The organism is Alteromonas sp. KUL42, from assembly GCF_006538325.1.
GTDB lineage: Bacteria > Pseudomonadota > Gammaproteobacteria > Enterobacterales > Alteromonadaceae > Alteromonas.
In genome coordinates this window covers 1-81189 of sequence record NZ_BJKK01000018.1, presented here as the reverse complement: position 1 = coordinate 81189, position 81189 = coordinate 1, and the positions used below count along the sequence as shown (strand labels likewise).

65 protein-coding genes, 1 tRNA gene and 1 pseudogene are annotated in these 81189 nt (G+C 43.3%); 34 read left to right on the top strand and 33 right to left on the bottom strand.

Annotation, left to right across the window (positions count from 1 at the left end; genetic code table 11):
- Window positions 1-179: 179 nt before the first annotated feature.
- The 7 genes from EYR97_RS18405 (at window position 180) to EYR97_RS18375 (ending at window position 6018) form a co-directional block, all read left to right on the top strand.
- Window positions 180-255, top strand: a tRNA-Glu gene (locus tag EYR97_RS18405).
- Between the two features lie 376 nt (window positions 256-631).
- Complete coding sequence (locus EYR97_RS18400; RefSeq protein WP_131095225.1) at window positions 632-1537, top strand: M14 family metallocarboxypeptidase; 906 nt, start codon at window positions 632-634, stop codon at window positions 1535-1537.
- A 60-nt stretch (window positions 1538-1597) separates the two neighbouring features.
- Window positions 1598-1819, top strand: coding sequence for a hypothetical protein (locus EYR97_RS18395; protein WP_131095224.1), 222 nt, complete (start codon window positions 1598-1600; stop codon window positions 1817-1819).
- Window positions 1816-1995, top strand: coding sequence for a DUF1289 domain-containing protein (locus EYR97_RS18390; RefSeq protein ID WP_131095223.1), 180 nt, complete (start codon window positions 1816-1818; stop codon window positions 1993-1995). Before EYR97_RS18395 ends, EYR97_RS18390 begins: the two co-directional genes overlap by 4 nt.
- A gap of 252 nt (window positions 1996-2247) precedes the next feature.
- On the top strand, window positions 2248-3186 hold the full coding sequence (gene dusC / locus EYR97_RS18385; protein ID WP_131095222.1) for a tRNA dihydrouridine(16) synthase DusC: 939 nt from the start codon (window positions 2248-2250) through the stop codon (window positions 3184-3186).
- A 127-nt stretch (window positions 3187-3313) separates the two neighbouring features.
- Window positions 3314-4741 carry an amidohydrolase gene (locus tag EYR97_RS18380; RefSeq protein ID WP_131095221.1) on the top strand — a complete coding sequence of 476 codons (1428 nt, stop codon included), beginning with the start codon at window positions 3314-3316 and terminating at the stop codon, window positions 4739-4741.
- Window positions 4738-6018: an amidohydrolase family protein gene (locus EYR97_RS18375; protein ID WP_131095220.1), complete on the top strand. Its 1281-nt coding sequence runs from the start codon at window positions 4738-4740 to the stop codon at window positions 6016-6018. Before EYR97_RS18380 ends, EYR97_RS18375 begins: the two co-directional genes overlap by 4 nt.
- A 45-nt stretch (window positions 6019-6063) precedes the next feature.
- Here the strand turns inward: EYR97_RS18375 and EYR97_RS18370 are convergent, their stop codons facing one another.
- The 3 genes from EYR97_RS18370 to EYR97_RS18360 form a co-directional block, all read right to left on the bottom strand.
- Window positions 6064-7038, bottom strand: coding sequence for a transposase (locus tag EYR97_RS18370; protein WP_131095219.1), 975 nt, complete (start codon window positions 7036-7038; stop codon window positions 6064-6066).
- A gap of 338 nt (window positions 7039-7376) precedes the next feature.
- The gene (locus tag EYR97_RS18365) at window positions 7377-7562 is read right to left on the bottom strand and encodes a hypothetical protein (protein WP_131095218.1); all 186 of its coding nucleotides are present in this window, start codon (window positions 7560-7562) and stop codon (window positions 7377-7379) included.
- A gap of 46 nt (window positions 7563-7608) precedes the next feature.
- Window positions 7609-8265: an arylesterase gene (locus EYR97_RS18360; RefSeq protein WP_131095217.1), complete on the bottom strand. Its 657-nt coding sequence runs from the start codon at window positions 8263-8265 to the stop codon at window positions 7609-7611.
- A gap of 16 nt (window positions 8266-8281) precedes the next feature.
- Between EYR97_RS18360 and EYR97_RS18355 the strand changes: the two genes are divergently transcribed.
- A complete protein-coding gene (locus EYR97_RS18355) occupies window positions 8282-8980 on the top strand; it encodes an ABC transporter ATP-binding protein (RefSeq protein WP_131095216.1) in 699 nt (232 codons plus the stop codon).
- A complete protein-coding gene (locus EYR97_RS18350; protein WP_131095215.1) occupies window positions 8981-11503 on the top strand; it encodes an ABC transporter permease in 2523 nt (840 codons plus the stop codon).
- 79 nt (window positions 11504-11582) lie between these two features.
- On the opposite strand, the gene EYR97_RS18345 is transcribed toward EYR97_RS18350, so the two are convergent.
- Both EYR97_RS18345 and folX read right to left on the bottom strand, forming a co-directional pair.
- Entirely contained in the window at window positions 11583-12476 is an 894-nt protein-coding gene (locus EYR97_RS18345) for a TIGR01777 family oxidoreductase (protein ID WP_131095214.1), read from the bottom strand.
- 24 nt (window positions 12477-12500) lie between these two features.
- Window positions 12501-12869 carry a dihydroneopterin triphosphate 2'-epimerase gene (gene folX / locus EYR97_RS18340; protein WP_131095213.1) on the bottom strand — a complete coding sequence of 123 codons (369 nt, stop codon included), beginning with the start codon at window positions 12867-12869 and terminating at the stop codon, window positions 12501-12503.
- A 72-nt stretch (window positions 12870-12941) separates the two neighbouring features.
- Here folX and EYR97_RS18335 point away from each other — a divergent pair, with 72 nt between their 5' ends.
- The gene (locus EYR97_RS18335; protein ID WP_131095212.1) at window positions 12942-13979 is read left to right on the top strand and encodes an AI-2E family transporter; all 1038 of its coding nucleotides are present in this window, start codon (window positions 12942-12944) and stop codon (window positions 13977-13979) included.
- Between the two features lie 186 nt (window positions 13980-14165).
- Here the strand turns inward: EYR97_RS18335 and EYR97_RS22535 are convergent, their stop codons facing one another.
- The 11 genes from EYR97_RS22535 to EYR97_RS18285 form a co-directional block, all read right to left on the bottom strand.
- Window positions 14166-14888, bottom strand: a complete 723-nt coding sequence (locus EYR97_RS22535) for an ATP-binding protein (RefSeq protein ID WP_242635118.1) — start codon at window positions 14886-14888, stop codon at window positions 14166-14168.
- A 66-nt stretch (window positions 14889-14954) separates the two neighbouring features.
- Window positions 14955-15512 carry a hypothetical protein gene (locus tag EYR97_RS22530; RefSeq protein WP_242635117.1) on the bottom strand — a complete coding sequence of 186 codons (558 nt, stop codon included), beginning with the start codon at window positions 15510-15512 and terminating at the stop codon, window positions 14955-14957.
- Window positions 15509-16183: a response regulator transcription factor gene (locus EYR97_RS18325; RefSeq protein WP_131095211.1), complete on the bottom strand. Its 675-nt coding sequence runs from the start codon at window positions 16181-16183 to the stop codon at window positions 15509-15511. The genes EYR97_RS22530 and EYR97_RS18325 overlap by 4 nt, the downstream gene beginning before the upstream one ends.
- A gap of 1 nt (window position 16184) precedes the next feature.
- A complete protein-coding gene (locus EYR97_RS18320) occupies window positions 16185-16454 on the bottom strand; it encodes a PepSY domain-containing protein (RefSeq protein WP_131095210.1) in 270 nt (89 codons plus the stop codon).
- Window positions 16455-16898: 444 nt separating this feature from the next.
- Entirely contained in the window at window positions 16899-17198 is a 300-nt protein-coding gene (locus EYR97_RS18315) for a YciI family protein (protein WP_131095209.1), read from the bottom strand.
- A gap of 5 nt (window positions 17199-17203) precedes the next feature.
- Entirely contained in the window at window positions 17204-18013 is an 810-nt protein-coding gene (gene trpA / locus EYR97_RS18310) for a tryptophan synthase subunit alpha (protein ID WP_131095208.1), read from the bottom strand.
- Window positions 18013-19194 carry a tryptophan synthase subunit beta gene (gene trpB, locus EYR97_RS18305; protein ID WP_131095207.1) on the bottom strand — a complete coding sequence of 394 codons (1182 nt, stop codon included), beginning with the start codon at window positions 19192-19194 and terminating at the stop codon, window positions 18013-18015. Before trpB ends, trpA begins: the two co-directional genes overlap by 1 nt.
- Before the next feature lie 22 nt (window positions 19195-19216).
- A complete protein-coding gene (gene trpCF, locus EYR97_RS18300; RefSeq protein ID WP_131095206.1) occupies window positions 19217-20614 on the bottom strand; it encodes a bifunctional indole-3-glycerol-phosphate synthase TrpC/phosphoribosylanthranilate isomerase TrpF in 1398 nt (465 codons plus the stop codon).
- A complete protein-coding gene (gene trpD, locus EYR97_RS18295; protein ID WP_131095205.1) occupies window positions 20607-21638 on the bottom strand; it encodes an anthranilate phosphoribosyltransferase in 1032 nt (343 codons plus the stop codon). The genes trpCF and trpD overlap by 8 nt, the downstream gene beginning before the upstream one ends.
- On the bottom strand, window positions 21631-22263 hold the full coding sequence (locus EYR97_RS18290; protein WP_131095204.1) for an aminodeoxychorismate/anthranilate synthase component II: 633 nt from the start codon (window positions 22261-22263) through the stop codon (window positions 21631-21633). The genes trpD and EYR97_RS18290 overlap by 8 nt, the downstream gene beginning before the upstream one ends.
- Window positions 22260-23906 (bottom strand): anthranilate synthase component 1, encoded by a 1647-nt coding sequence (locus EYR97_RS18285; RefSeq protein WP_131095203.1) that lies wholly within the window; start codon window positions 23904-23906, stop codon window positions 22260-22262. The genes EYR97_RS18290 and EYR97_RS18285 overlap by 4 nt, the downstream gene beginning before the upstream one ends.
- A 278-nt stretch (window positions 23907-24184) precedes the next feature.
- On the opposite strand from EYR97_RS18285, the gene EYR97_RS18280 reads away from it, so the two are divergent.
- The 5 genes from EYR97_RS18280 to rluB all read left to right on the top strand — a co-directional run bounded on the left by EYR97_RS18280 (window position 24185) and on the right by rluB (window position 28438).
- Window positions 24185-25039 carry a PHP domain-containing protein gene (locus EYR97_RS18280; RefSeq protein WP_131095202.1) on the top strand — a complete coding sequence of 285 codons (855 nt, stop codon included), beginning with the start codon at window positions 24185-24187 and terminating at the stop codon, window positions 25037-25039.
- A 306-nt stretch (window positions 25040-25345) separates the two neighbouring features.
- Complete coding sequence (locus tag EYR97_RS18275) at window positions 25346-25966, top strand: L-threonylcarbamoyladenylate synthase (RefSeq protein WP_131095201.1); 621 nt, start codon at window positions 25346-25348, stop codon at window positions 25964-25966.
- Between the two features lie 128 nt (window positions 25967-26094).
- Window positions 26095-26916: a ScpA family protein gene (locus EYR97_RS18270; RefSeq protein WP_131095229.1), complete on the top strand. Its 822-nt coding sequence runs from the start codon at window positions 26095-26097 to the stop codon at window positions 26914-26916.
- The gene (gene scpB / locus EYR97_RS18265; RefSeq protein WP_131095200.1) at window positions 26903-27496 is read left to right on the top strand and encodes an SMC-Scp complex subunit ScpB; all 594 of its coding nucleotides are present in this window, start codon (window positions 26903-26905) and stop codon (window positions 27494-27496) included. The genes EYR97_RS18270 and scpB overlap by 14 nt, the downstream gene beginning before the upstream one ends.
- A 42-nt stretch (window positions 27497-27538) precedes the next feature.
- A complete protein-coding gene (rluB, locus tag EYR97_RS18260; RefSeq protein WP_131095199.1) occupies window positions 27539-28438 on the top strand; it encodes a 23S rRNA pseudouridine(2605) synthase RluB in 900 nt (299 codons plus the stop codon).
- A 90-nt stretch (window positions 28439-28528) separates the two neighbouring features.
- On the opposite strand, the gene EYR97_RS18255 is transcribed toward rluB, so the two are convergent.
- The 3 genes from EYR97_RS18255 to EYR97_RS18245 form a co-directional block, all read right to left on the bottom strand.
- Window positions 28529-29341 carry a hypothetical protein gene (locus EYR97_RS18255; protein ID WP_131095198.1) on the bottom strand — a complete coding sequence of 271 codons (813 nt, stop codon included), beginning with the start codon at window positions 29339-29341 and terminating at the stop codon, window positions 28529-28531.
- Window positions 29342-29521: 180 nt separating this feature from the next.
- Entirely contained in the window at window positions 29522-30097 is a 576-nt protein-coding gene (locus tag EYR97_RS18250) for a sugar O-acetyltransferase (protein WP_131095197.1), read from the bottom strand.
- 30 nt (window positions 30098-30127) lie between these two features.
- Window positions 30128-30799, bottom strand: coding sequence for a hypothetical protein (locus EYR97_RS18245; protein WP_131095196.1), 672 nt, complete (start codon window positions 30797-30799; stop codon window positions 30128-30130).
- 629 nt (window positions 30800-31428) lie between these two features.
- Between EYR97_RS18245 and EYR97_RS18240 the strand changes: the two genes are divergently transcribed.
- Window positions 31429-32715, top strand: coding sequence for a DUF445 domain-containing protein (locus tag EYR97_RS18240; protein ID WP_131095195.1), 1287 nt, complete (start codon window positions 31429-31431; stop codon window positions 32713-32715).
- A 62-nt stretch (window positions 32716-32777) separates the two neighbouring features.
- Here EYR97_RS18240 and tmpT read toward each other — a convergent pair whose 3' ends face one another.
- The 10 genes from tmpT to EYR97_RS18190 form a co-directional block, all read right to left on the bottom strand.
- A complete protein-coding gene (gene tmpT / locus EYR97_RS18235; RefSeq protein ID WP_131095194.1) occupies window positions 32778-33434 on the bottom strand; it encodes a thiopurine S-methyltransferase in 657 nt (218 codons plus the stop codon).
- An 85-nt stretch (window positions 33435-33519) separates the two neighbouring features.
- The gene (locus EYR97_RS18230; RefSeq protein ID WP_131095193.1) at window positions 33520-33876 is read right to left on the bottom strand and encodes an outer membrane protein assembly factor BamE; all 357 of its coding nucleotides are present in this window, start codon (window positions 33874-33876) and stop codon (window positions 33520-33522) included.
- A gap of 123 nt (window positions 33877-33999) precedes the next feature.
- Window positions 34000-35685, bottom strand: a complete 1686-nt coding sequence (gene recN / locus EYR97_RS18225) for a DNA repair protein RecN (protein WP_131095192.1) — start codon at window positions 35683-35685, stop codon at window positions 34000-34002.
- Window positions 35686-35880: 195 nt separating this feature from the next.
- On the bottom strand, window positions 35881-36756 hold the full coding sequence (gene nadK / locus EYR97_RS18220; RefSeq protein ID WP_131095191.1) for an NAD(+) kinase: 876 nt from the start codon (window positions 36754-36756) through the stop codon (window positions 35881-35883).
- Window positions 36757-36824: 68 nt separating this feature from the next.
- Window positions 36825-38309 carry a methyl-accepting chemotaxis protein gene (locus tag EYR97_RS22625; protein WP_278186744.1) on the bottom strand — a complete coding sequence of 495 codons (1485 nt, stop codon included), beginning with the start codon at window positions 38307-38309 and terminating at the stop codon, window positions 36825-36827.
- A gap of 7 nt (window positions 38310-38316) precedes the next feature.
- Window positions 38317-38829, bottom strand: a complete 513-nt coding sequence (locus tag EYR97_RS18210; protein ID WP_131095190.1) for a PAS domain-containing protein — start codon at window positions 38827-38829, stop codon at window positions 38317-38319.
- A gap of 130 nt (window positions 38830-38959) precedes the next feature.
- Window positions 38960-39739 (bottom strand): 3-hydroxybutyrate dehydrogenase, encoded by a 780-nt coding sequence (locus tag EYR97_RS18205; RefSeq protein WP_131095189.1) that lies wholly within the window; start codon window positions 39737-39739, stop codon window positions 38960-38962.
- Window positions 39732-40862: a prolyl oligopeptidase family serine peptidase gene (locus EYR97_RS18200; RefSeq protein WP_307722620.1), complete on the bottom strand. Its 1131-nt coding sequence runs from the start codon at window positions 40860-40862 to the stop codon at window positions 39732-39734. The genes EYR97_RS18205 and EYR97_RS18200 overlap by 8 nt, the downstream gene beginning before the upstream one ends.
- 82 nt (window positions 40863-40944) lie before the next feature.
- Window positions 40945-42222: a homoserine O-acetyltransferase gene (locus tag EYR97_RS18195; RefSeq protein ID WP_131095188.1), complete on the bottom strand. Its 1278-nt coding sequence runs from the start codon at window positions 42220-42222 to the stop codon at window positions 40945-40947.
- Between the two features lie 15 nt (window positions 42223-42237).
- A complete protein-coding gene (locus EYR97_RS18190; protein WP_131095187.1) occupies window positions 42238-43533 on the bottom strand; it encodes a GntP family permease in 1296 nt (431 codons plus the stop codon).
- A gap of 308 nt (window positions 43534-43841) precedes the next feature.
- Between EYR97_RS18190 and EYR97_RS18185 the strand changes: the two are divergent.
- Together EYR97_RS18185 and EYR97_RS18180 are read left to right on the top strand one after the other, a co-directional pair.
- Window positions 43842-46203, top strand: a pseudogene (locus tag EYR97_RS18185) (TonB-dependent receptor).
- Between the two features lie 222 nt (window positions 46204-46425).
- Window positions 46426-47058: a response regulator transcription factor gene (locus EYR97_RS18180; RefSeq protein WP_131095186.1), complete on the top strand. Its 633-nt coding sequence runs from the start codon at window positions 46426-46428 to the stop codon at window positions 47056-47058.
- 9 nt (window positions 47059-47067) lie between these two features.
- On the opposite strand, the gene EYR97_RS18175 is transcribed toward EYR97_RS18180, so the two are convergent.
- Window positions 47068-50526 (bottom strand): sodium:solute symporter family transporter, encoded by a 3459-nt coding sequence (locus EYR97_RS18175; RefSeq protein WP_131095185.1) that lies wholly within the window; start codon window positions 50524-50526, stop codon window positions 47068-47070.
- Between the two features lie 67 nt (window positions 50527-50593).
- Entirely contained in the window at window positions 50594-53704 is a 3111-nt protein-coding gene (locus EYR97_RS18170) for a diguanylate cyclase (protein WP_131095184.1), read from the bottom strand.
- 404 nt (window positions 53705-54108) lie between these two features.
- On the opposite strand from EYR97_RS18170, the gene EYR97_RS18165 reads away from it, so the two are divergent.
- The 7 genes from EYR97_RS18165 to EYR97_RS18135 all read left to right on the top strand — a co-directional run bounded on the left by EYR97_RS18165 (window position 54109) and on the right by EYR97_RS18135 (window position 65049).
- Window positions 54109-54993, top strand: coding sequence for a tetratricopeptide repeat protein (locus EYR97_RS18165; protein WP_242635115.1), 885 nt, complete (start codon window positions 54109-54111; stop codon window positions 54991-54993).
- Window positions 54994-55327: 334 nt separating this feature from the next.
- Complete coding sequence (gene grpE / locus EYR97_RS18160; protein WP_131095183.1) at window positions 55328-55954, top strand: nucleotide exchange factor GrpE; 627 nt, start codon at window positions 55328-55330, stop codon at window positions 55952-55954.
- 119 nt (window positions 55955-56073) lie between these two features.
- A complete protein-coding gene (dnaK, locus tag EYR97_RS18155) occupies window positions 56074-57996 on the top strand; it encodes a molecular chaperone DnaK (RefSeq protein WP_131095182.1) in 1923 nt (640 codons plus the stop codon).
- A gap of 214 nt (window positions 57997-58210) precedes the next feature.
- Window positions 58211-59344, top strand: coding sequence for a molecular chaperone DnaJ (gene dnaJ, locus EYR97_RS18150; protein WP_131095181.1), 1134 nt, complete (start codon window positions 58211-58213; stop codon window positions 59342-59344).
- 284 nt (window positions 59345-59628) lie between these two features.
- Window positions 59629-60114 carry a cytochrome c gene (locus EYR97_RS18145; protein WP_131095180.1) on the top strand — a complete coding sequence of 162 codons (486 nt, stop codon included), beginning with the start codon at window positions 59629-59631 and terminating at the stop codon, window positions 60112-60114.
- A 300-nt stretch (window positions 60115-60414) separates the two neighbouring features.
- Window positions 60415-63000: a bifunctional diguanylate cyclase/phosphodiesterase gene (locus tag EYR97_RS18140; protein WP_131095179.1), complete on the top strand. Its 2586-nt coding sequence runs from the start codon at window positions 60415-60417 to the stop codon at window positions 62998-63000.
- Window positions 63001-63141: 141 nt separating this feature from the next.
- Window positions 63142-65049, top strand: coding sequence for a propionyl-CoA synthetase (locus EYR97_RS18135; protein WP_131095178.1), 1908 nt, complete (start codon window positions 63142-63144; stop codon window positions 65047-65049).
- 90 nt (window positions 65050-65139) lie between these two features.
- Here the strand turns inward: EYR97_RS18135 and EYR97_RS18130 are convergent, their stop codons facing one another.
- Window positions 65140-65826: a cytochrome b/b6 domain-containing protein gene (locus tag EYR97_RS18130; protein ID WP_131095177.1), complete on the bottom strand. Its 687-nt coding sequence runs from the start codon at window positions 65824-65826 to the stop codon at window positions 65140-65142.
- 251 nt (window positions 65827-66077) lie between these two features.
- Here EYR97_RS18130 and dapB point away from each other — a divergent pair, with 251 nt between their 5' ends.
- From dapB to EYR97_RS18095, 7 genes are all read left to right on the top strand, one after another.
- The gene (gene dapB / locus EYR97_RS18125) at window positions 66078-66881 is read left to right on the top strand and encodes a 4-hydroxy-tetrahydrodipicolinate reductase (RefSeq protein WP_131095176.1); all 804 of its coding nucleotides are present in this window, start codon (window positions 66078-66080) and stop codon (window positions 66879-66881) included.
- Between the two features lie 354 nt (window positions 66882-67235).
- The gene (carA, locus tag EYR97_RS18120) at window positions 67236-68366 is read left to right on the top strand and encodes a glutamine-hydrolyzing carbamoyl-phosphate synthase small subunit (protein WP_131095175.1); all 1131 of its coding nucleotides are present in this window, start codon (window positions 67236-67238) and stop codon (window positions 68364-68366) included.
- A 13-nt stretch (window positions 68367-68379) separates the two neighbouring features.
- Window positions 68380-71601, top strand: a complete 3222-nt coding sequence (gene carB, locus EYR97_RS18115) for a carbamoyl-phosphate synthase large subunit (RefSeq protein WP_131095174.1) — start codon at window positions 68380-68382, stop codon at window positions 71599-71601.
- 118 nt (window positions 71602-71719) lie between these two features.
- Window positions 71720-72196 (top strand): transcription elongation factor GreA, encoded by a 477-nt coding sequence (gene greA, locus EYR97_RS18110; RefSeq protein ID WP_131095173.1) that lies wholly within the window; start codon window positions 71720-71722, stop codon window positions 72194-72196.
- 357 nt (window positions 72197-72553) lie between these two features.
- A complete protein-coding gene (locus EYR97_RS18105; RefSeq protein WP_131095172.1) occupies window positions 72554-74539 on the top strand; it encodes a methyl-accepting chemotaxis protein in 1986 nt (661 codons plus the stop codon).
- A 113-nt stretch (window positions 74540-74652) separates the two neighbouring features.
- Entirely contained in the window at window positions 74653-75192 is a 540-nt protein-coding gene (locus EYR97_RS18100; RefSeq protein ID WP_131095171.1) for an NUDIX hydrolase, read from the top strand.
- Between the two features lie 279 nt (window positions 75193-75471).
- Window positions 75472-76893 carry a cytochrome-c peroxidase gene (locus EYR97_RS18095; RefSeq protein WP_207308070.1) on the top strand — a complete coding sequence of 474 codons (1422 nt, stop codon included), beginning with the start codon at window positions 75472-75474 and terminating at the stop codon, window positions 76891-76893.
- A gap of 63 nt (window positions 76894-76956) precedes the next feature.
- Here EYR97_RS18095 and EYR97_RS18090 read toward each other — a convergent pair whose 3' ends face one another.
- Complete coding sequence (locus EYR97_RS18090; protein ID WP_131095170.1) at window positions 76957-77406, bottom strand: Hsp20 family protein; 450 nt, start codon at window positions 77404-77406, stop codon at window positions 76957-76959.
- Window positions 77407-77757: 351 nt separating this feature from the next.
- Between EYR97_RS18090 and EYR97_RS18085 the strand changes: the two genes are divergently transcribed.
- Together EYR97_RS18085 and pta are read left to right on the top strand one after the other, a co-directional pair.
- Complete coding sequence (locus EYR97_RS18085) at window positions 77758-78939, top strand: acetate kinase (RefSeq protein WP_131095169.1); 1182 nt, start codon at window positions 77758-77760, stop codon at window positions 78937-78939.
- Window positions 78940-78984: 45 nt separating this feature from the next.
- A complete protein-coding gene (pta, locus tag EYR97_RS18080; RefSeq protein WP_131095168.1) occupies window positions 78985-81129 on the top strand; it encodes a phosphate acetyltransferase in 2145 nt (714 codons plus the stop codon).
- Window positions 81130-81189: the final 60 nt, after the last annotated feature.

The window sequence follows — 81189 nt, the reverse complement described above, 5'->3', positions numbered from 1 at the left end:
AACTTCCGACTGAAAGTTTAGTAAGGAAAAGGTCGCTCAACTCGCCTGGCTCACTTCACCTTACTGAAAATCTCGAAAGCGTAGCTTTCGAAATTGCCTAGGTAAAGGTCGCTCTCACGATAAATCGTGATTCGCCTTACAAAATTTTAGTGTTGCGATGCAACACTAGCAAAAATTTTGTCCCCTTCGTCTAGAGGCCTAGGACACCGCCCTTTCACGGCGGTAACAGGGGTTCGAATCCCCTAGGGGACGCCATATCGAAAAAACCAGCCATCCGGCTGGTTTTTTTGTATCTGCAGTAAATACACTTCACTCAGAAAGCATTCCATTCTTCAAAATCAAAACTCATATTGGACACACACTTCAAATCTCACATTAAAATAAAAATGAATAGAAAAGTGGACAGACACTCGGTTCCCCTCTCAAATCTGTTTGCTTAGTGAGTCAGATATCAGCGCTACAATATTTGTACCGCCGAAAAATATGCAGAATAGGACAGACATTCAATTGATTTAATATGTGTATGTCCACAGTTACAGCATTTCTAAAATGAAAGCTTCTGCACCTATGACAAACGCTTACGAAAGCTTTTATAGCTGTTAACATAGGCGTATCAACTAAGAGGTATTATATGCAACATTATTCAATTGGAACGCCCGGTAAGCCATGGGGTGATGAAGAAAAGGCACAGTGGAAAGCGCAACAACACATACAACGTAGTTACAACGAGGAAGTATTAAGCAAGTTAGAGAATATTGTTCCTGAAGGCTTTAAGTTGACGCAGTATGGTGCTTTACCATATGACGAAGCTCGCTACCCTTTGTATGCGATTGTTCCTGATACAATTGATTCAAATAAGCCATCAGCACTTGTCACCGGTGGCGTTCATGGCTACGAAACTAGTGGTGTGCAAGGTGCAATACAGTTTATCGAGTCAAAGCTTTCTGATTTTGCTGACGGGTTCAATATTATTGTGGTTCCTTGTGTTAGCCCTTGGGGTTATGAAACAATTAATCGTTGGAACCCGATGGCACTTGATCCAAATCGTTCTTTTTTCAGTGATTCACCAGCACCGGAATCGGCGCTATTGATGAAGTTCATCGACGAAATGGATGTGGCATTAACGTTACACATTGATTTGCATGAGACAACTGATACAGACAACAGTGAGTTTAGGCCTGCGCTGGCTGCACGTGATGGTACTACACACGATAATTGGAACATCCCCGATGGCTTTTACACGGTTGCCAATACACCTAATCCCCAATTGGCGTTTCAGCAAGCTGTAATTGAAGCGGTTAAACGTGTAACGCATATTGCGCCTGCTGATGAAAACGGAAAGATTATTGGCGCCGATGTCGTCTCTGAGGGAGTTATTTGTTATGACAAGAAGGCGCTGTTCTTATGTGGTGGTATGACAGACGCCAACTATGTAACAACAACCGAAGTGTATCCGGATAGTGCTAACGCTACACCACAAAACTGTAATGACGCTCAAGTAGCTGCTGTTTGCGCGGCATTAGAATTTATTAAATAGACGCTTGAACGTTTAGACGTCTAGATGTATATTTGGGCCTTCTCTTGGAGGAGGCTTTTTGTGTTTACATTTTCTGCAGTAATTTACGACGGTAACAAACAAACTTTAGTTCGCTACGATGGTAGGACAGACACAGAGTTTTCTGCCTATCTAGAAGCGCGTTATGGTTGTTATGTATGCCTTTGGTCAAACAAAGAATTGTCTGAAAGTACCCTTGCGACTATTGCTGCATCAAGAAAACTGCAAAACAACCAAGAGAATACACCTAACCTTTCACTATGAACCCAGCATCACCTTGTATTGGATCATGTAGGCTCGACAGCGAAGACATTTGCACGGGGTGCAAGCGTACCATTGATGAAGTGATACACTGGCGAACTTATACTGATTCACAAAAAGCTGCCGTGTTTACACGCCTTCAGCAGTTAGCTAACAATCAACGTTCTACAAACAAGTAAGGTTTCTTTAAATTAGCGCGTAGCAGCAAACTAATCTATACGTATCGCTTTTCGCTAAAGTGGACAGACACTGATGTTTGACTACTGATTTTAATATGAGCTTAATGTGGACAGTCACTCATACCTAATTACCGTATCAAGAATGTTGCTAAGCAGACTATGATTTTACTGATATTCAATAGCGAAGGGGGGTCGCATTTTGATACACTCTCGCGCCGATTTTTTAAGCGATTGAGTTAGAGACTACCCTGAATGAAAGTAATTCTTGCCCCTATGGAAGGGGTTGTTGACCATTTAATGAGAGACATGTTGACACGCGTTGGTGGTTTCGATCAGTGCGTGACAGAATTCGTCAGGGTTGTTGATCAAAAACTGCCTAAAAAGACCTTTTATCGCCTTTGTCCTGAGTTACATAACGGCGGTAAAACTCCAGCGGGGGTACCTGTTCGTGTTCAGTTACTTGGTCAACACCCTCAGTGGTTGGCAGAAAATGCACAGACAGCAATTGAACTTGGTTCGCCTGGTGTTGATCTTAACTTTGGGTGCCCTGCTAAAACTGTGAATAAAAGTAAAGGCGGTGCAGTATTGCTTAAAGAGACTGAAACCCTGTATAGCATAGTAAAATCAGTGCGCGAAGCCGTGCCTCAGGATATTCCGGTGTCAGCCAAAATTAGACTTGGTTTCGAAGATAAGTCTTTGGCGATAGACAATGCTATAGCAATAACGGAAGCTGGCGCTTCTGAACTTGTTGTACATGCTAGGACTAAAACAGAAGGATACAAACCGCCAGCCTACTGGGATTGGATAGCAAAGATTAAACAGCATACCTCCATACCTTTGGTGGCCAATGGTGAAATTTGGAGTGCTGAGGATGCAAAACAATGTCAATTGCAATCTGAATGTATGAACTTAATGATTGGCCGTGGGGCGCTAGCTTTACCTAACTTAGCAAAGTGTATCAAGCATGGTGAATCACCAATGCCGTGGTCAGATTTAGCTTCTTTGTTAATTCAGTACTCGGGTTATGAAATTTTTGGTGATAAAGGCAAATACTACCCAAATCGCATAAAGCAGTGGTGTGGTTACCTCAAAAGACAGTACACAGAAGCTGAGGTATTATTTAATGACATAAGGCGTTTAACCAAGTCTCAAGATATTGTTGACGTGCTGGCGCGCCAATCCTCGCAATAAACCGTCTATCTACCCCAATGTTTCTTGGCAGTCTAAAAGCTATCCGATAATCTGATATGGGCAATCATGTAAGTCTTGTTTACGTTTTTGCTCATAATCAATAATAAAAAATAGCTCTGGGGAAAACATGAAGATCACACCGTCAAAGCTGACGCTTTTGGCTGTATGTTCCGCTACTCTGTTTGTAGCAGGATGTGCGAAAGACAAGTCAAAGGACGTTACTCAAGCACCTAAAGTTACGATTCAATCAAATCCTTATCCAAGTACCTATAAGCCTATCGAGGGTCAGCCAACATTAATAACTAATGTGACCATTTTAGATGGTATTGGGAATAAAATAGACAATGGCAGTATCTATTTTGCTGATGGACAAGTCCAAGCGATAGCTCAAAGTGGACAGACACTCGATGTGGCTGTCAATACTGTTATTATTGATGGGAGCGGCAAATGGGTAACGCCAGGAATCATTGATAACCACAGTCATTTGGGCGTGTATCCATCGCCATCAACTCATTCTCATTCAGACGGCAATGAAATGACGAATCCTGTCACGGCACAAGTGTGGGCTGAGCATTCTGTGTGGCCTCAAGATCCGGGTTTTGGACGGGCGCTTGCCGGCGGCGTAACCTCATTACAAATATTGCCTGGGTCGGCTAATTTGTTCGGCGGCCGCTCTGTTGTGTTAAAAAATGTCCCTAATAGAACCATGCAGGATATGAAGTTTCCTGATGCTCCTTACGGAATGAAAATGGCCTGTGGCGAAAACCCCAAGCGTGTTTATGGGCAGAAAGGTGGCCCGATGACGCGTATGGGAAATGTAGCGGGCTATCGTCAAGCATGGTCTGACGCACAAGACTATATGCGCAAGTGGGAGTTATATGAAAAAGAATATGAAGCTGGCAAGAACCCAAAAGCGCCAAAGCGAGATTTAAAGCTTGAAACGCTGGCTGGGGCGTTAAATGGTGATATCCGCGTTCATATGCATTGTTATCGCGCTGACGAGATGACAGTGATGATGGATGTAATGAAAGAATTTGATTATCAAATTGGCACTTTCCACCATGCCGTAGAAGCATACAAGATTGCAGATAAGTTAAAAGAGAATAATGTTTGCTCTGCTATGTGGGCTGATTGGTGGGGCTTTAAAATGGAAGCGTACGATGGTATTCGAGAAAATATTCCCGCTGTTCACGCTGCTGGTGCATGTGCCATTGTTCACTCTGATAGCGATTTAGGCATTCAGCGACTTAACCAAGAAGCCGCTAAGGCGTGGTCTGATGGATTGCGTGCTGGTATTGATATTCCTATGGAAGATGTGTGGACGTGGCTATCAGCTAACCCTGCAAAATCACTGGGTATTTTTGATAAAACTGGCTCGCTAGAAAAGGGCAAGCAAGCGGATATCGTTTTATGGAATGGAAATCCTTTCTCAACTTATACCAAAGCTGAGCACGTCTACATTGATGGTGGGCTTGCCTATTCATTAACGGACGAAATGTCGTGGCCAGTAAGCGACTTTGAACTAGGTCAAGTAGGCGAAGGAGACAAGAAATGAAGAAGTTAGCGGTTGTTTTAGCATCTCTAACGCTGGCTACTTCAGCACTAGCAAATAACTACGCTATTGTTGGAGGAAAAGTGCATACCATGGGCTCGAAAGGGACTATAGAAAACGGTACTGTGCTTATAAAAGACGGTCGAATTGAGTCAGTGCTTGCCAACGGTACAGCGCCGCAAGGTTATGAAGTGATTAATGCAGCAGGGAAAGTGGTAACACCCGGTTTTATTGGTGCATTGACCTCGTTGGGTTTAGTGGAAGTGTCTTCATCGTCAGGCGTAGTGGACTCAAGTATTGAGAAAACACCTATATCGAATACAGGCGCAGCCTTAGATGTGCAATACGCCATCAATCCAGATAGCTCACTACTTGCCATTACACGATTGGAAGGAATGACCTCAGCCGCAACGGCGATTAATAGTAGTCATTATTTATTTGGTGGCCTTGGCGCAATTATTAGCTTAAGTGGACAGTCACCTGTTTTGAAGTCAGCTGCTTTTATGACAATAGATGTAGGAAGTGAGGGCGCTGAAAATGCAGGTGGTTCTAGAGCCGCACTGTGGGTGATGTTAGATAAAGTTCTACAAGAAGCAGAAAATGCCTCATCGACGTTATCTGCCGAAAAACCGTGGTATGGGTTGAATACGCGTTCGGATGTGGATGCACTCAAGCGCGTATTGAAAGGTGAAGTACCTTTGTTCATGCGTGCGGATCGCGCTGCAGATATTCTCCAGGTGATTTCATTTAAGGACAGACACCCAAATATTAAGGTTGTATTGGTTCATGGAGTCGAAGCTTGGCGCGTCGCCGATCAACTTGCTAAGGCGAGTATTCCTGTTGTAATTGATCCTGAGTACAATTTACCAGGGGGCTTCGATCAAATGGGGGCCACATTGAGTAATGCTGCTCGACTTCATGATGCTGGGGTTCAAGTTGCAATTGGAATGGACACTCACAATATTCGTTTGGCCGCCCAACATGCAGGTAATGCAGTGGCAAACGGCTTGCCACATCAAGCAGGTTTGGAGGCGCTTACAAGTATTCCAGCAGGAATATTTGGCGTAGATAATGATATAGGTATTCTAAAGCCTGGAAGTTTTGCAGATATCGTTATTTGGTCGGGCGATCCGCTTGAAGTAACCGAAGCGGCTGAAACAGTTTTTGTTGGTGGCGAACCAATAGAGATGGAGTCACGTCAGACCAAGCTTAGAGACCGATATTTGTCACTACGCAAGGAAGGGAACAATAAGCCCTCACAATATCAACGAAGTGAGTGATTATTGTAGTAAATGTCTATTAAGGGTTTCTTCGGAAACCCTTTTTTATGAGAGATATTTTTCTGCGTTTCTTACGTTAGGCCGGCAAGACCTTCCACACGCCACTGCGAATTCGGTCATAGCGTCAGCAGTACCGGCGGGCCCTGTAAATAGTGTTTCAAAGTTACTTGTAACCGTTCGCCAACTTTTTTCATTGATACCTAATTTCTTTAAAAGTCCAAAAGAACGCTTATCATTTGGTTTGCTACCAACCGCTTTTGTATTAATCGAATGTTTTAACAGTGCGATGTAGTCATTTAATGTAAATGGAATTTGAGCTTGGATGCTCGAACTTTTCGTATTAAACGACATCAGGAATTTAGGCTTTTTGTTAGCTTTGGCAGCATTTAGTCTGTATTGAATTGTGGTGTATGACGAACCTTCCAGAGTTTTAGTCATTTTGGCTCGAATAGGATTTAAATCTACGTATGCCATAACACTGGCCAATGCCTTATTGTCTAAAATAGCTTGTGAGCGAAATCTACGTTCCCAAAAGTATCCCTTGCACTCGTCTTCTTTGTTAGCGCGCCGAGCGACGTACTCGTTCAATAGCTTCATGAACCAGCTAATTGACGTTAAACGCTTGCGGTAGGTAGCCGTAAGTGCTTTCACATCAATTAGTTCTGATTCGGTTAGTTGCTCTTTACCACTTTGAAGGTAACGTTGGACAACAGGAGGGCATTTATAAAACATACGCCAACGAAGGAGTACTTCGTCCATAGACCATCCTTCAGCTCTACCTTTGGCAATATGCAACACTGTATGTACGTGGTTGTGCATGATGGCATACGCGCATAGGTCGATAGCAAATGCTTCGGAGAGTGCATGTAACCTTTCCTTTATCCATTTTCTTCGATGTTCGTAGTTCACCCCCGTTTTGTGATCTTTGCCGCATAAATAAGACTGTCTTACGCAGCGAGAAATACAATGGTAGTAAGGCGTGATTTCCGTATTTACTTGTTTGTAACGAGGTAAAGGCATATCCATATCCCAATAGTTTTTTCTTATTATCGGTTTCCTAACCTATTTGTGAACTGGCAATGAGGACAGATTTGGCCATGAGAGGTCAAAAACACTGTGGACAGCCACATAGCTATTTAGTAATACGAGAGAAGCGTAAAAGAAGGTAAAAAGGACAGACACTTAGAAGTTAGTGCCTGTCCAAAAAGGAGTTCAAAAAGGAGTTCAAAAAGGAGTAGGCGAGAGGTTAGACAATCTCGCTGAGGAATGTCGGTGTCTGTCCAATACTGTATTTCGCACTTTGAAGGCTTATAAAACAGAATTCACTAATAGCTAATCCCACAACCACTTAGTAAAAACTAAACGTAGACATCCACCTGTGAGCCCACTCGTTCGTTTGCTCTGTTACTTGTTTCTGATGTTGGCTGAACTTCGCTTTTCGAGCTTTGTGCTTCACTACTAGCCTCAACTGCTTGCTGAGGTGCTCGCTGCGGCGATTCTAGTACAGTAGAAACTGGTGTTGAATTTACAGAAGAGACATCCATAGTAAACCTCAATCAAACATTTTAGATGTTATTAAAAGTAGCACATTTATTGCTCAGTAAGTATTAAACTTCTTAAGTGTCTGTCCATGATTTTAGCAATCATTGGCTGGGCTTCAGCATTGGGATGAATTCCATCGCTTTGCATTAGCTCACTTTTAAGTGCTATGTCCTCAAGAAAAAAGGGAATTTTCACAACTTCTTGTTCTTTTGCTACGCGAGAAAAGCTCTCTGTAAACATTTGCGTGTACCGCCGGCCATAATTGGTCGGTATCTGCATTTCTTGCAGAAATACTACGGCGTCACTATCCTTGGCTTTGGTTACCAGCGTTGTTAAGTTTTCCCTAACCTTTTTAATGTTGTGGCCTTGCAGGGCATCATTTCCACCAAGCTCAATGAGAATGTGTGTGGGTTGGTGTTGCTCTAATAAACGAGGCAGCCTTGCTAAGCCTCCATCGGTGGTTTCCCCACTTACCGCAGCATTTACAATTTCAATCGGAATATTGTCGTCATGCCACATTTTTTGTAACAAACTAACCCAGCCTTCTCGTTGCTGTAAGCCATAAGCAGCAGATAGACTGTCACCAAGAATTAAAAGTACGGCCTGTTCACCTTTTAAATCGTCTGTGGCTTGATCTGAATGCGCGTAGGCAGGTATTAAAAGAATAACCAGTAAAACAAGTACTTTACGAAATCTAACAAACACGAATTGATGACCCCTTATGATTAAAGCGAACTCTGTAATTAAAGTAGTAGATACGAGTGAAGGCTCTTTGCAGATCCTTCGTCCAATTTCCTTTGAAGTCAAGTCGGGTGAGTCCATTGCCATTATTGGTGCGTCGGGCTCAGGAAAATCTACACTTTTGGGGTTACTCGCAGGGCTAGATGAAGTTACCGAGGGAGAAATTTTCTTAGACGGTGAAGCGCTACACACCATGAACGAAGAGCAGCGCGCTATCCTTCGTGGGCAGAAAGTCGGCTTTATTTTTCAAAGTTTTATGCTTGTACAAAGTCTTACTGCGTTAGAAAACGTAATGTTGCCAGCAGAAATTGCGGGGTTGAATAACCCCAAAGCACTCGCGATGGATATTTTGGAAAATGTTGGACTCAAACACCGCGCTCATCATTTTCCCAATCAGTTATCCGGTGGTGAGCAACAACGGGTTGCCATAGCCCGAGCATTTATCACATCACCTAAAATTTTATTTGCAGATGAGCCTACGGGTAACTTAGATGCAAAGAACAGCGATAAAATCGAATCATTGCTGTTTGAGATGAATAAAGAGAAAGGCACAACACTTGTGTTGGTAACCCATGACAATACATTAGCTGAGCATTGTGATAGGCAACTTACCATGAATGCAGGCGAGTTGGTTGAAACTACCAAGACTCAAGCGCAAGAAACAAAAGAGGCGGTATAAATGTCAATGTCGTTTAATTTGGCGTGGCGTCTGTTTCGGCACGAGGCTCGCCGTGGTGAACTAACCATTATTTTGCTCGCTATTGTTTTGTCAGTAGGCGCGGTATTGTCTTTGTCTTTATTTAGTGAGCGTTTGCAAGGTGCACTGAAGTCCCGCTCTGCTGCATTTATAGCAGCAGACGCCCAGTTGCGATCAGATAAGCCCATTGATGAAACATGGTTCGATAAAGCGCGAGACGAGGGGTTATCAACCGCTAAACAAGTCACAACCCGTTCCATGGCGTTCAACGGCGATGAAATGACTTCGGTGGATTTACGTGCTGTAAATACCACTTACCCATTGAAAGGTAAGGTGAATATTACCGACCAGCCGTTTGGAGAGAAGCAAGCGGCCAATTTGTTGCCTGAGCCAGGACACGTATGGGTTCAATCTCGGTTATTTCAAACATTAGGGCTAGCAATTGGTGATGCAATTGAAATTGGCGACGGTATTTTTGTGGTTTCAAAGGTTCTGGTGGATATTCCTGATGCGGGATTCAGTATATTTAGTACAGATCCAATCGTGCTGATGAATTTAGATGATTTGGACAAAACGGCTGTAACTGGCCCGGGCAGTCGAGTGAGATATGTTGGCTTTTTTGCCGGAGAGCCTGACGTAGTTGAAAACTTCAATAACTGGCTTTTACCTCAATTAAATGATGACCTTCACTCATGGAGAACAATTGAGGACGACGAATCGGCCATTGGCGCATCGGTGGCACGTGCCGAGAGATATTTTTTACTAGCTAGTTTGCTTGCCATTGTACTTGCAGCTGTTTCTATTGCAGTAGCTGCTCAGCGCTATGCTCAGCGTCACTTTGACCCGGTTGCTATCATGAAAACACTAGGTGCAACCGCGAAAACCATTCGAAAAATTTATCTTATTCAAATCTTACTTATTACAGCACTGGGTATATCGATTGGACTTGTTATTGGGTTTATTGGGCAGCAAATTGTGGTACAGCTTGTCGCCGACAGTGTAGATGTAACCCTTGATGTATGGCATTGGCGACCGGTAATAATTGCTGTCGCTACTGGGGCGACTTGTGCCTTACTCTTTTCGCTCTACCCGTTACTACAGTTATTTTCTGTGCCACCACTACGTGTATTGAGAAAAGATATTTCTGCGAGCATGCGTTCTAAGAGTATTCAATTTATTGCCTCTGGTGGCGCTATCTTTTTCTTGATGTGGATGTACAGTCAAGACCTGAAGATCAGTGCCATATTGTTTTTCTCAGGCGCCGTTTTAGTTGCCGGCTTGTTGGGAGCTACATTTTTACTTATTGCAGTAGGGCGTCGTTTAGGTAGCGGAAGCATGGGGCCATGGCAATTAGCATGGGCCCGCATAAAACGTAGGGCGATGGATAACAGCGTTCAACTTATTAGCTTCTCTGTAACCATCATGTTGTTACTTGTTGTGTTGGTTATGCGCAACGATATGGTGTCACAATGGCGCTCTCAGCTTCCAGAAGGTACGCCTAACTATTTTCTTATCAATATTACACCTGATATTAAACCTTCATTGGACAGACACTTCAAAGACAATGGCATCACCATCAATGAATTTTACCCGGTTATTCGTGGGCGTTTTGTCTCGGTTAACGGCGAAGGTGTAAATACCGAAGTATCAAAAGAAGATGACGCTAATCGAGAGGGGCGGAGAGGTCTTGGTCGTGAGGCTAACCTAACATGGAGTAACGTGCTCCAGAAAGAAAATGAAGTTGTAGAGGGTATATGGCACGGAACTGCTAATGCTAATTATTCAGAAGGTCGGTTTCCCGTTTCCGTTGAAGCGGAAGTGGCCAAGCGTTTGGAGATCAAATTAAATGACATGTTAACCTTTAACGTAGGCAGTGAAATTGTTGAAACTAAAGTGACGAGTATTCGTAAAGTTAACTGGCAAACTATGCAGCCAAACTTCTTTTTTGTCATACATCCTGAAGCGATGGCTTCTTTCAAGCCAACTTTTATCACTAGCTTTCATTTGCCAACGGAACAAAAATCAGAGCTGACAGCGTTACTGAAGCCATTTGGCTCAATAACTATGTTTGACGTAGATGCGCGAATTAATCAATTACGAGAAATAGTTGATCAAGTTTCAGTGGCGGTGGAGTTTATTCTGGTATTGGTTTTACTTGCTGGAACCCTTGTCCTGGTTGCACAAGTTCAAGCTAGCATGGATGAACGTAGACAAGAAATTGCCATACTTCGCACACTTGGCGCCAAAGGGGCATTGATTCGTCAAAGTGTTATCTTTGAGTTCGTTATCATTGGCTCTGTGGCCGGATTCATGGCCGCACTAGCAAATGAGCTTAGCTTGTATATGCTGCAAACTTCAGTATTCAAAATGAAGGCGAGTTTGCATTTCGAGTACTGGGCTATAGCGCCAACAGTGGGGGCTATAGTTGTAGGGTTATTAGGAGCGATGGGATGTTGGCGACTTTTAACCTTGAATACTAGTCAGATGCTGCGAAAAATGGTGTAAGGCGTCTTTAACACTTAGAATGGAATTTTGTGGACAGACACTTACTTTAAATTGAAGTGTCTGTCCAAACGAGTCACTATTAGCTGTAAATGTCACCTAATGCTTCATTAAGCCCACTATATCTAAAGTGAAACCCCATATTTAATAGGTTATGTGGAATTACTCGCTGACCTTCCAAAATCATCGTCGAAGCCTCACCCATGACGATATTCATAACAAACGATGGAACATTGAAAAGACAAGGCCGTTGAAGTGCTTTTGCTAGAATCTTAGTGAATTGTCTATTTGTCACAGGTTCGGGCGCTGTTAAATTGAACGGGCCTTCACAATTGTCGCTAGTTAGTAAAAATGCTATTGCACTTACCATGTCATCTAAATGAATCCAAGATAGATACTGATTCCCAGACCCCAACGTACCACCCACACCTAGTTTAAACGGAAGGGCCATTTTATCGAGTGCACCACCTTCCAATGTCAATACAACACCTGTGCGTAGCGTAACAACTCGCGTAATATCGTTTTCTACGCTGTTAGCAATGTCTTCCCACTTTTTACAAAGTTCATAAGTAAACTCTTTGTTTGGTGTTGTATTTTCGCTTACGGTTTTATCGCCTTGATTACCGTAGTATCCGATAGCTGAACCAGAGATAAAAACCTTGGGCGGCTGCTCGCTAGCGTTAATTTTCTCCACTAAACCTGCGGTGATTTCCCAGCGACTTTTGCATATCTTTTCTTTTTGAGTGTCTGTCCAACGTTTGTCTGCAATAGGCTCGCCGGCTAGATTAATAACGGCATCAAATATCCCGATGTCTTGAATATCTGTCATGCTTCCAATGATATCTATGTCTTTTCCGAGCAGTGACTTTGCTTTATTCGGTGTACGAGACAGTACGGTGAAAAAGTGTTCGTCTTTGAATTGCTCTATAAATTTACGACCAATCAAACCGGTGCCACCGGTCATTAGGATTTTCACTGGTTTGCACTCCTCACGTATTTGTTATCCCGATTTGTTGCAGGAAAGCGTTAATGACACTGAATCAGAAAATCTCAAAGCATGGGGCTTATCCACTTCCACTTCCGCATATCGAACTGATGAATGCTCTGCTGCAATACTCAACACGTCAGCAGTGAGTTTCTCCAACAATGAAAAACGGTTATCTTCAACGAGTTTGATAATAGCCTTGGTAATCGTTTTGTAGTTCAACGCATCACTCATATCATCACTATTTGTTGCTTTCTCAGCGTCGTAGTCAATTTTTACATTTACTACCACATCTTGCTTATTTTTAATCTCATCGTCATTTATGCCAATATAAGTACGAAGTCTGAGGTTTTTGATTTTTATGGTGGCAAGGTTAAAAGTCATGAAAGTCTCTTGTTTGTAGTTAGCTATAAGTCGTTGTAAAGTACTGTCGTTTCACTTTGGAATGTAGCACAAATGTCAATGGAACTACGCTCGTCATCAGCAAAAATATTAGTTGTACTCGCTTGCTTAGTCGTTGTTATGGCCGGGATAAAAGCAGCAAGCACAATTATGGTGCCCTTTTTCCTTTCTATATTTATCGCGATTGCATGCGGCCCTATTATTCACTGGACTTCAAAGTTTGGTGTGCCAAAGTGGTTGTCGATTACCTTTGTTATACTGTTAATAGTGGTATTTGGTTTTCTTCTTGCTGGGCTTGTTGGGCAATCAATGACGGAGTTTCGTGAGAATTTGCCAGAATATAGAGATAAATTGAACTCTGAGTTTGTTTGGGTAGTGGCGAAACTTGCTGAATTTAATATAAATATTAATCGTGAATTGATTGCTTCGCACTTGGATCCTGCAACCGCAATGTCTGTCGCTACTAACTTTATTAGTGGTATGGGTGGGGTCCTCTCAAACCTCTTTTTGATCCTTCTTACCGTTATTTTTATGCTTTTTGAAGCTGATAGTGTTCCACGTAGATTACACATAGCTTTGGCTGACCCAGGCATGAAGCTAAAACACATCGACCGCTTTATTCGTTCTGTGAACAGCTATTTAGCTATTAAAACCGTGGTGAGCTTAGGCACTGGGTTAATAATCGGTTTATGGCTTTACATTCTAGATGTAGACCACTTCATGTTATGGGCGGTATTGGCGTTTATGCTTAACTATATACCGAACATAGGTTCGATCATTGCCGCTGTCCCCGCTGTACTTATCGCATTTGTTCAACATGGCCCCGCAACGGCCGGTTTTGCAGCGCTCGGGTTTGTACTTGTTAATACCATTATGGGCAATATTGTAGAGCCTCGGTTAATGGGGAAAGGAATGGGACTGTCCACGCTTGTTGTATTCTTATCGCTCATTTTTTGGGGGTGGCTACTGGGAACCGTGGGTATGTTGCTATCAGTACCACTTACAATGGTGGTTAAAATAGCATTAGAGTCTAGGGAAGAAAGTAAATGGCTAGCGGTATTGCTTTCTAGTGAAGGAGATAATAAAGCGTAGCGTCACGGCTTGGAATTTCAATAAATGCGTATGTATTTAATAAAGTGGACAGGCACTCGTAATATTTAAATCGAACATAAATCATTAAGCTGCATTTAAAGCGGACACACACCTAGATAACTTGAAAGAGGACAGTCACATTGATGATGTAAGTGTCTGTCCTTTTTCATTCTCACTTTCTTGAGTTTATATAAGCCGTGGTGTGATGTGATTCGGAAATTCAACGATGATACTTGCGCCACCTAGTTCACTGTCTTCAATGTGCATACGTCCCTCATAAATCGCCACCAAATCTGCAACTAAGGCCATTCCGATGCCATGCCCTTCTGAATATGTGTCTAGGCGAGTTCCTCGCTCTAATAAGAGTACTTTCTTATCTTCTGGTATACCTGGGCCGTCATCGTCAATTTGGATCTTAAGCCAACTGTCAGCCATAAAAGCGGTTACTGTGATGGTTGATTTCGCAGCTTTACAGGCGTTGTCTAACACGTTACCACACAATTCCATCAGGTCGGTTTCATCGCCCTTAAACTTCGTATCCGTTTCAATATCAAACTCTATCGTTAAGCCTTTGTCTTGATAGACTTTATCCATTGCATCGGCGAGTTTATGGAATATAGGCTCTACATCAATAGCGCTTTGCCAGCCAGATTTTCCTGCGCTGGCACGTTTTAATTGTCGCTGAATGATACGATCTATTTGTGTTAGGGCTTCGCTCACTTCTTCAGGTATCGCTTTATGACCAGACGCTACAGCCAAAGGGGTTTTTAAACTATGGGCTAAATCACCTAAGCTATTCTTATAGCGTGTCCTTTGTGCTGCTTCGGTTTGTAGAAGACCATTGATTGAGTGTTTCAGAGAATCAAACTCAACCGGATATTTAGCATCTAAGGCAGGTTTTTTTTCCATTTGAGGTCAATGATATTTCTTCTATTAGCTTTCGTACTGGCATAAGTACAACACTAATGCCAACTACTATGAAGAAAAGAAGTACAAGGCACAAAGTAAATATCCATTGCCATGTCGTAGTAATAAAGGTGTCTCTTTCAGCTTCGAAAAGCGCCTTGTCGTTGAAAATATAAAAGCGCACTGGCTCAAAGTCTCTGCTTGAGGCAAATTCGGCAGTAAAGGCGTAAACAAAAAAGAGGTGTCGTTTTTAAATGATGGGAAATAGGAATCGATAAAGAGTTCATTTCCTACAGAGACGTCAATATCTGGAGGGGTGAAAGTGTATTCAAGAGCGGATGCAGATTGCCAAATCACCTTGTCTTTGAACACTATTAAGCCTAAAAAGCCCGAACCAGGTAAATTCAATTGCTCTTCGTACAGAATTTCAGGCATATACGGAACGTCACCGTCCAGCTCAAACGCCGACAGCAAACCTAAATTCATCAAACGCAATTCACTCATTTTGGCCTGGGTCAGACTTTTGGTGTAGGCATCATCAAGAATAATTACCGTAAACGGTGCAAAAAAACCTAAAAGCACAATGGCGAGCAGTGTGCTTCGAAGCCTCAAAGAGAGTTGCTTCATAGATTACGGTTTATCCTATACCCGCGACCTCGCAAGGTTTCTATGGGTTTTAGTTCACCGTTGGGGTCGAGTTTCTTACGCAATCGACCAACAAAGACCTCAATAACGTTGCTATCTAAATCAAAATCTTGATCGTAAATGTGTTCTGTCAATTCCGTTTTCGAAATTACTTTTTGTGGGTTTAGCATTAGGTATTCCATCACCTTGTACTCATAAGCTGTTAAATCTAATGCTGTACCGTTTAGCAAAAGTTCCTCTGTAACGGTATCAAGTGAAATTGGGCCAAACTGAATAGTAGGGTTAGCTTGTCCTGATGCGCGCCTAATTAATGCTTTTGCTCTCGCAAGGAGCTCCTCATTGTGAAACGGTTTGGTTAGGTAGTCGTCTGCACCTGAGTCTAGTCCTTCTACTTTCTCTTGCCACCTGTCTCGCGCAGTGAGAATAAGTATTGGGCATGATATGTCGGCTTGGCGTGCCTTTTTTATCACCTCGAAACCATCTAATTTGGGCATACCAATATCAACAATGGCGAGGTCATAACTGTATTCCTTTATCAGGAAAAGAGCGTGCTCACCATTATCAGCTAAGTCTACGCTGTAACCATTTTGCTGTAATAAACTATCTAATTGGGTGAGAAGCCTACTGTCATCTTCGGCTACAAGAATGCGCATATTAATCCCTATCTTTAGATGTTTTTACTTCACCTGAGTGCTTATCAACATCCACTGTTACAACACGTCCTGACTTTTTCAGAACTTTCACACGATATTTATGTGCGGTTTGTTCTACCTTGAGAACTCGCCCATTTTCAGCGTATCGAGCACGTTCAGCGGCTTCACTTTTGGTGATATCGCTATTTGAGTTTTGTTGAGCAATGGCTGAGCTGGTGACCATAAATGTGATCACAATAAAAACTAATGCAGCTCGAAGCAAAAATGTCATACAACCTCACCATAAAAACTCACCTAGGCCAAACTACACGCAAGTATAACTTAGCAATATGAACCAATACTGAATTTGATTAAGTCTACCTTGCTTAGCGTGATGTGTACATATGGCTAGGATGATGTGGAAGGGTTCTACTTAGGATGAACATAAATGATACAAAGAAATGATGCAAAGGACAGACACTTTGATTTCGGCCGGTGACATGAAAGTATGAAATTGGACAGGCACTCATATTTGAGGGTTGAATATGGCTTGCAGAGTATTTGAGCTGAAACCGAGTGTCTGTCCACTTTTCTATTCACATTTTTACCATTTCTTGAGCACAAAAAGTAAGTGTCTGTCCTCTTTAGGCCTTTGTCCTCTTTAGGCCTTTTAAACGTAAAAAGCCCAGTACGCAATGCACTGGGCTTTATCAAATGACCAAATAAAACAAAGTGTTTAAGGCAGCACTTTCTTATACGGTTTCACAAGCACACTGTCATAAACACCCGCTTCAATGTACGGATCTGCATCTGCCCAAGCTTGAGCGTCATCAATAGTCTCAAACTCAGCAACCACTAATGAACCTGTAAACCCAGCGGGGCCAGGATCATTACTGTCAATTGCAGGAAAAGGGCCTGCCAATATCAATCTACCTTCGGCTTTTAATTGCTCCAATCGAGCAAGGTGAGCGGGGCGAGCAGCGAGGCGTTTTTCTAAACTGTCTGCCACATCAGTGGCGCAAATCATATATAGCATGCGTATTATCCCTTTGTCGTGGCAGATTTCATTGACGCTACAAATTTGCCAAGCTCGCTTAGCATTTTCTCACTATCGCCAAGGTGAGCTGCGATAATATTCACTGTTGCCGAGCCTGAGATAGCGCCCGCGGCGCCAGCGTCAATTGCCGACTTTACTTGCTCTGGTGTAGATATACCGAAACCGAGTAACGCTGGCGCAGCATTGTGTTTATTTAACCGAGCGATAAGTTCCGAAGCAGGGATATTTGCAGCGGTTTCGGCGCCTGTTACGCCCGCACGCCCCAGTAAATACGTGTAACCTTTAGAGTATTCACCTATTTTCTGCATGGTTTCTTCTGTTGCATTTGGCGGTGCAATAAGTATTTGGGAAATACCAGTTGCATCTGCCGCCTTTTGAAAAGGCGCCGCTTCGCGGATAGGCACATCGGCAACTAAGATAGAGTCTACACCAGCATTTTGAGCTTGTTCGTAAAACGTCTCAATGCCTCTTGCCATAACTAGGTTGCTGTATAAGAGCAAGCCAATCGGAATATCAGGATATTTTGCACGAACACGAGCGATAACCGCCATGCAGTCTGCTACCGTTGCTTTGTTGCCAAGCGCACGAATACTGGCCGCTTGGATGGTTGGGCCGTCAGCGATAGGGTCAGAGTAAGGTATACCTAGCTCAAGGGCATCTGCACCGCTTTCGATAAGTTGGCATATGATGGCTTCGGATTGCGCTAAATCAGGGTCTCCTACCATCACAAAAGGAACAAAAGCGCCTTGATTTTCTGCGTCAAGTCGCGAGAACATTTTTGCGTATCTATCCATTACAGCTTATCTCCCAAAATTTTGGTTACATGCGCTAAGTCTTTGTCACCGCGCCCAGACAAATTCACAACAATGATAGTTTCTTCTTCTGCTTCATCCGCCATATTCAGTGCGTGAGCAAGAGCATGAGAGGATTCTAACGCAGGAATAATCCCTTCTTTTCTCGCGAGTAATTGGAAGGCATTTAGCGCTTCGTCATCGGTAACGGCAACGTATTCTGCGCGACCAATATCGTGCAAATAGGCGTGTTGAGGTCCTACAGCAGGGTAGTCGAGTCCAGCAGAAACCGAGTAACTCTCCTCAATTTGTCCTTCTTTATCTTGCATGATAAACGTATACGCACCGTGTAGAATGCCTTTTGTACCGGTAACTATAGTGGCGCCGTGTTCTTTGGTGTGCACGCCTTTACCCGCTGGCTCTACACCCACTAAGCGAACTGATGGCTCGTCAATAAAGTCGGCAAACATTCCAATGGCATTTGAACCTCCGCCAACACAGGCCACGACGGCATCAGGTAGTCGGCCTTCTTTTTCCATAATTTGAGCACGTGTCTCTTCACCTATCATGCGGTGATATTCACGAACTATGGTAGGGAAAGGGTGAGGACCGGCAGCGGTACCCAATAAATAATGCGCTTTGTCATAGTTAGCAGACCAATCGCGCATTGCCTCGTTTACGGCATCTTTTAATGTGCCTGACCCAGCATTGACGGGAATAACTTCTGCGCCCATCAGTTTCATACGGAAAACATTCGGGGCTTGACGTTCCACGTCTTTTGCACCCATATAAATGCGCGCTTTTAATCCAAGTAGTGCGCACGCTAGCGCAGTCGCTACACCGTGTTGACCAGCACCCGTTTCAGCAATAACTTCGGTTTTGCCCATGCGCTTGGTAAGTAGTGCCTGTCCGAGTACTTGGTTTGTCTTGTGCGCACCACCATGCAGCAGGTCTTCGCGCTTAAGGTATAGCTTTACTTTAGGGTTACTAACTAGATTGCGCGTTAACGTCATTGATGTCGGGCGACCGGCATAATCTTTTAGCAGCGATAGAAATTCTTCATTGAAGCTTGGATCTTCTTTGGCATCCAAAAACGCTTTTTCCAGCTGATCTAACGCGGGAATGAGCAATTCGGGCACGTACATGCCACCAAATTCGCCAAATTTTGTCTCTAATTGGTTCATACGTTGTCCTGTTTTCTTAACATTAGTATCGACGGCAAACAGCAAATAAAGCCGACAACAATTCCGCCGACTTTATACCAGGAGCTGTTTCCACGCCTGAATTTATATCTATCAGGCCACAGCCTGATTTAATAGCATTGCTTATATTGTCTGGGTTTATGCCGCCAGCAAGTACTAACTTATCTTTATTTTTGAGTGGCTTGATAAGCTCCCAATCAAAAGACACTCCCGTGCCGCCTTTTTGATCGCCCACTTTACAGTCGAGTAATACGCGGCTAACGTTTACGTTGCTTAAGTGTCTGTCCACTTCGGTAGGGGTTTGCTTTTGTACACACACAGCAACCCATATTTCACAGTGTGGAGGAAGTTTTTGCGCCAGCGCTGAAATGTAGTTTTCATCCTCGTCACCGTGTAACTGTACAGCAAAAAGGCCTAACTCTTGTGCTAGCGATGCCACCTCATCAATAGTGTGGTTAACAAACACGCCGACAAAAGCACCGTCGACATTTTGTGTAATCGATAAGGCCGTGTCTTTTGATACACAACGAGGCGATTTTTCTGCGAAAATTAATCCGCCAAAGCTTGCGCCTGCGTCAAATGCCATTTGTGCCTGTTGAGTATTGGTAAGCCCACAAACTTTAACTGCACCGTTTATCAACGTTTTAACCGCGCGAGGTAAATCAGCTTGCGCCATAAGTGCGCTACCCACTAGAAAGCCTTGCGCAACTGGTGCTAGTCGCAATACATCTTGATGTGTGTAAATTCCCGACTCAGAGATCACCACAAACTCGTGTGTAGCAGCGTCTAACATGGGAACTAAGCGTTCAGTTGTAGCAAGGTCTGTGGATAAATCACGTAGGTTGCGGTTATTAATGCCAATAATGTTGGCTTTAAGGTCAATGGCTCTCGCCATCTCCTCTTCATTGCTAACCTCTGTCAAAATGTCTAATGATAAGGCGTTCGCAACACAGGCAAGTTCGCGATACTCGTCATCGCTCAATACACTTAACATCAGTAGTACAGCGTCCGCATTGTAATGACGGGCTAAGTAAACTTGATAAATATCAACAAAGAAGTCTTTGTTTAATACGGGTTGCGCTACTCGCTCTGTAACATAAGCCAAGTACTCAAATTTACCTTGAAAGTACTTCTCATCGGTTAATACAGAAATGCCTGCGGCGTATGGTGTGTATGCAGCCAGAATTTCATCTAAATCGAAGTGCTCTCTAATTAACCCTTTCGATGGAGAGGCCTTTTTACACTCAAAAATAAATCCAGCATTAGGCTCATTGAGCGCCGCAAATAAACTTTTACCCGATGGTGATAAATTTTCTTTAAATGAATCGAGGGGGAAAGCTGCTTTTCTTGCAGCGACTTCTTCACGCTTATCGGCAACAATTTTTTCTAGTACATTAGCCATGCGTTGTTTCCTTTTGCGAGATGTTTGCCACCTTGTTTAACACTTGCATTGGTAAGCCTTCTGCCATCGCATTCATTGCCATTTCTGCACCCTCTTTAAAAGTGCTGGCATGCCCAGTCACTTTTAATAGTGCAGCACAGTTCATTGCAATAGCTGCTCTGTGAGCTTCTTTGCCTTCACCGTTTAGTGCAGCTTCAACAAACTTTTTGTTTTCTTCAGGTTCGCCACCTTCAATGGCTGACAATGGAAAGTGTGGTAATCCAAAATCTTTAGATGTCACTGTGAGAGTACGGATATCACCGTGCTCTAGATCTAAAATGGTTGATTCACCATGCAGAGCAAGTTCGTCTAAACCGTCCCCATGAACAATCATGGCGCGATGTTGGCCAAGCAGCATCAATGTTTTGGCATAAGATTCTAATAACGCTGGTGAGTATACGCCAAAAACGCCATGAGTGGGGCTTGCAGGGTTAGCCAGCGGCCCCAATATGTTAAACAGCGTTCTTGTTTTAAGCGCGGCGCGAACCGGAGCGGCATAGCGCATACCTGCGTGATACACCGGAGCAAACAAAAATGTGAAGTTGGCTTCATCGAGGCATTGGCGTGCTCCTTGTGGGCTGACTTCCAAATTCAACCCAAATTGACGAAACAAGTCAGCGGAGCCTGATTTACTCGACACACTGCGATTACCATGCTTTGCGACTTTTACACCACACGCAGCCGCTACCACACCTGCTGCACTTGATATATTAATGGTGTTATGGCCATCGCCACCGGTACCGACAATATCGGCAAACTCGTAGTTTGGGGTAGGGAACGGCAGGGCATTGGCAACCATGGCACTTGCAGCGCCCGCAATTTCACTGGGGGATTCGTTTTTAATTTTTAATGCAGTAAGCACAGCAGCAATAACTACCTCGCTTTGTTCACCGTGCATTATGCTGTTAAACAAGCTATACGCTTCGGTTTGAGATAGCGATTCTTGTAACATAAGTTGTTCTAGTAAAGGGCCTGCATTAAGCATGGTTTGCTCCCTGTAACGTTAAATAATCAATACTTTGCTTTAATAGCAAACTGCCTTGGGCGGTTAATATAGATTCCGGGTGGAATTGAAAGCCAAGCATGCGGTCTTTGTCGTTATATACCGCCATTACTGCCTCGCTACCATCATCGTTTATTGTCGAGGCGCAAACAGCGAGGTCGCTTGATAATTCATGGGCGACAAGGGAATGGTAGCGGGCAACATGAAATGGCTGGGGTAAACCTTCAAACATCGCACTCTCAGAATGCGTTATTGCTGATGATTTACCATGCATGACCTGAGAGGCTCGCCCAACGGTTCCACCATAATGCTCCACAATGGCTTGATGACCTAAGCAGATACCGATAACAGGGAAAATCCCCCGTACTTTTTCAAGTAAAGCTGGCATGCAACCCGCCTCACTCGGTGCACCCGGTCCCGGTGATAACATTAGCAATACGGGGCCTTTTTGCGCTTGTTCCTGCATTTTTTCAAATAACATATGGGCGGAAACTGTGTTTCGATAAACTTTAATGTCTAAATCCAGTGTACGTAACTCATCTACCAAGTTGTATGTAAATGAGTCTACGTTATCTAATAAAAAGAGGGTTGTAGTTTGTTGGTTCATGCGTTGCCCTCTTCTTTTAACGAAAACTCTTCGGTAAGTGCGGCTTTAACTGCGCCAATAACGGCTTGTGCTTTTGCGCGGGTTTCGTCTGCTTCCGATTGCGGTATAGAGTCATAAACTACGCCTGCACCGGCTTGTATGTGTGCAGTACCATTTTTAACAAATGCTGAGCGAATGACTATACATGTATCCATATCACCCTGACCATTTAAGTAACCTACAGCGCCACCATAGCTACCTCGGCGCTTCTGCTCTACTTCGCGAATCAGAGTTGCTGCGCTCACCTTTGGCGCCCCCACCAGTGTACCCATGTTCATGCAGGCTTGATAGGCATGAAGTGCGTCTAAATCGTCGCGAAGCTGCCCAACGACACGCGAAACCAAATGCATTACGTGAGAGTAGCGATCCACTTTGAGTAAGTCTTTCACATAGCGAGTACCGGGACGACTTACTTTAGCCACATCGTTGCGCGCTAAATCAACCAACATAATATGCTCTGATTTTTCTTTGGTGTCTTCGCGTAAATCAAGCTCTATACGACTGTCCAAATCTCTATCAATAGTACCGTCAGCACGTTTACCACGAGGGCGCGTTCCTGCAATCGGGTAAATCTCAACTTGGTTACTTTCGCTATCGTATTTAAGTGCTGATTCTGGAGAAGCGCCAAAGATACTAAATTCGGCGTCTTGCATGTAAAACATATACGGACTGGGGTTTGATTCTTTTAACTTGGCATAGGCAAGCAGTGGTGACGGACAGGGGAGAGAAAATGTCCGCGACGGTACTACTTGAAAAATATCGCCGGCTAAGATGTGTTGTTTCAAGTCAATGACGTGATTGCAGTAGGTCTCATCGTCTACGTCCACACTGACGTCGATACTTTTTAGTGTCTGTCCGTTTTGATTTGCGTTTGTATTAGCGTTCTGTGTTGTTAGCTCTGGTGTACTTGGCATGTCGTGGAGTTGTTGATGGATGCTCTCCAAGCGTTGTGCCACTGCAAAATAGTTTTGTGCTACATTGTCGCCGCTAAATACACTGCCAATAAGCTGGGTCTCGCGTGTTTGGTGGTCAACGGTAATCAATGTTTCAGCAAGATAGAAAACAAAATCAGGGCAATCATTTTGACCTTCTACTACGTCGGGAAGCTTTTCAAAGCCGGCCAGCATATCGTAGGCAAATACCCCGCCTAAGAACACGGCATGGGGATGATTGCGAATAGGGGTGATTTTATTAACCACAATACGCAGCGCATCCATCACGCTTGCAGCCTTTAAACGGCTGTCTTCATCAAGTTCGCCACTGGCTTGCTCACAAAGCAAGGTCACCGAGGTTTCATTAGCTGCCGTGATATTTAGTCCTTCAGGGCAGTGGGTTCTAAACAGTTCTAGAACAGATGAGCCATTGCCAGTTAATGCCTGAATATCTACGCGATCACCTCTGCACTCCATGCGCAACGCAGCGTCTACCATTAATAGGCTTTGAAGATCGTCCTTCGAGTCAATTTCGGCTGACTCAAGAAGCAGCGCATTATGTGTGTTATTACACAGGTGGGCAAAGGCGGCGAGTGGATCATCAACATAGTGCCCAACTCGCTCTATTGTTTCTACTTTGCCCGGGGAGGTCCCCAGTTCCGCTAAACTCATTTTTGCTACTCTCCACTTGCAAAAAGATAAAAAAAAGGCCCGTATAAACGGGCCTTTATGTGTTTTCATTCACGCACTACTGTGCACACCGCCCGTTAATCTAGGGAGTGCCACCACCACGCTGCAACTGTCATTGCTGTAAAAATATTGTTTGTGTGCATGAATTACTCGTTGTTTTTCTAAACTTCAATAGGATTTGAAGTCGTTAATACGTATACTTTGTCCCTATAGAAGAAAACAATTTGCCTTTTCTGTCAACCTTAAATTTGCATAAGACATTGAAAATAGATCTACATAGCCATACAAAATTTTCTGACGGGCACTTAACCCCGGAAGAATTAGTCCTAAGAGCACACACAATGCAGGTGGATGTGCTCGCTATTACTGACCACGATACCGTCGCTGGGTTAGACGAAGCCCATGGCGTTCAAGCAAAGCAAAAGCGCGCGATGACCATAATTGATGGTGTGGAAATCTCTACACTTTGGCACAGCTTTGATATTCATATTGTCGGCCTAAACGTCAATAGGCACTGTCCAATATTTTTGAAGCGATTGGCAGAGCAGGCCGCAGTGAGGGAAGAACGCGCCCACCTTATTGCTGAAAAACTTGAGAAGTGTGGTTTTGAGGGTGTGCTTCCTCGCGCTAAAGCGCTCGCTGGCGTAGGGCAAGTAACCCGAGCGCATTTTGCTCGTGTGTTAGTGAACAACTACGGTGTGCCATCGATGGAAGCGGCATTCAAAAAGTACTTGGGCAAAGGGAAGCGTGCAGCAGTAAAGGCACAGTGGCCTGCCATTGAAACGGCGATAATGTGGATCCAAGAGGCGGGTGGACAAGCCGTACTGGCACATCCTGCGCATTATGATATGACAGCAAAATGGCTAAGACGCTTGGTGGCAACTTTTGAACAAGCGGGTGGAAACGCCATTGAAACCGCCTTTCCAGGAATTAATAAAACCAAGCAGGAACTTATCAACGAGATTGCACAAACTCATAACTTGCTAGCGTCAGCAGGATCGGATTTTCATTTTCCATCGCGCTGGACAGAATTAGGTAAAAACTTAGGAATTAGCAGCAAACTTACCCCAGTTTGGCACAATTGGGAACACATTGGTGATCTATCTGCGCAGTGAAGTAGGTAGAGTATTGTCACTTTACTTGTTTGTAAACTAAGGCGTTTATAAGAGACTTGCGCAATAGATTTTTACAAGCGGCACATACAAGAGCTAGGCACAAGAGCTATTCACGCGAGTTAGGCACACGAGTTGGGTACACTGGCCGCACATAGCGTTATTTGCCTGAAACCTAGGTGGCCGCCTATTCGGACTATTTCTATTCGTACAATGCCTTTTCGTATTATGCTTAAATGGACAATAATACGAAGAACAGGCACAGTAGAACTATCGCTGAAAGAGCACTTTTCAGATTAGAGAAATATCATGAGCCAATTTTTTTATATACATCCAGATAACCCGCAAAAGCGATTAATTAGCCAAGCGTGTGAATTAATTCGCGAGGGTGCAGTTATTGTTTATCCTACCGATTCCGGCTACGCCATTGGTTGTCAGATGGAAGATAAAAAAGCGTTAGAGCAGCTTTGTAGAATTAGACAGATAGATAAAGATCACAATTTCACATTAATGTGTAGAGACATGTCTGAACTATCGATTTATGCAAAAGTCGACAATACCGCTTTTAGGCAAATTAAGAACAACACGCCAGGGAGCTACACCTTTATACTTAAGGCAACCCGTGAAGTGCCTAAGCGTTTACAAAATCCTAAGCGTAAAACTATTGGTATTCGCGTCCCCGACAATGCAATTGCTCTGGCTCTACTTGAAGAATTAGGCGAGCCTTTGATGTCTACTTCACTGATTTTACCGGGTAATACGATGGCCGAATCAGACCCAGATATTATTCGCGATAATCTTGAGAAGCAAGTTGGGCTGATTATTCACGGTGGCTACATCGGCGAGCAACCAACAACAGTAATTGATTTGTCTGAAGATACTCCTGTTATCGTGCGCCATGGTACTGGCGACCCTAGCCCGTTTGAATAATTAAGGGCTAGTTTTTGAGTAGTGATGCGGCCTTGACGCCTGAAAAGAGCAACAACGACGGTCATTCGACTGAGTCGGCTAAGTCAACTGATCACAATAAGTCGTCAGGCTCGGCAGCACTTAATCGTGTGCAGCAGCAAGCACAGAGCAGCCCTGTGCAGCAACCTTTGCCACTGGCGTTTATTAATGGCGAAGCTCTCATTGAAAAGCCTGAAGACTTGTTCATTCCACCCGATGCCTTAGAAGTTATTCTCGAAACTTTTGAAGGGCCGTTAGATTTATTGCTTTATCTCATACGAAAGCAAAAGTTTGATATCACTACCTTGCCCATTGCTGATGTTACCAAGCAGTATATGGAATATGTCGATGCAATGATGTCGCTTAAATTGGAATTAGCCGCTGAATATCTTTTGATGGCGGCGATTTTGGCCGAAATAAAATCGCGATTACTACTCCCAAAGCGCAGTGATGACACTGATGAAGAATTAGATCCGCGGGCCGAGCTCATCAGGCGTTTAAAAGAATATGAACTTGTAAAACAAGCCGCGGAAGATTTAGATCTTCAACCTCGCTTAGAAAGGGATATTTTTAAGCCGCAAGTTGAAACCAGTGACAGCGTTGCGCCTATCCGTGTTGAACCTGACGTAACGTTAGCTGAAATTGTCCTCGCTTTTAGTGCTGCGATGAAACGGGCCCAAGCATTTGAGCATCACACCATCGCACGAGAAGCGCTTAGTACAAGAGAGCGCATGTCGATGATTTTGTCAGTGTTGAACAATACTCAATATACGCCGTTAGAACAGTTATTTACGGTAGAAGAAGGCAAAGCGGGCGTTGTTGTATGCTTTCTTGCCATACTGGAATTGGTGAAAGAACAGCTAATTTTATGCATTCAGGCAGGCCCTTACGCTAAAATTCATGTAAAATTAGGTTCACATGAAGAAAATTAACACGTTACAGCTTAAACAGTTAGTTGAAGCAGCTATTTTTGTTGCCGATAAACCTATTTCAAAACAGCAACTTAAAGAGACTGTTTTAAATGAGTTCACTGTGGCAGACAAAACCTTGAGCAAGGTAATCAACGAATTAAAGTTAGATTACCAACCAAGAGGTATTCAACTCATTGAGGTAGCAAGTGGTTTTCGCTTCCAATCATTGGATGCACTGAGCCCGTGGCTCAGTAAATTGTGGCAAGAAAATGCGCCAAGATATTCAAGAGCAATGTTAGAAACCTTGGCACTTATTGCATACCGACAACCCATTACTCGCGGTGAAATTGAGCAAGTTCGCGGTGTGGCAGTCAGCAGCAATATAATAAAGACACTCACAGAACGAGATTGGATTAAAGTTGTTGGCCACAAAGAAGTGCCGGGACGTCCCGCCCTTTATGCTACAACCAAAAGCTTTTTAGACTACTTTTCTATGACATCATTGGGCGACTTACCCAATAGTGATGCGTTTGAAAAAATGGCGGAAAGCATTGAAGCCGACTCGCCGCTTAAGGTGTTAAATGAGGCACCGTCAGAATAGACCGTGCGACCGTAAACAAGCAATATAAGAGTGAAGAATCCCATGACTGAAAAGTTGCAAAAAGTACTAGCTAATCAAGGGCTAGGCTCGCGACGAGAAATGGAGCGTTGGATTGATGAAGGGCGCGTATCAGTAAATGGTACCGTTGCTACATTAGGCGACAGAGTTGATAGTAGTGCACAAATACGCGTAGATGGTCATTTGCTTTCTCGACAAGCAGAACAGCCAGTTTGTCGAGTATTAATGTACAATAAGCCAGAAGGTGAATTGTGTAGCAGGCACGATCCGGAAGGTCGAGATACCGTCTTTGATCGCCTTCCCGCTATTCGACTAGGCAGGTGGATCACCGTAGGTCGACTGGATATGAATACCAGTGGCTTGCTATTATTCACCAACGATGGTGAGCTAGCGAACCGCTTGATGCACCCTAAATGTGAAGTAGAACGCGAATATGCGGTTCGTGTATTTGGTGAAGTTACAGGTAAAACAATCAACACTTTGAAAAAAGGTGTAGAGCTAGAAGATGGTGAAGCAAAGTTTCTTACGGTTTCTGGTACGCCGACACCACTGAATTCTGAAGAGGAAAGCATGAACCGCTGGTTCAATGTTACTCTTAAAGAAGGGCGTAACCGTGAAGTTCGACGCTTGTGGGAGTCTCAAGGCGTACAAGTGAGCCGCCTAATTCGAGTCAAGTACGGTCCAATAGAACTGCAAAAGCGCTTACCACAGGGGGCGTGGGTAGAGTTAGGGTTAAGTGAAGTAAATGCGCTACGCAGCCACGTTCAATTACCTGATGAAACAGAAACAATGGTAAATGTACGCCAAGGTAAACTAGATCACGCCCGTTTAAGCCGTATGCGTCGGTCTGTTAAAAAGCATAAAGTGCGCAAACAACAAGGTTTAAATAAGCCTCGTGCTGGCCGCTCAACGAAGAGAAAATAGCATAAAAAAGACGCTTTTTTAAGCGTCTTTTTTGTTTGCTCATTGATATTTTGTACGCGACAGGCATACCTGAAGTGTGCAAATTAGTTGTTAACTATCACTGGCATCGCTTTGAAATCGCTCACAGTGGGGTGCAATGGCAATATCATTTTCGCGGGCCCACAATTCAAAGTTCTGCTTATTGTCTGCAATGTAACGATTGAAGCGCTCCAGTATATCGGTACTGTGTTTTGTTGATATTTGGTAGCGAACAGGGCTTGCAGATAATTCACTTGAAACGGAAACCAAGTCAGGTGAAAGGCCGAGGCCTTTTAATTCGTTTTGAATAATCGCAATATTTACATCGATACCGTCAATGAACCCCTTTACCAGCATTTGTGTAAGTACGCGAAGTGAACTATCACGAGCGATTTCAATGTTGCCTGCATCAAGTTGCTCTCGCCATTTACTGGAGGGAGTAAACCCAATTGGTAACCCTAAGCGTGAAAATTGACTGGCAGGTCTGTGCTTGTTTTTACTTAAAACAACCGTGGTATCGCACAACGTGATCATCGGGTCACTGTAATGGATATTGTCGGTTGCACTAAGCTTCCATCGTGCGTTGTCAGGCAACCTTATATCAATAGCATTTTCATCAAACCAAAAGGGAAAGCGGCTTAATGGTAAGGGAATAAAGTCTAGATTCAGGCTTTCTTGTTGAGCAAAATCACTAACGATATGATGAAGAAGACCGTCTTTTGCCCCCTTTGTGAAGTTCATAACAGGAGTGTAATTAATATCTTCTACACCTATACGCAACACGAGTTGTTGAGATGGGGTTTGCGCTAACGAAGCGTTACATAGCGTAAAACACAAAAGGGTTACTAGTAAGCGCCTAATACCTATGGACAGTTTTATTCTCATTATATTGCCAAAGATTGGTCGTTTTTTAGACATTATTTGGCGTTGCTTCATACTTGTCAAGGCGGCAGTGTAAGTAACGTGAGTGCATATTGAGGTTAACCCTTTTCACCACCGTACCGTCATCACCTCATACTTAGCGCCGCGTGGTCAGTACGGCATAGTTACCAGCGCGCAGTACTTTTAGTTTTCTACATCCCGTTGTGGTTCTATCTGCTTGATGATTTTGGCAGGGTTACCGCCAATCACAACATTGTCTGGAAATGACTTGGTGACGACTGCACCAGATGCCACTACTACGTTGTTACCTAAGGTAACTCCTGGGTTGATAACGGCCATACCGCCTACCCAACAGTTATCGCCAAGGGTGATAGGTTTTGCAAACTCTATACCTGTTGCTCGTTGTACAGGGTCGATAGGGTGTGTTGCCGTGTAAATTCCCACTTGTGGAGCAAGCATGCAATTATCACCAATTGTGACTTTAGCTGCATCAAGGATCACACAGTTAAAGTTGGCGTAAAAGCTCTCACCCACATGAATGTTTTGTCCGTAGTCGCACTTAAAGCTCGATTCAACATATAGTCGCTTACCTGTACTACCAAATAAACGCTTTAATAGCTGAGAGCGCTGTTTATGCTGTGTTTGGCACGTGCTATTAAGAATATCAAGCTGTTGACGGCATTGCTTTCGCAATGCCGTTAGTTGTTTGTCGGAAGGGAAGTAAAGGTTCCCCGACAGCATCTTTTCTAGTTCTGTCATAGTGTTTAGATGTGGCTAAAACACGGTAAGTTACTGTGCACCGCCGTAGCTTACAATCACTTTTTGATTCAATGACGGGTTTTCTAGCTCTAGAGTCACAGGGCGCTCTAATAAAATATTGCCATCTACTACGACGTCCTTACCAATAAATAAGGTTGGCTTACTATCTGACATCTTCCCCCACGAGCTCTCACGATTAAGGTAAGTGATATTACCAACAAGATGGGTTGACCCTTGAAGTGATATATCGCCGTTAAGTGTTTCAATGTCTTTATCAATAACAGTATCTATTGCGGTGATATCGCCATTTACTGTCTCTACGCTTCCGCCTACCTTACTTTGCTCTGGTAAGTTGATGTTGCCATTCACTGACTCAACATCACCTAGTACCGTCAAGTGAGAGGTTGCAGAAATGTCGCCATTAACAATGTCGACACTATTCACTGTCACATGGCTTTCCATTTCCAGGTTTCCATTAACTATGCTTACATCATCCGCACTGGCGTGGTCACTTATCTCCACATTGCCATTTACCGAAGAAATGTCGCCCGCATGCTTACCTTCTGCAATGTCTATATTTCCAAGAATTGAACTGAAATCAGTTCCATCAATGGCGCTACCGTTACCAACATGAATGACACAACCTGACAACATGGATGCAGAAACGAATAAAACGGCACCGGCGATAAGAGACTTTTTCATATTTTTATTTCCTTAAAACTACTTTTATGGGCGTCATCAACGCAATCCTCATTGAGTGTGACTTCCATACTGAGCGACACAATAAAGTTGTTACTTTAACGCAATCATTAATTGTGCCATTTCATTAATGATAATTAAAACAATGGCTTAGAATTATTTCGTGTTATTTGGAATGAATTTTTAGGCGAAGAAGAGCAATTAGTGACGAAAGTGACTACTCATTTAAGATATTGACTAAAATTGCCTGCATTTAACACAGGGAAGATGTTGAACATGGCATTGCTGATCCCGTAACTGTATTTTTTAATGGTTGTGGACAGACACTTACTTTGCAGTGCAAATTGTTGTGGACAGGCACATACTCTACAGTGCAGACAGCCAATGCACTGAGCAACGCACGAATTAAATGGATGTGGACCGCACACGCAATGCACACGCAATGGACAGGCACTCAATACTAGTATTTTCAATTTAGGTCTGTAGATTGCATTGTTTTGTAAGCTTACTAAAAAACAATACTTTTATCAGAAGAGCTAGCAAAAGTGCGCGAGAAGTAAGCGTTTGAGGTAGTATTCATATTGAGAATTAAACCTCTGTCAGAAGTTCATTTACTATGAAACGGAGTTTGAATGCAGGATAAGTTTTCTCAGCTCAATCAGGCGAAAAGGCTTGCGTTAGGATGTTTAATCATCGCAGCAAGTGTCTTTATTACTACGACTTTTCTTCCCAAAGTGTGGCCAGAGCTAATTGATGCATGGTGGCTGGGCTTGATCAAAATGGCCAGTGAAGCGGCGTTAGTCGGTGGGCTTGCTGATTGGTTTGCGGTTACTGCACTGTTTAAACCTATACCGGCAAAATACCCTATTCCCCATACAAACATTGTAGCATCAAATAAAACTGCGATTGCGCAAAATCTATCACTGTTTGTGAAAGATAAATTTTTTCAACCCGACGCGATTGCAGAGCTAATTACAAAAAGTGATCCCGCCAAAGGCGCAGGCCGATGGCTAGTCTCTGAGCACAATGCGCAGAGACTGAGTCGCTTAATTTGCGATACATTTGCTGGTGTACTTAAGGTATTAGATGACAAGCCTGTAAAAGCGTTTATTGCGAAAACTGCTGAAAAAGGAATTAATCAACTGGATTTAGCACAGTTGATTGCTTCGTCATTAAATGCGGTGACAAAAGAGCGTCAACATCAAGTTGTCCTTGATAGATTGCTGGGGAAGCTGGCTGGTTTACTTTCTCAGCCAGATACCCAACTGTATATTGCAGATACTTTGGTCATTTGGCTAAAAACCGAATACAGCAGAATAGAAAAGATACTTCCATCGAGTTGGTTGAGCGAGCAAGGGGCACTGATAGCAGTGAAAGCAGTGTCTAGTATCTTAGAAGATATTTATCATGATGAATCGCATCCTATCAGACATGCCTTTGATGAACAGGTACAAGAATTCTTGTATGAACTCGAACACAGCCCGCTTATGGAGAGAAAGGTAAATAGTTATCGAGAGAAGATTGTTAATGATCCTGCATTAAAGGCCTATTTACATGAGTCATGGTCACGTTTTCACGCATGGTTGTTGCAGTCGCTAGAGGAAAAAGAAGGTAAAGCAGAGACAAAAGTAGCCTCACTGTTACAAGAGGTGGGAACTAGCCTTGCAAATGATAGTGAACTGTCTCACTCATTTAATAAACATATTGGTGAAGCTGCGAAGTACATGGCTCCAGAACTCGCTGAGTTTTTGACCCGACATATTCGAGATACAATCAATGGATGGGATGAAAAAGAAATGGCACAACAGATCGAGCTGAATATTGGTCGCGATCTTCAAAAAGTGAGAATAAACGGCACTATTGTTGGTGGGTTAGTTGGCGCGTTACTATTTGGAATTGAAATGTTAATAGGACTCTGATGCTAGCTTCACTGAGCGAACTTTTCGAGCCCCATATTAAATATTTGACAAACAAATACTGCCTAAGTAGCGGGTTGTAAATGGAAGACAAGGTTGTCTGCAGCAACCTTACGTTTCAAGCCGCCCTCAAGCGTAGAGCGCTCTAGCAGGCTTATATGATAATTCTGGCTGTAAAGTGTCGAAACAGTATTTTCATCAACACTAAAAGGTGGGCCTGTCATCACACTCTGGTCATATTCAAACGATATAACAAGTTGAGGTGCGTTGTTGGTTAAAGATACAAGGTGAGTAGAATATTTTTCACGAAGTCCGTCAGGCAGTGCTACCAATGCAGCTCTGTCATAAACTCCAGTCACTAGGCCAATATCTTGAGCTGTGAGTGCGAAAATGTCGCCAACAAATATTGTTAATTCACCCTTTGAGTAAACTTTACCTTTGCTAGTGGATGAAATTTCGGGCGTTTCGCCTAATTCTTCAAAGAGTTGTTGAACGGCCGTTTCACTTAATTCCGCACCTACTACTGAAGCCCCCTTTGACAGTAACCAACCGATGTCTCTTGTCTTGCCACACAAGGGGACGAATATGCGGTGTTCGCTTGCCAAGTCGCTATCACAGCCTAGCAACGTATCCGCATATTTTACCAACAGAGCATTCCCTTTGGGCTCGTGAAATCCTATTTCGTTGTTCTGCCATTTACTGTGCCAGAAACTGTGTTCCATGCAAACCTCTGTGTTCTAAACTAAAAAATTTCGCAAACGTTAACGGTCAACATGAGTTAACGTATTTAAACGTCTTTTGACACCGCTAATTATCAAGTGGTGTGTTGAAATCTTCAGAAAGCTCAAAGTCACCTGTGACTGTTGCCACTTTATCGTCCACAAAGTTAATGATCATTTGTTTTTGAAAGTCTTCGCCGCGTTTTGCCATACCGCGCTTCATATCATAAACGTAGTACCATGTATCGTCGTCAAAAGAGTCTTGTACAACAGGGTTTCCCAGAACATAGATAACCTGTTCTTTGGTCATTCCAACGCGAAGTTTCTCAACATCGCGTTCGTCGAGAAAGTTGCCTTGGGGTACATCAATTCTGTAAATCCAGTTTGAACAAGCTGTTGATGTGAGCGTAATGCCTAAAATAACTAATAAGTGTTGCAGCTTCATGCGTAAATTTGTCCAGTATTGCCTTTGTTGGTGCCTTTTCGTTTTAATTTATAGAACGTGAGGCTGTTTTATTGCAAGCGCGAAGGCATGCTACATTGACAACTATGACCAATCAACTGCATTTTAGTTCGATGCTGCGCTTTTAAGCAGTTCTTTTGCATTTGCGAGCGCAGACTTAGTGATTTTATCTCCCGCTAGTAAGCGCGCGAGTTCATCAACCCTATCTTGCTTCGTCAATGGAAGCATCTGTGTTTCGGTGCTTTCGCCGTCAGTCAGCTTGGTTACAAACAATTGATTATGTGCTTGCGCAGCAACTTGAGGAAGGTGCGTTACGCACATTACTTGAGACCGTTTACCAAGACGGCGTAGCAGCCCTCCAACAATTGAAGCTGTAGGGCCGCTTATGCCAGTGTCAACTTCATCAAAAATCATAGTAGGTGTGGCATGATTGTCACTTGCAATAACCTGAATAGCGAGTCCAATGCGTGATAGTTCACCACCTGAAACGACCTTTTCAAGTTTGTCAGCATCTTGGCCTGGGTTTGTGGATACTTTAAATTCAACCGAATCTAATCCCGTGCTTACTGGCTTCTTTAATTCGTCATAATTTACATCAATCATGACTTTAGCATGAGGCATGTTCATTTGACGGATCTGCAATTCGATGTCGTTGGCCAACGAAACGGCTGCTTGTGCTCGACTCGCAGATAATTTTCCGGTTGCGACAAGATATTCATCTCGGGATTTCGCCACATCGCCTTCTAAAGTGCCCAATAAGGTTTCTTGTTCGCCAAGAGCATTAAACTCTGCAGTTAAAGCTTGGTGATGTTCATACAGTGACTCAGGCATAACCATGTGCTTTTTGGCAAGTTCCATCGCTTTAGCATAGCGCGCTTCCACTTGTTGCAAGCGCAGTGGGTCAATTTCTAAATGGTCACAGTAGCTACGTAGTTCTCTAGAGGCCTCTTCCACTTGAATTGCAGCATCATTTAACATTGCAATGATGGGCGTTAAACTGGCGTCGTGCGTCTCAAGTTCTCCTAAGCGTTCAACACTGTTCTGAATAACGGAAAGTGCGTTACCTTCGTCGCTTTCGTACAAGTTATATACACTGGTTTGCGCTTGCTCTAACAGACTTTGTCCATTGCTTAAACGCTTATGTTCGGTTTCTATTTCTTCGAATTCACCTTCTTCAATTGCAAAATCATCAAGCTCATGAACTTGATACGTCAATAATTGAAGGCGATCTTCTCGTTGTTGTGCCTGTGCCTGCAAATTTTGCAACGTTTTTTGTTTTTCTCTCCACGCATCATAGGTGATCTTTACTGCTTCAATTAGCTCATTATGATTGGCATAGGCATCAATGAGGTCACGTTGATACTCCTCTTTCAATAATTGCAAATGCGTGTTTTGCCCGTGAATAGCAAGCAAATATTGCCCAAGCCCTTTTAGTTGTTGTAACGACGCAGGTATTCCATTAATGAAGGCTTTTGAACGACCTTCTTTTGATATTATCCGTCGAATAAAGCAACTGTTTTCATCTTCGTCTGAGGTGAGCTCGTGCTCGTTTAAGAAAGCTTTAGCTAATAGGTTATTTGAAAGAGAAAAGTGCGCGATAATCTCTGCCTTCGCGGCACCTTTTCGCACTGCATTGGCATCGGCTCGCTCACCCAAACACAAGCTAAGTGCATCGATGGCAATGGACTTACCGGCACCGGTTTCACCGGTGATCGCAGTAAGACCTTTCTCAAGATGAACCGATAATTGTTTAACAACGGCAAAATTAGAAATTGAAAGATGCGCTAACATAACCACACTCGACCAAATTGAACATGATGATATATACAGTATGTGTAAATATATACAGTATTTTTAGTGTGTAAAGAGAAGTGATTATATTTTAATGCTTTAGATTGTTATCTGTATGATTTTTATGTAATTAAATTCTGTAGCTTGCGAGAGGGAAGCGCGCGTCACAAACTTGGTAGCCCATGTTGGACAGCATCAATAAAGTTTACTTCCCCAACCAAGCTTTTTACGCAGCACATTAAAATAGCTGTAGCCTTTAGGGTGGACCAAATGAAGTTTGTCTGTGCTTTTGTTAATGCGAATTTCATCCCCTGGCAGCACTGGTAAAACGATATGGCTATCACAACTGACTTGCAATGAATCGCTGTTTACCTTTGATACTTTCATTGAAACTTGGCTGTCGGCATCAACCACAATAGGGCGGCTACTCAACGTATGCGGAAACATGGGGACTAAAGTTAACGCATCTAGTTTGGGCATAATTATTGGCCCGCCAGCGGAAAGGGAGTAAGCCGTAGAGCCTGTTGGTGTGGCTACAATAAGTCCATCGCTTCGCTGGCTAAACACGAATTGTTCGTCGATATATATCTCAAATTCCATCATGTGAGCGACTTTGCCGTGGTGCAGTACGACTTCATTTACCGCTGAATTGCTGCTTTTCAACTTCTCGTGACGATATACAGATACTTCTAATAAGAAGCGCTTTTCAACAACACAGTCGCCATTGAAAATCAGATCGAGCTGCTGGGTAATTTCATCGGGATGAATATCAGTAAGAAACCCCAAATTTCCGCGGTTGACGCCAACTACATGTATGTCAAAACGCGCGAGAACACGTGCTGCGCCTAGCATACTGCCATCGCCACCTACGACCACCGCTAAGTCGGCCTCTTTCCCTATGGTGACAAGGTTGCAACTGCGAAAATTATCGGTTTCTAATTCTTCGGCAATATTTTCTTCAACCAATAGGTTACAGCCTCTTGCCAGCAAATATTCCGCCAAGATATTTAAACTGTCATGAGTTGCAGCGTGTTGAGGTTTTCCAATTAAAGCAATGGTTTGATAGGGCATGGAGTGCTAATGTCCATTCATTTCCAATGCTTTGGACATTAGCACAGGTGTTCAATAAAAGAAAAGTGTTAACAATTGTTTGTATGTTTATCTAAGACCATTTCACCAATACATTGTATAACGCCTTTGCTGGCATTTTCTGCAATGCCAATACGCTCGATAAGTTCATCCAAAATAGCGTCGTCGCGCATCCAATCTAGTTTAACCAACTGAACTGCTTCGTTCACCTGCCTATGTACCTCAGCATGATGTGCTTCTAGGTTGCGGTAACCTTGTGTACGGCTAAAGGCTGCTTTGCCGGCTCCCTCGTAGTACCATTTTCCTAAGCGGCAATTAAAATGGTCTACGTTCACAGCATTTGCTTCTTCTCCTTCACCGCGCTTCTCCAGTGCAATGTAGCCATTTTGCATATAGATCACATGGTCCAGTTGTACCAATGACGCAAATGCTCTGTCTTTGGTTTGTGACATTAAGGTTATTGTCGACTGGGCAGCGGTGGCAACATTGTCAAAATTGTTATGGAACGTTTTAACTTCGTCACCAATTTGCTTGGTTTGCTGACTCACGTTTAGGGTGTGGTGCACCATGGAATCTATTTGCGCTCTTAAATCAGCAATGATGCCTGTTATTTCTTCTGTTGAAGAACGGGTTCGGGTTGCAAGGTTTCTTACTTCGTCGGCGACAACGGCAAAACCTCTTCCAACTTCACCCGCTCTGGCCGCTTCGATGGCGGCATTAAGTGCCAGCAGATTGGTTTGCTCTGCTATATCGCTGATGAGTTTAATAGTCTCTGATATTCTATGGCTTTGCCTTTCTAGTTCTTTGGCCGTTATCTCAACAGTATCCATTCGTTCATTCACATCGCTAATAGCATCATTAATATCCGATACCGTTTCACGACTTTTTTGAGCGCCATCTCTACTTTCCGTAGCAATATTTAGCACATCGTCCATTTTTGAAGACAGTAAGCTTAAGTCGGACTGGCTGTTCTTTAAGTTCACTAGCAAGTTAGATGTATTGAGGTGATGAAGTTCACTCATCAGCTTATTTTGACGAGCAAAGTTATCAGCATCTTCCATGCCTTTAATGGCTATGTTGACGTTTGTCATCATTTTACCAAACTCACCGGGCATGCCGTCAGTAAGTCCTTTACGATAGAACTTTCGCTGACTTGTGGCATGAAAACTATTCGACAATTCCTTGAAGTTGGATTCGATGATATCGAGAAAGTCATTTAATGCCCAAGCAACTTTACCTACTTCGCCAAGGCCTTTGGTATTGGTTATTCGTATATGTGTGTTGCCTTCCCGTGCTTCTTCTAACGTGTGCTCAATGGTTCTTAAGGCTTTAAGTGGTTTGGTATGGTCTAGCCACGCAATAAATGCGAACCCAGAAGTGAGAATGGGACACAATAGGTTTGTGATACTAAATCCGTATTGCCAAAAGTTAATTGCACTAATTGAAAGCGAGAGCAAAGCAAAAACTAAACACGTAAGTGCATATTTTTGCTGAATAAAAGGGTGGTTTTTACTGACGTGTTTTTGAATGATCACAAGCGGCCTACCGATACTGCTGATAGTGGTTGAGGACAAAGGCGTCGTAGCTTACATGTTTGTTTTGCTCACAATAGTCAAGTAGCCACGCCCAGCTTGTTTTTGGTGCAGATGCCTTGTCACATTTTTTTTCGATATCTCTCATCTTTTGATAGAGGGCGTTGACATCAGATAGGGCTTCTTTGGGAGCTACGCGTCGCACTGAGTAATAACCTACTGGCTTTTGGCCTTCGTAATCGGGCGTAACGTTGGCAAAGACCCAATAGTAGTTACCGTCATAGGTACTGTTTTTAACAAAGCCAAAAAACTCTTCTTGTGCTTTTAAGGTTTTCCACATGCCGTAGAAAACACCTCTAGGCATATCTGGGTGGCGAATAACGCGGTGAGGCTCACCAAGCAATGCAGATTCGGGGTAATTACAAACGCGCATAAAAACACGGTTTGCATAAGTAATTTTGCCGCTTAGATCTGTTTTACTGACGATAATTTCACGAGGGGAAAACGTGATTTCTTTAGTCATGAGTACTACCAACTAAGTTGAGGACTTCGAGATGGGCGTACTTTAAAGGGGATTTAAATTGAGAAGTTAGACTCAGATCAAATAAAGGCAAAAAGCCCCACTTGGGCCTTTTAACCTTTAGTCTAATGCACTAGCGTGCGGTCCACCCACCATCTAATATCAAGGTTTGCCCAGTGATATTTCTTGCACTGGGTGACATCAAAAACGCAGCGGTTTCGGCAAGCTCTTCTACACTAATAAACTGCTTCTTAGGCATTGGCTCAAGCATGATTTTCGTGATCACGTCCTCCTCGGTAAGGTTATTCTCTTTGGCTTGGGCAGCAATTTGTTGTTCAACAAGTGGGGTTTTGACGTAAGCGGGGCAAAGCGTATTAATGGTAACGTCACAATCACCTGTTTCAAGAGCAATGGTTTTAGCAAAGCCTAAAAGCCCGTGTTTGGCTGCAACATAAGCAGACTTAAACGGCGATGCGACAACGGAATGAATTGAACCTACATTAATAATACGGCCAAAGTTCTGCTCACGCATTGCGGGCAAAAACGTTTGTGTAAGTAGCGCAGGTCCAACCAACATAATATTAATTAGCTGCTGCCACTTTTCAGCAGGGAAGTCCTCGATACGAGAAACATGTTGAATACCTGCGTTGTTGATCAATACATCGACCGTATGCGCTCCGAGTGATTGCGCTAGCGTTTGAGGCAGTGCAGCAACTTGCTCAGCGTTACATACGTCCACAGCTATAGCGCTTGCCGTTCCTTCAAGCTGAGACAGTTTTTCAGCTGCATTTTGCGCCGCTTTTTCATTAATGTCAGCCACGATAACGTGATGGCCTTGCTTGACCATTAACTCGGCGATGCCATAGCCAATACCGCTAGCCCCACCAGTAATAAATACAGTTCGTTTAGTCATTATTCTTTGCCTCGATGGAATGGTTCATCTCAGTATTTTTACCTAAAGCTGCATCTGATGTTGTTGCTGATTGTCGGTTGTTCAGTGAAGTAAGTAATTGCTTCACTGCCTTAATTTGGTCACCGTCTCTGTTGGCGTAGTCACTTGAAGCGTATCCCCACCAATCCCAGCAGCCTTGTGGATTCAAGGGCATAAATAGCGACTTTTTAGTTTGTGGGTAAAGCACCACAATGTTGTTGTCATCTGCCCATTCATTAATACCCGTTTGCGTGGTGTAGGCATCACCAACGGCATCTGCATACTGATTACATCCATGGAAGCTAATGTGCGCTCGACATTCTGTACCTTGCTCACAAGACTCAGGCACATAGACAAAGCCTTCGCTAGCAAGCGTTTTAGCGTTATCACCGGCAATGGCGTGTTGATCTAACGAATAAATTTGTCCGCTTATGGCGTCATCTGGTGTAGATAAGCCATCTATAAGGTGATTGAGCATGGCGCCGGCGGCATCGTAGTCACAATTACCGATAAACGGGCTTTCTGATTCCATGCAGTTAATACCGTTTGATAGTGTTGGAAATACATGAGCCATCGGTTTGTCGTTGATATACGCAATATTGTTTGTGTCTGTCCACGACTGATACTGTTTATGCAGTAAATCACTCACTTGGGTAACGACACGAGTATCTTGGGTGCCGTGAAAGAGCCATACCTTGGCATCTTTCATATTGCTGATAGGTGCAATTTTACCTTCAGACTCATAACGCGCTATTTGCGCGTTAATGGCTTCAAGATCTACTGAACCTTCTATTTTATTTACGCATTGTGCCAGAGCAGTGGTGATGTCACCTTTTGCACAGTAATAAGGGCCGCCAGCAATTACACCTACGCCTTTTACCCAATCGCTGTGAGCAAGTTGAAATTGCGTTGCCATATAACCGCCAGACGAGAGTCCTGATACGGTTACATTGCTTAAATCCAGTAATAGTGAAGGCAGTTGCCGTGCATTTTCATTATTGGCACTGGTGTTGGTTTGCGCATGTGCTGTACTGAAAATGCTTAATACGCTAATATTTAGTAGGCTCATGCTTAATGCGGTAGCTTTAATTGCCGTCTTAAACATGGATGCACTAAAGTCTTTCGTGCGTTGAGGGCCTAAAAAACGCACCGATTCGTCTTGCTTTAACAATTGCATGGTTATTCCTTTATTCTTCTAGAAACGCACGTATGGCTTTTGCTTGTTTAACCGCGTTTGATACGCCTTCAATATGCCCAAGCTCGCCGTCGAGTGTAATTAACGCGCTGTCTTTATTTAATTTGCTCAATGCTTGGTTCGCATCATTTGCAAGGTATGGCATTAAAAGCAAGTCAGATGCAGAGGGAATAAACAGTGTTTTTGCGTTTATTCTTTCAAGGCCGGCTTGCAATGTTTCTTGATGTCCCGCAACAAAAAGCTGACAAGCGCGGACGAGATATAAGAGGTGATTGGCATCCATATTTTTACTTCTTGTCTCAGCGCGTGCCTTAAGCCAATTTACTATGGAATGGTTTTGTTGAATATCTTGCAAAGGCGCTTGCTCAATATTCTTAAATGCCAATTTATTGCCTTGGTTATTGAAAAAATCTGGCGTTAAGGCGTTTTGTGTAACTAGCATTAACGCAGCTGTTAAACCGTCAACAGGTGCATTGTTTTTTTCGTATTCGCCATTATTCCAGTGTGGATCTAATTTTATAGGCGTTGCCCAATGTTCAAGCGCTGTCGTGGTCCATGCATCACTTTCTGCGGTGCCGATAACCGATATTACTTTATCAACCCAATTAGGGTAGGCGCTCGCCCAGTCAATGGCTTGCATTGAGCCCATAGAGGGCCCAACGACCGCATGAAGTTTACTAACTCCCAAGCTTTCAAGTAGGGCTTTTTGGACATTGACAAAATCGCGAATGGTCACCACGGGAAAAGTCAAACCGTAAGGTTTTCCTGTTTTTGGGTTAATTGACGCAGGGCCTGTGGTAATCACATTGTCGTCATATGCATTAAGGTTAACCAAGGTATCCACACTTACTACGTAGAACTTGTTGGTGTCGATAGCTTTACCTGGCCCGATCAAGTTATCCCAATATCCTGGCGTCTCATCTTTTTCATTATATTTTCCCGCAGCGTGAGATGTGCCAGAAAAGTAATGGGTAATTAATATTACGTTATCTCTCTTTTCTGATAACTCACCGTATGCTTCCCAACCAACGTTCACACTCTCAATGTGCTTTCCACCGAAAGTGGTAAAGTGATCAATAGTGAAAACTTGCTTTTCAACAAGTAGCGTATTGTTTAATTCCTCGACGCCTGCGGCACTAGCAACACCAATACCAACAGAACTCGCAAGACTTAGACCACACAACACAGATGCAAATAACACGAAGGGCTTAACAGTATTTCTTGCCTGCTTGACCCAGCTGAAGCACTTTGCATTACCAAAAAGTCTCATAATTTGAACTTCCTTTTACATAAAGCTGAAGATACCGATAGCCATGGCTAGACCAATTAAGGGTACCACTACTGTTAGAGCCCCAACAGACCAATACGCGGCTTGATGAGTTTCGTGGCAAATAGCGCGAATAGTGGTAACCACATAGCCATTATGTGGTAATGAATCTAACGCGCCTGATGAAATAGACACAATACGGTGTAATTGCTCAGGCTCTACACCTTGATCAAGATAATGCGGCCCAACTAAAGGAAGTGCGATGGCTTGTCCTCCTGATGCACTGCCGGTGAGACCTGCTATTACACTTACAGCGATTGCCGCGCCAATAAGTTCATTACCAGGAATTTGTGTCATGAGTGCAACGGTTTGTTGAAATGCATCAGTATTTTTTGCAATTGAACCAAACCCAACCACCGCTGCTGTGTTCCCAATAGCAATAAGTGCACCAGTCGTGCCCATGTTAATAGCAACGGGTAGGCTATTGAAATGTTTGTAGTTAATAACCAACAAACACAACACTCCTCCACCAAGTGCCAGTATTAGCGCCAGTTGTGCAAGTGCTTCGTGAAACATAAAAGAAATGATGAGCACGACTACCAGTGGAACAATACCGGTAAGTGGGTGGGGAAGTGCGCGGTCTCTCACTTCAGGATCACTTTCACGAGATTCGAATACTTCGCCATTACTTACTGCCTTACGTATCATTCTGGCTAACCACCAATAACCAAATGTGGCCATGAAAAAAGCCACTACTAGGCTTACTTCCCAAGCGGCAAAAGGTGAAGTGCCGAGATATTTAATAGGGATCCAGTTTTGAATCTCGGGTGACCCCGCCGATGTCATGGTAAACGTAACAGAGCCAAAGGCCATTGCTGCGGGTATAAAGCGTCTTGGCAGGTTTGCGTCTTTAAATAAGCTTACAGCCATGGGGTAAACCGAAAAGGCAACCACGAACACACTTACACCGCCATAAGTTAAAATGGCACATGCCAAAACTACCGCAAGAACAGCGCGTTTGTAGCCAATTTTTGTAACTATCCAGCGAGATACCGCATCTGCAGCCCCTGTATCTTCCATAAACTTGCCAAATAGAGCGCCAAGTAAAAACATGAAAAACCAAGATGCAATAAAGCCTGAAAAACCACTCATGTAGGTTTCAACAAAATTAACATCACCAGTGAAAACCCCGATATTGTTGGTTAGGGCCACCACCAGTGCACATAAAGGCGCTGCAATAAACAGGTTCATACCGCGTATTGTTAAAACAATAAGCAGCACAAGCCCACCTACTAAGCCAATCATACTTAACATAGTTATTTTCCTTTAAAAATCTGTGACCGCAGATGATCCGGAACAGTTAAGTCGATTCTCTTTGTAGAGTGAGTCGCTCTTATCTACTAAACCCAGCTAACGCTATGATTCAAGGCCAGAGTTTTATCGCTCATTTCTACAAAGCGCAAAAAGTGTATTTAAAACAGGAGTGAAGTTTGACGTTACTTTTCCGAAAATCCCATAGTACGATGGTACTACATACTGTTAACAAATAATTAACTAAAGTGATTTGGACCGTAGGCAATACATCCGGCAGTGAATAAAACTTAGAACAACAAGGACTCACTATGTCACTATCTACACACACCAATAGTTTCGTTTCTCGCTCAATCAGCAGTAGCGAAGGTAAAAGTAATATTGTTAATAACGTACTTGCTCGTCGTAGTTTGTGCGCTGTCGCGGTTGCCACAGGGTTGCTCTCTGTGCCAGCGCTAGCGCAAGACGCAAACGAGGAACAGAAAGCTGAGAAAGTCAAACTAGAACGCATTGAAGTTACCGCGCGAAAAACCCTTGAATCGTTGCAGGAGACACCGGTTTCTATAACTTCGGTTGGTGCAGCTGAATTGGGTGAAAAAGGAATCAGTGTTATAACTGAAATACAGCAGTTTTCACCAAACACTACGCTTCAAACTAGTCGTGGTACAAATTCAACGTTAACTGCGTTCATTCGAGGTATGGGACAGCAAGATCCGCTATGGGGTTATGAGCCTGGTGTGGGCATTTACGTTGATGATATTTACATTGCGCGCCCACAAGGTGCAGTACTTGATTTACTCGATGTTCAGAGAATTGAAGTATTGCGCGGCCCTCAAGGTACACTTTATGGGAAAAAATACCATTGGTGGTGCAGTAAAATACGTCACTAAGGAAATGACTGGCGACACGCAAATGAATGTAGAAGCCACGGTCGGTAGTTACAATCAAAGAGACATAAAGCTAACGGGGCAAATCCCTCTTATTGAAGATACCGTGTATTTAGGTGTTGGCTATGCCAATTTAAACCGAGACGGCTTCGGTGAATACTTAATAAGTGCGCTACCTGATCAAGATAAAGAAAACTACAACAAAGATTTGTGGGCGGCTCGCGTAACCCTTGAAGTACACCCTAGTGAAGACCTATTTTTCCGTATAGGTTGGGATAAAACTGAAGATACTTCAAACGCGAAAGGCGGGTATCGTCTTATTCCAAGTATCTTAACTGATGCACCAGTACCCGATTCTAAATTTGATTCATACACCAGCTTGCCAACGTGGAATAAGGTGGAACTAGAAGGGTACAATTGGTTGGCGCGCTATAATGTTAGTGACAAATTAGAGCTAAAATACATTGGCTCGCATCGCGAGAGCTACTCTCCAACCAATATCGACTTTGACAATACGCCGCTGCCAATTTTCGACGTACCCGCAGAGTATGACGACAGCAACGACACACATGAATTACAGGCCAACTATTTTGGTGATAATTTCAGCCTAGTGTCGGGCTTATATTTCTATGATGGAGAAAGCTGCGGTAACTTTGACGCGGTACTTGGCATACTCGGTGCGACTCTGGGGGCTCCAGGTCTTACGCGCGAAGTGACCGGTTGTAATAATTCTGAGAGTTGGGCTGCGTATACTCAGTTAAACTACGATGTAAATGACAAACTGTCGTTCTCGTTAGGTGCGCGTTTTACTGATGAAGAGAAATCCGCTTTTGTAAACAATGGGCTTATCTTTGAGAATACTTATCCTTACACTGGTTGGATTGACGGCTATGTACGTCCTGACGGCCAGTTAGTCCCGCAAGTGTTAGGTAGCGATTCTGACGGCGATGGTGTACTGGATGCGCCAGCAGTGGAAAGTTGGTCTCGCTTTACACCTCGCTTAGGTGTGGAATATCAAATGACACGTGACACCATGTTCTTTGCCAGCTATTCACAAGGCTTTAAATCAGGAACCTTTAACCCGAGAGCACAAACGCCAGAGCCTGGTGTAAAACCCGAAGTGGTTGATAGTTACGAAATTGGTGTGAAAAGTGATGTTACGGATACCCTTCGTATTAATACAACCTTGTTCTCTTACGACCACAAAGACAGACAATACATTGGTGTTGAAGGTGACTTATCTGACCCAACTGCACTTGACCAGCGTTTGCGCAATGCCGCTGCAACAGCAGCTAAAGGGGTAGAGTTAGAGGTAACCTGGGTGGCTACAGATAACCTGCAGTTTGACGTGGCATATGGTTATATCGATTTTGAGATCAAAAAGAACAATGCGATCCCACCGCTTATTGGTTTAGCAAGTACACCTGAAAATACATTGAATGTGAATGCGAACTACTTACTAGAGACGAGTTTCGGCGATATTAGCTTTAACGCAAATTACTACTACCGAGATGACTACCTACTGTTTGAAACGAGCGATCTTATCCAACAAGATGCCTATGGCATGGTGAACTTAAGTGCGCGTTGGGAAAGTCTTGAAGGTGACTGGTATGCCGGTATTCATGTGAAAAACTTAACAGATGAAGAGTACTTGGTAGGTGGTTATGACTTTGTAACGAAGGATAATGATGGTAACTATGGAGCTGGCCTTGGTGGTGATACCACGCTTATCGGTTACTATGGCGACCCTCGTACTGTTCACGTAACAGTGGGTTACCGCTTCTAATCGTAATGCCCATACAAATTGAATGTAGTGGATTTAATTGTAACCTTACTTTTTGCTTAACGAGGTTTGCAGATTAAGTACAGTACTTCACAAAGCCTGTTTCTATTTTGAAATAGGCTTTTCTATTTCTTGCTTCACAACGTCTTAAAAGGTAGTCATCGCTACTCTTTAATCAACGTGTTAATATGTTAATTAACAAGGTAGTTACAAGTTGATAGCATCATGCCTGTAAAAGTTCTCATTGCCGACGACCACCCACTTTTCCGCACTGCCATGTGCCATGCGCTTGGCGGAATGCAAGATATCAATATTGTGGAGTCATCAACGTTCCCAGAAACCCTCTCACAATTAGAAAGTGATGATGCCATTGAGTTGGTGTTTTTAGACCTCACGATGCCAGGAAATGAAGGCTTAAATGGTCTATCAACTATTCATGCCCGTTACCCCGACATTTTAGTCGTGGTGGTTACTGCACAAGAATCTCCTGCGACTGTGCAAAAAGCATTAGCTCTTGGTGCAAGTGGTTTCATTCCGAAATCTGCGTCAGTTGAGAGTATTGTTGAAGCAGTAGAAGCGGTGCTAGATGGTGATACCTGGGTGCCCGAAGCACTTAATGTGGATATGTCAGATAATGATGAATTCAGTATGCGATTACGTCAGTTGACACCGCATCAATTAAAGGTATTGAGAATGGTTGCAGATGGCTTGCTTAACAAACAAATAGCCTATGAGTTGGCCATTTCGGAATCTACCGTAAAACAGCACGTTTCTGCAGTGCTAAAAAAGCTTGGTGTTATTAATCGGACAAAAGCGGGTATTGCGTTTAAGCACGCCATGCAGATAGAGCAAAACTAAGCTCTAATGCTACAAAAAAGATTTAATCATGCGTTTTAACGCTAGAGGTTTAGCAGGCTTGGGTAAATACTGAAGTCCTACCTCATAGGCCTCTTCCCGAATTTCATTACTTCTATTGGCGGTTACTAGAATACTCAATGAAGGTAATGTTTTCTCTTTAATGAGTGACTCAGCCACTTGAATACCGGTTTCTCCAAAGTTCAGGTGATAGTCAACAAGTAAGATATCGAATTTACCCGCAGCTTTTTTACTGGCTAATACGGCATCTTTACAGGTAGTCACCCAGACGACTTCCGCCCCCCAATCTGAGAGTAACGCTTGCATCGCTAGGGCAACTTGTTCGTCATTCTCGACTAATAGAACATGGCGTCTCTTTAGAAATTGATTGCCACTTTTAGCATCAACGCGTTCTTGTTTAGTTGCTACTTCACTAACGTCTGGCGCGCTTGAAGCGCCATCTTCGTTAGCTAAACGCTTGGCAGGACCACTCACTCTGGGGACAGAAATTCTAAAGCAACTTCCTTTGTTCACAATGGACGAAAGTGATACTTGATGTTCAAGTAATTTACACACTCGTTCTACTATTGTGAGACCAAGTCCGATACCTTGCGCATTATTAGAGTTTTCTAGTTGGTGAAATTCACTAAAAATAACCTCTTGCTGGCTAAGTGGAATACCCGAACCGGTATCATAAACACACACTTCTACCACGGGCTTCGCGTTGCCACATTGACTATTAGTCACTTTTCTTCTGACACCAATAAGCACTGTGCCAGTTTGGGTGTAGCGTATAGCATTAGAAAGTAAGTTTTGAATAATTCGCCTGAAAAGGTGTTTATCGGTAAAAGTAACTAGGCGGGTTTTGACATAGTGCAACTGCAAACCTTTTTGCTGAGCAATAACGCTAAACTCTTGAAACAAAGAATGCAACACGTCATCAATTGCAAATGTGGTTCTTTGTGGCTTAAGGGCGCCCGCGTCAAGTTTTGTCATATCCAACAACATGGTAAGCAAAGTTTGTGCATTGTTTAGTGAGTTCACTACGCCCTCAGATAAGCTAGCCAGTTCACTGCCTTCAGTTTTTTTGTTCAACATAGATGCAAATAAGGTGGCGGCGTTGAAAGGCTGCATTAGATCATGACCGGCAGCAGCGAGAAATTTCGTTTTACTCTCGTTGGCGCTCACGGCTTGCTGCTTTGCTTCCTCAAGCTCAGCGGTACGCTGAATAACGCGAGCTTCCAAATCTGACTTTGCCATTTCAAGGGCTTTTTGAATGGCGATATACTCAGTAATATCACTGTAAGTGGTGACATAGCCTCCACCAGGGAGTGGCGCACCGTTAAGCTCTATAACCTTACCGTCGGGTTGTTTACGCACAAATTTGTGTCTTGTGCCTTTAAGCATAAAGCTCACGCGTTTTTCTATTTCGCTTTGCACAGTATCTTCAATTTGTTGCTCATATGAGTTACTAAATAGCCCCCGTTGCGCATTGTAATTTAATATATCGGTGATCGGCATGCCTGCTTTTAGGAACCCTTTGGGATAATTAAATAGCTCGATATAGCGGTCATTCCATGCAAGCAATTGTAGCTTTTCATCAAGAACACTAATGCCTTGCTCAATATTTTGGACAGATGACTGCAAAACTTCATGATTAAATTGAAAAGACTGCGACGCTTCCTCTACCCAATCAACTAATTCAGGAAGGGTTTCGCTGCCCGTATCTGCAATTGCCCCCAGTAAAATCCGCGCACTAGGGGCACCAACTTGCGCGGCAAGAAGCTGGTCTACCCGTTCAATAAGCGCATGGCTTGCGTAACCACTGGCAAACGCGCGATTTAAGTCAACTGAAAGTTGTTGAGTAAGCTTGCGGTGGGCTTGGGCATCAAGCACTCGCTCGGTAAGGGTGATAAGGTCGCGTACCTTCACCATTAAGCGAGGAGTGTGTTGGTTTTGTGTGATACTTCCTTCAGTATGTTGTGATTTCTTGTATGTTAACAACGCCACAACAATGAATGTGATGCAGTTGGCTATCATTGAGTAAACAAAGCCTAGTCCGAGCGCTTCATCAGTGGGGGCAGGGTTAAAATAGTAGCTAGATAACAGGCTAGGGTATAAAAGAAAAATTGCCCAACAAGCAAAGCCGGCGAACAGCCCACACAACGCTGCAGCCCTGGTACTTTTTTGCCAATATAAGCCAAACATTAACGCAGGCATACACTGGCCCAAGAGCGCTATGGCAATAACACCACTTTTTACCAAAGGTGCAGCTTGGCTAATATTGAGGTGGTACCACAGAGCAATAGTCAGTACCACCAATACTGTCAAACGTCTAATAGTAAGGATTTTTGTTGGCTGCATGGAGCGGTTTGGCGCAGTTTTCAAACTGGCCTTTAACCACAAAGGGGTTATAACGTTGTTCGATATCATAATGCCCATGGCCAATGTCGCCACGATAACCATACTAGTAGTAGCCGACAAACCACCAATAAATGCAAAAGAAGATAGCGCCATGTTATCTGCAAATAAGGGAAGGGCGAGCACGTAGGCGTCAGAGCTCGTAGTACTTGGTAATAGTAGTTTTCCTGCAAGTGCAATGGGCAGAATAAATATTGTCATGCCAAGCAGATACAATGGAAAGAGCCAGCGTGCGGTTCTTAATTCACCCTCACCGTTTTGCTCGACAAAGTTCATATGAAACTGCCTTGGAAGAACAAACATAGAACACACGCCAAGCAAAACATGAGATACGTACACCCATGGAGCGCTATCTGTGTAAATTACATCTTTTGCTGCATCATTTGATGAAGCTTTAGCAATAAGATCGAGTATGCCATCGAACATATAAAAGCAAACGAAAATGCCAACAGCCCACAATGCTAGTAGCTTTATCACAGATTCAAAGGCAATGGTAAGTATTAAGCCTGGGTGTTTGTCGGTAAGGTTTAGTGAACGTGTACCAAAAATAATGGCAAAAAGGGCCATCAGTGCCGCGACATAAATACTCACCTGAGGGTTACTTGCTTGTAAGTCGCCGGTGATCAAATTAATTGATTTGGTGATCGCGTCAAGTTGAAGCGCAATATAGGGAATAACTCCTATAAAGCACAAGAGCGTAATGAAAGCCGCAATTAAATGTGAGTGTCGGTATTTCAGAGAAATTAAATCAGCTAACGAGCTAATGTTGTGCTGTTGGCATAATCGACTGATGTGCAGTACGACGGGAAAAGCAAAAGCCATGGTCAACATAATACCCAAATAGGTGGGAATAATCGCCCAACCGTATTGTGCAGCCTGAGAAGTCGTTCCGAAAAAAGCCCATGAGGTACAGTGTACGCCTAACCCTAAACTATAAAGCACAGGGTGTTGTTGATTGTCGCGTAAACGCTTATCGCCCCAAAAGGCAACAGCAAAAAGTGATATGAGATAAAGGCCAACAAGCGTGCCGACTGTCCAAATACTTAGCATACAAGGTCCGTATGAAAAACAACTGCTTAGCTTGTTTTACATTAACACCTTTTTTACACATAGTCGCTTAAGGTTTAGGCCGAACAATACTCTCAGCAAAATCAAAAATTCGTGAAGGTTGTTGCTTGATAAAACTTAAACTGTTTTCAGAAGCGTGTTCTTTAATGGACAAAACACCGGTCCATGTGTCTCTACCGCGACTTTTCGACTCATATAATGCGGCATCAGCGACAGCAACTGTAGTGTGCCAGTCGAAAAAGTCATAGTGTTGCTGCTGTAAAGGGTATGGCGCAAAGCCTACTGAGCAACTGACTTTGAGGGCTGTTTGCTCATTTATTCGAAATTTTGCATTATTGATAATAGTGACAACTCTTTCTGCCAGGTAGTGGGCATCGTGTCGTGATGAGTTGTGAGCTACGGCTAAAAACTCTTCCCCTCCCCAGCGAATTAAATAGTCTGTATCGCGAAAAACACGCCTTAGACGCTGCTGGGTTTCGATTAGTACAGTGTCACCCACTTGATGACCATGAGCATCATTTATGCGTTTAAAGTGGTCCAAATCAATAATAAAGAACAACAAGTCGTTTTCACAATTTGGACGAGTGTTCTTATCTTCGCAATCGTTGTAGTAACGCTGAATCTTAAGTAGATCACGTTTGATGTTTTGGAACAGGAAACGGCGATTGTTCAAGCCGGTTAGCGCATCGGTTAGGCTCGCTTTTTCAAGTGCGACAGCTTGCTCACTAAGTTTTTGGTTGGCCGCAACTAACTCTGAGGTGCGCTCGGCAACCTTTTGTTCAAGAATACGTTGTCGATACCTATGATGTCGAAGTCCTAATTTATGCAAAAAATAAATGGCGAATGCAAATACTATGAGGGCAATGACATCAGCTGTTGGGGTTTGATACCACGCGGGTAACACTCTAAAGCGTTGCGTAAGTGTATTTGGATACCAGTTAGTACGGTCGTATGAGTATTCAATATCAAGTTCATAGTTGCCTGGATCTAATCGGGTCAATGTTATACTGCGATGGTTGGCATCTAATTCTGTCCACATTTCTTCTTGACCTACAACCCGATAACGATAGTGAATACTTTCTGGGGAAATATAATCAAGAGCCGCAAATTCGAAGGACAATCGCTTGGGCAAAGGTTCAATGGTTAATATTTCTGTTGATGTGTCAACACGATGCTGAATGTCATGCTGAGTCACTACATTGATAGTAGTAAATACCAAAGAGAGGGGAGGTGAAATAGTATCAAGAAGTAACGGTTGGACGATAGTCAGACCATTATTACCGCCAAACACCAATGCTTGACCTGATGTCTTTGTAGCTGCTCCGCGGGCGTAGGGAGTATTGACGGCTTGTTTACCCACTACTACTGGATTGACCTTTTTGTCATCTATATTAATGGCAGCAATACCTCGTGACGTGCCTACCCAAATTCGGTTATGACTTTCACCTGCAATGGCGTCAACAGAGTTTCCCGGAAGGTTGTCTAAATGAGTGATTTGTTTCCATGATTGTTGACTTGCGTCACTGACAAATACGCCAGCACCACTCGTTGTAACCCAAACTTGGTTAAGGCTATCTATAAGGATATCAGAGATGAATTGCTGCTGAAGGGGGGGATGTTTAGCACTTGTTATTGAAACGACACTATCGCTATTTTTTTCAAATGTTAGTTTGTACAGCCCTTGCCACGTTCCCACCCATAAATCATCGCCATCAGTTAGCAATGCGGAAATTCGCCTATCGGGAATACTGCTATCAAGTATTTGCTTAGTTTCATCAGGCGCAGCATGCGAGTGCCTCCATAACCCATCTGTGCCGCCTAACCACAATGTCTTGTTACGCTGTGCGAATGCGCCCGTAAAAGTATTTGCGGAACGTTCTCTTGAGCCAATAGGTTGCGGTACTCTGTTGATAGTGGGCAAACTCACCGTTGCAAAGTTTGACGAGGCAAAGAGGTCGCCTTGTTTGTTTATGAACAAAGTTTCAATGGGGTCCTTAGAAGAAGGCCACCAAACTTTTTGAACACCGTTTTCGGATGAAACTTGTATTAACCCTGCTTGACCATTGGCAATAACCAACGAGTCAGGCAATGCTGCGACAGAATGGACTTTTCTCTCGGGTAGTCCGTTAGGTTCATCTAGCCCTCCAAAAATATGCTTAATCCCAGTATTCCGACTGTCTAAAATATTGAGCGAATTTCCTGCACCAATCCAAACTAACCCACGGGAATCTTTATACATACTCCAGATGTTATCATCCAGTAACCCTAAAGGTTGTAGTCGATTTGATTGAATGTGTCTTTGTGTTCGATTGGCTAAATCAATTTCTACTAAACCATGACCAAAAGTACCAATAATTAGCGTGTTGTCTGTTTTTTCGACAACGTTGTATACCCATGCTGACTGTGCATTACCTTGCAGTTCAATGTGCTCATATTGTTTATTCTGATGTTTGACAAATAGACCATCTCGCGCAGTACCAATGATTAACTGGCCGGAAGAGAGGTGTTTAAGTGTGGTTATGCGAGCGTCATTTGGAAGAGCATTTACTTTTTGTAAAACACCGAATACTCCGTGATCGTATGTTGCATAGTACAGTCCATTTTCTGCCCCTACCCATAATGTGTTTTTGTCGTCGATACAAAGCGCATATATGCGCATTGATGTGGGAAGGGGGATAGAAGACAGTTGTTTTGATAGGATATCGAATTGGAATAACTTCCTATCTTCAGCCAAAACAAGGATTTCAGAATTGGCGACTGATACCGTTGCGGCGTTTTGTATGGAGATATCAGAAACTTTCTGCACTTCAACGGGGGTTAACTCACTTCGCATCTGATCTAACAAAAATAGCCCTTCGCTTGTGCCAGCCCAAATGCGGTTTTGATGGTCCTTAAAGGTATGCTGAATTTGGGGTAATGCTGCACTGTTTAGCGTGGAAGGGAAGCTTACCTTTGTTAAAAAGTGAGAGTCCCAACGCCAAAGCCCATTTGACGTTGTGAACCACATTAACCCTTGTTTATCTTCGACAATAGAATCAATCGGACCTTCGATAGCAGAAGAGGCGCTCAATGGCGCGTAAAATAGCGGATGAGCTAGATTATCCCAAGCAGTTTTTTGAGCATAACAAAACGCACTACAGATCATTAATAGTGTGGTCAATATAACGCGTGGTGAAAAAAACACTTTGGAAGACAAACAAAATTACCCGAAATACTACAATTGTGGCTCGAACTGTAACGCTACTTACGTAAACGAATACTACTTCAAAGCGCACGCTTATGCATATATCACTTACTTGTTATCGACACAGAATTGATATAAATGAGGGGAATTGCTCGCTTAATATACATTTTTGTGCTTCAGTAGATATTCAGTATTAAGGCACCAAACACAACTTATGTTTATGTACTTTTAGTATTGTTTTGTGAACGATTGAGCATTTATTCCTATTTATATTTGCTGTTAGCTTAGGGTTTATAGATTTTTGCTGAAAAAATATACTGCAAAGGTCAGCTCGCTCTAAATAAAAACAAACTACGCTTTTAATTTTAAAAGGAATTTGTATGAAGACCGCACTATTTTACGGCATCGCCGCGTTACTGCTTTCCACATCAGTTTACGCCATACCCAATCAACCTGTTTGTGCCGATGAAGAATGTTCCCTTGCTAAACTAAACACACTGCGTGCGCTAGCGTCTAGAGGGAACAAAGAAATTAATTTTTCCCTAGGTCATATTTTCATGAACCCTGAGTCTGGTATACAGACCGACTTGGAAAATGCTTTTTATTATTTCAGTAAGTCGGCAAGACTTGGTTTTGGTCCAGCATATCGTCAGGCGGCTGGTATGGCCGCGCAAGGTATCGGTACTCAAAAGGACCTTACAGAAGCAAAGCGTTTGATGAAAGAGGGGGCTGATAGGGGAGTAGATAGAACGGCAGAGGAATATGCTGTGTTAGTTTTTACTGATCCGAATTCGACTAAAGAGGAAAGAGAGACTGCCATTGCCTTTTTAAAAGAAGAAGTGGCATTAGGCATGAGCTATTTAGCAAACTACATGCTAGGCATATTATATATAGACGGTGAATATGTTCCGCAGGATTTAGATATGGCTGCTGAGCTTTTGGCGTTCCCTGCATCGGGCGATTATGAAAACTCTGCTGAATTATTAGCGCAACTTGGTCATGAAGAACAGAATAATATACAAACACCGACACTTGTTGCTAATAGTGTAAGTTCAGGGGAAGACCCAGACATGGAAACTATCACGATAACAGGGCTTAGCGTGAAACTAGTCGATGTTCACGAGATGATGTTAGACCAATTGCGTCGTTTTCATGGGCAAACAGGAAGCCGAATAAAAGGCAACGGCTGTACCCGAGATATGCCTAACTGTAGATTCATTGAAAGTGGAAATTTGAGCAATCATACGTTTTGGAGAATAAGATAAGGTTCATTAAGCCCATTGCCTTTTCTTTATTGGAAAATTGTAATTTTTAGAGAGATTTACATAATTCTTAGCGCGTGTTGGCATTTGCGATAAACTTTTCACTGCAAAAACGTACTACAAAGGTCAACATGCGCTAGAAACCTTCCTTCTTTTTCTATTCATATCGCCTAATAACTATTTTTTTCCAACTTTTTTCGCAATCATCCACAAAAATAATGTGGATACCCTTGAACCCCTCAAAACCAGCCCCATAAATAAGCGCAACAGACTTATTCCCATTGACGAAATCGCCATATGGGCTATGCCTAATTAAGAAAAACGTTTGGAGGTAGGCATGAGCGATAATCGCGACGTGCAGGCAGAACAAGAAAACACGGTAGATGAAACTGTGCAAGCAGCAGACGCACAAGCAAGTGCTGAAGAAGTTGAGGGGGCGCAAGCGCCGCTTGATGAAAACGCGCAGCGCATTTATGAACTAGAAACCGCTTTATCTGAAGCGCAAGCCACAGTTAAAGAGCAGCAAGACAGCGTACTTCGCGCTCGTGCAGAAGCAGAAAATGCCCGTCGTCGTGCTGAAGGTGAAGTTGAGAAGGCGCGTAAATTCGCACTTGAGCGCTTTGCTGGCGAATTGCTTCCGGTTATCGACAACCTAGAGCGCGCTATTGAGTTGACTGATGGTGAGAACGAGGCCATTAAGCCGCTTTTAGAAGGTGTGGAAATGACCCACAAAACTTTCTTAAGCACTATTGAGAAATTTGGATTAAGCCTTATTGATCCGCAGGGCGAAACCTTTAACCCTGATTTGCATCAGGCGATGTCGATGCAAGAAAGTGCAGATCACGAGCCAAACACAGTGATGGCGGTTATGCAAAAAGGTTATCAAATTAACGGCCGCTTGTTACGCCCTGCCATGGTAATGGTATCGCGTGCACCGAGTGGCGGTGTGGACACGCAAGCGTAAGTCACGCTTTTTGCGATAAACACACAAAAATGTCAGTTTTTTTACTGATATCTATTGAAAAGGCTGGGGAATAACCCCACTAAAAGTACAGAATTAAGAAACTTTTTCGGAGACACGAAATGGGTAGAATCATTGGTATCGACTTAGGTACAACTAATTCATGTGTCGCAGTATTAGACGGCGACAAACCTCGCGTAATTGAAAACGCGGAAGGCGATCGTACAACACCATCAATCATCGCTTACACAAACGATGGTGAAACACTGGTTGGTCAGTCTGCAAAGCGTCAGGCAGTAACCAACCCGACTAACACATTATTCGCAATCAAGCGACTAATTGGTCGTCGCTTCCAAGATAAAGAAGTACAACGCGACATCGACATCATGCCTTTCAAAATTGTAGGTGCTGATAACGGTGATGCGTGGGTAGAAGCGAAAGGCGAGAAAATGGCGCCGCCGCAAATTTCTGCTGAAGTACTTAAGAAAATGAAGAAAACCGCTGAAGACTATCTTGGCGAAGAAGTGACTGGCGCAGTAATTACTGTTCCTGCTTACTTTAATGACTCTCAGCGTCAAGCTACGAAAGATGCTGGTCGTATCGCTGGTCTTGAAGTTAAGCGTATTATCAACGAGCCAACTGCTGCTGCCCTTGCTTACGGCATGGACAAGAAGCAAGGCGATAACGTTGTTGCGGTATATGACTTAGGTGGTGGTACGTTCGATATCTCTATCATTGAAATTGATGAAGTAGATGGCGAGCACACGTTTGAAGTACTTGCAACAAATGGTGATACGCACCTTGGCGGTGAAGACTTCGACAACCGTGTTATCAACTACCTAGTTGAAGAGTTTAAGAAAGATCAAGGCATCGATCTTCGTAAAGATCCGCTTGCTATGCAGCGTCTTAAAGAAGCCGGTGAGAAAGCGAAAATTGAACTTTCTTCTTCACAACAGACAGAAGTTAACCTGCCTTACATCACAGCAGATGCGACAGGCCCTAAGCACTTAGCAATTAAGCTTACTCGTGCAAAACTTGAGTCTTTGGTTGAAGACCTAGTGAAAAACTCGCTTAACCCGCTTAAGCAAGCGCTAGCTGATTCAGACCTTTCTGTAGGCGACATCAATGACATCATCCTTGTGGGTGGTCAAACACGTATGCCGCTAGTTCAGAAGTATGTAACTGAATTCTTTGGCAAAGAGCCACGTAAAGATGTTAACCCTGATGAAGCGGTAGCAGTAGGTGCGGCAATTCAAGGTGGTGTACTTTCTGGTGACGTTAAAGACGTACTACTTCTTGACGTTACACCTCTGTCTCTAGGTATCGAGACAATGGGTGGTGTTATGACTGCGCTTATCGAGAAGAACACGACTATCCCTACTAAGAAGTCGCAAACCTTCTCGACAGCGGAAGACAACCAGTCTGCGGTAACAGTACATGTACTACAGGGTGAGCGTAAGCAATCAAGCGGCAATAAGTCTCTTGGTCAGTTCAACTTGGAAGGTATTCGTCCAGCAGCGCGCGGTGTACCGCAAATCGAAGTAACCTTCGACCTAGATGCTGACGGTATCCTACACGTGTCTGCGAAAGACAAAGATACAGGTAAAGAGCAGAAGATCACCATCAAAGCTTCTTCAGGCCTAAGTGATGAAGAAGTAGAAAGAATGGTAGCAGACGCAGAAGCGAACAAAGAAGCTGATGCGAAGTTTGAAGAACTAATTCAAGCGCGTAACCAAGCTGATGGTATGATCCACGCTACGCGTAAGCAGCTTGAAGAAGTTGGCGATGCACTAAGTGCAGAAGACAAAGCGCCAATTGAAGAAGCGCTTACTGCGCTAGAAACAGCGTCTAAAGGCGAAGACAAAGCAGAAATCGAAGCGAAAACGCAAGAGCTTATCCAAGCGTCTAGCAAGCTGATGGAAGCGGCGCAGGCTCAACAAGCTGCAGCTGGTGGCGCAGAAGGTGCTGAGCAGCAATCTTCTGGCAAAGCCGATGATGATGTTGTTGACGCTGAATTTGAAGAAGTGAAAGACGACAAAAAGTAAGCTGTTGCGATAGGCCTGTTACAACAACAGTGGCAGGCTGATTTAGCAGTTCAGGCGCAGCAGGAAATTCTTGTTGCGCCTTTGTTGTGTAAATAGCAGGTGTAAATGAATTGGTATTATTTACTCAATAGTTAGGTTATTTTCACAACAGTCAGATGTAGATTCGATGGAGCATTTTTTCTCCGTCGACCAAAAAGTGGGATAAGTAAACGATATGTCGAAACGTGACTACTACGAAGTACTCGGGGTAGATAAAGGCGCTGGCGAACGCGAAATTAAAAAGGCGTATAAAAAGCTGGCGATGAAGTATCACCCTGACCGTACACAAGGCGACAAAGCACTGGAAGATAAATTTAAAGAGATCCAGGAAGCCTATGAAATATTGTCTGATTCGAAGAAACGTGCAGCTTACGACCAGTACGGCCATGCCGGCGTAGATCCAAATCGCGGGGGCGGTGGTTTCGGTGGTGGCGCTGATTTTGGCGACATTTTCGGAGACGTATTTGGTGATATTTTTGGCGGTGGTGGCCGTGGTGGGCGCCAATCCCGTGCTCGTCAAGGTTCAGACCTTCGCTATAACCTAGAGCTATCACTTGAAGAAGCGGTTCGCGGTAAGAGTGTAGATATTCGTGTACCCACATTGGTTGAATGTGATGTGTGCGATGGTTCTGGGGCGAAGAAAGGCTCTTCACCTAAAACTTGTCCAACGTGTCATGGCAATGGCCAAGTGCAAATGCGCCAAGGTTTCTTTGCAGTACAGCAAACTTGTCCAACGTGTTCGGGCAAAGGCAAGATCATTGAAGACCCATGTAATAGTTGTCATGGCCATGGTCGCAAAGAGAAAACCAAAACACTTAACGTTAAAATACCAGCGGGCGTTGACACGGGCGATCGTATTCGTTTGTCCGGTGAAGGTGAGGCAGGTGAAAATGGTGCGCCAGCAGGTGACTTGTATGTTCAAGTACACGTACGCGATCACGACATCTTCCAACGTGACGGCAATAACCTTTACTGTGAAGTGCCACTAAGCTTTACCACGGCAGCACTTGGCGGTGAGTTGGAAGTGCCAACGTTAGACGGCAAAGTGAAACTTAAGATCAGTGCTGAAACGCAAACCGGACGTATGTTTAGATTGCGCGGCAAAGGGGTTAAATCTGTTCGCAGTGGTGCAATTGGCGACTTGATGTGTAAAGTCGTTGTAGAAACACCTGTGAATTTATCGTCTCGCCAAAAAGAGCTTCTACAAGAGCTAGAAGATTCTATGGGTAAAGAGTCGAGTAAGCACAGCCCGAAAGCACAAGGCTTCTTTGATGGCGTTAAGAAGTTTTTTGACGATTTAACGAATTAGCCTTTGTTGTAAAGCTAAATTGAAAATTTGCTTAAATAACAATTTAAAAGCCAGAATAACGTAAAACGGTTGTTCTGGCTTTTTTCGTTTTATAAAGACATAACGGCATTACTTTACTGAGAATGACCTCTTTATTTTACTAATTCAACGTTATTGATATTGTGCTAACTTTTACAATTAGTCAGGATAGTGAAGACAGCGCAGGTTTTCAAAACAGACGATGTGAAGATACTTGTCGTCTACGTACATTTTTTAATTTTAGGACAACAATCAAAGGAACAGGCATGAAACTGTTTAACAAAGTAATCATCTCTAGTGTAGCGTTATCAGCGTTCACTTTCGGAACAGCGGTAGCTGCAGAAGTAACCGAAGCGGCAAACCAGAAGCACGCGAACGCAGTCACTCAATATCGCCAGGCTGTTTTCCAACTAGTGCGTAGTAACATGGGCCCGCTTGGTGGCATGGCAAAAGGTGCATTACCTTTTGATGAAAGCGTAATGAAAACCAACGCAGTTCGTCTCGAGCAGTTAGCGGATATGATGGCAGACTACCTTGCAGTTGATACGCGTAAGTTTGATGTTGATACCGGAGCCAAAGATGAAATTTGGGCTGACTTTCCAGCTTTTGAGAAGAAAGTCGCCGCACTAAAAACTGCTGCACAGGGTTTAAAGTCAGCGGTAGAAGCAGGGGACGAAAGTGCATATCGCGGTGCTATTGGCAAAATAGGTGCTAGCTGTAAGTCATGCCATGACGACTACAAACAGGACTAAATCAAGTCAGCGCTTCGCTGCACAGTAGATCCAGTATCTGTTTACTGTGCAGTGCTATATTCTACAAACCCTCTGTATCAACAAAATCAATAGTCCTTGCTGGCTAAAAAAACGTACGAACATCACATAAAATTGCTGGATTTTTATACGCCTTTTGATTAATGTTTTGTAATGTTGACGGCGTGTCTTTTCTCTTATTGCTCGGTTTTTCAATCACCCGAGGGTTCTCATACCTGACAGATGCTGTGTTACGCCTTCTTACATACTATAAATTATAAGTATTAGTAGGAACTCATTAAGATGGATTTGCGCAGTGAGCACATCTTGTCGACGATGCATATTCAGTCGCAGGATTATTTGCAGGTACTCGATAGTGGTAAGCAGAAGGCGGATGCCCTTTGTGTGCTATTAGTGTCTATGAATCCATTTAATGGGAATGGAACCGTTATTGGGGCCGACCGCGAGCACCGTTACCTAGAATCCCAAGTCATCACATGTCCAACGCATGTACGTTTGATGTTACCCATGACATCATTAAGTGCGCCTATAGCAGCAAATGAGTTTACTCTTCCGCCAGAGCTTAGTGAGTTCAGCAGTAACTACATTGTCGTTGGGCGAATACATAATTTACAAAACGATATTGTTGCCTGTGTACTCACATTTGTTAAATCTGCACAACTAAGTGCACTACAGCACCAATTCTTAGATATCACCTGCCAAAAAGCAGAAATCAGTCTTCAATATCAATTACTTCGCCACCCATATTCAGATCGTCTTAAAGAGCAGCTTATGCTTTTAGAAGAAGTGAGCACTATTTCAAAAGTGGGCGCTTGGGAAGTTGACCGTTTTTCAGGTCTAATTTCCGTCACTTCTGGCGTAAAGGAATTGCTTGGGTTTACGCATTTAAAGCGCTTTACACTTTCCCAAGTTATTGCGCTATTCGACGCTGAAGATGTGGTAAAACTCAAAACGCTAATAGCTAAAGCGCTCAGAGGCAGTCACGAATTTGTGCATTATTTTGAGTTCATGAATGCCAAAGGGTATAGGAGAAACATAAAGCTTACCGCACATCTACAGCTTGAAAAAAGTGCTAATACAAAAGGCAAAGTGAAACGGTTGTATGGTGCTATTCAAGATAATGCTGAAGCGCAAAACCTTTCAGACACTCAACATAATTTTACAGAATATATGGCAACGCTACTCGATAACGTAGACAGCGTTGTTACATGCATAGATGACAACGGTACTATCCTGTCGGTGAATAGCAAAATAGAGACTGTTTTGGGTTTCACACCTGAAGAACTTATGGGAAGGGATATTTCACTATTGCTTTCAAAGTCAGGAGAAATCTACTTTAGTTCGCTCTTCAAAACGCTGAAGGAGGGGGTAGAACCTAGAAAATTGTCCCACAAGCTAATCGAAAAAATAAGACATAAAAACGGCAAACGAGTTACCTGCGAAATTGGCTTGAATATTTGTACAATCGATAAACAGAGATTAGTTGTCGCATCATTAAGAGATATTACTGAACAGTCTCATGAACTAGAACATTTTAAGCAGATAGCATTCACCGATATTGCAACAGGTTTACAAAATACCCATTTGCTCGAACAGTACCTTTTGGAATTGTGTGCAAGCCATGCCCATAAAAAGGGAGTTGGCGCTTGTATTTATATCTCTCTTACTAATCTTTCCGAATATGAACAAGCGTTCGGCAAACAAACCGTAGCTTATATTCTGCGTATGCTAGCAAGGCGATTTTTACGTGTTTTCGAGCCGTTGAAAGCGCATGATTATTTGATCTGTAAAGATGAAGGAAGTGGCTTTTTTCTTTATTTGAAAACGGTATTTGATTGTGAAACGGATGCTAACAATGTAGTAAATGAATTGTGTCAGTTATTACATGAACATGTTTTGACGGCGGTTACTGTACATAGCAGTACTCTTGAACTGGATTCGAGAATTATTAGCTGTACATTGCCAGTTAGAAACCTATCTTTTAAACGACTAAAAGAAGTACTGTGTGAAAAGTATCCTTCTTATGCTCTATGTAAGCGTGAGCCAATAACTCTTAATGCAATATACCATCTTCATCAACAAGATATTGAGCGTTATAACTACGTGAAGTATGCATTGAGTTCAGCAATTGCTCGAAACGAACTATACGTAGAATTACAGCCTCAATTTGATATTCACAAGCACATCATAAACTCTGAAGTGTTACTAAGATGGCAGCACCCGCTTTTAGGTGATATCAGCCCTTTAGAATTTATTCCCATTGCAGAAGAAAGTGAACTTATCTCTGAACTCGATTTATGGGTGTGCAATGAATCTTGTAAGTTGTTGTGTGAGTGCTTACATACGAAAATTTCGTTAAACATTAGCGCAAGACACTTAGCAAGGGCTGATTTTGTAGCCAAATTCATGGCGATTGTAGATAAATGGAAAATTGACCATAGGTTCATCACTCTGGAGCTAACGGAAAGTGCCCTTATTAAGGGGGTGAGTACAATACAAGCTAGGGTAAGGGAACTTGCCCATTTTGGATTCAACCTCTCTATTGATGACTTTGGTATAGGGGAGTCAAACTTAAACTATTTACAAGATCTTCCAATTTCAGAGCTTAAAGTAGATAAGCAATTTGTTTCAGCAATGGAAAGTTCTGAACAAAAGCGTCTGCTCATCACCAGTATTTGCGACATGGCAAAATCAATGCGTTTAAATACGGTAGCTGAAGGTATTGAAAATGATACACAGCTTGATCATGCCCAAAAAAGTGGCTGCAATGCATTTCAAGGGTACTTTCTTGATAAACCGCTAAGTGTTCAAGCGTGGAAACAACGTCTAAATACAGAAGACGCTACAGTAAACACTGACCCTCAGTAAAATATCCTTCATCTTTACGCTCATTCTTTAATATTTATTTTACATAAATTCAACACTTTAGCGTTTATAAGCCTTAAGTCTTATAAGCAGAGTAACACCATCTAAAGTAGGGTTTTACTAAACCCTATATCGGAATTGCTTATGAATTATAAAAATGAATATATGGACTCTACCGAGTCGCCCGAAACATTTTGGTTGAAGAAGTCTAGTGACTTAGCGTGGTTTACGAACCCGCCTGCAGCGTGTTCGAAGTCTGATAATGGCTATTATGAGTGGTTTAAAGGTGGATCACTCAATACCAGTTACTTGGCACTAGACCATCATGTGAAAGAAGGCAGAGGCGATAAGACTGCACTTATTTATGATTCACCTGTTACAGGAGTTACCCAGCACTTGTCCTATAGCGAGTTGCTTTCAGAAGTAGCAACCTTTGCAGGCGCCCTTACGCGACTTAAAGTTGGAAAAGGGGATCGTGTTATTATTTACATGCCCATGATTCCACAAGCTGCTATTGCCATGTTGGCTTGTGCTCGAGTTGGCGCAATCCATTCTGTCGTATTTGGTGGTTTCGCAGCAAATGAGCTAGCCGTACGTATTGATGATGCAACGCCAAAACTCATCGTTACTGCATCGTGTGGCATTGAGGGTAAAAAGTTACTGCCATACAAGCCGTTGGTTGATGAAGCAATTGCTCAGGCAGAACATAAACCCACGGGCTGTGTTATTTTTCAGCGTCCACAACACGAAGCAAAATTAGAAGCGGGATATGATCACGACTGGCAATATTTGATGTCCACTAGTCAACCGGTTGATGCTACGCCAGTTGACGCCACCGATCCGCTTTATGTTTTGTACACTTCAGGCACAACGGGTAAACCGAAAGGTGTTGTGCGCGATAATGGTGGGCATGCAGTGGCTCTTCATTATTCAATGGATGCCATTTACGGGATAAGCCAAGACGACGTATTTTGGGCGGCCTCAGATGTAGGATGGGTAGTAGGGCACTCCTACATTGTATATGGCCCTTTAATTAAGGGCGCTACTACTGTGATGTATGAAGGAAAACCCGTAGGCACTCCAGATGCAGGTGCGTTTTGGCGTATGGTTGAAACGCATAAAATAAATGTGTTGTTCGCTGCACCTACTGCTTTTAGAGCAATACGAAAGGAAGATCCCGAAGCCGCATTTATTGAGCAGTATGATATTTCCAGTTTACGAACGCTCTTTATGGCTGGAGAACGCTTAGATCCACCAACGTACTATTGGGCCAGCGAAAAAGTGGGTGTGCCGGTTATCGACCATTGGTGGCAAACCGAGACAGGTTGGCCTATTTGTTCTAATCCAATGGGGATTGAGCCGATGAAAACAAAGCCCGGCTCATCAAGTGTGCCAACGCCAGGGTTTAATGTGAAGGTATTACAAAGCGGTGGAGAAGAGCAGGTAAAAGGGCAAAAAGGCGCAATAGCAATACAGCTTCCTTTGCCCCCTGGGTGCTTAATGACAATTTGGCAAGATCATGAGCGTTTTGTTGACGGCTATTTGAGAGAGTTCGAAGGCTATTACAGCACTGGCGATAACGGTTATATTGATGATGATGGTTTTGTTTTCATCATGGGACGAACTGATGATGTTATCAACGTGGCCGGGCACAGACTATCAACGGGCGAAATGGAGGAGGTGCTAGCTGCGCACCCTGCTATCGCTGAATGCAGTGTTATTGGCATTCACGACCCACTGAAAGGGCAGATGCCTGTAGGACTCGTATTGCTTAAGGATGGCGTCTCAATAGAAGAAAGTGAACTTGAAAAAGAGCTAATAAGTCGGGTTAGAGAAACGATTGGGCCTGTGGCGTGTTTTAAGCGGGCCATTGTCGTCAATCGCTTACCAAAAACTCGTTCAGGTAAAATTTTAAGAAAATTACTCCGACAAATTGCTGCCAATGAGGATGTATCAGTACCCTCAACCATAGACGACCCGGCCAGTGTGTCTGAGATCACTACGCTAATGCGTGAAAAAGGTTTGGTGTCTGACAACGCTTCGAACGTGTAATTTACTAAACAACATAATCAATAGCGTTGCTCTTTTGTGAAAGCAAAAGAGCAACTCATCAAAGGAGTAACTCGCTAGTAATAATACTGGTTAGTAATAGTAATACTCGCCAACATCCGAAGACGGTGGATATACCTCTATTGCCACATACACCAGTGCCGCTGCTACTATTGCAACAATTATTGCTAATCGAATTCTAGAATGGCCGATACTTGGCGACGATGTTTCTTTTTTTCCATGAACCATTGCAGGTACAAGCTTTTGCTTTTTATAAACGGCATAGAAAACAATGGCAAGTATGTGCAAACCAATCACATAAAGAAGTGCATCGAAGGCGAGGTGATGCAGTGAACTCATTAACTCAATGGTTGATTCGTCCGCCATGCTTCTATACGGGCCGTCGAGAAATATATCATCGGTCATAAATAGACCGGATATTCCTTGCACACCAACAAGAATTAGCATTACAACCACAAACCAGCCTCCCAACGGGTTGTGTCCAACCGACGATGTTGAATGTTTATCGAAAAGCGTACTTATATAGGTGACAACTGCTTTTGGTCCCTTAACAAAATTAGAAAATTTTGCGTGCTCAGTTCCAACAACCCCCCAAAGCACTCTAAATACGATAAGAAATAATGTGAAGTACCCGATATAGAAATGCCATTGAACAGCGTCATCTAACCATTCTGCAGTGGCGTATTGAGCAAAAATACTGGCTACAAGTAACCAATGAAACAAGCGTGTGGGCAAATCCCAGATAAGCGTTTTATTCATGATTTATAATACACATTGAGTAGGTGAAAGTTTCTGGCTTGGTGAATGTTACAAGTTAAGATCTACAACGCTTAGAGTGGAATATTCTTGGCAATTAGTAAACTGGCAATCGGATCAGCTCCTCGTTTAAAAAGGGGGACTGATCGTATTTAGTTCGGTTTTAACTGACTAATTCCAATAATCACGTTGCATTAGTATCTGCATTTGGCAAAATGCCAGCAAGTTAACGGTTAATAAAGTGCAGCAGTGCGATGAAAGTAGGTTTGTTTGGCGCCAATGGGCGTATGGGAAGAGTATTAGTTGAAGCGCTTGATTTAAGTGATAATGCTGAACTTAGTGTGGCAACCGTGCGAGATGACTCTCCATGGGTTGGTATGAATGTAGGCGAACTTGCTGGTATCGGTAAGAAGGAAATTGCATGTTCAGCGCTATCATCGCTTTCTGCAGAAGATGCGGATGTGATGATAGATTTTACATTGCCCTCAGTGATTGAAAGTAACCTTGCATGGTGTGTAAAAAACAACATGCCCGTAGTCATTGGTACAACTGGGTTGAATGACGCACAACTTAGCGCTTTAAATGAAGCTGCAAAGCATATCCCTATCGTATTTGCGGCCAATTATAGTGTGGGTGTAAACCTTATGCTGTCGCTAGTTCGTCAAGCGGCAAGTGTTTTAGGAAATACTGCAGACATAGAAATTACCGAAGCACATCACAGATTCAAACAAGATGCGCCATCGGGCACTGCTATGGCTATCGGTGAAGCTATTGCTGATGAACTTGGTAGAGATCTTAAAACCTGCGCCGTTTACGGTCGGGAAGGGAAAGAACCAGAACGCGACCAGGGTACTATTGGTTTTGCGACTATTCGCGCAGGAGATATAGTTGGCGAGCATACCGCGCTGTTTGCAGACATTGGCGAGCGTTTAGAGATTACACATAAAGCATCTAGTCGTTTAACTTTTGCGAAAGGGGCTGTTCATGCTGCACAATGGTTGTATGGTAAGGAACCTGGTCTATACTCCATGGTGGATGTACTCAATTTAAAGCTGTAGATAATAGTGAGGGTTTTAGTGCAATCTCTTACACGTTATTAAAGTGTTAAACCAAAGTTGCACTTAATTTGAGCAATAAGCTGTACTTTCAGTGGTTCTGAGCAAAAAAGGTGTTATAAGCGTTATTTTAGTAATTTATTGCAAATAAATTTGCCATTTTTACAGAGTGATGTATACTCGCCGGAATTTGCCAGAATTTCGTATTCTAAAGCTGTTAATTCCGCTGAAGAGTGCGGTTTTATTAGCTGCAAAGATCGTAAAACGGGATGTAATGTTATCACTACCTCCCGTTTTTTGTGGGGTTTGTGCGGAAAAATGCACAAACACATAGTTATCCTTAATCTGGAGGTTGACTTGGCTAATTCTGCCCTTTTGGTGTTAGAGGATGGTTCTGTTTTTAAAGGTACGGCGATAGGCGCTACAGGCTCCGCCGTCGGGGAAGTCGTTTTTAATACTTCCATGACTGGCTATCAAGAAATTCTCACCGATCCATCCTACGCTGAACAACTCATCACCCTTACTTATCCACACATTGGCAACACCGGTACTAACGAAGAAGACGTCGAAGCAGATAAAATCTGGTCGAAGGGTCTCATTATTCGTGACCTTCCATTAGTTGCTAGTAACTTTCGTCAACAGCAAACTTTGTCTGAATACCTAAAAGCGAAAGGTGTTGTGGGTATTGCTGACATTGATACACGTCGTTTAACGCGTATCTTGCGAGACAAAGGTGCACAAAATGGCTGCATTATTTGCTCTGATGAATTAGACGAGTCTAGCGCGCTGGCGCAAGCAAAAGCATTCCCTGGCCTTAAAGGCATGGATTTGGCAAAAGTAGTTAGCATTACTGAACCAAAAACATGGACAGAAGGCAGTTGGGAACTTGGCAAGGGCTACGTAACGCCAAGTGAAACAAAACATCACGTTGTTGCCTATGATTTCGGCGTGAAAAATAACATTCTTCGCATGCTAGCAGACCGTGGTTGCAAGGTAACCTTAGTGCCTGCACAAACGCCTGCTGAAGATGTATTGGGTATGAACCCTGATGGCGTGTTCTTATCAAACGGTCCAGGTGATCCTGAACCATGTGATTATGCAATCACTGCTATCAAAACCATCGTTGAAACTGGTATTCCCGTATTCGGTATTTGTCTTGGTCACCAGTTACTTGCTCTTGCAAGTGGTGCGAAGACAGTGAAGATGAAATTTGGTCATCACGGTGCAAACCACCCAGTTAAAGACCTTAAGCGTAATGTAGTTATGATCACCAGCCAAAACCACGGTTTTGCGGTAGATGAGTCTAGCTTGCCAGATAACCTAGAAGTAACTCACATTTCGTTGTTCGACAAGTCGTTGCAAGGTATTCATCGCACCGACAAGCCTGCGTTTAGCTTCCAAGGTCACCCAGAAGCAAGTCCAGGTCCACATGAAGCGGCACCGTTATTCGACCACTTCATTGAACTTATTGAACAACACAAGCAGTAGGAATTAGCCCGCTATGCCAAAACGTACCGACATAAAAAGTATTCTTATCATTGGTGCTGGCCCTATTGTTATCGGCCAGGCTTGTGAATTTGACTATTCAGGCGCCCAAGCGTGTAAAGCCCTTCGCGAAGAAGGCTACCGTGTTATTTTGGTGAACTCTAACCCAGCGACCATCATGACCGACCCAGAAATGGCAGATGCAACCTACATCGAGCCAATTCATTGGGAAGTAGTACGCAAAATTATCGAAAAAGAACGTCCAGATGCCATTCTTCCTACCATGGGTGGTCAAACCGCACTTAACTGTGCTCTTGACCTAGATAAACATGGTGTATTAGAAGAGTTCGGTTGTGAGCTTATCGGTGCAACGGCAGATGCCATTGATAAAGCGGAAAACCGCGAACGCTTCGATAAGGCAATGCGTAATATCGGTCTAGAGTGTCCTCGTGCAGAAATCGCACACAGCATGGATGAAGCGCACGATGTGCTAAGCCGAATTGGTTTTCCATGTATTATTCGTCCTTCGTTCACAATGGGCGGAACCGGTGGTGGTATTGCGTATAATATCGATGAGTTCAATGAGATTTGTACTCGCGGTTTAGATCTTTCTCCTACAAACGAATTGCTGATTGACGAATCGTTGTTAGGTTGGAAAGAATACGAAATGGAAGTAGTACGAGACAGAGCAGATAACTGCATTATCGTTTGTACTATTGAAAACTTCGACCCAATGGGTGTGCATACCGGTGACTCAATTACTGTTGCACCAGCACAAACGCTGACCGACAAAGAATTCCAAATAATGCGTAATGCTGCCATGGCTGTATTGCGTGAAATTGGTGTTGAAACAGGTGGTTCAAACGTTCAATTCGGTGTCGACCCTAAAACAGGTCGCATGGTAATTATTGAAATGAACCCTCGTGTATCGCGTTCATCTGCGCTGGCTTCTAAAGCAACGGGCTTCCCGATTGCGAAAGTCGCTGCAAAGCTTGCCATTGGATATACCCTCGATGAACTAGCTAACGACATCACAGGTGGTTTAACACCAGCATCGTTCGAGCCATCAATCGATTACGTTGTCACTAAGATCCCTCGCTTTAACTTTGAAAAGTTTGCCGGTGCTAACGACCGACTAACTACGCAAATGAAGTCTGTGGGCGAGGTTATGGCGATTGGTCGTAACCAGCAGGAATCACTTCAAAAAGCGCTTCGTGGCCTTGAAGTTGGTGCCACTGGTTTGAACCCAATGGTTGACCTTGATGATGCCGAATCACGCAATAAGGTGGTTTACGAACTTCGTCAGCCAGGTGCTGAGCGTATTTGGTACATTGGTGATGCGTTCCGTATGGGGATGACCGTTGATGAAGTGTTCAACCTTACAAACATCGACCGCTGGTACCTAGTTCAGTTAGAAGACCTTATTCTTCTTGAAGCAAAAGTTGAAGAACTTGGCTTACCTGGTATCGACGCTGACTTCATGCGTGCCCTTAAGCGCAAAGGTTTCTCTGACGCACGTTTAGCTGAGTTAACAAAAGTTGCTGAAAGCGATGTACGCGAAACCCGTCGTGGTTTTGGTATTTCACCGGTTTATAAGCGTGTAGATACATGCGCGGCAGAGTTCTCAACAAGCACGGCCTACATGTACTCGACGTATGATGAAGAGTGTGAAGCTGCGCCTACAGATAACGATAAAATTATGGTGTTGGGCGGTGGTCCAAACCGAATTGGTCAAGGTATCGAGTTCGATTACTGCTGCGTACATGCGGCCCTTTCAATGCGTGAAGACGGTTATGAAACCATCATGGTTAACTGTAACCCTGAAACTGTTTCTACCGACTACGACACGTCTGATCGTTTGTACTTCGAACCAGTAACACTGGAAGACGTACTTGAGATTGTTGAAAAAGAAAAGCCAAAAGGCGTAATTGTGCAGTACGGTGGTCAAACACCACTTAAACTTGCCCGAGCTCTTGAAGCGGCTGGTGTGCCTATTATGGGTACATCACCTGAAGCTATCGACCGCGCTGAAGACCGTGAGCGTTTCCAGCAAATGGTGAACAAGCTTAACCTTAAGCAGCCAGCTAACGCGACGGTAACTAACGTTGAACAAGCGTTAACTATGGCCGAAGAAATTGGCTTCCCACTTGTTGTACGCCCAAGTTATGTACTTGGTGGCCGCGCAATGGAAATCGTGTACGACATCAAAGACCTTAAGCGTTATTTGAACGAAGCGGTTAAAGTGTCTAATGACGCCCCAGTACTGCTAGACCGTTTCTTAGACGATGCGATTGAAGTTGATATTGACGCTATTTGCGACGGCAAAGACGTGGTTATCGGTGGCATTATGGAGCACATTGAGCAAGCGGGCGTTCACTCGGGTGACTCAGCGTGTTCACTACCGCCACATTCATTGTCAAAAGACATTCAAGACACCATGCGTGAACAAGTACGCGCAATGGCACTTGAACTAGGTGTTGTTGGCTTGATGAATACCCAGTTTGCAATTAAAGATGGTGAAGTATACTTAATCGAGGTTAACCCTCGTGCAGCGCGTACTGTGCCGTTTGTATCTAAAGCAACAGGTGTTCCGCTTGCGAAAGTAGCAGCGCGTGCAATGGCGGGAGTAAGCTTAGTAGAACAAGGTGTGACAGAAGAAGTTATTCCTCCATTCTACTCGGTGAAAGAAGTGGTACTTCCATTTGCTAAATTCCAAGGTGTGGACCCATTACTAGGCCCAGAAATGCGCTCTACTGGTGAAGTTATGGGTGTCGGTGACACGTTTGAGGAAGCATATGCGAAAGCAAACTTAGGTGCTGGTGCGCCATTGCCGAAGCAAGGTAAAGCGCTTATTTCTGTACGTGAAACCGATAAGCCTAAAATTATCGAATTGGCGAAGGCTTTGGTTGAAGCGGGCTTCAGTATTGAAGCAACCCGTGGTACAGCCACAACACTTTACGACGCAGGTATCATGAGCACTGTGGTGAACAAGTTATCTGAAGGTCGTCCAAATATTGTTGATGCTATCAAAAATGGTGAATATGCTTATTTGATCAACACAACAGAAGGGCGTCAAGCGATCACTGATTCTGTCTATATTCGCCGCGAAGCGTTGGTGAACAAAGTTACTTACACGACAACGATGAATGCCGCGTTTGCGACAATCCGCGCGAAATCAGCAGATGATCGTAATAAAGTGACTTCCGTTCAAGAACTGCATGCCAGACTTAAACACTAATGACATAAGCTAAGATACGAGGTATCCTAGCAATATTACATTTGTGTGAACGAATAAAAAGTGCGCCTTTGAGGCGCACTTTTCTGTTTTAAATTACTAGCTAGGCGAGACTGTATTCATGAGTCAGTATCCAATGACAGCGCATGGCGCTCAAATGCTGCGCGACGAACTAAACGAGCTTAAAACCAAAACACGCCCACGTATTATTGAAGCAATAGCGGAAGCGCGTGAGCACGGCGATTTGAAAGAAAACGCTGAGTACCATGCTGCTCGAGAGCAGCAAAGTTTTTGTGAAGGGCGAATTCAAGATATTGAAGGTAAACTTTCAAACGCGCAAATCATCGACGTAACTAAAATGGAGAACACCGGCAAGGTGATTTTTGGCACAACGGTTACCATTTTAAATGTCGATACCAACGAAGAAACCACCTATCGCATTGTTGGTGATGATGAAGCTGATATTAAGAACAACCTTATTTCGGTTAATTCACCTATTGCGCGCGGGTTAATTGGTAAAGAGCTAGACGACGCGGTAACCATTCAAACACCCGCAGGTGCTGTTGAAGTTGAAATTGTTGAAGTAGAGTATATCTAATCAGTACAACTCAACAGAAGTTCTTATTTTTATTGAACGCCATTAACTTTTAGTTACTGGCGTTTTTTGTATCTGCTCTAATTAAGCATAACTTTCTTTACTTTCTGTACTTTCTTGTAAACCGCCTATACTAAATGTTGGACTCTGTGAAAATTGATTCAACGGCCGAATGTCTTTCGTACTTTTTGACACGAGCACAGCCCGCATAGATTTTCAGTCTTATAAAATAAAATTTTGGTAGCGCTAAACCTTCCCTCTTTGTTAAGGGGGATTCGCCATTTTTGGCACTAAAATTAGCGTTGCTGTGATTCTTGCGACAAACCTTTCAATGTCATTATATAAAGGGAAGTATATGGTATGAAAATAGTAGAGAGATTTACCGTTGCACAGCTCACCTTGGTTGGGACTGGGGCACTATTCCTTTCAATAGCGTTTCTTGCTTACAAAGACATCAGCAATTCCATTGCTTACATGAATAAAGCAGACTTAGACAAGGAACTTGTTACATTAACTGCCCATGTAGAACGGGTAGCCCATCATCATGCGGTAGAGAGAGGGCTAACTGCGGGTTTCCTAGCGAATCCATCACCGAATGCCCATCAAAAGGTCACAGAGCAACGAGTAAAAGCAGATGAATCAATAAAAAGCTTAAAAGCACTTATGACACAGGAGTGGCCGAAGCAAGTGCCGATTCAAGATATCTTACAACCCCTTTTGTCTTGGGAGAAAAATAAGGCACGTCTACGCTCAGACGTGGACAATCTGCAAGGTGCTAAAGCATTCACTTTTTACAGTACGCTGAATAAACGCGCACTAGATGCAGCAAATGCGTTTGTGTTGTTGCTTTCTGAAAATGAAGCTACACGCATGCTGAGCCAAGCATTACTGCTTGCGCAAATGAAAGAGAGCTTAGGAAAGCGGAGGGGCAAACTAAACGCAGTATTTTCTAAAAGAGAAATTAATAATAGTTTACGTGATGAAGTGAGCAGCTATAGCCTTGAATTAAGTTATCTTTCACAAAGACTCTTATTGAGTTTAAGTGGTCATCTTCTTAGCGAATACCAGGCTATTTCCCAACAAACGAGTTTTAAGAATGTGGAAGATATTGCAGAAAAAGCAGTTTCAGATTCGCCTGACTTCACTACTTTACCCTCAAGTAGTGAATGGTTTGCAATGGCCACAGAGCAAATTGGTCAGGTGGCGGGCATTCTTGGCAATATTGTCGATAATGTAAAAGTTAATACAGATGAAAGGGTTCAAGATACCTATCAATCGTTAGTGGTGATCATTTCCGTTATGTTGTTTATGGCTGTTTTTATCGGCTTGATTTACAAAGCGCTGATTACGGTAATAACCAAACAGCTTGGATTGCTTGTTGCTAATTTGGACAAAATTGCTGAGCAAGGTGATTTGACCATTGATGTGTCGATGAGCGAAAGAAACGAGTTAGGTGAAATTTCACGCTCGGTAAATACAACGATATTGGCACTAAGAGATTTAGTAAGAGGACTTGGTGAGTCGATTGCAGCAAGTTCACGTTTGTCAGGGCAATTGGAAGTATCAAGCTCTCAAATGTTAAAAGATGCGGGGAATACCCAGCAGCTAACCACTAATATGGCTTCTTCTGTTGAAGAAATGGCCGCGACTAGTCGAGAGATTGCACGTTCAAGCTTAGATACGTTAAGTGCAAGTAAGCAATTAGACGAATTGGCAAACTTTGCACTTCAAGCTAACGAAAAAATACGTAATCGAATGGAAGTGCTGTCAGTTGATATTAAAGGTGTACAAAAAAATGCCGCTGACATGGAAGCAAAGGTCACCGAAATTGGTTCAATTTTGGAGACCATCAATACACTGTCTGACCAAACTAATTTGTTGGCACTAAACGCGGCAATTGAAGCGGCACGTGCCGGTGAACATGGCAGAGGGTTTGCGGTAGTTGCTGATGAAGTGCGCAAGCTGGCACAAAGTAGCCGTGAATCTTCGGATAAAATATCCAGCTTGTTAGCAAGTTTACGGGATGCAAGCGTTGTAGTGGTTAATGATATCAATAAAAATGTTGAATCAATTACAAACTCAATGGAAAGCACTGTTGAGGGACGAGAAACGGCACAGAAAGTAAAAGAAGCGGCGAGTCGTGTAGAGGATATGGCGAATAACATGTCTTCCGCAGCAGAGCAGCAATCAGTAACAACGGAAACGATATCAAAAGAGTTAACAACAGTGGAAGATGCCGCCAAACATGAGGTGTCTATTGCACAGAAGCTTTCAACATTGTCAGGTGAAATGAAGCTTAATAATGAAGTGTTGCAAAGAACAATTGACGGGTTTAAGGCTGATTAAGCGCCGCTCACCATAAAAAATCTACATAAGATTTGAGATTAAAGAAAAGAGTGTAACGTTTAGGTGAGCATGCTCTAATGGTGCGCAGGTACTAATTTAATGGACTAATGTTTATGGCAGATATTAAAACTCTTGATTCAAAAGTGGTTTATCAAAACAAGTGGCTGACAGTTAGAGAAGATAAGATTAAAAGGAAAAGCGGCGCTGAAGGAATATATGGCGTTGTAGAAAAGCCAGATTTCGCGATTATTTTACCTATTCAAAATGACACGGTTTATATGGTTGAGCAATATCGCTACACCATTAAAGAACGGCAATTAGAGTTTCCACAAGGCGCATGGGAAACCAACCCTGATGCAGATCCAGCAGTATTGGCGGCAGGCGAACTAAAAGAAGAAACTGGGCTAACCGCCAACGAAATGATTTACGTAGGTTTTCAATATCTTGCTTATGGCTTTTGCAACCAAGGTTATCATATTTACGTTGCTAAAGGGCTCACCCAAGGCGAGCAAAAACTGGATGTGGAAGAAGAAGATCTTCGAATTGTTCCTATGTCCTTAACCACACTTCGCCAGATGATACTAGATGGCGTTATTAAAGATGCCGCAACCTGTAATGCGTTTGGACTCGCTACGCTAAAAGGTATTATTTAGTATACTCAGTGGTAAACGTGTTGAATGAAATTTAAACACAAGGAACTGGTGAACCTCTTTTACTTACGCTACACTTTACACTTAACGTTAAGTTAAAAAAAGTTAATGTATGAAGCGTTAGCGTTGTCTAAGCCGCTGTTGCAATGGAAGTGCTGAGCCGTCTCTTCCGTAAACTTTATACTTCAACTAGAGCGCGTTGACCTTTGCGGTACGTTTTTGTAGCAAAGGTCAACACGCTCTAAAAAATAATTCTAATAGTTTTTTAATAGAGATAAGACCGTGAAACCACAAGCCTTGACCAAAGCTTTTACACTCAATGCGTTGCTTCTAGCATTACTTGGATGTAACAGCGATTCCAACAATGAAGATGTTAACCCTGTAGAACCCCCAACGTTATCTGAGCAACTCGTTAGTCAAATAGAAGACTCTGTTGAAGGGGGGACTGAAGCCTTGCTTCTTCCTGACCCTACGGATTACGAAAGTATACCTGCCGACCCTAACAACCCCATCACCGCAGAAAAAGTTGCCCTTGGTATGATGTTATTCCACGAAACTCAAGTGGCAACAGCTGGAGTAAATGGGTCAACGACAAATACGTGGTCATGTGCAAGTTGTCACCATGTTGCAGCTGGCTTTAAATCTGGTGTTGTACAAGGTATTGGTGAAGGCGGTAGCGGTTTTGGTGTTGCAGGTGAAGCACGTGTGCTGATGCCAAATTTTGATGGTCAAAGTACAGACCCTACCATGAAACCTGATGTTCAGCCTTTCGCGTCGCCAAGCATCCTCAATACAGCGTATCAAGAAGTCATGTTGTGGAATGGACAATTTGGTAACGCTGAAGGGGGTAAAGTTAACTCGGGGCTCGCTGAAAATGTTCTAGCACCTGAAGGTACCCCAAAATTTGAAAATTTGAGGGGCTTCGCCGGTCTTGAAACCCAAGCAGTAGCGGGCACAAAAGTACATAGAATGAATACATTTGATGGTTCTGTTCTGCAAAATAACGCTGAATACCAAATGTTGTTTGAAGCCGCATTTCCAGAAGGCAGTTATGACTACCTAGAAGAGGCTGGGTTAGCGATGGCTGCGTATGAGCGTACGGTGCTTGCTAATGAAGCGCCTTTTCAGCGTTGGTTAGCAGGTGACGATGCAGCCATGACTGATCAAGAAAAACGTGGTGCGCTGTTGTTCTTTGGCAAAGCGAATTGTGTAAGTTGTCATGCAGGGCCAGCACTAAGCTCAAATGTTGGAGCGAGCAGCGATGAAATGTTTATGGCACTGGGTTTTGCTGATTTAGATACGTCAGACCCACATGTAACCGGCATTGTGACAGTTAATGATTCTAAAGGACGTGGTGGATTTACAGGTAACCCTGATGATGACTTTAAATTTAAAGTTCCTCAGTTGTATAACTTGAAAGATACGAATGTATTTGGACATGGCGGAAGTTTTAGTAGTGTACGCCAGGTTGTAATGTATAAAAATGCAGCTGTATCGCAAAAACGTTTGTCTGCTGATGTGCTAGATACGCGTTTCGTACCGTTAGGTTTAACCGATGAAGAAGTTGATGATTTGGTTGCTTTTATTGAAGAAGGTCTATATGACGCTGACTTACACAGATACGTACCAACAGCCACACCAACTGGCGCGTGTTTCCCTGTAGCAGATGAGCAGTCTAAACTTGACTTGAACTGTGCAGACTAACTAAAAAAGCGGCGCCGTTAGGCGCCGCAAAAGTTGGGAAACATTCCAAGAAACATTTACTATTTATTTTTCGTTCTCTATCAAGCGAGAACCGATTTCAATTTGACGAGGTTTCTTGGCTTCAGGAATGACTCGCTCCATATCGATATGCAATAACCCATTTTCCATATCAGCTGCCAATACTTTTACATGGTCACCTAGTTGAAACTTGCGTTCGAAGTTACGTTCGGAGATACCTTTGTGAAGGAACTTACGCTCTTGGTTTTCTTTGTCTTCAGTCTTTCTTGTGCCGGTAATGGTAAGCGTGTTGTCTTCAACTTGAATAGACACGTCATCTTTACTAAACCCTGCAATCGCCATAGTAACTCTGTACTTATCATCACCTAATAGCTCGATATTGTATGGAGGGTAAGTACTTTGTTTTTCAGCGCGAGAAGCGGCGTCGACTAATGAAGCCAAGTGGTCTGAACCAATGAATGAACGGTAAAGTGGAGATAGATCGATAGTACGCATAGTCATATCCTTAAAATAAAGCAATATGTTAAATTTAAATGCCCCGATAATTCGGCGGCGGTTTTGTCGACCTGACCTTTCAGCGCCGACAAAATAAATATGGGAACGGGCAAATTCTTTTCAAGTAAAAAAGTAAAAAATTTCTAGTAATCACTTATTTTGTTTTAAGTAATTGATATTTATGGTTCTATTTTTTGTTGGTTTTTTGCTTTTAAGCGTTGAATAGTTTTTGGAACAGCACTGTGCAAAATTTTTGTAAAAGAATTAGCATAACGTTAACCAACCTGCTTGTTTATAAATGCTACAATTTAATTTTTCTTACACCCATACCTCATTTTAAAAAAACGCCATATGAATAAAGACGTTATTGTTTTAAATTGCGGCAGCTCTTCAGTTAAGTTTGCCATTATCAATGCTGAGAACGGTGAAGCGGGCCTGTCTGGATTAGCAGAAAACTTGGGTAATAACGATGCGCGTTTATCGTATAAGCTCAATGGGGAAAAAGTACAGAGGGAACTACCGGCTCAAGCTGACCATGCACAAGCGTTAAATGTTATTCAGCAAGTTATTGATAAAACTGGTGTAAAACCTATCGCGATAGGCCATCGCGTGGTGCATGGTGGAGAGAAGTTTAAACAAGCTGCATTGGTCGATAACAGTGTGTTAGAGGCTATTGAGAAATACGCTGTAATGGCACCACTTCATAATATGGCCAATTTAAAAGGCATTGTAACCGCGCAAAAAGCCTATCCTGAACTTCCACACGTCGCTGTTTTCGATACGTCATTTTTTCAAAGTATGCCCCAAAAGGCATTCATGTATGCATTGCCTATGGAGCTTTACAAGTCTCACGGTATTCGACGCTACGGATTTCATGGTACCAGCCACAAGTTTATCTTAGACAGTATGGCTAAACTGCTTCAAAAGTCAGTGCAAGAAACAAGTATTATAAGTGCACACCTTGGCAATGGCTGCAGTGTTTCTGCAATTGAACAAGGTAAGGCAGTAGATACCAGTTTAGGTTTTACGCCCCTTGAAGGGCTTGTAATGGGAACTCGCTGCGGTGATCTAGACCCGAGCTTGCCCACAATATTGCAAAAGCAGTTAGGGAAAACCGCAGATGAAATTGCAGCTTTGCTAAACAAAGCCTCTGGACTACTTGGTATTTCTGAGTTGAGCAACGACTGTAGAACGTTAGAAGACGCTGCGAATAATGGCCATGAGGGTGCGTTACTTGCGATTGAGATTTTCTGTTACCGATTGGCCAAGTACATTTCGGGCTACATGGTTTGTGTTCCAAGTCTTGATGCCATAGTGTTTACTGGGGGAATTGGAGAAAATTCTTCGCTTATTCGAAGTACAACAATTGGGTATTTCAAACATTTCGGTATTGCATTAGATGAGCAGAAAAACCTTGATGCGCGGTTTGGTCAAGGTGGTGAAATATCGACTTCAGATTCTTCAACAGCAGTGTTTGTTGTGCCAACAAACGAGGAATGGGTGATTGCCGCTGAAGCTGCCACGTTTTCTTAATTGATAAACAAGCTCTAGTACATTATCTGTAAATCAGGAGTAATTATGTCTCGCAAAATAATGTTGATCCCAGTAGGTACCAGTGTTGGACTTACAACGGTCAGCATGGGCCTTGTTCGCGCTATAGAAGAGCAGGGCATTAAACTCAATTTTTTCAAACCGGTGGCACAACCTCGTAAGGGCGACACTGGTGAAGAGCGTTCCACAGCTATTATCGCGCATCACGCCAGCGTAACGCCGATTACGCCGTTTAACCTTAGCTATGTAGAACGCATGATAAGCCATGACAGCATGGATGAATTACTAGAAGAAATTATCGAGCGCTTTGAGAAAAACAGTGAGCAAGAAGCGGTAACCGTTATCGAAGGTTTGGTGACGACTAGACACCACCCTTATGCTGAAAGGTTGAATCTAGAGATAAGTCGCGCATTAGACGCTGATATTGTGTTTGTTGCTGTACCTGGTAACGATTCAATCACCGATTTAAATCATCGACTTGAAATTGTGGTCGATACCTACGGTGGACATAAAAGTCAAAAAGTAGTGGGTTGTATCTTCAATAAAGTAAATGCGCCTTTTGATGAACACGGTAGATTACGTGCCGATATTGGAGCCATTGAGTCGCCTGAACATGACGAAGTGCGAACCGATGAACTTCGCAATTTGCCTATTTTTAAAAGAGGCTTGAATTTACTGGGCACCATTGATTGGAGCGCTGACTTGGTCTCGCCGCGTGCTACGGACGTGGCAAAGCACTTGAATGCTGCCTTATTGAATGAAGGTGATTTGGCCGTAAGACGTTTAAGCAGTGTGACATTCTGCGCAAGAGAAATACACAACATGACGCATACCCTAAAGCCGGGTGCGTTGTTAGTAATGTCGGGCGACCGCAGTGATGTATTTGTCTCTTGTTGCTTGGCTGCCTTAAACGGTACTAAGTTAGGGGCATTACTGTTAACAGGGGGATACACCCCTGATGAAAGCATAATGGCACTATGCAGCCAAGCCATGGAAACAGGGTTACCTGTTCTATTGGTGAATAGCAACACGTGGCAAACCGCACAGAATCTGCATGCTTTTAACCAAGAGGTGCCTGTTGATGATAGTCAACGCATAGAAAAAGTGATGGTACATGCAGCTGAGAGTTTGGATGCTCGCTGGGTTAACTCACTTACTGACAAAGTGTCTCGTCAAAAGAAATTGTCGCCATCCGCTTTTCGTTATTACCTTATTAACCGAGCTAGACAAGTTAACAAGCGCATTGTTTTACCGGAAGGTAACGAGCCACGTACTGTGGTGGCCGCATCTATTTGTGCCAATCGTGGGTTAGCTCGCCCTGTGTTACTTGGTGATGAAACCGAAATCCGTCGTATTGCCGAGCAGCAAGGTGTCGTTTTAGGTGAGGGTGTAGAGATACTTTCACCTAAGGATATTAAAAACGACTATGTCGATGCATTGGTGACCCTTCGGGGGCACAAAGGGGTTAACGATGTGGTGGCAAGGGAACTACTTGAAGACAACGTGACCCTTGGAACTATAATGCTTCAGCAAAATCATGTTGACGGTTTGGTTTCAGGTGCAGTGAATACGACGGCTAATACAATAAGACCTGCGCTACAGTTAATTAAAACCGCAGATAATGCGTCGTTAGTCTCTTCTGTGTTCTTCATGTTATTACCTGATCAAGTATTGGTATATGGCGACTGTGCAATCAACCCCGACCCAGATGCGAAACAACTTGCGGATATTGCTATTCAATCAGCAACCTCTGCACAAATGTTTGGTATTGAGCCTCGTGTTGCCATGATTAGCTACAGCACGGGCTCTTCGGGTGCCGGCAGCGATGTAGAGAAAGTGCGTGAAGCAACCAAAATTGCGCAAGCACTTCGCCCTGATCTCCTCATTGATGGCCCACTTCAATATGATGCTGCCGCAATTGAAAGCGTGGGCAGAAGTAAAGCACCAAATAGCCCAGTAGCGGGTAAAGCCAATGTATTCGTTTTTCCAGACCTTAACACTGGTAACACTACCTACAAAGCGGTACAACGTAGCTTTGATCTAGTTTGTATTGGGCCTATGTTACAGGGCATGAAAAAGCCAGTGAATGACCTAAGTCGCGGTGCGCTGGTAGATGATATTGTGTTTACTATTGCTCTAACGGCTATTCAGGCGGCGGGGCAGGGCTCGTAAGAGCTAGGCTAGTAGTGTAAGCACCACATAATTGTTTAGTAACAAAAAACCACCTCAATC

Excerpts from the sequence above, each read along its gene's own strand:
- EYR97_RS18400 (WP_131095225.1), top strand. The coding sequence starts at position 632 with ATGCAACATTATTCAATTGGAACGCCCGGTAAGCCATGGGGTGATGAA.
- EYR97_RS18390 (WP_131095223.1), top strand. The coding sequence starts at position 1,816 with ATGAACCCAGCATCACCTTGTATTGGATCATGTAGGCTCGACAGCGAA.
- dusC (WP_131095222.1), top strand. The coding sequence starts at position 2,248 with ATGAAAGTAATTCTTGCCCCTATGGAAGGGGTTGTTGACCATTTAATG.
- EYR97_RS18380 (WP_131095221.1), top strand. The coding sequence starts at position 3,314 with ATGAAGATCACACCGTCAAAGCTGACGCTTTTGGCTGTATGTTCCGCT.
- EYR97_RS18375 (WP_131095220.1), top strand. The coding sequence starts at position 4,738 with ATGAAGAAGTTAGCGGTTGTTTTAGCATCTCTAACGCTGGCTACTTCA.
- EYR97_RS18370 (WP_131095219.1), bottom strand. The coding sequence starts at position 7,038 with ATGCCTTTACCTCGTTACAAACAAGTAAATACGGAAATCACGCCTTAC.
- EYR97_RS18365 (WP_131095218.1), bottom strand. The coding sequence starts at position 7,562 with ATGGATGTCTCTTCTGTAAATTCAACACCAGTTTCTACTGTACTAGAA.
- EYR97_RS18355 (WP_131095216.1), top strand. The coding sequence starts at position 8,282 with ATGATTAAAGCGAACTCTGTAATTAAAGTAGTAGATACGAGTGAAGGC.
- EYR97_RS18350 (WP_131095215.1), top strand. The coding sequence starts at position 8,981 with ATGTCAATGTCGTTTAATTTGGCGTGGCGTCTGTTTCGGCACGAGGCT.
- folX (WP_131095213.1), bottom strand. The coding sequence starts at position 12,869 with ATGACTTTTAACCTTGCCACCATAAAAATCAAAAACCTCAGACTTCGT.
- EYR97_RS18335 (WP_131095212.1), top strand. The coding sequence starts at position 12,942 with ATGTCAATGGAACTACGCTCGTCATCAGCAAAAATATTAGTTGTACTC.
- EYR97_RS22535 (WP_242635118.1), bottom strand. The coding sequence starts at position 14,888 with ATGGAAAAAAAACCTGCCTTAGATGCTAAATATCCGGTTGAGTTTGAT.
- EYR97_RS22530 (WP_242635117.1), bottom strand. The coding sequence starts at position 15,512 with ATGAAGCAACTCTCTTTGAGGCTTCGAAGCACACTGCTCGCCATTGTG.
- EYR97_RS18325 (WP_131095211.1), bottom strand. The coding sequence starts at position 16,183 with ATGCGCATTCTTGTAGCCGAAGATGACAGTAGGCTTCTCACCCAATTA.
- EYR97_RS18320 (WP_131095210.1), bottom strand. The coding sequence starts at position 16,454 with ATGACATTTTTGCTTCGAGCTGCATTAGTTTTTATTGTGATCACATTT.
- EYR97_RS18315 (WP_131095209.1), bottom strand. The coding sequence starts at position 17,198 with ATGCTATATATGATTTGCGCCACTGATGTGGCAGACAGTTTAGAAAAA.
- trpA (WP_131095208.1), bottom strand. The coding sequence starts at position 18,013 with ATGGATAGATACGCAAAAATGTTCTCGCGACTTGACGCAGAAAATCAA.
- trpB (WP_131095207.1), bottom strand. The coding sequence starts at position 19,194 with ATGAACCAATTAGAGACAAAATTTGGCGAATTTGGTGGCATGTACGTG.
- trpCF (WP_131095206.1), bottom strand. The coding sequence starts at position 20,614 with ATGGCTAATGTACTAGAAAAAATTGTTGCCGATAAGCGTGAAGAAGTC.
- trpD (WP_131095205.1), bottom strand. The coding sequence starts at position 21,638 with ATGCTTAATGCAGGCCCTTTACTAGAACAACTTATGTTACAAGAATCG.
- EYR97_RS18290 (WP_131095204.1), bottom strand. The coding sequence starts at position 22,263 with ATGAACCAACAAACTACAACCCTCTTTTTATTAGATAACGTAGACTCA.
- EYR97_RS18285 (WP_131095203.1), bottom strand. The coding sequence starts at position 23,906 with ATGAGTTTAGCGGAACTGGGGACCTCCCCGGGCAAAGTAGAAACAATA.
- EYR97_RS18275 (WP_131095201.1), top strand. The coding sequence starts at position 25,346 with ATGAGCCAATTTTTTTATATACATCCAGATAACCCGCAAAAGCGATTA.
- scpB (WP_131095200.1), top strand. The coding sequence starts at position 26,903 with ATGAAGAAAATTAACACGTTACAGCTTAAACAGTTAGTTGAAGCAGCT.
- rluB (WP_131095199.1), top strand. The coding sequence starts at position 27,539 with ATGACTGAAAAGTTGCAAAAAGTACTAGCTAATCAAGGGCTAGGCTCG.
- EYR97_RS18255 (WP_131095198.1), bottom strand. The coding sequence starts at position 29,341 with ATGAGAATAAAACTGTCCATAGGTATTAGGCGCTTACTAGTAACCCTT.
- EYR97_RS18250 (WP_131095197.1), bottom strand. The coding sequence starts at position 30,097 with ATGACAGAACTAGAAAAGATGCTGTCGGGGAACCTTTACTTCCCTTCC.
- EYR97_RS18245 (WP_131095196.1), bottom strand. The coding sequence starts at position 30,799 with ATGAAAAAGTCTCTTATCGCCGGTGCCGTTTTATTCGTTTCTGCATCC.
- EYR97_RS18240 (WP_131095195.1), top strand. The coding sequence starts at position 31,429 with ATGCAGGATAAGTTTTCTCAGCTCAATCAGGCGAAAAGGCTTGCGTTA.
- tmpT (WP_131095194.1), bottom strand. The coding sequence starts at position 33,434 with ATGGAACACAGTTTCTGGCACAGTAAATGGCAGAACAACGAAATAGGA.
- EYR97_RS18230 (WP_131095193.1), bottom strand. The coding sequence starts at position 33,876 with ATGAAGCTGCAACACTTATTAGTTATTTTAGGCATTACGCTCACATCA.
- recN (WP_131095192.1), bottom strand. The coding sequence starts at position 35,685 with ATGTTAGCGCATCTTTCAATTTCTAATTTTGCCGTTGTTAAACAATTA.
- nadK (WP_131095191.1), bottom strand. The coding sequence starts at position 36,756 with ATGCCCTATCAAACCATTGCTTTAATTGGAAAACCTCAACACGCTGCA.
- EYR97_RS18210 (WP_131095190.1), bottom strand. The coding sequence starts at position 38,829 with ATGACTAAAGAAATCACGTTTTCCCCTCGTGAAATTATCGTCAGTAAA.
- EYR97_RS18205 (WP_131095189.1), bottom strand. The coding sequence starts at position 39,739 with ATGACTAAACGAACTGTATTTATTACTGGTGGGGCTAGCGGTATTGGC.
- EYR97_RS18200 (WP_307722620.1), bottom strand. The coding sequence starts at position 40,862 with ATGTTTAAGACGGCAATTAAAGCTACCGCATTAAGCATGAGCCTACTA.
- EYR97_RS18195 (WP_131095188.1), bottom strand. The coding sequence starts at position 42,222 with ATGAGACTTTTTGGTAATGCAAAGTGCTTCAGCTGGGTCAAGCAGGCA.
- EYR97_RS18190 (WP_131095187.1), bottom strand. The coding sequence starts at position 43,533 with ATGTTAAGTATGATTGGCTTAGTAGGTGGGCTTGTGCTGCTTATTGTT.
- EYR97_RS18180 (WP_131095186.1), top strand. The coding sequence starts at position 46,426 with ATGCCTGTAAAAGTTCTCATTGCCGACGACCACCCACTTTTCCGCACT.
- EYR97_RS18175 (WP_131095185.1), bottom strand. The coding sequence starts at position 50,526 with ATGCTAAGTATTTGGACAGTCGGCACGCTTGTTGGCCTTTATCTCATA.
- EYR97_RS18165 (WP_242635115.1), top strand. The coding sequence starts at position 54,109 with ATGAAGACCGCACTATTTTACGGCATCGCCGCGTTACTGCTTTCCACA.
- grpE (WP_131095183.1), top strand. The coding sequence starts at position 55,328 with ATGAGCGATAATCGCGACGTGCAGGCAGAACAAGAAAACACGGTAGAT.
- dnaK (WP_131095182.1), top strand. The coding sequence starts at position 56,074 with ATGGGTAGAATCATTGGTATCGACTTAGGTACAACTAATTCATGTGTC.
- dnaJ (WP_131095181.1), top strand. The coding sequence starts at position 58,211 with ATGTCGAAACGTGACTACTACGAAGTACTCGGGGTAGATAAAGGCGCT.
- EYR97_RS18145 (WP_131095180.1), top strand. The coding sequence starts at position 59,629 with ATGAAACTGTTTAACAAAGTAATCATCTCTAGTGTAGCGTTATCAGCG.
- EYR97_RS18140 (WP_131095179.1), top strand. The coding sequence starts at position 60,415 with ATGGATTTGCGCAGTGAGCACATCTTGTCGACGATGCATATTCAGTCG.
- EYR97_RS18135 (WP_131095178.1), top strand. The coding sequence starts at position 63,142 with ATGAATTATAAAAATGAATATATGGACTCTACCGAGTCGCCCGAAACA.
- EYR97_RS18130 (WP_131095177.1), bottom strand. The coding sequence starts at position 65,826 with ATGAATAAAACGCTTATCTGGGATTTGCCCACACGCTTGTTTCATTGG.
- dapB (WP_131095176.1), top strand. The coding sequence starts at position 66,078 with ATGAAAGTAGGTTTGTTTGGCGCCAATGGGCGTATGGGAAGAGTATTA.
- carB (WP_131095174.1), top strand. The coding sequence starts at position 68,380 with ATGCCAAAACGTACCGACATAAAAAGTATTCTTATCATTGGTGCTGGC.
- greA (WP_131095173.1), top strand. The coding sequence starts at position 71,720 with ATGAGTCAGTATCCAATGACAGCGCATGGCGCTCAAATGCTGCGCGAC.
- EYR97_RS18105 (WP_131095172.1), top strand. The coding sequence starts at position 72,554 with ATGAAAATAGTAGAGAGATTTACCGTTGCACAGCTCACCTTGGTTGGG.
- EYR97_RS18100 (WP_131095171.1), top strand. The coding sequence starts at position 74,653 with ATGGCAGATATTAAAACTCTTGATTCAAAAGTGGTTTATCAAAACAAG.
- EYR97_RS18090 (WP_131095170.1), bottom strand. The coding sequence starts at position 77,406 with ATGCGTACTATCGATCTATCTCCACTTTACCGTTCATTCATTGGTTCA.
- EYR97_RS18085 (WP_131095169.1), top strand. The coding sequence starts at position 77,758 with ATGAATAAAGACGTTATTGTTTTAAATTGCGGCAGCTCTTCAGTTAAG.
- pta (WP_131095168.1), top strand. The coding sequence starts at position 78,985 with ATGTCTCGCAAAATAATGTTGATCCCAGTAGGTACCAGTGTTGGACTT.